A 115,343-nucleotide genomic window follows, 5' to 3' on the forward strand; every position below is an offset into this window, starting at 1 on the left:
AACAGACTGGCGGACATGATAGAGGCGATCAGATTAGATTAAGAAAACAGTCACCCTCAGGAAACACGCCCGAAGGTCATTATAGTAATATCGTCATTCTGGGGACGTCCATTGGCATGACGTCGGACATCTGCCAGCAGGGCCTGCCCTAACTCGGCCGCATTTTTTTCACGATTGTCTTTGATGAACTCCCGCATCCGGTCGAGGGTATACAGTTCCCCTTCCGGGTTCATTGCTTCGTCGACCCCATCGGTAAACAGAACCACAATTTCGCCAGGTGCCAGATCCCGCTCGACAACTTCAAACGGGAAGCCTTCCATTACACCGATCGGAACGCCAATGCTTTCTTCCGGAAATTCATCAATGGAACCGTCCGGCTTGAGGATCATCGGAGACATATGCCCGGCATTCACCAGCGAGAGGCGGTGATTTTTCGTATCCAGAATCACAAGCACATAGGTAACGAAACGCCCTTCGACGGCACTGTCACACATATGATCGTTAATGGCTTCAACAGCCGGGCCAGCTTCATGCACAAACCGCATCGTATTCTGCACACAGCTCGACATACGCGCCATGATCATCGCGCCAGGCACGCCTTTACCGGCCACATCACCAAACGAAAGACCGATCATATCATCAGGCAGCTCGAAGATATCATAGTAATCGCCACCCACGGCCTGAGCAGAGTGGTAAGACGCGAAAAATTCATACCCCTCAACCTCGGGAACCGTACTGGGGAGCAACCCCTGTTGTACGCCCCGGGCAATGTTCATTTCATTATCCTGCTTCTGCTTTTCCATGAACGATGTCATCAGCCTGGCGCTTTCATAAGTCAGCGCCGCCTGCCCGGCGACGGACATTAACAGATCCAGATCTTCTTCCTGGAACTGTTGAACCGGGTTCTGCGTATCAATATTGATCACGCCAATGGGCTCTTCTTCCAGTCCCAGCATGGGCACACACATCATCGAACGGATCGACAGATTGGAGATGGACTCACTGGCATCGAATTGCGCATCGCTGGCTGCGTCGGCGGATAAAATCCCCGTTCTCTCTTCGAGCACTTTATTCACAATCGTTCGGCTCAACTTGACAGTCGCATCTTCACCTTCACGGCGATGCTTGAACGCCCGCGGTACCATCTCGCCGGTGTTTTCATCTTTGAGTAAAATACAACCCCGGTCTGCTGCGGGAAAGATATGAAACAGTGTGGTGAGAATCTGCGGCAGCAGTTTTTCCAGATCGACGGTGCCTGCCAGACTGCGGCTGATTTCGATCATGGCTTTTAATTTGGCTTCCGGGCGAATATCCAGTCCGCCAAACCCGCCAACACCGGACACAGCCCCCATGATGGTGGCACCAGCATCTCCGTCCTCTTCATCAGTGGAAAAACCGATATCAAAGCTGCTGTCGATCGTCACGCCGGACCGCTTTGGTTCCTGCTTCTTATCTGATTCAAACCGGAAGAGAATCGGTCCGACTTTCAACCGATCATCGTGGGCTAACTGGGTTCGTCCTTCAATCTTTTTTCCATTGACGAATGTTCCGTTTCCACTTCCCAGATCTTCAACAAAAAACTCATCACCTGATCCAACGACCTGAGCATGACGCCGCGAAACCATATTCGAATCGAGTTGAATCTGGCAGTCAGGATGCCTGCCCAGAACCATCTCGGATTCGGTAAGTGAGTATGAGACCGCTTGACCAGCCTGCAGCATGACCAGAGTAGCCATATGGGAAGCCCTTAATGATGAAATTATGATGGATATGATAATTATGGGATATGTATCACATTTTAAGTCGCATCTGTCCGTGATGCAATCACTTCATGTCATTCAGGATGTGGATTCACTGCCAAATATCGTCTCCACGTTCCCCCGCAGAACCAGCTTCCCAAGGTCGATCGCCCGCGCTTCTGACCAGTTTCTCCCGATCACAAAATCACTGGCCAGAACACTTGCCAGAACACGTCGATACATGCGGAACTTAGGCAGCGCGAACTCCAGTTTGTACATATCGCTGTAATAGCCGATCTGCTTGTTTTTGGGAACGGCTTCCAGGCGACTTTTGCAGTCAAACGTAATGAAGGCCGGCGTATTTGAATACCACCAGTGTCCATTGATGACCACATTCGGGAAAATCCAGCTGTAGCTGACCAGTTCCTGGTTGCTGGTACTCGTCAATACGGAAACAGGGAATGTGACCTGGGGAAACGCGTTGAACAGCTCTTTATACAGAATCAGAGAAGTCCGCTTGTCATACAGATCCTGCCCCTGATACACGCCAGCTTCATATACGCGGCGGTTCACGCCAATCATCAGATCGAAAGGCAGACGATGTTCGGCACAATATTCTGCCAGAGTCCAGAAGACAAACTGACTTACAATTTTTGACTCACTGGCTGTAATCTCGTCTCCGGAGAACAGAGATCTGACCACAGGATCGACCTGATCAGCGGTCACAGCAACCGGATTGAAATCGGGGGGCAATGAAATGGCACAGGCACGGGCTCCCTTCGAAGTGAAATGCTCAAACAGCTTGCCAATCGCTGATTTTAACGTATTGGCACAGCCGACATCCAACTGTGTCGCTTTCGCCAGTCGCTCCCGGGTTTCGGGCTTTGCCAGATGAAACACCAGATCATCCGTCCGCAGACAGGGGATATACAGGTTTGTGTCAAAGCCTTCCAGCGGATCATCAAAATCGTTCGTCAGGAACACCTGTTCGAGGCCACTCTGTTTTAAGACCTGCTGTTCCCAGTCGGGTTGAGCCATCTTCTCAGCCGCGGTGTCGTACAGCTTCTCCCAGTTCGACTCGGTAATCGCTTCCTCTTCGAAGCCAAAAAACTCACTGCAGATATCCAGTAACCAGCTGAGTTGAATCGTGTTATCCAGATCTCCCAGCTGCTTCACCAGCCGCCCGACTTTTTCTTTGGGGCCAATACCCGGTTCTTCAATCACTTCACGAGGCAGACCGGCGGAATGGGCCAGTTCGGTGTAGTAATGATACCCCATGATATCCGCCAGTGTGGTTGAAGCTGCGGAGTGAGGATTAATATGGGTATGAGGGTCAATCAGGACCAGACTCTCTAATTCGGCAAAGATACGTTTACTCAACTGTTCGGACATAATGTGTAGTTTCCTGCTGTGTTCAAATTTTTATTGCCCGAATCCGGTCTGAGAAAACTCTTCAGGGGACAGTCCCCCGGCTTTGATTTCGGGCTGCAACGATCTGGCGGAATGATTTGTTGTGTGCCCCGAATATAATCAGTCGGACCTGACAGTGCAATCAGGTCCCCCCTTCCAGCCGCTTCCCCGAGTCTGATTCCACTTCCCGAGTGATCGAATCCCCCCAAATAGTCCACTTCCCTGCCAGAGTGCATAAAAAAACGACCCTGCGAATAAATTCGCAGAGCCGCTGGAAGCTGTACTTTTTTCTCAGGTTAGCCAGGTTTATTTACCGGCACTGGCCTGTTGATTCTGGGGAACAGGGGGAGGATTAAAGCTGTTGAGCAATTTGCCTGTCTTCGCATCCCAGACTCGCAGAATTCCGTCTTCACCACCGGCGATGACAATCGATTCATCCCGGCTGCCGGCAACACTGTAAACGTAGTCGGTGGAGCCTGCCAGATTACGATAGTTTGATCCGTTAGTCGTCAGATGCATGCGAACAGTCTTGTCGCCGCCTCCGCTGACAATGTTGTCTCCCAGTCCCAGGAAAGCGATCGATGTAACCTGCTTGGAATAACCGGCAATTGTTCGTTTCTGTTCGCCGGTTTCAATATTCCAGACTTTGATCACATTGTCGGCACCTGAGCTCACAATGGTGGACTCGTCTGCTTTCCAGGCAACATCCAGCACGTGATGCGTGTGACCTTCAAATGATTTCACAAAGTTGCCGGTCGCCACATCGAAGATTTTGACGAATTTGTCAGCAGCACCTGTCAGCAAGGATTTGCCAGAACGGGAGAAACGAATCCCCAATACCGTGTCACTGTGGGCATCGCCCAGCTTCTTCACAAGTTTTCCAGTGGTCACATCCCAGATCGTAATCTCACCGCTACGGGAAGGATCACCACCGCCAACAGCAAGCAGTTTGCCATCCGGGCTGAAATCCAGACAGAGTGCCCGGTTGGAAATGGGTGAACCGCCAACCTTGGCAGGATCTTTTTCATCAGCTCCCAGCTGGGCAACCAGAGTCCAGACGGGTTGTATATTCTGTACCAGAACGGTTTTGTCTGCACTTCCTGACGCAACCGTTGTTTTGGATGTATAACCGACAGCAGATATGGGAGCAGTGTGTCCTGCCAGCGTATCGAGTTCCTGGCCGGTAACAGCATCCCAGATGCGAACCATCTGGCTGTCATCACCCGTCACAACCTGCTTACCGTCTTCAGAAAAGGCAACCGACTTGATCGGAGTCAGAATCGCAGCCTGTTTCTTGGCTTCTGCCAGAGCAGCATCTACAGCAGTCGCCGTTTTATCAATTTCGGCTTTCTCTTTTGTCCGTTCTGCCAGTTGTCCTTTAATTTTGGTCAGAGTCCCTTCCGCAACTTTCACAGACCGTTCCGATGAAATCACTTTTTTCTCGGCAGCAGCTACCGCATCCGTCAGTTTTTTGGACTCGGCTTCTGCGTCAGCCACTTTCTTATCAGCGGCCTTGGTATCCGGTTTGGTTTCCGCCAGCTTCTTGGCAGCAGCAATCGCAGCATCCGCTTTGGGAACGGCCTGCTTGGCAGTAGCGATGGCCTGTGTTGCTGTTTTTTCATCGGCTGCCTTTTTCTGCTGTGCTGCCGTCAGTTTTTTCTGAACGGCATCAAAGGCTGCCTGTGCTTTGGTAACCGCTTCTTTTTTCTTCGCTTCACCTTCTTTGTCGGCTGCATCTGGTTTGATCGCATTCGCATCATCCAGAGCTTTTTTCGCAGCAGCGACTTCTTTTTCAACAGCGGCAATCGCGGCCTGATTGGCATCGTTGGTCTGTTTTAATTTTGCTTCCGCATCCGCAACGGCTTTCACTGCAGCTGCTTTCTGAGCATTCGCGGCAGCGACGGCATCATCACCTTTTTTCTTATGATCTGCCAGCAGCTTGGCCAGTTCCGCTTTGGCGGCTTCCAGCTTCTTGGCTGATTCGTCGGCCTTCTTCTTTTCTTCAGGCACTGCCTTTTTAGCTGCTGCTAATTCTTCATTGCGTTTCTTTAATTCTTCTTCGCGATCTTTGACGTTTTTATCGGCGGCTTTCATGGCAGCGTCTGCCAGAGCAACCTGCTGCTTTGTCACCGTTTGAGTTTCCGTCGCCAGAATCATCTGACGCTCTTTGCTCAGATCTCCTCGGAATTCTTTCAGCATTTTGCCATCGGCAACCTGCCAGATTTTTCCGGTTCCATTTACCGAAACAGAAACCAGTGATTTGCCATCAGCGGTGACATCAATATCGGTGACAGGAGCTCCATGGTTGATCGCACGAATTTCCTTTTTCCCGGCCAGATCCCAGACACGAACCGTTCCGTCTTCACTGCCTGATGCCAGCTGCGTACCGGCAGGCAAAATCAGTTCCACAGTTGTGATCGGTTTGGCGTGACCTTTCAGTTCATACAATGCAGCAGGAATCTCCGGTGCCTTTTCTCCCTCTTTAGGAGCAGGCAGAGTCAACGGCCAGGCATAAACGATCTGATTCGCCGCACCACCAATTACCTGCGTACCATCTTTGCTGACGGTTAACGCATTGATGACAGCAGGTGTCTTCATTGTCGAAATCTGTTTTCCATCAGCGGCATTCCAGACCCGCAGACTTTGATCGGCAGAGGACGTGACAACCTTAGTACGATCCGGAGTAAATGCCAGACCTTTGATTTCACCGGTATGCCCTTTCAGATCGACCAGTTTCGTCCCTTCCGGTAACTTCCAGAGTGAAGCGGTATTATCCGCAGTGGCAACAGCTAGAACGCTACGATCGGCATTCAAGGCTATGCCTGTCACAGCAGCCGGCAGGTCCATCTTTTTCACTACATTCCCGATCGACTTCTTCCAGAGTTTCACAACCCGGTAGCCACCTGATGCCAGCATGTCGCCATTGGAATTAAATGCCAGGGAATGGACAAAATCGCGATGGGCGGCTCCCAACGGGTAAAATGGTTTTCCGTCTTTCTGCAGTTTCAGCAGTGCAGGATCATTGAGCGTGGCCACTTCTGTTCCCGCTGCGAGATCATAAATGGCAATCCGGTTAGCACGACCGGCGGCTGCATAACGGGCCCAGGGGGACAGTGCGGCACTGTAAATGGAATTCAAATCGGGAGGCAGGGACTGCCAGGCAACTCCCGCATCCGCCGATTTACCGCTTGATTTCGCCCCTTCGATAATCCACTGACGTAAAATCCAGACCTGCTGAGGCGTCAGTGCTTTTGCTCCCACTTTGTTGGGCAGCGGAGGCATGAAGCTCTCTTCCGTGCGGGAGGCAACATTATACAGATAGCTCTCATCAGGCTTGCCCGGTACCACAGAAGCACCGCTGTCTCCCCCTTTGATGAGATCTTCGACATTTTCCAGAACCAGCGAACCTTCTTTTTTCGCTACGTTGTGGCAGGCGATGCAGTTGGCATCCAGAATCGGGAATACGTCTTTCTCGAAGCTGACAGGACGCCCCAGATCCACCTTCACAGGCTGGATCGGCTTTTCTTCCGCCACGGTGAATTGACTGCAGATCAAAACTGCAGTGACCATAACACTCAAACTGGCAAACCGGTTCCGCATAACATGCCCCTCTGATATCGCTGATGAAACAGTTGGATCAACAACCAACCGCCTGTATTTTCTGAATTTAAAAAACGGTTCTCTATATTACTTGGTTACTTTAAGCTTGATCGGTGCATCGACCAGAGCTTCTCCCTGGAAATCTGCTTTGGCCCTGACCACCATGTTGGCCAGATCACCTTCAGTCGCTTCCGCTGATGCCTTGATCGGAATGGTCACTTCCGTTTTATCTGCTGGAATCTGAACGGTATCCGCTGTCACTCCCGTGACTCCCGGCGGCAAAGGTAATGTCAGTTCCACAGGACCTTTAAAATCATTGATGCGTTTAATCGTGGCTTTGACGTCGATCGCGGCCCCTTTTTTCAGTGCACCACCTCCGGGGACAGCTAATGTCAGAGTCACCGGTGCTGGTTTTACGCGAATAACCAGCGGTGTCGAAGGAGCATAAACTTTCACGGTTTTGGCAGCGGCTGCCTTTTCTGCTGCGGCAACTTTCGCATCTACTGCTTTCTTCGCTGCTTCCGCCGCTTTGACTGCTGCGGTTGCTGCTTTCACTTCCTCTTCCGCTTTAGCCTGTTCTGCTTTTTTCTGATCAGCTGTTTTGTCAGAGGCCTTCGCGATCTCATCACGTTTTTTCGTTACTGCAGCCAGAGCCGCCTGTGCGTCAGTCAGTTTTTTCGCAACTTCCGCCTGCTCTTTTTTCGCTTCATCAACTTGCGCTGGATTACGACGATAAGAGACATCGACGGTGGACTGCAGATAGGTCGTATACACCCCAGGCTTGGCATTATTATTGACAAACAGCTGGAACATCTCATCCGCTTTGCCTTTGGCAATCGTTTTATTCTGAACGGTAATATTGCTGTTCTTGGGAATGCCGTTCCAGGCAAGAGCCACAGCGTTATCAAAGCCGGTTCGCTTCACCACTTTTACGGGAACCAGAATCTGACGTCCCTGATTCACATTTACTTCGGCAACATCTGCAACGACCTGGTACGGTGCAACTTCATCAATCACCGATAACGCCAGCGAACGGGCGATACGCGAATCGGCACGTACATTATTTGCCGCAGGTCGCAGCACTGTAGCCGCCCGGGCGACGCGTTCCAGTTTTGCCGCATCGGCACCAGCAGTCCCTACGATTTCAATTTCACCGGACCACTTCTGAGCGGATTCATCCGCAGTCAGAATCATTTCCGCATTGTTGTCACCACTGCCAATACTGGCTGCTTTACAGGTGACACCGGGGGGGAGACCTTTGACGGACAGCTCAATCGTTTCGTTGAACCCATCCTGCCTGAGAGCCATGACGGCAATCTTAAAGCTGTCCCCTTTTCGCAGGGTGATCGCCGCTGGTGAACCACCGGTGTTGACGGCCTGTGGATAAAGCGGTAAAGCAACCAGACGAAAATCAGGCTGGGATTGTCGAATTACGGCTCGATAAACCATTCGTGGATTACCACGGGTTTCAAACTGCAGATCACGCAGCGTAACGCGATATTCGCCGTCCGCCGGAGCCGTGAACTGATAATAAGGATCGTCTGTACGCGTATCAAACAGTTTACCACTCAGGTCGGCAAAGACGGTTGTGGCACCGACATTGGCCAGTTGCTTGAATGTCTCTTTGCCATCCTTGTCTTTGATCACCTGCTCCACCACGATAACAGGATCCATTACGATTCCGTTCCGCTGACCGAATACTTCGACCGAATATTTTTCTTTCGCTTTACCGGTAAATCGGAACGAGTCGACATCGTTCTTCACTTCAAACTGACCAACGAGTTCGCCTGGCAGGGTCAATGTCTCTTCTTTGGTCTGCTCATCACGAACCACCGTGCCTTCGGCATAGTAGATCGTTACCGGATTGGAACTTCCTGTCGGTGTTGCCCAGACATACGAGTAACCATCGGCACTGACTTCATGGGGAAAACCCTGCTCGCCCATTTTTAAAGTTGTAGGCTTTGTGGGCAGAGTGATAAACACATTGACTTCCTGCAGGGGTTCGTCACCAATACTCCAGTCCGAAACTTTTCCTCCTGGCAGATTGTAGCCGTACAGGGTATAGCTCCCGGTGGTTCCCGCAACACCCGAAGGGGGCATAATGAACTCGATATGCGGTTTTTTATGCACGCTCAGGCGATAGACATTGTCGACGCCACCCGCATAAGTCAGATCATAGACTTTGATCTTATAAACGCCATCCTGAGGGAGTGTGAGATTGATGTAAGGATCGTTGCGAAACGTATCACGTTCACTGACCAGCCGTCTCTGGTCCGGCCCATATAATTCGACGATGGCAACAACTGGTGAATCAATGCGTGCCGCCCGACAGTCGATGGAAACTTTATCCCCTTTTTTGCCGGTGAATGAATAATAGTCGACATCAGTCGCGCCGTTCAGCAGGGCATTCATGACGGAATCCAACTCCATCGGAGTTGCCTGGTCCGCTTTATTGTTCGGCTCGACTTCCGTTTTTTCTGGAAGATCTCCCACAACAAACGACCGGGGATTGCTCAAGCCATATAAGCCTTTTGCACGGACGTCATAGACACCGGGGGGAACATCGTTACCAATCGTCACCACGAATGTGTTGGCAACTGGTACCTGCTTTCCATTGCTCTGCTGCATTTTAGGTGCGGCTTTGATATCGGGGTGACTGAACCACAGGGCGTTCAGTTCATCCAGATCTTTCCCATTCGTCACGCGAACTTCGATGGTCTGACCTTTCTGTCCCCCCGAAGGATTCACAGAATAAACGATCGTCTGAGGCAGTTGCGCCTGGAGCGACTGAAGGTGGTTTGCAAAAACCATCGCCCATCCTGCAGCAAGAAAACAAACAACCTTCGTGGAGAAACGACGGCGGTCAAAAAATCGCGTATGCATCATAATACTGCTACCAATTTTCTGGATGGAATTTTCTGGGAGGACTTCAGGAGGGAACCTGCAATTAACACGCTTCACCGCAGTAAAACGAAATCAACACAGGTTATCTTAAGTTTATTGTAAAAAAGCCGACAACCATTGTCTAAACATAAAATCGTTGTCAGCTTGAAATTCAGAGACTTTTATCGGAATTCATGATCACCGGGAATCGGCGTTCGCTGTGAACAAATGCCATCAGCACACTGGTGGGCACGCTGATGGCATCGAATGTTCGCTGCCAGTCAATTTTAATGATTGAACAGGAATTCCTTGGTATTGATCAGAGCCCAGATAATATCTTCATAAGCAATCTGTGGCTTTTCTTTATGTCGTTCAATATAGGACAGGGCAAACTTCATTTCCTGTTCCTGGGGAGCACGAGAATAAACCCAGCGATAAAGTTCCTGAACTTTTTCCTCGTTGGTCCGTTTCGTATCTTTGGCCAGCAAAGCTGCCCGGCTCGAAGCACCGGTGATCTTATCCTGAACTTCTTTACTGTTCAGCAGATGCAGACTTTGTGCCAGGTTCGCACTCTGAGAGCGTTCACATTCACAAGCGGTATCCGCCTGTGGCTGACCGAACACCTTCAGGAAGTAAGGAGCCGAAGTGGCATCAGTAATCTGAATGGCTTTCGTATCAGCCGGCAAGCCAGAAAAACGCTGTGAGGAATTCGTCACCTGATGGAAGACATCGTACAGCACCTCGGCCGTCAATCGTTTGGGATAATAACGCGAGAAGTTCTGTTTATCTTTCAGGTTGTATTCATTAGGCAGTGAACTGAGCTGATAAGCATTGGAACGGCAGATCGTCCGTACCAGTTCTTTCATATCGAATCCACTTTCCACGAAATGCCTGGACAATCCATCCAGCAACTCAGGATTAGCAGGTGGATTGGTGGCACGCATGTCGTCTTCCGGTTCGACAATGCCGCGACCAAAGAAGTGTTTCCAGTAGCGGTTCACGAGTGCTTTCGCGAAGAACGGATTATCGGTTCGCGATAACCATTGCACTAACGCAACGCGTGGATCGCGTTCGGGGCTTAATTCCAGAGGCTGCATTCCCAGTGCGGTTGGCTTCAGGTTTTCACCAGAGCGGATATTTTTCGCTGTGGCCATCCCTTCTTTGTGATACACCCGCTGATCCCGGAAACCACGTTCGCCAATCGAACCGGCAGTCGGATCTTTTGTTCCCACGCGGCTGAAGAATGCGGCCAGACCGTAATAGTCATCCTGGCTCCATTTTTCGAACGGATGGTGATGGCACCGGGCACATTGAATACGAAGTCCCAGGAAGAGCTGGGCTGTATCTTCCACCTGCTCTTCAACGGTATTGACTTCACGATACCAGACCACAGCCGGGTTCTGACGAAACTCACCCGATGCAGACAGGATCTCGCCTACAAATTCGTTGTAAGGTTTATTCTCATACAGGCTGTCCCAGATCCACTGATAGAAGGCATTGGTTCCGGCAATATCAACAGGCTGCAGCTTTTTGTTACGCAGCACCATATTCCATTTGTTGGCAAAGTAATCAGCATACGCGGGGCTGTCGATGAGTTTATCAATCAGCTTGTCACGTTTGGCAGGATCTTTGTCAGCCAGGAAGGCTTTGACTTCTTCTTCGGTCGGTGTTGTTCCCGTGATGTCAATGTAAACACGTCGCATGAACGTGGCATCGCTGGAGACCGGTGAAGGAGGAATCCCCAGAACTTTCAGTTTGTTGAAGACGGCTTCATCGATCAGATTACGTGACTGGGGCAGAGATGCAATTTCGACACCCAGAGGAATCGTCGCACGGAACGTGGAGACCTGCCCCTGATAACGGGCCATGATGGCGACTTCACCAGACAAGGTCAGTGTTTTGACCAGACCTGTCTTATTCACTTCGGCCATTTCCGTATCGTTGGCTTCAAACAAAGCCATCCGAGTTACGTCTTCGGTCGATCCATCTGAATAAGTTGCGATCACAGAAATCTGTTGCTCTGCTTCCTGATCCATGGTGCGGGTCGGAGGATAACATTCGATGGAGACCACTTTACGATCATTCTCGCTTCCATAAGGCATCCCCTGCTCGATCCAGCGATACAGCAGACGATATTCATAGGAATCGGGTTTAATGAGCTTTCCGCCACCATGAGGTGTGATTCCGGTCCCTTTCATCAACAACAGGCTTTCCGCCGGTGAAGAGGGAAACAGGCGACGTCCGCGGCCTTCTTTGACCAGAAACTCGAAGTCGTCTTCCGGATAAAAGCCCAGCAATGACAGTTTGAAACCATTCTGTCCGCTGGCTTTGCCGTGACAGCCACCGCTGTTACAGGTCAGTTTGGTAAAGATCGGCACAACCTGATTTTTAAAGTTAATTGCTTCCGGAGTTGAGATTCCCTGCACAGCGACGGGAATGGAAACAGACTTACCATTCTTCGCTGTCATGGTCAATGTCGTCTGACCGTCTTTTAAAGGAGTCAGGTAACCGTCGCTGGAAATGGAAGCGATACTCTGATCGGCAATCACGTAAGCCATATCGCGGGTCACGTCCTGCTGCTTACCATTGGCAAGCACTCCAGTAACAACGACCTGTTGCCGGGAGTCAGGGCCTCTCAGTTGAAGTACTTCTTTGCCACCTGGATGTGGACCTACCTGGATCTCTTTGAAATCGACAGGGGCAACGGCAGCAGCTGGTGCCGCATCCGCAATTCCAGAGAAGAGTGACAGAGTCAACACTCCACACAACATAAGGACCTGGGGTGTCCGAGAGCCATTGATTCGGAAATCCATACGTCAACTCCTGTGCAACTGGTTTCGTTCTTTACTTCTGGTCTGATAGTGATCAGGTTTGGCGCGATATCACGCAGACCATGAAAAGTATGATGTTTGTAAGACGCTTGCTGTTGGCTGGTTTTTTCAGGAAAGTTTTTTAGGTAAGTTAACCAATCAGTGGTGACTGAGTGATTCAATTTTGCGGGTCAGGAAAAAGAGCTTTACTGCAAAGTACTTTTCCTAAGATATTCAATGTATCAAAGAATATTTAATTGTCAACGTTTTAACATACCTTCTCAATGTTTTATGTTTTTTTGTCCACTTAACATCAATACCGGCTGTGGTCCAACTCGTCAGAAAATATTCACATGTCATATACGATTTTACCATCAAAACCGGTAAGGACGGCATATTCCACAGATGGTTCCTGGCCGCAGAAAGCCTGTAATTCAGCCTGGCTGACATTTATTTCCAGGGTAATCAGACCGTTCTCTTAAAATCGGGATTTCTTTGATTGCCAGCCCAACTCACTTCTATAGAATAAAGTTAGCATAGATTTTCCGACGGGAACTGCCTGCAGGAAAAATTTTTAAGTATTTGTTTATCCCACATTCCAGGTAGCTTCAAATCGTACCCATGTCTGACCCTGCTCACGCTGACTCATCCATCTCCAATATTCAACGCGTCTTCGAACAATTACGGGCGGGCAAGCCGGTCATCGTGACTGACTCCAGCGAACGGGAAAATGAAGGCGACTTTATTGTCGCAGCCGAAGCCATTACACCGGAAATCGTGCAATTCCTGCTCCGCTATGGGAGTGGTGAACTCTGTGTTTCACTGCCGGAAGAAGTGGCAGACCGCCTGCAATTGAATCCGATTGTCGGCCCGGAAGAAAATACAGCCCCCAACCAGACGCAGTTTCTGATTCCGATTGACCACAAAGACAGCGGCAGTGGAGTCAGTGCAGAATGCCGCGCGATTACCATTCGCGCCTTGAGTGACGAACACGCACAGGCAAAAGATTTTGTCCGTCCGGGACACATCCATCCTCTCCTCGCCAAACAGGGGGGAATTCTGCGTCGCGCCGGCCACACCGAAGCGACCGGCGACCTGTTGCAGATGGCTGGCCTGAAACCGGTCGGCGTGCTGATTGAAATTCTCAGCCAGAAAGGCTTCGGCATGGCCGACGCCCAGGAGTTGCGGGAAATTTCCGAGCAATTCGACATTCCGATCATTTCGACTGCCGAAGTCATTCGACATCGCTACATCAGTGAGAAGCTGGTGCATCGTGAAGTTGAAGTCCCCATCAACACCAAAAACTATGGCACAGTCCAGGTGATCGGCTACTCGGTAGAACACGAAAGCCAGCAACCGGTTGCACTGGTATGGGGAGATCTCTCTGCTGTAGAAGCCCCACTGGTTCGCATGCACTCATCCTGCTTTACAGGCGATCTGCTGGATTCACTACGTTGTGATTGCGGCGATCAGCTGCATATGGCGATGTCTGCCATCAACGAGGCAGGTGCCGGAGCCGTCGTGTACCTGCCTCAGGAAGGTCGCGGGATTGGACTGATCCCCAAACTCAAAGCCTACGTGTTGCAGGATCAGGGTTACGACACGGTCGAGGCGAACATCCAGCTGGGATTCAAAGCAGACAGCCGGGACTTCACCGTTGGTGTCCAGATCCTGAAAGACCTGGGGCTGACGAAAGTCCGCCTGCTGACCAACAATCCTAAGAAAACGGATTCCGACGTTTACACGGGTTTCGATCTGGAAGTAGTAGAGCAGGTGCCCATAGTTGCCCCTCCCCATAAAGATCGGGAATTCTATCTGCAGACCAAACGCGACAAGATGGGGCACATCCTGCCCACGACTCCCGCAGACTGAATGTCCTTCATTCGCTGAATCTTTCAGCCGACAGGAATTCGATCGGTAATGAAGTTGCGCCCGTCGTAGCCAGATCAGCCAGAATCTCTCCCATCACAGACGCAAATTTGAATCCGTGCCCTGAGAATCCGGCTCCATAAACCACCCGCTGATTCGCAGGATGCCGATCAACAATAAAATGCCCATCGGGAGTCCGTGTATACATACAGACGGCGTGCCTCATGGGCCGTGGATCCAGTGCCGGCATTACGGCTTCCACAAAACGGGAAACGCGAGGCACATCACTCTCATGCAGCGACCGATCTACATGAGAAGGGTCATCCACCGTTTCCCCTCCGGTATGCTCCGCCAGTTTGAGAGTCGCTCCATCCAGTGAAGGAAAGCCGTAGAACTCTCCCTCTGGCATGTCAAAAAAGAAACTCCCCCGCCCTGCATCCAGATTGTAAACCGGCTCACGAACCGGATTCCACAACAACACCTTCCGTACAACTTCCAGTGGCAACTGTAATTCGCTCAGGCAGCCGCTGCTCCAGGCCCCCGTTGTCACGATTAATGAATCAGCGGTAATCGACTGCTGATCTGTCGTGACTTCGATGGACCGGTCGCTGATTTTCACTTCCAGAATCTGCTCATTCAGACAGACGGATGCCCCTTGTGCCTGCGCACTCTCCAGATAAGTCTGCACGCATTTTTCTACATACAGAAAGCCGGCCTCCGGTTCATGCGTCACTTCAAAACCGTCTGGTATATGAAATCCGGGGAATCGCTCGACGGCATCTGTGGGAGAGACGTTTTCCACTTCAACGTCATAAAGTTCCTCTGCCAGGTGCACACCTCGGATCACAGCCCCATCAGCGGGTCCTGCCACCATCAGCCCACACTGGTTGAACAGTGTTTTACCTGAGGTCTGTTCCAGGTCGTGCCACAATTCATAAGCACGCTGCAGCAGGGGAATATAATTCGGATGCTCGAAGTAGGCCTTGCGAATGATACGCGTTTCACCGTGAGAACTGCCCCGGTCATGTGCCGCGCCAAACTGTTCTATTCCCAGAACATTCAAACCGCGTTTTGAAAGATGATAGAGTGCACTGCTCCCCATCCCTCCCAGTCCCAGTACCAGATAATCAACATGATGTGTCATGATTGCGCGGCGATCTGTCTCAAGAGTCAGTTTTTCAACAGACAGTGATTATCGTTTGCCAGAACGGTAAACGTCAATCTTGTTTCTTAAGACGCTCCGTCTCAGCGCATAAAATTACCGGGTGTTCATGAAATGACAGTCAACCTACCCCACATACACACTGACTATCAAATTGGAACACCCGGTAATTAATCACTTCACAGAAAACCATCATAGTTTGATCATTTTCTGCTCTTAAAGATCTGTCACAACATCACGCGGCTTGCCACTTCACGGAACAACCCAACAAGCCGGAGCTGTTGCAGCAGAATCTGTTAACGTCGTACTCTTTCCTCACCGCACCTCACACACGTACTCAGCAACTGACGGCCAGCCCGCTTTTCAATCCGGTCGATTAAAAAATCCCCCCCTGGGCTACTCTGCCGTCAGCAGCAGTTTTTTTTCAGTTCGATTTAACAGACCAGGCGAGCTGCTTCGACAACCGATAAAGTGCCCCGGCTGCTTGCTTCAGGCAGACCCTCGCCGTCCTGATCCTTTCCCAGCCCTTTGATCACCGGTTGCTTTTCCATGCCCTCTTCTTCCTCGAACAACTCAGCCCGAACGACTCGAAGATCATCCGGTGCATCAATGCCGATTTTGATTGAACCTTTCCCCGTCCGAATGACTTTCACAAGAATGTCATCGCCAATTCGGATCCCCTCAGCTAACTTCCGTGTCAAAACCAGCATCGTTGTCACTCCTTTTATCTATAATAAATCGCTTTTCAGATTTGATCTTTTGGTTTACCTCGTTGCAATTTGACCTGTCCACAGGTGATTGCCTTGTCTGAATTCTGGTATTTGCGATTTGCGTGCCAATGAACAACCTCACAAAAAACCTGTCTCGCAAGGCATTTGACAGAAAGGATTTAAGGAGATTTATTTTTTCAGCCCCGTATTTCAGGACGGGACCTTTTTTTCAAAAACTGTCCCCAATAGTACAATTTGCAATCTTCTGAAATCAGATTGAGAACACATTTTTCAAGTTTTCCCGCTACAGCAATCGATAAGTCAGTGGCTTCGGTTGCATTCTCAGGCGGGGAAAATATACTATTGGGTTCCTCAGCTGGCCGAATCTGTTAATCTGCGGTCGCTTTACGTCAATTGAAATCAGCAAATGCTGACTTTTTCAAAACCCACTAGATAGTTAAAGAGTATACAAATGGGTCAGAAGTGTGATGCCTGTGGCAAGACTCCTGTAGTTGGTAATCGAGTTCGTCAGCGTGGTAAGTACAAATACCTCGGCGGTAACGGACGTCAGACAACCGGCGTTTCCAAGCGCGTCTTCCGCCCCAACCTGCAGAAAATCCGGGTTCAGGACGGCGGCAGTGTGGTAACCCAGCGCGTCTGCACACAGTGCATTCGCTCCGGTAAAATCACCAAAGCTGTTGCTAAAAAACCATTTACGCTACCTGCCAGCTAATTCAGACACCTGCTCTCGAGTAAATCGACCATGAGCACCCAACTCACTCAGGATGAAGTTCTGAAAGTCGCTTCACTCTCCAGGCTGAAACTTTCCGAAACGGAAATCACAGCCTTGGGAGAACAGATGGGGTCCGTACTGAAATACATCGCCATGCTGGATGAGCTGGATACGACAGACATCGAACCGATGGCACATGCGATTGAGATTTCGAATGTCTTTCGAGACGATCAGCTTCAGGAAAGTCTCCCCCGGGAACAGGCGCTGTCCAATGCACCTCAGACAGACGGGAAATACTTCCTCGTTCCAGCCATTCTGTAATTGACCGGCGTCTTTACCCTTGAGCACATAAAAGCAATAATCCAAGGCCCGGCTTGCTGACAAGTCGGGCCTTTAAAACTTATATGGAGACTCGACAGTCCATGTCTATCACTTCAGCCACCGCCAGTGAACTGCTGGCGAAAATGAATGCCGGGGAAGTCAGCAGCGAAGAAATCACTGCTGCCTGCCTGGAAGAAATTGCCCGTCGAGACAACAGTATCAATGCCTTTCTCTCCCTGCAGGAAGAAACGGCACTGGAAACCGCCCGTGAAGTCGACCGGAAACGAAAAGCGGGCGAACCGCTGGGAAAACTGGCTGGCATCCCGGTTGCTCTCAAAGATAACATCTGCGCCAAGGGTGCCACCACCACCTGCGCCAGTAAGATGCTGGAAGCGTTTACTCCTCCTTACGACGCTCACATTGTCGAACAGCTTAGAGCAGCAGATGCAGTCCTGATCGGTAAAACTAATCTCGATGAATTCGCCATGGGATCATCGACCGAAAATTCGGCCTTCAAAACGACTGCGAACCCGTGGAATACTAAGTGCGCCGCCGGGGGATCCAGTGGAGGCTCTGCAGCTGCTGTCGCTGCGGGATTTGCTCCGCTTTCACTGGGCAGCGATACCGGTGGATCGATTCGGCAACCAGCCAGCTTTTGCGGCGTCGTCGGCCTGAAACCAACCTACGGACGCGTTTCTCGGTATGGGCTCGTGGCCTTTGCCAGTTCGCTCGATCAGATTGGTCCGTTCGCCAGAGATGTCACAGACGCTGCCCTGCTGCTGGAAACCATTGCCGGCAAAGATCAGCGCGACACCACCAGCCTGGAAGCAGACGTCCCATCCTACACAAAGAACCTGGAACAGCCTCTGGAAAACCTCAAGGTCGGTTATATCGAACACCTGCACGCAGAAGGTCTGCATGAAGATGTGAAAGCGGCAACGCAACAGGCACTCGATGTTTACAAATCCCTGGGCGCAGAACTGATTCCCGTGGAACTCCCGCACGCCAAATACTGTGTCGCCACTTATTACATTATCGCTCCGTCTGAAGCATCCAGTAACCTGGCCCGCTACGATGGCGTGCATTACGGTTATCGCGCAAAACAGTTCGACAACATGATTGACATGTACGCCGCCAGTCGTGGTGAAGCGTTCGGCGATGAAGTCAAACGCCGTATCATGCTGGGGACCTATGCTCTCTCTTCCGGTTATTATGACGCGTACTATCTGAAAGCACTCAAAGTCAGACGACTGATTCGCAACGACTTCGAACAGGCATTTCAGAAGGTGGACATCATCGCCTCCCCCGTCACCCCGACGCCGGCGTTTGAGATCGGCGAACTGGTGGACGACCCACTGGCAATGTACCTGGCAGACATTTTTACGACCAGCGCAAACCTGTCTGGCATCCCCGGTGTCTCAGTCCCGGCAGGCATGAGCCAGAATAAACTCCCGATCGGCCTGCAACTGCTGGCACCACCGCTGGAAGAGGAACGGCTACTGCGAGCCGCCCGGATGTTTGAACGGGAAACAGACTGGCATCGGCAGCGTCCTGAATAGCTGAAACGAAGCCACGACTGACAACATAAGATTGAAACCAGATACTTTTAATACTGAATAAAGGGTAGCGTGACAGAATGGACTATACGGTCATCATCGGTCTTGAAGTCCACGTGCAGTTGCAGACCAGAACCAAGCTTTTCTGTGGCTGTTCGACCAGATTCAATCCGGACCATCCCAACACACAGACCTGCCCGGTCTGCCTGGGACTGCCTGGCGCACTTCCGGTTTTAAACCGGGAAGCCTTTCATCTGGGCATGAAAACCGGACTGGCAATCAACTGCGAAATCCCCTCGTTCACCAAGTGGGACCGCAAGCAGTACTACTACCCGGATCTGCCGAAAGCATATCAGATCAGCCAGTACGATCTGCCAATGAGCCAGAATGGCTGGCTGGAAATTGAAATTGATCCGGAAACCCGCGAAACCAAAAAAGTGGGAATCATCCGGGCTCACCTGGAAGAAGACGCCGGCAAAAACAGCCACGATGAATCCGGACGGGGACACGACAGTAAAGTCGATCTCAACCGCTGTGGCACTCCACTGGTTGAAATCGTTTCCGAGCCGGACCTGCGTTCGGCTCAGGAAGCCCGCAAGTATCTGGAAGAACTGAAACTGCTGCTGACCTACATTGATGTTTCCGACTGCAACATGCAGGAAGGCAGCCTGCGCTGTGACGCCAACGTCAACCTGCATATTCACCAGGAGAACGGTGAAACCATTCCGACTCCGATTGTGGAAATCAAAAACCTCAACAGCTTCCGCGGTGTTGAACAAGCGATTGAATTTGAAGTCAAACGCCAGTGGGAAGCCTGGCAGGAAACGAAACTGAGCCTGCATGATGTTCCTAAAGAAACACGCGGCTGGGATGCCGACCGGGGTATCACACTGGAACAAAGGGGCAAAGAAGAAGCGGCCGACTATCGCTATTTCCCGGACCCCGATCTGGCACCAGTGACTGTCACCGATGCAGAGCGGGAAAAAGTCAGCAGTGAACTCTGCGAACGACCGGCGCTCCGCAGAAATCGTCTGGAAAGTGAATACGAACTCTCCGCGTATGATGCAGCGGTCATCATCGACCAGGGACTGGCATTTGCAGATTACTTTGAACAAGTCGCCAAAGGTTGCCAGAACGGGAAACAGGCAGCCAACTGGGTCACCCAGGATGTCCTGCGCGAGTTGAAAGAGAGGGGGCTTGAAATCTCTGCCTTCACCATCAAGCCTGATGTACTGGCTGCTTTGCTTGAGAAAGTAGAACACAGTGAAATCACCACCAAAAGCGCCCGCACGGTTTTCCAGGAACTGATCAATTCGGAAGAATCGGAGCTCAACGCTGCTTCAGTCCAGTCCATTATTGAGGATAAAGGACTGGCCATGGTTTCCGATACGGGGGCCCTGGAAGCAGCAGTTCAAGCCGTCGTCGCGAAGAACGAAAAAGCGGTCGCGGATTTCCAGAGCGGTAAACAGGCAGCTGTGGGGGCGTTGATCGGACAGGTCATGCGAGAGGTGAAAGGGGCTGACCCCAAAGTTGTGCGGGAACTTTTAATCGAAAAGATGAGTTAAAGTAATCCCGGGAATATGAATCCAATTCACAACAAAAGACTGGCAACAGCAGGAACAGGAGGCGCTTCCTGTTTTACTTTGATCCAGTTGGTTTAAAAAATCCCGAGTTCATCACGCGCGTCATCGGTCATCAATTCAGGTGACCAGGGGGGCGACATTGTCAGCTGAATGCTGGCTTCATCGACATCATCCAGACGTTCCAATGCCATCTTCGCCTGAGTGATGATTTGCGGACCGGCCGGACAGGCTGGACTGGTTAATGTCATCGAAACATTGACCTTGGCCTGATTTTCATCTGATCGCTTTACATCGTACACAAGTCCCAGGTCTACAATGTTGATATTCAATTCGGGATCGATGACCTGCTTCAGCGCATCAACCAGAGACTCATCGCCTCCGACTCCCCGGAAGGCAGAAAACACAGGTAACTGTTCTTCAGCCCCGTCCTGATTGTCTTCAGGTTTCTTGTTGACTTCGTCTGACATTATCCTTTTCCCTTAAAAGTGAGCTGCACCTAAACATCTATTTAATTCAACAACGATACTTAGTTAATAGCCATACTGATATGCAACGGCACCAGCACTGATAAATATGATTATTAGAAAACGACCTTAAGCATCGTTTGATTCGTATTAAATCGGGCAATTTTTTTGAATTTTGCCAATTTAATGACGAACGTATATCTTCTGATCCCTGACTTCCACTTCAAAAGTTTGAATTGGCTTGGTGGCAGGCATACAGAGCGCTTTTCCGGTTTTGAGATCAAAACGCGCTCCGTGGCGGGGACAGATTATGGCTCCCCCTTCAATACATCCTTTGGTCAACGGTTGCCCATCATGGGTGCACACATCTTCAATCGCCAGAAACTGGTCTTGAACACGTATCAAGAGAGCAGGTGTATCTCCAAGGAACACCTCCAGCCGATCTGCGTCGCCAAAATCATTGATTGATGCAATTTCTTCGAAGTCAGGCATATTCTGTGTACTGTTAATTGTCTGTGATCAGCGGAATGTTACCGACCAAATCCTAATTTTTTGATAATTGCCTGATTCAGAGTTTCTCTGACGACCTCTACCGGGATCCGGTCAAACACGGTCTGGAAGAACCCTTCCACAATCATATGCATTGCTTCATATTCCGACATGCCTCGTGACATGCAATAGAAAATCTGCTCTTCGTCCACGCGACCAGCGGTTGCCCCGTGGGTACAGCGTACATCGTCAGCTTCGATTTCCAGCCCGGGAATGGCATCACCGCGACAGGTGGGAGAAAGCATCAGGGAGTCATTTCTCTGGTAGCCATTCGTCTGCTGACCTTCCGGTTCAACCCGGATCATTCCCCGCCAGATCGCCCGTGAATGATCGCGAAGGACCTGTTTATACAGCAGATCAGAACGCGTTTCCGGAGCATTATGCGCCTGTTTCGTATAGAACGAATGGATCTGCTGATCAGTTGAGAACGTCACACCATTGACTTCCGCCTCTGCACCACGTCCGTCGAGTACGACGTCCTGATGAATATGAGCCAGCTTGGCACCGATTCCGCCAACCGTCCATTGCAGGAACCCGTTATTCTCAACACGTCCCGCCTGATGAGCAATGTGCCAGACTTTGTGATTCCAGTTTTGCAGCTGGACATATCGCAGCCGGGCCTCTTTAGCCAGGATCAACTCAACGGCTCCTGAGTGCAGACCCAGATTTTCTTCCGTCGTTGAGGCGGTCTCTTCCAGCAGGGTGGCTGAAGCCCCCTCTTCCAGAATGACCAGTGTGTGACTGAAGTCGGCAGCCTTTTCTGCCTGCAGCGTAATCAGACTATGCAACGGTGCCTCTACAACAACATTACGAGGAACATATAAGAAAGTCCCTCCTGTCCAGAATGCAGCATGCCAGGCAGAGAACCGATCAGTATTACTGTCGACCGCCTTCGTCATGAAATACTTCTGAACCAGATCACTGTGTTCCCGGACAACAGTTGCCAGATCTCCGAAAACGACGCCTTTGGCAGCCAGTTCCTGAGAAAGCTCGCTGGAGATCAGCTGCCCGTCCACATGTGTGACATGCCCGGCAAACTCAGCCTGCTCTTTCAACAATGTTGACGCCTGCTGCGTTTCCGCAGACTCGGAAGCGGCGCTCAACTGAAAACGATCAGGTCTGAGTGCCCGTAAATCAACACGACGGTACTCTTCCGGATCGAGTTCCGTTTCCAGAAGTTCCGAATAACGCTTGAAGGCCTGACGACGCGATTCTGTTACCCAGGCGGGTTCATCGCGGGTTGCCAGAAATGCTTCGAAAGCGGCTTCACTAAATCCAGCCGGAATGTCAGCAGAAGTATTAACGGATGAAGTACTCATACTATTGTCTGTTATGCTTTCAGTAACGATTCAGTAGAACTTCAAACCTCTTCAGTGAGTTGAAGTCTGCTTTTTCAATTTTTGAATGAGAATGTTTTTGAATATGAACTCGCAGAATTAACCAATCGAGCCTTCCATCTGAAGTTCGATGAGACGATTCATTTCGACGGCATATTCCATCGGCAGCTCTTTGACCAGCGGTTCGATGAACCCGGTCACGATCATGGATGATGCTTCTGCTTCAGTCAGCCCGCGACTCATCAGATAGAACAGCTGCTCTTCACCGATTTTAGAAACGCTGGCTTCGTGTTCGATGGCTACATCGTTGTCTTCAATTTCGATATAGGGATACGTATCGCTGCGGCTTTCCGGATCCAGAAGCAACGCATCACAGACCACATTCGATTTACAGCCATCCGCATTGGGATCGACTTTAACCAGTCCACGATAACTGGAACGCCCGCCATCTTTGGAAATGCTCTTGGAGATAATCCGGCTGGAAGTATTCGGAGCACAGTGCACCATCTTGGCACCGGCATCCTGATGCTGTCCCTTACCCGCAAAGGCGATCGACAGGGTTTCGCCCCGCGCCCCTTCACCCATCAGAAAGATGGCAGGATACTTCATGGTCAACTTGGAACCCAGGTTACCGTCGACCCACTCCATCAGTGAATCTTCATAGGCATGTGCCCGTTTGGTGACCAGGTTATAAACATTATTCGACCAGTTCTGAATCGTCGTGTAGCGGAACCGCCCGCCTCTCTTGACGATGATTTCAACAACGGCTGAGTGCAGACTGTTTGAGCTATATGTCGGGGCGGTACAGCCTTCGACGTAATGGCAGGAAGCACCTTCGTCAACGATGACCAGGGTTCGTTCAAACTGGCCCATATTTTCCGAGTTAATACGGAAGTATGCCTGCAGCGGAAATTCAATATGAACTCCGGGGGGCACATACACAAATGAACCGCCGGACCAGACGGCCGAGTTCAAGGCAGCATACTTGTTATCGTCAGGAGGAATAATCGTGCCGAAGTATTCCCGGAACAGTTCCGGATGATCTCGCAGTGCCGAGTCGGTATCGGTAAACAGAACGCCCTGCTTGGCCAGATCTTCCTGCAGACTGCCGTAGACCACTTCAGATTCGTACTGTGCTTTCACACCAGACAGGAATTTTTTCTCTGCCTCGGGAATTCCCAGACGGTCGTATGTTTTGCGGATATCGTCGGGCACATCATCCCAGCTGCGCCCCTGCCCTTCAGAGGCACGGACAAAGTAATGAATGTCCTGGTAATTAATCTCGTTCAGATTGCCGCCCCATTGTGGAGTTGGTTTCTGTTCGAAGATCTCCAGAGACTTCAAGCGGAAATCCCGCATCCAGGCCGGCTCATTTTTCATTTCTGAAATCTGCGCGACCACGGCGGCGTTCAGGCCTTTCTGACCGGTAAACACGTACTTGTCTGTGGGATCATGAAATCCATATTGATATTCTCCAATATCAACATTTTCATTTTCCGAATCGGTATCCAACCTGGTAGACATTTCAAATTCTCCCACTCTTTATTAAAACCATTCCACAAGGAAGTGGTATTACTGCTTGATCGATCGTAACTCTTAACGAAACTGACTGCCGTACTCTCACAGAGTCCCGCAGATCAGACTGCTTCGACAACTTCTTCTGCTGCCACTTCCGGATGACGCTCACGCACACTGGAATAACCGTGCTCGTGAAGTTCGGCAGCCAGACTGGCATCACCCGTTTCGACAATACGGCCGGCCAGCATCACGTGTGTAAACTGCGGCTGATTGAATTCCAGCAACCGTTCGTGGTGAGTGATGATCAGGACACCCATCTCAGGTCCTGACAAACGACTCAGTCCTTCACTGACGACTTTAACGGCGTCACTGTCCAGACCACTGTCTGTTTCATCCAGTACCGCAAACTTAGGCTTGAGCATCGCCAGTTGCAGAATTTCCATCCGCTTCTTTTCACCGCCGGAAAAACCATCATTCAGATAACGACGGGCCATTTCCAGATCCATGCCCAGCTCACTCATCTGATCCCGCAGTTCCTTACGAAACTCACGCATCGGAATCAGCTTTTCACCTTCCTTACGATCAGGGTTGCGAACGTTGGACATCGCATGTCGCAGGAAGTCAGCAACTTTGACCCCTGGAATCACAACGGGATACTGAAATGCCAGAAATAATCCCAGGCGGGCTCGTTCATTCGGATCGAGTTCTGAAATGTCGGTGCCATCGATTTCAATTTTACCTTTGGTGATTTCATAACTCGGGTGACCGGCCATCGCATAAGCCAGCGTACTTTTTCCTGAACCATTAGGGCCCATCAGAGCATGAACTTCGCCCTGTTTAATTTCCAGATTGACTCCTTTCAAAATCGGAGTACCAGAAACAGATACATGTAAATCAGAAATTTTCAACAAACTCATTTTCGTATTTCACCCTGTCATCCGGAGTTCTGAACGCATTCAGAAACATCAAATAAATTAAAATCGGACTTAACTGATATGTGCTTCAAACTCACAGCAATGATGCCCGTCCAGACAACACTCTGAGAGTTTCATTTTTGTACCTAAGACTCGCTCGAAAACCCGTTGCTCCAACTCACAAATCGAAGCATCTTCGCTGGCGATGTCGTGATAAGGGCAATTATGTTCGCGTAAAATCGGGAGAGGTCCGGTATGATCCAGTTCGACCACAAACCCACGCTCTTCCAATGCCTGCTTTAACTGCTCCATGCGTCCCTGGAGTGAGGGGGCATCCACGTTTCTTCCATATTGTTGTACCAGAGCGGTCTGGATTCGCGCCGCCAGTCGGCAGCGTAACTCTTCGTCATCGATTCCCTTCAACTCTTCCCAGAGAATATTCGCCAGTTCGGCATAGTTATCCCCCAGCAACCGCATCCCCAGACTCGTCACTGAATAAGTATAGTGAGGACGGCCTCGCCCTTCTTTCACCTGAGTTCGCTCAATCAGTTCCAGCCCCTGCAAACGGACCAGACGCTGGCGAACTGCGGTCGCGGTTACGCCTTCCTGTTCGCAGATCTCGTGTATCGTTGCTGACTTAAGGCGATTAAGCCCCAATAGAAAACTACGATCATTTTCATCAATCGAAACACGCATAAATCGATTTCTACTTGCAATGAAAAAAGGAACCGATGGCCTGAAAAGAGAGTGATTGGAGAGAGCCAGAATCACCACATACTCAATTCTCTTTATACCAGCATCCTAGGCAGATCGGTTATTTTTGACAACCAATATTGTCAAAAATCAATAATTGAGATTGAGTTTCAAAAGTCGGGAACTTTTTGAGGCTTTTTTAAGATACGTCTTGGAACGTAAACCTTTATTTGATAGTCTCATACAACGATTAAGAGAACGGCGAGACCAGGAGCGCTCACGGGAGGTTCTACGATTATCCCCAAACCTGCCCTGAAAACCAACCCAAGCCAATTACAAAATTAAGGAAAAGCGGTAACAGACCGTGTGTTTTTTCGCTTGAGACACTGTAAACGATCTTAAATTCAGTTCGACCTGAATCTACGACAACTGTTAACTGCAAATGGGAACAGACTCTTATGAAATCCGACCGGCCCTCAAACTCGAAACTGATTCGCTCCGGCATGGCGGCACTCCTGTTTTTTTCAATGCTCCTCACAGCGGCATCTCCTCTCCAGGCGTTTCAGGACTCCCCTGCACCTGCAGCAGGCACCGAAGCTGCTACTGAAACAACACCTGAAAAAAGCGAGCCTGCCGTAAAAGAGGAAGCCAAAACAGGAATCTCCTTCATTGAAGCAAAGATCGATTCCGCTTTTGGAACGTTTAACTCCTACCTGCAAAAAGTCATCTTCTTCAAAGTTCCGCTCACCAAAGATCAACTGAATCAGCTCACCTCGGGTGTCGAGGAAAAGGATCGCAATGGAGCACCACTGGCCGTGCTCTGGCTGGTCATCGGAGCGACTTACTTCACCTTCCGGATGAACTTCATCAATCTGCGCGCCTTTAAACATTCGATCCTGCTGATTATGGGAAAATACGACGACCCTGACGATGAAGGGGAAGTCACCCACTTTCAGGCTTTGACAGCCGCCCTGTCCGCAACCGTTGGTCTGGGAAATATTGCCGGGGTCGCAATTGCGATCGCCACCGGAGGCCCGGGAGCCATGTTCTGGATGATGCTGGCCGGATTGCTGGGTATGACATCCAAGTTTGCCGAATGTACTCTCTCACAGATTTACCGCCGCATTAACCCGGACGGTCGCGTGATGGGGGGCCCCATGTGTTACCTTTCCGTCGGCTTACAGGAACAGTATCCCGATAATTCTTTTATGAAGGTGCTGGGTAAGACACTCGCCGTTTTCTTCGCGATATTATGTATCGGCGGCTCACTGGCTGGTGGCAACTCGTTTCAGGTCAAACAATCACTGGGTGCTGTCGCTGAGACGTTCCCGATACTGAAAGAATACAACTGGGCCTACGGTGTATTGATGGCATTTTTCGTGGGGATCGTCATTATCGGCGGGATTCGCAGCATCGCCCGTACGACAGAAAAGATTGTCCCCCTGATGTGCGGGATCTACATTCTGGCATGTCTGGCAATTATCGTGATGCAGATTCAGCAAATCCCCGCCTGTTTCAAGGCAATCTGGGATGGGGCATTCAGCGACCATGCGATGTATGGCGGTTTCCTGGGAGTACTGGTAGTGGGATTCAAACGGGCCGCTTTCTCGAACGAAGCGGGCGTCGGTTCAGCAGCCATCGCTCACTCCGCTGCAAAAACAAAATATCCGGTTCGAGAGGGGATTGTCGCATCACTGGGTCCGTTTGTCGACACCATCATGATCTGCACGATGACTGCCCTCGTGATGATTATCACAGGTGCTTACAATGACCCTCAATATGCGGATCTGATTAAGTCTGACAATGGAGCCGCTTTGACTTCCGAGGCTATGAATTCACAGATCCCCTACTTCAATTATGTGTTGTCAGTTTCGGTGATCCTGTTTGCCTACTCCACGATGATCTCCTGGTCCTATTACGGCGAACGCTGCTGGGCATTTCTGTTTGGCGACAGCGCTAAAATTTCACTCGCCTATCGGATTCTGTTTCTGGTGTTTGTCGTACTCGGATCGGTTGTCTCGGCGACAAATGTCCTGGACTTTGGAGACCTCATGATTCTGGGAATGGCGTTTCCCAATATTCTGGGAGTCCTGCTGTTGTCCAATCGCGTCAAACGGGAACTGGACAAATACTGGAGTCGTTATAAATCAGGAGAGTTTGACAACGCCGCCTCTTCCGCCGAAAGTAATTAACGACAGGAATTCGCGCACCGTTCAAGATTACTGCTGTTTATTACGGCACAGATAACATAAAATAAAGACAGCTGTTGTTCTTCAACATCATCCATTAAGGAAAGCACTGGGTTATGAGTTACTTCACCGGAAAAAACATCCTGGTTCCCGTCGATTTTTCTGAAAGCTCACTGGAAGCCATCAAGAAGGCCATACAGATTTCAGAAGACGCAGCAACTGTAACCGTAGTACATGTGATGGTACCTCTCGATCTCGTTTCACCGGGTGTTCTCTTTGGTGGGCTGACCGATGAAAAACGGACCGAGCATGTGAACAAGCTGGCCAAAGAAGAATTTGCCAAACACCAGATTGAAGGTGTGACCTTTGACACCCTGGTAGGCGACCCCGGTATTAAAATTGCGGATTACGCAAAAGACCATTCCACCGATCTGATCGTGATCCCTTCTCACGGATATACGGGCATCACCAGACTGGCGCTGGGCTCTGTCGCGGAACGGGTTCTCAGACATGCTCCCTGCCCGACTCTGGTACTCAGGCAACCTAAAACATAATCCACAGCTCAGGGCTGATCGGGCTTCTGTTGCGCAACCGGTTCTTTGGGCTGTGAAGCCGGTTCGGGAGCGAGTACTTCCACGACCAGTTTGCGGAAATGAATTTCAGAGCCTTCGCTCTGCAATGCAATGGTTCCTTTACTTGGATCGCAGCCGGTGACTTCACCCAGCTTGACTCCATTGATCATCACCGAAATATTTCCCGATCGGCAAGTCAGCACACATTGATGCCATTTCCCAACCGGTAAATCCAGCGGCATGGTTGGAGAAAGTTTATTGGCAGATTTGGCACCGCTTCCCGGCGTAGGAAAAACATAACCGGCTTCGGGGCGATGCAACTGAACCTGAAATGCTTTCGGCCAGACCTTATCGGGCTCCGCTGTGAACAGTAAGATCCCGCTGTTGGCATTAGGATCGTTGGGATACATCCACTCCAGACTGAACTGAAAATTTTCGTATATCTTTTGAGTACGAATATATCCATAAGGTTTTCCGGAACAGACCAGGACACTGGGTTGATCTTTTCCACCGCTGATCACCTTCCAGGTTACATTCCGATTAGCCTCTTTCTCTTCTTCGCTGACATACTTCCAGTGATCCCAGAAATTACCCCCATTCAACAGTTTTTCCGGCCCTGGTAACTGGGGTGCTGTTTTCTCAGCGGGCTTGGGTTCAGGCGTTTTCTCTGCTGCGGGAGCGGCAGGAGGTTTCTTCTCATCCGCACCAGATTTCGCTGGCGGTGCAGCCTCTTGCGCATGAGCGGACAAATTGCAGAACGACAGACCGGCAATGCTTACGATCACGAACAGCAAAGCAAATTGTTTTCTCATTATAAGTCGATTTGAGTGGACAGCGGACTGCCTCTCTTCTACCCAAAGTCGATGAAGAATGTATAACACGCTGTAATTGCCCGACTTGACTGTTAAAAGAACATGTTTCTGGAAATGTAGATAAGAGAACCAGCCATTCTAAACCCATACTCATCAACATTCAATTATGCCCATCGTTTCAGGTGCCAGATTTCACAAATGGATCTACCCGAACACTGAACGCAACACCACACCAACAGCCTAACACCGGGCTCAGCCTGTTACCAGCAAGAAATTGAGACATTTCCATACCAGAGGGTAGTTCAGCCTGGACCAATCTCACAATCGCTACCGGGAGCGTGAAATGTTAAATTTATTTGACGTCCAAGTTGCAGCGCTGATAGACTGTTTTGATTACGGAACGTTACCATCTCCCTCAAATCCAAAAAAAGACTGGTGCTCCTATGCAATTTGATCCACGCTCTTCCTCGCCTGCGTTTACACCTGACTCGCTCTCAATCACTCGTCGTCACTTTGTCAGAACCATGGGTGCGGCGATCGCGGGAACCCCCTTCCTTGGAGTCGAAGGATTGCTGGCAGGACAGACCGGAGAGGCAGCCAAAACATCAGCACCAGAACCACTCGTAAAACAGTTATTTGAGAGCCTGACACCGGCACAGAAATCAAAGGTCTGCTTTGACTGGGATCATAAAGACAAAAATGGCCTGCTGCGTCAACATGTCCGCGCTAACTGGAATATCACAGAGCCCATCGTTAACAGCGACTTCTTCACCAAAGATCAGCAGGAAAAAATTGAAGCCATTTTCTTTGGTCACTTTGACCCCAGCTGGCATAAAAAAATCCGTAAACAGTTAATGGACGACCAGGGCGGTTATGGGGAAGACCAGTCGATTGCCATCTTCGGTACTCCTGGCACCGATCAGTTTCAGTTTGTGATGACCGGACGACACACGACTGTCCGCAGTGATGGAGACAGTGCAGAACATCTGGCATTCGGGGGACCGATTTTCTACGGACATGCTGCAGAAGAATTTAATGAAACTGCAGGACACCCGGGTAATGTCTTCTGGGAACAGGCCGTGAAAGCCAATCATGTTTACAAAATTCTGGATGGCAACCAGCGCAAAGCTGCTTTGATTCCCAAGGCACCGCCGGAATCGAAAATTCAGTTCAAAAAATCTCCTGATCAGATCACTGGTTTACGGATTGCAGATATGACCAAAGATCAGAAACAGGAAATGCAGTCTGTTCTGAACCTGCTCATCGAACCGTTTCGCGCTTCTGATCAGAAAGAAGTCAAAAAATGTATCGAAGCACAAGGCGGACTCGATCAATGCCGTATCTCATTCTATCAGTCAGGCGACATCGGCAATGATGGCGTCTGGGATAACTGGAGACTGGAAGGTCCTGCCTTCGTCTGGCACTACCGCGGTGCTCCCCATGTCCACGTCTGGGTTAATATTTCAGACGATCCTCACACGCAGATCAGCGCTACCTGAACTGCGCATCGCAGAGCAAGCCGCCGCACGCTCAACTGATGGAAGAGTTGCTGTCCACTTTCGGCACCATTGCGCCTGCATCATTGATTTTCATATCGAAAAATCGCTTTGGAAATTCCGTTTCGGTCATACAGAATTGCAGGCCTCTATAAGCCTGACAGGAAATTCGTGTCCAACAGAAATGCAAGAAAAACGATGCGCTTCATTGGTCGTTTTTCTTTGACGCTTTCTCTGATGAAACGGCAAACGTTTTCAGATTTTATTGACACATCATTTAATGATTGATGCACCTGCATGAGGTTTCACTACCTGTTTATTTTTTGAAACAGCAAAACGCAGAATCAAAAAACATTGTTTTTATTGAACTCATTAAAACGTTGTTCGATGTCGGTTGACTTTCTGAGTGGATAAGCAATATTGGTTCTTAGTCAAAATCGTTTTTCCTTTTTTACTATGGAAAAATTTTTGCGATTACTTATGATACTCTGCAAGACATGACATTGGTCAAATCAAATCGTTGACCCTGCCTGTCAGACACTCCTGGATTATCATTCACTATGTAAACTTTTTGTTATTTCCAGTCAGTCACTTCAGACTGACTGTTAATATACCTGATCTTCTCTCCAGACTGCAGGTGGCCGAGTGACTAAAGAGCTTCTCTCACAGCGTAAAGTCAATTCGTTCTCAACTTCTTCATCAACCCCCGAACCTGATCAACCCACACCAGCCCTTTCATTGATGGATCGAATTTCGATTCATCAGATTACAACTTACCACTGGACTCTGGAAGAAAGTCTGCGCGGCCTCGTTTCCAGCGGCATTCCTGCCGTTGGTCTCTGGAACCGAAAAATTCTTGATCTCGAACCAACGCAGTCTGCAGAACTGGTCATCGATTCGGGGCTCAAAGTTTCAAGCGTTTCCCTGGCAGGAGGTTTTACAGGTTACAACGATTACCCTTTTGACGAAGCCATTACCGACGCCATCCAACTGATTGAATTCGGGGGACAGGTCAATGCAGCGGCAATCCAGGTCGCCAGCGGACCCCGTGCCGGGCATACCGTGAACCATGCGAGGGAACTGACAATCGATGCTCTCAAGCGGCTTGCTGATGTCGCTGCCGCCAACGGTACGCGACTGGCGCTCAAAACCATGCATAACCCGCTGGCACGAAACTGGACTTTTCTAAATACAATCGAATCGACACTGAAACTGATTGACGACTGCCAGCATTCCGCAGTGGGAATTGCAATCGACACCTCGCACATCTGTCTCGATCAGTCTGCTCGAAATCTGATCGCTGACATGATTTCGTTGATTGCCTCTGTGCAAATTTCCGAAATCGATTCTGGCGATTCCCTCCCGGAACTGTTACCAAACTTTGATGTGATAGAAGCCATCAATGAAGCCGGTTACCAGGGATTCTATGACCTGGAAGTCTGGTGTGAACAGTTCTGGCAAACTGATTATTCAGAAATGCTCACCAGCCTGCGTCTCGCCTGCCAGTCGGAAAGCCCTTCGCAGTTCAGTTAAGAACTCTGCGAGAGAGCGATACCGATTTATCGTGTGCCTGTTAAAAACCCAGGCCTGTGATTGATAAACGGATCATACTTTGGTTACGATGGTGACCACTACTGATGCGCAGCTCAAAAAACAGATCCTGTTAAAACGTCCAGCCTGTTTTTTCACACCTTCGTTTTTTATGGCTCCCTGGATACAGGTAGCAATAAAAAATCCCTCGCAGATTAGTTCTCTCCTGATTTTTCTGGAATGTGGTGACACATCATGGCTCACGAATCCTTTAGCCTGAATGATCTGGCAAAACAGTTAGGCCGCGACCGCCGAGAACTGGAAAAACTGGCCAATCGCGGCAGAATCCCGGGGCGTAAGGTTCAGGGGGAATGGCAATTCCATTCCACTGAAATCACACACTGGCTGGAACAGGAAATGCGCAGCTATACGACTTCAGAACTGGAACGGGTCGAACAGACCAATCCGCCCCCCATGCTGGATGCGGATAATCTCATCAGCAGCCTGATGCCTGAAGAACTGATTGCAGTCCCCCTTGATGCGCGCACCAAAAGATCGGTTCTGGAAAGCCTGATTGAAGTCGCAGGCAGGACCTGGCAGATCTGGGAGCCGGCCACTGTCCTGACGGCCGTTCAGGAACGGGAAGAAGCTTACCCCACCGCATTCGAAAACGGAGTCGCGATTCCCCACCCCCGAAATCCGATCCCCGACGCCGTCGGCGAACCATTAATCGCTTATGGCCGAACGCTGTCAGGGATTCCCTTTGGCGCTCAAAACGGGTCTCTGACTGATATTTTTTTTCTGGTCATCTGCTCCGACGCTTCGACTCACCTGTCAGTACTCGCCCGACTGGGCAGGTTGATGCAGCTTCCGGATTTCGTCGAACAGCTGCGTGAAGCCGCCACTCCACACGACACCAGACAGGTCATTATCGAAGCGGAAAAAAAAGTCGCTACCTCTTAATTGACCTCGTTCAGCCAGCCGGACAACTGCACCAGACTCATCCTGCGTTTTTCCCCTCAGCTGGCCTCTTCTTTTCACTCTGGCAGATTTCTACATCACGATTTCATACGAAATGGAAGTATTCAAATCAAAGGTTTGTTACGATTCTGAATATATTTGAATTTCCAACGTTGACGAATACTGCTGGAACACAAAGAATGGTTTACATCACTGGTCATTAAATCACGCAACCACACCCTCTCAAACGCGACGACCACATTCAGAACCCAGACAACCAGTAAATGTATTTTTAATCAGATACTGCATTAGCGCCTACGAAAAGAAAGCTCATGAATTCAGAACTCCCGGAACAACTTGATGTCATCGCCGTCGGTGCGCATCCGGATGATGTTGAGATCGCCTGTGGTGGAACGCTGGCAAAACTCGTCCACCAGGGATATCGCGTGGGCATTATCGATTTGACGGATGGCGAACCAACGCCACTCAGCCCGGGACCGGAATCCAGACTGCTGGAAGCAAAACAGGCGGCTGAAATTCTGGGAATTCATGTCCGGGAAACACTGGAACTGACCAACCGACGACTGTTTGACAGTTTTGAAAATCGGGTTGCTCTGGCAAACCTGTTTCGGAAATATCGCCCTAAAGTGGTACTGGGACTGGCAGGCAAAACCCCCATGGCTTCCCCCGATCACTGGCAGGCTATGCAGATTACGGATGCGGCTGTATTTTATTCCCGTTTGACCAAATGGAATGACCAGTTCGATAACACCGAACCACACACGATTCAGAAACAGGTCTGGTATCCGCTGGGATTTGGATCCCTGAACTACCCGGAAGGCAGCGGACAGTTTGTGGTTGATATTTCAGATACTTTTGAACAGAAACTCGACTCGATTCGAGCTTATCAGTCCCAGTTTCCCCCCGAGAAAAAACGGGTTTACCGGCTGGTTGAGAGTCAGAATCGTCTGCTGGGGACCAGCGCCGGCTTTGAAGCAGGTGAACTGTTTATCTGCTCCACAACTCTGGGGGTTCGTGATTTAGTCCAGACGGTATGTCCCTGAAATTCTCATAAGACAATAAAAAACCAGCAGATACAACAATATTAAAATTTCCATCCCAGACAAAAGATGTTATGATACTTCAAAGGAATTTCACATATGTCTAGCATGGAAGGCGTGAGACTTCGGCCTCATCCAGAATTATCATCGACACGCATACAGGCTTTTTAATGGTTGAAATTCGTTACGGCTCAGTCAGCATTACCGGAAATTTCCGTGAAAATAATGAGGACAATCTCTTTGTTGATGACCTCAACAAATATTTTCTTGTCGCCGATGGAATGGGTGGACAGTGCGCCGGAGAAAAAGCCAGTCAGTTAGCAATCGAACTCATTCCGCAGAAGCTGAACGAGCTGATCGACTCTAACAGTGACGAAGCTGAAAAAGTGACGCAGTCCATCGATCAGGCCGTCGCACATGCGAATCTCGAAATCATGGCGCTGGGCGAACTGGACCCCAACTGCCGCAGCATGGGAACGACGATCGTATTTGCCATCCAGGTGGGAGAGAAATTCTTCATCGGAGGCGTGGGGGACAGTCGGGTTTACCTGCTGCGAAATAATGTTCTACATCAACTCACAACAGACCACTCCCTCACTCAGGCACTGGTTGACGCTGGTACGATTACTGCCGAAGAAGCATTAACCCACCGTTACAAAAATGTGCTCTATCGCTATCTTGGAACGAAAGACGGCAGCGCCGGTACCCAGGCCCGTCATCTGGACCCGACTCCTCAGGATCGAATGATTCTCTGCTCGGATGGTGTCACCGATGGGATCTCTGATGAGAAACTGCAAGACCTGCTGGGACAATATGATGACCCGCAACAGGCAGCAGAAGAAATCGTCAAAGCGGCACAGGAAGGTGGCTCCAAAGACAACATTACCTGCATCGTAATTCATATTGATGAATAACCCGTGTCTCTGCAGAAACCACGGCGTATCCCAGTCCCCGATGCTTTGTAAACGGCCTCCTCTCAGTTTTCATTCTGGCTGAACAATGCGATTTCGAACTCTATTACCGTTCCTGCTGACCAGCCTGATCACCATTGCCATGCTCTGGTTGACTCAGATTTCACTGGGAGTGGAAGGTGAGTGGAGCTGGGATCGCATCCCGTTTGCAGCAGCTGAAATGATTCCCGGCTGGATCGTGACTGCCATTGCTTTCGCCGTCTACCTTTTACTGACTCTGATTGCTCTTTCGCGGATGCCTGATTGCCGCTGGTACGAACTGGCTGTCTGGCTGGCAGCCCTGACTACAGCCGCAGGTCTCTGGTCTCTGCAGCTGCAAGACAGCCCACCTGGAGAATACCGGCTGTCGAAAGCAGCATTTGTACTTTACTATAAAGGCTCCTCGGGATATTTCACGCAGGCACAGACAGAGATCTCCGATGTCTCACAATTCCTCAGTGAATATGAAGGAAAGATGGAACAAGGCGATGTGCTGCATGAAGGGACTCATCCTCCAGGCCTGCCTCTATTTTATCTGGCGTTGATTCGACTCTGTGAAAACAATCCCGGACTGCAATCCTTTCTATTGGACACGCAACCCGCATCATTTCAGGAAGCCGCCGATGTCATCGCCGGTATGACGTCTCGTTCGGAACATCCCCTCGTGCCGCGAGACCGTGCTGTTCTGTGGCTGGCCACCCTGATCACGTTAAGCATGTCTGCCCTGACCGTTGTTCCTCTCTTTCTTCTTGCGCGGGAATTTACTTCAAGCACGGTCAGCTGGCAGGTGGCTGCGTTCTGGCCATTAATTCCAGCAGCTCTGATCTTCCAGCCAAAATCCGATGCGCTCTACCCGGTCATCGCGATGCTGTTTCTGTATCTCTGGGTGATTGCCTGCAGACGAAATAATCTGATCTACGCTTTTCTGGCTGGCCTGCTGATCTGGGGAGGCCTGTTTCTGACTTTGGCATTTCTGCCGGTCGGAGCGTGTGCGGTCTGTTTTTCAATACTGCAACTCTGGCCTCGTCTGACTGGTTCCCGAGAACCCCATGCTGCCTGGAAAACTTTTGCCTTTACGGCACTCAGCGGTCTGGCAGGGTTCTGTTTACCGATATTAATTCTCGCCACGGTGTTCGATCTGAATATGCTGCGGGTCTGGTTTCTGAATTTTCAAAACCATGCCGGCTTTTACAGCGAGTATACCAGGACCTACTGGAAGTGGTTGCTGTTCAATCCTCTGGAGATCAGCCTGGCATTAGGACTGCCTGTTGCCTGGCTGGTTTTTCGCTCACTCTGCAGTCGAGGAGGATTCGACTCTGAGCAGTCAACAGCTCCCCCCAACAGCCTGAAACCATTGCTGCTGTCGTGTGGGCTCGTACTGATCCTGTTGTGGCTTTCGGGGAAGAACATGGGAGAGGCGGCGCGACTCTGGCTCATTTTTCTCCCCTGGTTCCTGTTGATGACGATCCCTTACTGGCAAGCGATCCTAGACAGTCAGGCTCGTGAAAAGACGCAGGCCAGTTCATTTTTAAAACTGCAGACGGTCTGGATCATCGCATTAACTGCGCAAGCTCTGGTTTGTGTCGCCACCGTCAGCCGGATCACCGGATTTCATTTCCCTCCCGGCTGAGAACTGAGCAACGCTCCCCATACAATTCCTGTAACCGGGTTATTCGGAAATCTCTGCGCAGCACTAAGCATCCGTTTTTCGCTGAGTCGATATTCTATTCAAGGTGTCCCCGACTGCTCATCACGTTTCCCGAATGCCCGGGAGCATCTGCAGCAGTCTGAACTGAGGCGGGCCCTTTTTCATTAATCGAACCGGGTGAACTGACATGGCTTTTTTGAAATCCAACACGGCCAGGCTCTGTAGAATGATCTGCTGTGTACTCGTCGTGATTTCAGTGAGCCATTCCGGTTGTTCTGACCATTCTCTGGAGTACACCGAACTAAAGCAGATCAACGAAAAAGTAACCGAAGCAGAACTGAAGCGCTACCTCAAAGTCATCAAACTGATGCCTGAAGGAAAAATGCCCACCTTTCCCACCGTGTATGCCCCAGCGCCTGTCTGGAGCCATATTCGTTCTCTTCCTATTGAAGATCTGGTTAACAGTGAGCAGATCAATATGTCACAGCTCTGGGATGTAGAACGGATCAGCGATCAGTTTGGGATACGGAATCGATTACTTAAAAAAGCACTGCTGCGGAGGGATATGTCCAAAGAACAGTTCATCAGCTTTACGCTGGCGATTGGACTGGCAGCCAGCCGCCACCAGTTACGACCAGATCAGAAACTCGACGAAATCATTAAGAAAGGGAACAAGGCCATCCATCAGCTGCAGATGGATAAACGACCGTTTTCCTCACTCTCTCTGGAAGAACGCCATCGGACTTTACACGAGGCAATGTGGATTGCCCGGGTGAATCGCGCCGAACAGCTCATTCAGGTTCCACCAGAAAATATCAATCTGGTCAATACTTACTGGGATCAACTCAAAGAAGTATTACCGCCGCAGTTCTTGAAAAACCCGCTGGATGAACTGACCGATACGCTGGAAGAACGCGGTATTCCCTTCACCGTACAGGATGATGACTCTGATCAGCTTCTGGAATGGACATCAGCAAATGCCATTATTGGTACAGATGATCCCGACCCCAAACCAGCACCGGTAAAGATTCAGTAACAGGATTACTGCGCGGAAGCGACATCAGGTCGCAGCTTTTGTGCTTCATTCAGATACACGTGCACGACTTCAGACTGTTTCTGATCTGTATTGACGTGAATCATAACCCTGATACAGCGTGGCATCGCCCCTTTGACGGCGATTTCAGAAGCGCAGATCAGTGGCACTGATTTCATTCCCAGTTCACGAGCCGCTTCTGCCGGGAATACAGAGGTCAAATCAGGAGTTGTTGTAAAAAATACAGAGACAATATCTTCGAAGTTTTCGATCCGGTTTGATTTGAGAAGCTGTTCCAGGAGCTCACGCGTTGCAGACAGGACTTCTGCAGCAGCATCCTGTGTCACCGTTGTTGCACCACGAATTCCACGTACCGACATCGTTAATACCATGTATCTTTCAATATTGATTTCTTAACTGGAGATTCTGACGTAGTTTGCGTCGTCAGACCATTTGCTCCGGAAACGATCCTGCAAAGTCAAAACCACATCCTAACTAATTCATCGGCTGTTCGCTACCAGTGACATTCCTGAATTCCTCGCTGCGAATCTGATCAGCCCTGGAATTAACTGCTTAACCTGTTGAGAGTTGGATAAAAAACTCGTCAAAATGGAAATATCCCCCATTTTAAAAAATGCTCTTGCGTTAAATTCGTGAAATCAGTTAAAAATCAGCGAGATTAGGGGGAACAGCATTACAGGACTTGCCAAGATGGCTGTCCGGATCCCTCTGTTCATCGTCTGACAATCGATCAACTATACGTGCATCTTCCGGAAAGGACTCCTTGATGTCGACGACTGTTGAGTGGATCGCTCAAGAGCTGAATTGCCTGGTAAAAGGCAATCAACGATTAGAAATACATGGTGCAGAGTCTGTTCTGAAAGCAGGTCCTCACGATATCACCTTTGTCGGCGATGAGCTGAACCTCAAGCGGCTGAAATCAAGTAACGCCGGCGCGGTCCTTCTGGAAAAACGCCTGGAAGAATCATTTGAGAAAGCGTTTGAAGAAGCCCCTTTCACTTCGATCGCCGTTGAAGATGCGCAGGCCGCGTTTATTAAAATCATTCAGAAGCTGCGTCCCCAACGTCAGCTAGCTGACATCGGAGTCTCCCCACAGGCACTCATCAGTGATGATGTTCAGCTGGGCGAGAACTGTCATATCTATCCCCAGGTCACAATCCGACCGGGAGTGCGGATCGGCAAGAACTGTCGAATCTATCCTGGTGCCTATATTGGTGACGACTGTGTCATCGGCGATGATGTGACCATTCACGCCAATGCCGTGTTTTATCCTGATGTAAAACTGGGGAATCGTGTCCTCGTTCATGCTGCGGCAGTCTTAGGCTGCGACGGGTTCGGCTATCGCTTCGAACAGGGGCGCTATGTCAAAATCCCCCATCTGGGCAGTGTGAGAATTGAAGATGACGTGGAAATCGGCGCAGGCACCACCATTGACCGGGGCATGATCGGCCCGACCGTGATTGGGGAAGGCTCTAAAATCGACAACCAGGTCATGATTGCCCACAACTGTGAAATTGGAAAGCATAACGCATTCGCCTCACAGGTAGGCTTTGCCGGTTCCATCACCACCGGAGACTATGTGCGGTGTGCCGGGCAGGTCGGAGTCGCAGACCATGTCCATATTGGAGATCAGGCCACTCTGGGTGCACGGGCTGGCGTCCATCGGGATATTCCTCCTGGTGAAGTACACATCGGAACTCCAGCAGCCCCGGAAAAAGAACAGCGTAAGATTGTCATGTCGATTCGCAAAGTTCCCGAGATGCGGAAACAGATCCGTGAACTGGAATCTCAAATCAAACAAATGAGTGAGCAACTCGAGAACCTGAATCAAATCACAGCCAACCAGTGATCAGACAGTGGGCTCTGTTCACGCTTACGATAAGTTTCAATTTGAAACTCTGAAAAATCGATGAACGAATTGCAAACGAACAACTCAGAACATTCTCAACGACAAATCGGACTTCTGGCCGGAGCGGGCCGGTTCCCCATTGTGTTTGCGGAACAGGCACGACAACAGGGATATTCCGTCTGCTGCCTGGGCATCTTTGGCATGGCCAGTGAAGAATTGACTGAAATCTGTGACACCTTCCACTGGATTCCACTGGCACGAATCGGTAAAGCAATCAAGCTGTTCCAGCGGGAAGACGTCAAGCGCATCGTGATGGCTGGCAAGATTGAAAAGACGGTCCTGTTCAGCCCGTTTCGTATTTTAAAACTATTACCAGATCTACGTACGCTGCATATGTGGTATCGCTACGCTAAGAAAGATCGCAAAGACGATACTCTGCTGCTGGCTGTGATCAAAGAATTTGAGCGTGACAATTTATTCTTCGAATCTGCATTAGACTATTGCCCGGAGTTACTCGTGAAACACGGATTTCTGACTAAACGACGCCCCACTCATTCCCAATGGGAAGATATTAAAATGGGATGGGATATTGCCAAACAGATGGGGCAACTCGACATTGGACAAAGCATCGTAATCAACGATAAAGCAGTGATCGCGGTCGAAGCCATTGAAGGCACCGACCGGGCAATTCAACGTGCAGGTCAGTTATGTAAACGGGGCGGATTCACGGTCGTCAAAGTAGCAAAACCTCAACAGGACCGACGGTTTGATGTTCCCACCGTGGGCATCAAAACACTGCAGACCATGCATGAAGCAGGCGGACGGGTACTGGCGATTGAAAGCAATCAGACCATTATGATTGATCAGAAAGAAGTTGCCGACCTGGCAGACAAACTGGGAATCGCAATCGTTTCTCTCAACGAGGAAGAACTGACTCTGCAACTGGCCAGTTAATTCGCTGCAGGTCGTCGAGAGCGTCAGTCGGAGATCAGCTTAATCTCGCTTCCATTTTCACTGTCGGAATCCAAAGCTTCCTGTTCCGGCTGCACTTCCAGGTTGAAGGCCGTCAGCATCTCGGTCCTCTGATGTACTCCGACTTCCGGATCATCCTCTTTGGGATCCCCCGAAAGTTCTACCTCAAATTTCGTTGAGGCCAGTGCCAGCTCATCCCCAGGCAACAGAGCGCCGCGGGTAATCTTCTGCCCGTTCACGCGAGTTCCATTGGTGCTGCACAGATCCCGGACAAACAGCAGACCATCCGTTTTAATAATCACACAGTGGATCTTGGAAATGCTGTTTTTATCGATCTGGATATCACACAAATCCGACTTGCGCCCCACGACGGACACATCCTTTTTGATCAGGATCGGCTGACCTCCATTAATTGGAATCAATCTGGCTATCATCTTTGTGACCCGAGAGGGAATGAAAGAGTGTGTAAGTGTTTGCTTGGAAAACGCTTATTGTGATCTTGTCAGAAATGCGTGAACAAATGAAATATTTGAGCCTTGCCTGTCATGGTATCACAGGTCGTACGATTTTCCATGCTAAATTACTCAGATCCCCAGAAACTGAAAATATCCAGAAGAATACACCGGCTGATTTCGCAGCAATCCGCTGAAATCGGAGGGCGTTTAACTCGAATGTGGCCAGTCGCTTGACGGTGGGACTGAGCAATGGTAGTGTCCCTAGTAAATGAGCTGCAAACCGATGGTTGAACGTACAGGATTCCAGTCATCTACATCACAATTGACTGACCAGAGCAAATCCCCGAGCCGTGACAGCCAAATCGGATCAACTGGATATCAACCGCCAGCGACAGGTCTTTCTCTGGAAAGACAATCAGCAGTCTGCAATTTCTTTGCTGACTGCCGCGAGTTCCGGATACATGCATGAGAGGGGTTGAAATTCAATCCCTCATCTTAACGAGAAGCATCAAGCTTCTGAACAATAGATATGTACTGGTTAGCAACCGGTTTCTTTGCGTGAAGGGACCGAAAGCCTAATCAATTAACACTAAGAGGAAATAAGTATGTCAGGTCAAAAGTATGTGTACTTCTTCGGTGATGGAAAAGCAGATGGCGATGCGACAATGCGCAACAGCCTCGGTGGTAAAGGTGCGAACCTGGCAGAAATGATTAATATCGGCCTTCCCGTCCCTGCTGGTTTCACTTTGAACACGGAAGTCTGCATTCACTACAGCAAGACCAAAGGTGAGTATCCCGAAGGCGTTGAAGCTCAGGTCGAAGAAGCACTGGCTAAAGTGGAAGAAGCCATGGGTGCCAAATTCGGCTGTGACACCAACCCACTGCTGGTTTCCTGCCGCTCCGGTGCTCGTGAATCCATGCCCGGTATGATGGACACCGTCTTAAACATCGGCCTGAACGATACCACTGTAGAAGCCTTGGCCAAGCAGTCCGGAAATGAAGCCTTCGCGTGGGACAGCTATCGCCGCTTCGTTCAGATGTACGGCGACGTCGTTCTCGGCATGAAAGGCGCTGACGAAGATCCCTTCGAACACGCCCTGGAAGCCAAACGTGAAAAAGCCGGCGTCCAGTACGATTCCGAACTGAATGCAGAACAGTTGAAAGAACTGGTTGCTGAATTCAAAGCTCTGATCAAAGAAGGAACCGGACAGGACTTCCCAACCGACCCCAAACAGCAGATCTGGGGTGCCATCGGCGCTGTATTCAGCAGCTGGGACAACGACCGTGCTGTCGTTTACCGCCGCGATTACGGCATTCCTCACAACTGGGGAACTGCCTGTAACGTGCAGGCCATGGTTTACGGAAACCTCGGTGATGACTGTGCGACAGGCGTCGGCCTGACCCGTAACTGTTCAACTGGTGAACCAGGATTCTGCGGCGACTACCTGATCAACGCTCAGGGTGAAGACGTTGTTGCCGGTATCCGGACTCCCAAGCAGATTGAATCAACACTGAGTACTGATCTGCCCGAAGGTTACAAACAGCTCGACGACATCGGACGTAAGCTGGAACAGCATTACAAAGACGTGCAGGACATCGAATTCACCATTCAACGTGGAAAAGTCTGGATGCTGCAGACTCGTAATGCAAAACGAACCGGCTTTGCTGCCGTCCGGATTGCCGTCGATATGGTCAACGAAGGTCTGGTCAGCAAAGAACAGGCCATCACCAAAAAACGTATTCCTGCCGACGACCTGAACCAGCTGCTGCAGCCGATCTTCGATCCTGCTGAAAAAGAAAAGGCAGCCAAAGCAGGTGACCTGCTCACCAAAGGGATCAACGCCGGTCCTGGTGCTGCCTGCGGTCATATCTGCTTCAGTGCAGAAGACGCAGAAGCAATCTACAACAAAGACAACTCAGCTCAACTGGTTCTGGTTCGCCGCGAAACCAGCCCGGAAGACCTGCGTGGTATGCGTGTTTCTAAAGGGATTCTGACAGCTCTGGGTGGAGCCAGCTCTCACGCTGCTCTAGTGAGCCGTCAGATGGGTAAAGCCTGTATCGTCGGTGCCTCCGAACTGAAAATCGATTCGGCTGCCGGAACCATCACCAAGGGTGACAAGGTTCTCAAGAAAGGTGACTGGATCAGCATCGATGGTTTCACCGGAGAAGTCTTCGCCGGTAAAGTCGAAACCAAGCCCAGTGAAATCGTTGAAGTTCTGATTTCCAAGACGATGAAACCGGAAGAATCCGAAACTTATCAGCGTTATGAGCAGCTGATGAGCTGGGTCGATGAAATCCGTAAACTGAAAGTTCGCACTAACGCTGACCAGCCCGATCAGGCTGCCGAAGCAATTTCCTTCGGTGCCCAGGGGATCGGCCTGTGTCGTACCGAGCATATGTTCTTCCATCACCTGGCCGAAATCCGTGAAATGATTGCCGCCGGCGATGTTGCCTCACGAACCAAAGCCGTCAACAAACTGCTGCCGTTCCAGCGTGAAGACTTTGCCGGTATCTTCCGGGCGATGAACGGTCTGCCCGTCACCATTCGTCTGTTGGATCCACCACTGCACGAGTTCCTTTCTGACCGCCATCTGGAAGAAAACCCCACACTGGCAGAAGAACTGGCCAACGAACTGGGTGTGACCGTTGATTTCATCCGTCGCCGTGTCGAAGAACTGCACGAATTGAACCCGATGCTGGGTCATCGTGGCTGTCGTCTGGGTATTGTTTATCCGGAAATCACAGCCATGCAGGCACGTGCGATTATGGAAGCTGCCTGTGACGTTCAGAACGAAGGCATTGAAGTCTTCCCGGAAATCATGGTTCCCCTGGCTGGATTCAAAACAGAATTTGATGACCAGGCTAGTATCATTCGTGCAGAAGCAGAAAAAGTACTCGAAGAGAAAGGCGTTAAGGTCAACTACCTGGTCGGTACCATGGTTGAACTTCCACGTGCTGCCATCTGTGCTGATCAGATCGCAGAGACTGCTGAGTTCTTCAGCTTCGGTACAAACGACCTGACTCAGACCACTCTGGGGATGAGCCGCGATGACTACGGAACATTCATCGGCCACTATCGTGAAAACGACATCATTCCATCCGACCCGTTCCAGACCATCGATCAGGATGGTGTCGGACGTCTCATGCAGACAGGTGTCGAACGTGGTCGTGGCTCTCGTCCTGAGCTTAAGATCGGCATTTGTGGTGAACATGGTGGTGACCCTGCCAGTGTGATCTTCTGCCACGAACTGGGCCTGGACTACGTCAGCTGTTCTCCATTCCGGGTACCAATCGCCCGTCTGGCTGCAGCACAGGCTGTACTGGAAGAAAAAGCGTAAGACTATTCTCAGTCTAAATTTAACTGCAGGGAGAGGTGCTCTGGTACCTCTCCCTGCGTTAGACTGCTTTATTTTTCAGCCAAAATTGACTATACTGATTGCGCAATTAATCGGTGAGTTTTCGGAATTTAACCAAAAATCCTCTTCCCCCGAAGACGATACAACGATAAGATTCTACGCTCACACCTTACGCTCAGATTATCTACTTGCGAAACGTTCCCGATGTTAGTGATCCCTTGTTTAACAAACCTGCCGGGTCAGCCATCACAACAGTAGAGTGATGCGATTTTGCAGGGCCTACCTCCCTGTAAAACTTGAGTGTTTCTTCTCAAAAAGTTCCGACTAGTATTGAGCGCTTTGACGAGGACGGTATGTTGCCGTCCGATTTGTATCCATAACATGTTATCCTTAGTGAACGTGCATTAAAGCCATGAAAAATCTGGACAAGTATCGAAACATTGGAATTTCGGCTCACATCGACTCTGGTAAAACCACACTTACCGAACGAGTTCTGTACTACTCAGGACGAATTCACAAAGTGCGTGAAGTTCGGGGCGGCGATGGTGGCGCTACGATGGATAGTATGGATCTGGAACGCGAGCGTGGAATCACCATCGCATCCGCTGCCACTCAGGTGCAGTGGAAAGACACCACGATCAACATCATCGATACTCCAGGCCACGTTGACTTTACCGTGGAAGTAGAACGCAGTCTTCGCGTACTCGACGGTGCTGTACTCGTACTCTGCTCAGTCGGTGGTGTTCAGAGCCAGTCACTGACCGTGGACCGCCAGATGAAACGTTATGGCGTTCCCCGTATTGCCTTCATCAACAAGATGGACCGTACCGGTGCTGATTCCGCCAGCGTGATCAAACAGATTGCAGACAAACTGCACGTTGTGCCGCTGCCACTGCAGATTCCAATGGGTGAAGGTGCTCAGTTCCAGGGAGTTGTCGATCTGGTCACCATGCAGGCAGTCACCTACGAAGGTGATCAGGGCGAAAAAGAAGTTTTCGGCGAAATCCCTGAGCAGTTCAAAGATGCCGCTGAAGAAGCTCGCTCAAACATGCTCGAAACACTTTCGATGTTCAGCGATGACCTGATGGTTGCTCTGCTCGAAGAAGCAGATGTGCCTGTCGAAGACATCTACAAAGTCATTCGTGAAGCCACACTGTCTCACGAAATCACTCCCGTGATGATGGGAACAGCTTTCAAAAACAAAGGTGTGCAGACTCTGCTGGACGCTGTCGTTCGCTTCCTGCCCAGTCCGCTGGATCGCGATATTTCTGCGATTGATCTGGATGCACAGCAGAAGGCGATCAAAGAAGGTGCAGAAGACACCAGCAGTGATACCTTCCGTACAAAGCTGTCGCACTCTTCAGACAAGCCTCTGGTTGCCATGGCATTCAAAATTGTCGACGAAACATTCGGCCAATTGACCTACATGCGTATCTACCAGGGTAAGATCGAAAAAGGCCAAAGCTACGTCAACACCCGAACCGGAAACTCAACCCGCTTCGGTCGTCTGGTGCGTATGCACGCTGACAGCCGTGAAGACGTTGACTGCGGTGAAGCTGGTGACATCATCGCTGCCGTCGGTATGGAGTGTGCCTCCGGGGATACGTTCTGTAGTGATGGCGTGAACTTCGCTCTGGAAAGTATTTTCGTTCCAGAACCTGTGATTCGTCTTTCAATCGAGCCACTGGATCGCGATGGTGCAGACCGTCTGGCCAAAGCCATTCAGCGTTTCAACCGCGAAGACCCCACTTTCCACGTGATGACCGACGAAGAAACCAATCAGACGATCATCGCCGGTATGGGTCAGTTGCACCTGGACGTTTACATTGAACGTATTAAACGTGAATACAAAGTGGAATGTATCATCGGTGAACCACGTGTGGCTTACCGCGAAACTCCCACGATTCCCGTCGAATACAATCACAAGCACAAAAAGCAGACTGGTGGTTCCGGTCAGTACGCTCATGTGGTTGGTAAGATTGAGCCGATGCCGGTCGAAAACGACAGTGAAACTTATGAATTTGTAAACAACATCAGCCAGGGTCGTATTCCCCGTGAATACATTCCTGCCGTTGATAAAGGTTTCCAGCGTGCACTGGTCAAAGGCCCGCTTTGCGAGTGTGAAGTGGTCGGCGTGAAAGCCACTCTGTCTGACGGTAGTTACCACGATGTGGACTCTTCCGAAATGGCGTTCAATGTTGCTGCATTCAACTGTATGCGGGAAACACTGAAGAAATCCAACATGGCTCTGCTGGAGCCCATCATGAAACTGGAAGTGGAAGTTCCTGAAGAATTCCAGGGAGCTGTTTCCGGTCACGTTGCTCAGAAACGTGGTGTGATCAACACTTCTGAAACCCGTATGGGAACCAGTACCTTCATCGCAGAAGTACCACTGGCCAGCATGTTCGACTATGCGAATGAACTGCGTTCGATGACACAGGGTAAAGGTGGATTCAGCATGGAATTCTCCCGTTATGCTCAGGTGCCTCGAAACATTCAGGAAGAAGTCGTCGCACGCCGCCTGAAAGAAAAAGAAGAACGTATGGCAACAGCCTAAGTTCTATGACGATAAACGAAAAGCCCCGTTTTACGAAACGGGGCTTTTTTTATTGTACCAGGATTAAATTATAGACTTCTCAATTACTTGCTCAGGCTAGTTCCGCTTCTGCTGCCAGAATTGGTTCCATCAACTGGCGAATCTCTGCTTCCTGCTCACCGGTCAGAGTCCGCTGCGGTGCCCGAGGCGGTCCGAAGTCGGCCCCCGTCAGTGTAATCGCATATTTCAGCATGCTGATATTGAAACTGTCCCCGGCACGTGCCCGGTAATCTTCAATGGGAAGAATCAGCTGCTGAATCCGCATGCCTTCCTCATAATTCCCGGCATGAAACGCAGCATGCATCGCCAGCGACAGTCGCGGGCAGACATTGCCTGCACCACTGGTGAACCCCCCCGATCCTGCCAGCATATAATAGGGTGCAAAACGTTCTGCCGATCCGCAAATCCACTCCAGTCCGTGTGAATCCGCATTCACAGTCGTACGAAACTGATGCATCTGATTTACCGAGTATTTCACCCCTACCGAACGGGAATCAGCGGCCAGTTTCAGCAGCAGTTCATCACTGGGGATTTCCGCTTTTTTATAGAACAGAGTCGGACAGTCAACCGCATCCATTACCGTCAGATAATATTCTTCCGCCCCCCGGTCACTCATGTAGGGATGTGCGAACGGCATAAACATGATTCCGGTTGCCCCCGCTTTGATACAGTCAATGGCGGTCTGACGGGCCACTTTGACCTGGTATCCGATCGGTGCAAAAATCAGTGTTTCCGGCCCAGTCACTTCGCGGGTTACTTTGACCAACTGGACAATTTCTTCAGGTGACAGGCTGTGAAATTCACTTGTGCCTGCCCCCGGTAAATAGACTCGCATTCCTGCTTCATATAATTTTTGAGTGTGCGCTGCCTGCTGATCCAGGTTGATCTGATCGTTCTGATCAAAGGCAGTCAGCGGAACAATATGCACGGTTTGCAGCTGTTGACGTTCAAGGGAGGGACTCATGAAACAATTCCTGTTACCTGGGTAGATCGGAGGACCAGAGACTTCATTTCTGCCGATGCATCCTGCAGAATGAAACCAAAACGTGGATTTCCAACAGAATACTTAAGACTCTTTACATACTGTTGTACGTAGAAATCGAGCGACCATCAATCGAGCCGGGCCCCATGAGTCAAAATAATCAACAACTCGAACATTGGTGCTATCTGGCATGTGTGATGGAGGCCACCGCCAGAAAACCGGGAAACGTCCATCCAACAGCTTCTTTCCCCGACTTGAACTATGCTGATTTTCTCAAATCGGCGGCAGTCATCGCGCCCCTGCTGGCTCAATCCACAGAACAAAGTACGGGAGAACTCGTTCTCTCCTGTATCAGAGAGACTCAAAGAGCAGTCACCAGCAATTCCAATCTGGGTATGGTTTTGCTCCTGGCTCCCCTGATGCAGATTCCCGCAAAATTAAACATCGCAGAAGGAATTCATGACGTTTTAGATCAATTGACTGTCGAAGATGCATGTGCCGTCTACGAAGCGATCCGAATTGCAAATCCCGGAGGAATGGGAACAGCAGAAGCCGAAGATATCGCGCTGGAACCAACGGAAACGCTCCGCGAAGTCATGTGCCTCGCTGCCGAACGGGACTCGATTGCCCGCGAATACGCTTCTGACTTTCAGATCATTCTGAAGACGGGGGTCCCCGCGATTACGGAATACTGGAATCAGACAGACTGCTGGGAAACCGCCATCATCAGATTACAGCTGCGACTGATGGCTGACTTTCCCGATACCTTAATCGCCAGAAAGCGGGGCCTGGCTGAAGCAGAAGCAGCCTCAAATCGCGCCCGATCAGTCCTGCAGTCAGAAGCGGGAACAGGTCAACTCGAAGAATTTGATTCCTGGCTGCGCGAACAGGGAAACAAGCGAAATCCCGGCACCACTGCCGACCTGATTGTGGCAACTCTGTTCGTCGCATTACGGGATGGTTTCATTCCTGCCCCTGCCCCCGGTACAATAATCGAAAAGATACCACCACAATTTCATCCGTACCTGAACTCAAAGTTTCACCATGAATAAATTTGCCCGTTACCAGGTGCGCGTCACCAAAGATCATCTGGTTTTCAGTGCAGCGCACTTCATCACATTCAACGGCAACATCTGCGAACGGCTGCACGGCCACAACTGGCGCGTCGCCGCCGAATTAACTGGGCCTCTGGATGAGAACGGGTATGTGTTTGATTTCATCGCCCTCCGCGATCAGTTACAGAAAACCGTTGATGCACTGGACCACCGGGTCCTGCTGCCGACTTTGCATCAGCAGATCAAGGTCAGAGAACAGGACCAGGAAGTCGAAGCGACTTTTGAAAACCGCCGCTGGGTCTTTCCCCGTGAAGACTGTATTTTGCTGCCGGTGGAAAACACGACTGCCGAATTGATCGCACACTGGATTGGCCAGCAGCTGCTGACTGTGATAGGATCCAATGAAGCCAGTCAGATCGAATCGGTACAGATCGAAGTAGAAGAAAATTTTGGACAGTGGGCCATCTGTAAGCTGCCTGTCGCATAATCATACCTCAGTTAAATCGCAGTCGCCCCCAAGCGTGAACGAGTCAAGGAACGAAATCATGTCAGCAAACTCAGCCTGGACCATTGATATCACCGAAGAAAACTTCGAAACCGCGGTGATTCAGAAGTCGGAACAGCTTCCCATTATCATTGATTTCTGGGCTCCCTGGTGTGGTCCCTGTCAGCAGCTGGCTCCCCTGCTGGATCAGCTGGTTGAAGAGTATCAGGGAAAATTCATTCTCGCCAAAATCAACATCGATGAACAGCAGAACCTGGCAGCAGCATTTCGTGTGCAGTCGATTCCCATGGTAGTCGCCTTTGTAAACGGGCAGCCTGTCGATCACTTTCAGGGAATTCTTCCGGAAGAGTCACTGCGGGAATGGATTACTAATCTGTTGCCTTCTCCCGTCGACATGCTCCTGCAGGAAGGGCAGATTCTTGAAGACTCGGACCTGGCCGCCGCCGAAGCCAAATACAAAGCAGCCTTAGATCTCGAACCAGCCAATGACTTCATCAAAGTCCGTTTAGCGTCCGTGCTGGCAAAACAGTCCCGTTTTGATGAAAGCTCCCACATCATTCAGGAACTGGAGAAACGTGGATTCCTGGAACCGGAAGCAGAACAGATCAAGTCACAGCTCGAGTTACAGGCCGCTGCAGAAGAAGCAGGAGGCGTGGAAGCTGCTCGCGCCGCACTCGAGGCAGACCCTGATAACGCAGCACTGAAGATCGGGCTCGCCGATGCGCTGGCGATTTCCAACAAGCATGAGGAAGCTCTGGAAATCTGCCTGTCGATCATTGAACAGGATAAAGCGGGAGCAGGAGTCGAAGCCAAAGCGACCATGCTGCGGATCTTTGATATCCTGGGGCCTCAATCTGCCCTGGTGAGCACCTACCGACGCAGACTGGCTACACTGCTATATTAGATAGACGCGTCGAACAGATACGAGGTCGAACTTTACTGCCCCGCGGACCGGGTGCCTGCAGGTGAACCGGCAATCGGAACTCCAAACGGCAACGGTCGCCCTGCAACCTGGTAACCCAGTGAATGAGCGTGTTTCTGCAGACTGCGATACAGCTCAAAACTGTCGGGATACACCCAGAAAGTGAGTGTCGATCCACTGCCGATTTCGGTGATTGCCTGGAAAAACTCGGAGTTGTTCTGCATCGCCTGTTCCAGACTCTCACCAGCGATATCAGGACTGCGGCTGATTTCCCACTTGGAGACGCCGACACGAAATCCGCCACTGCCACCGTTACTTAACTGATCGAGGGCAGACAACGCCTGACGTTCGACAATGTAGTCCATCGTATAGCCGCGATAAGGTCCCACTTTCCCGTGATGTTCCCGGTACTTCGCCAGCCAGCTTCCGCGTTTCATCACCTGGTCTTTCAGTTCCATCAGCAATTCATTAATCGGAACATAGGAAACACGGTTCTCTGAAAGCAGAAAGTGCCATTCTTTATCGGTGACAAGTTGACTGACGGGCGTCAATCGATGCTTTAATTCCTTGATCTGTTCCTGTGGCTCAGAAACCTTACGGGCCTGTGACACGACGCGTTCCAGTCGCTCTTTCGTTTCTTTAGTGGTATCAACCAGACTCAACAACTGCCGGTATTCCTGCTCCAGTTGATCACTCTTCTGATTGACCTGCGACACCATCGACAGGACTTTGCCACTGACTTCCTGCTTCCTGATATTGATTTCAGCAGCACCCGCTTTTCGACTCTGCATCGCCTGATCCAGCTGCACCAGTTCCTGTTCCACCTTCTGAACTTCATCCAGCAGTTCCTGTGAAGGTTGCTGATAAATGATCTTAGGTTTTTGAGGCACGAACGGTTTTGGTTCCTGTGGCTCCAAAGCGAGTACGGGAGACGGTGGCGGTTCTGGTACGATCTTAGGCAGAAACGCTTTCAGATCCTGATCGATAATTTCCGGCTGAACGGGAACCGCTTCCTGATTTTCAGCCACCGTCACTGGTGCCTGGCTCATCTTGATCCCGGCGATCACAATCAGAATAATAAGAATCCCGACGATATTCGCCACGATGTCCAGAAAGGAATCTGATCCGAACCCTGCTTCTCCCTGTGCTGTACGGCGGCTCATCTTATTGCTCCTTCACAGTCGAGAGTGAGGAAGACCCCGGCAGAGGATCCAGCGTGTATTTTGCTTCGGTCTGAAGTCCCATCTTTTGTGCCGAGGATTTCAACCGTTCATAGTACTGATTCCCCCCCGGGCTGACCGTAAACTGCAGGGTAGGAACCCAGTAAAAGCCTTTAGGAGCAGCACCCCAGGAAGTAACATATTGATCCAGCACAACCATCATCGTCTGTGACAGTTTTTCCGGTGAGATGCCCTGATCGACGCCAATCACCTTTTCGTCTCCTACGATGATCCGGTCTGCACCGATCTGAACCGTAATTTCCCGCTCAAAACCGATGCCGGAACGTGACTGCAGAGCGCCCCATGGTCGATTCTGCGAATCCATGTCCGACTGGCTTGCCGACCTGTGAGATCGTTGCAATGAAATCGAACTGGCGTTTCCGGCTCCTCGAGCTGATTGCCCCGGTGTCCGCGGAAATGGACTCGGCGGAATCGCATCCGCGCTGGCAGTCTGCTGCTGAGAAGTACTGTTTCCGGTCTGAGTTCCCTCTTTCAGGAACGGATTTTCGATCACGCGATTCTGAGCCATTGAATTTTGAGAATCGGTTTTAACTTCAGACTGTCCCTGCTTCTGTTCTCCACTGCCAGGCTTACCGGGCTGCCGGTCTTCCAGATCGATCAGATGCTGCTCTGCCATTTCTTTTAACTGATCACGGCCGATTACCTTGGCCTGTTTCACACCGGGACCAGCCCCTTCACCACCGCTATAGGGACCTTTGAGATCTTCAATGTCGTAGACTTCTGCCCCCGGACGCGTGCCAGGGAGATTTCCAGTTGCACCTGCTCCGGTCTTGCCGGCATCCGCTGTCATTCCTGAATAGAGACCGCGATGTTCCCCACCGCTGTGACCGCCTCGATTGCCCTGCGAAACAATATGCTCCTGATCGGCAACCCGAGATAAATGTTCGGCTCGCGCCATCTGCTGGCGCGGTGTTAATACATCACTGAACCGGGACGAACCATCCCCCCCTCTCCCCTGCGAGAGTTGTCCCGATCCTGATCCTGCGGATCCCCCTCTACCTCGACCTGAGACTTCCTCCGGTTCAATGACCCGGACTGTGCCGGTTCGCGCATCAAACTGCAGGCGTCTCTCGCTGGTTCCCTGTTGACTCTGGCTTAGTTGAGAAACCAGATGCTTTCGTTCACTCAAGACACGATCGACGGCTTCCTGGCAGACCTGTTCTGCCCGGGTATCTTTGGCGGGCAATGCAAATTCCCAGTCAGCGTCAATCAGTTCGTAACCGGAATCGAGTTCCAGGTTATTCAACAGTTTGCGGGCCACATAGTACCCCACGCTGCCACTGGGTCTGACCAGAATCAGGACGTAAGGTTCTTTCCCCGTCCCCTGATCTTTCGCTCTCCAATATTGAAATAACGCCTGGGTGCCTGCCAGTAACGGATTGTAACCGGGCGTAAATTCCTTCAGGTCTTCTGGCGTTAAAGTAATTCCTTCGGGGAGAAACGTCAGTCCCTGGTCAGTACATTCAATCAAAATAGGACGTTTCGCCGTCCCGGTCTGACCATCATAGGGAATAATCGAATACTTGCTACGTGCCGTTTTCTGTGACTGTTTTTTTGCTTCCAGGTTCTCTAATTCTTCCTGAAGCATTTCGGCAATTCGTGCTTTCTGCTTTTGCAGGGCATTCATTTTCTGATTCAGTTCTTTGTCCTTCTGATTCAGAGACAGAATCTGCTGCTCACTCTGTTTCAACTGATCTTCCGACTGGTCCAGTTCCTGTTTTAAGCGAACCAGACTCAGATTCTGCTCCTTCAGATCTTCCAGCTTACGCGATCTCTGCAGGAGGAGGACTTTCAGTTTCTCTTCATGCTCCCGCGCCAGATTGATCACCTGGGGCTCAGGCTCCGGAATCACTTCCGGTTCTTCCACCTGGACGACGATCGGAGCAGCAGGTTCCGGTTCTTCCACTTCTGCAGAGAAAATGACGGGCGGAAAATAATCGTCTTCAACGACTTCTTCCACAATGACTTTCTGCACTTCCATGATCGCCTGGTGGCGGATGCGGCGCGTGGTAACGACGAGCAGGAAAATCAAAGCACCCATCGCACAAATGAGGACCGCTAAGAAGGGAAATAGCGATACCGAACGTGCTTCCTTACCTTGTCTGCTCATGGAAAAAACCGCGTATTAACTTCGTTCAACATTGAATAGTAGAAAATCACAACTTCTGTTTCATGCTCAGGCAGCGTGATTTCGATTTGAGCGGGCGGTGAGTAAGTGCACAGCCGCACTCAGGCTATGCAGTGTTTCTTCGAAGGTTTCTGTGGCGCGAATCGCATCCAGGTTTTCGGCCAGTCGTTTCTGCAGGCCAACCAGATGCTCTTCCTGACCAACAATTTTCAATAGATTTTCACTTTGAGAATTCAAGGCTTCGATCTGCAGAGTCGAAACTTCTGAGGTGTCTTTCAGCTGCTGATTCCAAAGTCGGACTTCGCCGGCAATCTCTTTTGTTGCCTGCTCAATCTGCGAAGTCTGTCGTGACTGTGCTGAAATCACATCCTGATGCACTTCACTCCAGATCTGGGCCAGATGAGTCGAGAACGCACTGTTCGATTCTTTCTGCTTATCCTGCCAGCGGGTGAGCATCAGCTCAATCTGCTCGGTCGTCGCCTGGTAGGCGGTCAGAAACTCATTCCGCAAAGATTCCAGCTGAGAAGAATGACTTCCCAGTGTACTGGTCATCCCTTCCTGGAGAGTAGAATCAAAATTCGACTGCTGGCGTTCCATCATTTCAGACCAGCGGCCGCGTAATCCTTCCAGACTTTGTTGCCAGAGTTCGGTCTGTCGTAAAATCATTTCTTCGGTACGCTGGACCAGTTCCTGCGCCGCTTCAGCTTCAGCCGACTCCAGTGGGCTCAGTGTGCTTTCCGATACGCTCAAACAGGAGGCAATGTTTTCAATCCCGAACAGCTCGATCTGTTCCAGTTGTTTTTGCTCCATCCGTTCCACAATAAAAGTGGAGAAAACCAGAATCAGCGAGAGCCCCAGCGCGAGAGCCGTGGTATCAAAGGCAACCGCCAGACCACCGGTGACTTCAGAGAGCGAAGTATCTAACTGATCGGGGGTCACATTGGCAATCGCGATGGTAATCCCGATCACAGTACCCAGGAACCCGATGATCGGGACAGCCCAGGTTATGGTACGGATCAGTGAGTAACTGGCGTGCATCTGCTCGGCAGCCAGCTCGGCCAGATACTTGAGATGTTCATCCAGATCCTGAACCGAACGACGCCCCTTCACATAAGAGACGGTATCCTTCAGACGCTTACCGAGATAAGTCTCACCGATCCAGCTGGAAAGTGAATCCACCTGCTCGGAAAAGACATCAATTCGATCATTGAGGTTTTCAATTTCGCCGATGGTTTCCCAGTCAATTTTCGTTTCTGATAACGATTTCTTCTGACTGAGCATACCGATGCCTTTCACACCGATAATGGCCATGCCGATGAAAAACAGGCCAGCAGTCGCATATTCCAGCGGGTGACTGCAAAAATAACGATCAATCAAAGATTGATAGACCGGAAGATAGGGGATAAGGGCATAAAACCCGAACGTGGCGGCCGTTCCCCAGAAGAGAGGAGATTTCAAGATCGCTTTCGACCAGTTCAAGAAATGGTCTTCTGTTTCACTTTCCGGCAGGGATTCCAAGTGTTCCATCTGTCTGTCCACATCCTTATCGCCTGAATTCAGGTTTGACACTAAAGCTTCCCCAGCTCCAAGTCCGAGCGTTGCTGGGAAACTGATTCATTCAAATTGTGTACGCATTGACCGCCTGTCAGTTTCTGACACACCCTTAACCTGGATATAATAGAGTCAACACACTGTGAATCCGGGCAAACACCTGTACAAACCAGTCACAAGAGTTTGCCCTGATATCGTTTCACTCAAGTGATCCAATAATGGCAGCTTGAGCAATACGCATATTCGTTATAATCGTCATACTCTGACTTCAGAGTTGAATAAAAGTTGGCTGCCGGTATCAGAAGCGAAAAGTATTCGAGAATGCTCATGCGAACACCAAACGAAACCAGAGAATCCATGCTGATTCCGTTATGTATCAGAAATCCAATAAACTCTTTTCCTTGAACCAGTTACAAAAGGCCAAAATGCCGGGAATTGACGCTCTGACTTGAAAAAGCATAATAGATTTCGGGTTTCAGTCCTTTTAGACTGTTCATGAGCGAAATAGCCTGTTTTACTGCTGTCGAGCAGAATGAATTCCCGTTTATCCCGAATTAGATCCAACTATCCACGTTTACCAATATGACAGTATCGAGTAATCAACATTCAGGCGAGACGCCATTGCCTGCCGTCGATCAACACATCATTCGGGAAATTCTAGGCTATCTGAATTTCTCAAATGGCAAACCGGATCCCAAATTCCGTTTTAACTGGAATCAGCTTTTTTCTGATCTGGATGAACGGCCTTCGGCGGAAACCCTGGAACTCCTGCTGAGTACACAGCTCAAAGCGCTGAAAGGCACCTCAGGCGCATTTCAGGAAATAACACAAGCGGAAAATGTTATTCGGCTCGCCTTGCAGGAATGTCTGCCACGCTACAGAGCACACCATCGCGATCTGCTGTTTCACATCTGTGAGCGTGAATTTCTTCAACCCTATTTTCTGTCAGTGCTGTTTGAATCATTGCTGGAACAGGGAGGCCCCTGGTCTGAAACAGATCGCATTGTGACAGGTACAATCGACAGACTGAATGATTTTGTCGGTTTCCGTCCGGTCGCTGTATTGGAAAACGGTCGCCAGATGCAGGTTTACCCGCATGAAAAGTTTCGACCTCTGCCCGTCTACTTTCGTGACAGTGGTGTCGCTTGTGGCGTGTATCAGAAATTAATCGAACAGACCATCAAGACACTCCAGACCACCCCCGATGACCTGCTGCATCAGGCCCACTTCCGCCTGGAACGCATGGATGAAATTGCCATCGACCTGCGGGCTCATGACCACCTGCATCCGGTCAACAAACGCACGAACTATATGTTTGGCGAATGGGATCCACACATCATCGATAACCAGGGTTATTATCGTCGCTTCGTCATCCGCCGCCTGATTCTCGACTCACTGCTGGCCTGGATTGATGAACACAAGGAAATTCCTCTGCAGGAACGACTGGAAGATGCTGCCGCAGTCCTGAGCGGTACGATGCTGATGGCCTCATCGATCAGTGGCTCGGGACCGGACACACATGCCAGCGATATCAGCCTGACTTCGCTGCTTCCCAAAGTGGCCCGTCAACGGGATGACTACTACAACCGCCTGCTGGCGTCGGCCAGTGGATCGCGGGCGGAACGTCTGCGGAAAGAAGCCAAACAGTCACAGCAGCCCTTTGGACACATTCGTCACTATCTGAATCTGCATCTGGCACGCTATGGCGCCCAGCAGGTTCAGCACCGACAACTGTCCCGCATTTATGCGCGGATGGGTTTTTCGGTCGCAGCCCGCTGCGAAGCTGCCGTCATCCCCTGCACTTCCGTCCGGTTTGAATGCGAGATCCAATGGCGGATCACCCTGGTGCACCTGCATCTGGAACGCTATGAACTGGAGCAGGCCTGGAAACTGATTCCGGAAATTGAAGATCATCTGACGCGGGGTATCGAATGTGGTGCCTTGATTGACCCCTGGAACATTCTGGGGTTTCAGGGATTATTTCCCTTGTTTATCTCACGCGAAGACAGTATTCCGGATCAGCGCAGTGAAGTCCTGCTGGATCTGATGGAAGAAATGTTTTCTGCCTACTCAGCCACACTCAGTGAGGCAGCAGCACAGGGCAATGACAAACTGAAACTGGAAATTTCACATCGTTTTCAGAAACTGGCGGAAACCTGGGATCGCTATGCTACGACGACGGTTGAAGATCTGCCTCATGTCAATGGACAGGATTCTTTCGAATCGGCGGCCCATGTCTCGCAAATTTTAACGGAGTGGAAAAAAGGGGGAGAAGCCGTCGGAGATATTTCCTTCTGGCGCGAGCACGTCGATCGGTTCGAATCGGCAAAAGCATACGCATTGACGGTCGACGCATTACTGCAGAAGCAGGACCATGTCGCCGCCATCGGACTGATCATGCAATGGTTGAGCCAGGTTGACCAGACCGGTCTTGAGTCTGGCCCCTACTCGATCCATTCTGTGCTGCTGCAGTGGATGCGACAGCTGACCTCCGAGATTGAACCCGAATCCTTCAATGCGAACAGTACTTCCATCCGCAAAATGTTCGATTACCTGGAAGTGAATGCCGCCGATTACTGGTCGGTCCCTCACTTTGATGCAGTCCTGCCGGTCCCGGAAAAAGAAATCGAAGATCCTTTCGATATCGAAGCGGTTGAACCGGACGAAGAGGACTCACTGTTCAACGCCGCCTACGAAAATGTGACATTTCGTGACAGTGCCGATGATGGTGTCCAGGGAGAAATGATGGACTCTGGCTACTCCCCCAGTAATTCTGAAATTGAATCGATCAATCGGCAACTGGAACCGCGTCTCAAGTTTTTAAATACGCTGTCCCAACTCTGGCAATTATCAGCCGCATTTTACAGTGAAGCGGAAATCAGCCAGGGGGAAAATTCTGTAAGCGTATTAAATGAAGATACGCTGCATTCCATTGAAGGCTGGATTCGGCATACCGAGCATCTGCAGCAGGAACTGGTCGTGCTGCTGAACTCGATCTGGAACTACCAGATTCCCAAACCGAGTGGCGATCACGATTCGAATATCGAATACGACCTGCAGATGCAGACAAAATTCTACCTGATGCATGCCATTATCATCACTACAGTTAACTGTCGTTCGGCACGTTTGATGCTGCTTTCGACAATGCCTCCGTCCAAAGCGGAAGGAGAACTTTCTGAAAATGAAAGTCTGCTGGTTCCGATTTACCGTGGCGTACTCACGCGGGATATCGAACTGGTCAGAAGAGAATTTCCTCACTTTTTAAGCAGTATCGCGGAAACTCCGCTGCTGTATACTCCCATCGATCAGGGGGGCAAACCGAACACCGTTCTCAAAGTACGTTCATTGCAGATGATTCTTCGATTCCTGCTCTCACAACTCCCCAGTCTGGGTCTGCTGAGGGAAACCTGGCAGTTGCTGAAAACCGCTTATCGCATGGAACGCAGTTCCCGTCCCGAAGGAATTGCCGTCAGTGAATTCGATCGACTGTTCCGCACAGCGCTACGCAGTTCTCTCTCCGCCATCATTCGTTCGTCCCATGAATGGGAGTCTGAACAACTCGATGATGAACAGCTGATAGAGATTGCAGAAAAGCTGGTCGATAAATATCGCGATCAATGGTTGAAGCACAGCCGAACGATGCGTCTTTCCAGTGCAGAAGCGTTGAACCAGGATTTTGTCTGGCAGGAAGTGAGACAGTTCATCGAGCTTTATGGAGCAGACCTGTTCCATGCACAATACCTGACGCTGGGCAACCTGCGCACTATCCTGCATAACGGCATCGAACAGTATCTGAATTATCTGGCAGAGTACCAGAACCCGGCAGAGCCCATGGCGCTGCTGACGGATCTGGAAGAAGGCAATATCGAAATGGAAGAGGCGGTGACCAATCTGAAGGTCATCTTCGAATCTGTCATCGATAAATTCGATCGCTTTGTGGAATACAACAGTACCACGACTCAGTCTGACTATGGCGAAATGTTTTACTGCCTGCTCGACTTCCTGCGAATCGAAGCCGCCTATGAGCGTGACGACTGGAAAATGGTGCCACTCCTGATCGCCCATAAAGTTCTGGCCCAGCAGGATCGCAACGAGTCAGCCCTGATCTGGGAAGCCGTCTTCGAAGCCACTTCTGAAGAGATGGCAAAGAAACATCTGAAAAAACTGAAACAGACCGAATCGGAATATAAAATCAATCTGCCTCTGATTTCCGACCATCTGAATGAACGGTTTGTGAAACCGCTGGCAGTCAATCGTATGCTGGCTCTGGTCCCCCGGGCGATGAATGATGCCCGCGACGGCAATGAAGAATCGGCTGCGTTTTCAATCCTGCAGGAAGAAATCGAACGGTACCTGGCATCGACCATTGGTTCAGGAATCGACGTCCCCGACTGGATGCGGAATCTCGAAGACGAAATTGATCGACTGGACGAAAAAGTGACCAACGAACAATATGACATCGAAACGCAGATCAAACTGTCTCCCGTACCGATGTCGCTCGACGAGATCAAAAAACAGCTGAAGATGTGGAATCAGCCATTGAGCCGTCCGAAGAAGAAAAAGAAATAATCTGTGTACAGAAAAAACCTGCAGCAACCATCGTCACTGCAGGTTCGCTCTTAATTCCAGATTTGGTTCGCACGACTGTTATTCACGGGCTTTATTGAGCAGCTCAATGATTTTACTCTGCTCGTTCGGCGGGATCATTTCGTAGTGACTCAATTCAATATCGTATGTCCCACGACCTCCCGTTAAACTGGAAAGCGTCCGGGCATAAGTCATAATTTCGGCCAGCGGAACCCGGGCCTGAATGATTTCATAACCACCGGGTGATACTGCCATCCCTTCCATGCGGCCTCTGCGACTGGAGAGATCGCTGCTGATATCTCCCACATTTTCTGCCGGAATCAGAATTTCGATTTTTACAATCGGTTCCATCAATACGGGACGCGACTTCGCAAACAGTTCGGCAAAACATTTACCGCCGGCGATTTTAAAGGCCGTCTCGTTACTGTCTACGGGATGATCTTTCCCGAAGAACACTTCGCAGATCAGATTCTGAACCTGACAGCCGGCAATCACTCCCTGTTTCATTTTTTCCAGCACCCCTTTTTCCACAGCAGGGATAAACTGATTGGGAATGGAACCACCCGAGATGCGATCGACGAATGCGAAGTTCATTTCGGGATCGTAGTGATAGGAGCGAAGGTGATCGAAATTGTCTTTGGTGAAATATTCTTCCGGGTTCACATCCTGGGGCATCGCTGAGACTTTGAGATGAACTTCGGCGAACTGCCCTGCTCCCCCCGACTGTTTTTTGTGTCGGTAACTGCCTTCGGCGCTCCCCATGATCGTTTCACGATAAGGCACTTTCGGCAGATGCGTGACCACTTCCACTTTGTCCCGATGCAGCAGACGCTCCTGCACGATCTTCAGATGCAGTTCGCTCATTCCCTGCATCACCATCTCATGCGTTTCTTCATCATGGATCACATGAAACGTCTGATCTTCTTCTTCGATCTTGTGGAGTGCGCCTGATATTTTCTGTTGATCATTCTGACTTTTCGGCTCGACAGCCAGGCCAACGACAGGATGGGGAAACTTGATTTCAGGCAACGACAGTCCATCTCCATTTGCATCGGCTGCCAGCGTATCACCCAGTTTTAAATCGTCCACTTTCGCGACTGCAAAGATATCTCCGACTGAGACTTCATCGACGGTCTCCTGTTTCCCTCCCTGGACATCTAGTAGCTGCGTGATGCGGACCGGCTTCCCGGTACGTACATTGACCACTGACGAATCTTTATTCAGCTTTCCGGAAAAGACGCGCAGATAACTCATCTTCGAGATAAAGGGATCGATGCGGGTTTTGATGACCTGAGCAACAAAAGGTTGATCCGGCGAAGGATCGAGCACGACGGAACGACCATCTTTTGTCTGTTCCATGCGCTGAATGTCCTGGGGACATAACGTGTAGTTCGACATCGCATCCATAAACTCAGCCACGCCAACCCCTGTTTTGGCGCTCATGAACAACACGGGGATCAGGGTCCCTGCTGCCATCGCTTTAGGGATATTTCTGGACAACTCTGCCGGGCTGAGTTCTTCCCCTTCAAAGAACCGTTCCAGCAACGCTTCGTTGGATTCCACGATCGCTTCGATTAACATCTGGCGGGTTCCCTCGGGATCGCCAAGAACGCCAGAATCAGGGGCATCTGTTTTTTTTACCAGATCGTAGACGGCTTTGAAGTCGGCCCCCAGCCCCACAGGCAGGTTAATGGGAATGCATTGAGAGCCAAACGTATCTCGAACCGCATTTAAGAGTGCTTCGTAATCAATATTGTCTGCATCACATTTATTGAGCACGATCATCCGGGCAATCCCGGCTTCCTGCGCCATTTTGGAAACACGCAGAGCATTGATCTCGACTCCGTGCCCTGCATTCAACAGGATCAAGGCGGTCTCGACGGCACGTAAGGCGCCGGAAACCTGCCCGATGAAATCGGGATAGCCGGGCGTGTCAATCAGATTGATATGATGTCCACCGTAATCGAAGTGAACCAGAGTGGAAGCGATGGAAATGCGATGGTCAATTTCTTCTTCATCCGTATCCAGCAGACTGGTGCCATCATCGACAGACCCCAAGCGAGAAGTGGCACCAGATTGAAACAGCATGAGATCGGCTACAGTTGTTTTGCCAACAGCCCCGTGGCCGACCAATGCCACATTCCTAACGTCGTCTACCTTGTATTCGTTCATCGCTTGTCCTGCCTTTCAAGAAACTGGCCAGGCGCAATTGTCTCTGTTCCGTTAAAGGCAACACGCGAAGCCATGATATGATGCAAACGTGTGTGCCGGGAAAATAAGAACTTTTCCCTGCATATCCTTAAGCCGGACTCCGGTAAGAAATCCGGATCAATTCTGCGACGGGTAGATGATGATGAATCTCAAGTTGTCTACTCTCTATTTTATCCTGTTGTCTCTCTAACAGAATCATATAGTTGAGAATTTTAAAAGGCGAAAGGATTTTCTGAAATTTGCACTTGTGCCTGAGGAAACAGAGATTTCCTTTAGCAGAAATTGAGAGTTCCGGCAGAGGACAGAAAGCCCCAACACCGTCTGTCAGCAAGATTTAAACACCAGAGGCTGATTCGGAATCAGAAGGGAACCGGCAGCAGGAAGAGATGATGTTCCATCAGAACCCGGTTGCCATGCACGCCGATAAACTGGGTAAAAAACAGAATAAAGACGTAGACAGCCAGTAAGGGGAGAATCATGGTGCGGCTCAACCAGCGCCAGCCAAACCAGGCATTCTTTGTTTTGGAAGAGGCCCGATAGTAAACCCAGCCCAGCAGGATTTTTGTCGGGTAAATTGTCGCCACAAAAATCAGGGTAATTCCCCAGATCGCATCGCGGGGAAGCGCTGCCACCTTAAACAGGTAGAGGGGCAGAGACAGAACATACACAATGATCAGAGAGAGCATCCACAGCAGTGGAGTCCGTTTAAATTTTCGCCTGGCGGTCTTCAATTCAAACATGGCCCGAAAACGATTCTCGGCCGCAAAATGCGCCTGGAGGATCGGCAACCAGCCCAGCACAATCACCAGGCTCAAGCCCCCCAGCAGTGTGACAGCAACGGCGCCCCCCTGTCCTCCTTCGGGTGAACTGGCGGCGGCAAACATGGCCGAAGGGATAATCAGCCAGAGCAGTGCCCCCAGAAAACCGCGCAGACCCAATGAAAAATTCTTTCCCAGTTTCAGCGAGGAAAAAAACTCACCGACATGCGTCGCAGCCCGGTCCAGGTAGCCTCCTGCACGAATCTGTCTGTAAAACCAGATAGCATTTTTAAGTGGCCGCACGAAACACCAGAATGTGCCGCCGCGTGCTAACGCCAGACAGAGATGGACGGCAATCGCGATTGCGGCCACGCGATTGATCATATGCAGACTGCGATCACTGCTCCCGCCGGGATCAATCAGATGTGCATCCGCTGCTGCGCCCGCCAGCAGAAACAGGGGTATCATCCAGAGTGCCACACCAATCACAATCATTCCCAGCCGCGGGGCAATATCCAGCAGAGGAAACGCGAGACGAATCTTCCCGGTCCGCGCCACGCGCCCTTCCACGTCCAACAGATATCCCAGCGCGATAAAATTCAGAATCGGGACGGCCGCGATGAGCGCCAGAAACAAGACCAGGCAGGCAAAGCCGAAGACCATGCGAATCATCCAGAAGGCAGCCTTGAGAGGATGTCGCAGCAAATGAGGAAAAGGGGGAATGTTACCCACAACTTCATCAGGATAGAACTGTTCGATCTCGGTGGTGCTGTCGAATGGTTCGGCCGACTCATCCGGGAACTCCGTGATTTCACAGGCCGCGCCGGCACTCATATCGGCAGGATCATTCGTATCTGCCGGCTGGGTGATATACTCGTTCATAGCCCGCTCCCTCTGATGATCAGGAATTCCGGGAGTATCGGAAACATCAAGTACTTTCCCGGAATCGGCGTGTCTCTTCAAATTAACACCTGTCAATCACTGAAGCTGATCGATGTTGGATACTCTTGCCAGAACACTCACCAGACAGTCAGAAACGTCTGGACATCGAAACAAGCTAAGTCATGTTTATAGCAGATTTTCCCGACCAGATCGAGAAGCATTCCTGTAGAGAACGTCGATCCGGTAATATTGGTACTCGGAAAAAACTCGATAGTTTCAATAATTCGCTGAAACTTTCGAATACCACATCTGGTAAGATTAACTGTAAAGCTGATTCGTTCTTCCCGCTTTTCTGAGGGAACTTTTAAAATCATTTCGAGATCGACTCATGAAGCGCCATGCCCGTCACTGGAAAGTTGTCTGCCTGCCCCTCTGCGTTGTCGGGCTGGTTGTCACTCTGGTTACCTGGGCATCCAGCAGCCCGATCGAAAAGTCTCCGCCCCCTCCCACTGTCGTTGAAACAGACTCTTTTACAGAGACCGTTCAACAGGTGGATCAGTTTTTTACAAAGCAATGGACTGAGAAAAAAATCTCGCCGGCATCGACGGTCCCGGAACTGACACAGCTCAGACGGCTGTCGCTGGCTCTACATGGTACGGTCCCTTCCCTCGAAGAAATCCGAGAGTTTGAAAGCATGTCGGGCGCTGACCGAATGCAGCGCTGGACACAAAAACTGCTCGCCGACCGTCGTTTCGCCGACTACTTCTCCGAACGATTCACCCGCGCGTTTGTCGGCGTCGCCCAGGGACAGTTCATCATTTTTCGACGCGATCGGTTCAAAGCCTGGCTCAGTGAGCAGATTCAGGCCAATACTCCGTATGACGAACTGGTGCGCAAACTGATTGCCGGCGAAGGACTCTGGACCGGCGACCCTGAAACCAATTTCATCACCTCTGCCGTCGCGGATGGAAACCTGGACCGAAACAAATTGACCGGCAGCACCGTCCGTGCCTTTCTGGGACAGCGGATTGACTGTGCCCAGTGCCACGATCATCCCTTCGACCACTGGAAGCAGGCTGACTTCGAAGGGTTGACTGCTTTTTACGGTCAGGTCGAAGTGCAGGTGCTCGGCGTACGCTCGAACGAAAAACTGAAATACGAAGTGGAAGACCGGATGACGCTGGAACAGCGTGAAGTGGCCCCCCGCGTTCCCTTTCTGGAAGAATGCCTGCCTGCAGAAGGGACCTTGCGTGAACGACTCGCGGAGTGGGTCACCCATCCGGACAACCGCCGCTTTGAACGCGCCTCCGCCAATCGCGTCTGGGGACTGTTATTCGGCATTCCTTATTACGATCCCGTTGATGATCTGCCTGCGCCTGCGGATCTCTCCCAGTCTGATCCAGGCCTGCTTGATATTCTGGGAACAGACTTCCGTGAAAACGGCTATGACATCAAACGCCTGATTCAGATCATCGTCGCATCCCGACCATTTCAGCTTTCTTCCGAATCGGAACTGGAGACAGCAGAACAAATCGATGCCGCCACTTACAACTGGGCCCTGTTCCCCCTCGTGCGCTTACGTCCCGAGCAGATCATTGGCTCAATGCTGCAGGCTTCTTCACTGAAAACCATTGATCAGAATTCGAATCTGATCATGAGAACGCGCCGCTATTTTTCCGAACTCAATTTTGTGAAAGAGTATGGTGACCTGGGAAGTGACGAACTCAACGATTTCCCCGGTACAATCCCACAGGCTCTGTTGCGGATGAATGGCGAGTTCGCCAGAGAGAACGGCAGTGCCACGCCATTGAACTCGGTCGGGCGCATTGCTTCACTCGACGTCTCTGCCGACAAGCGGATTGAAACCTGTTACCTGGTCTGCCTGACCCGACTTCCCACGACAGAGGAACGCGACTATTTTCTGAAACAGTATCAGTCAGCAAAAAATCAACAGCAACGTGTCAAAGTCACCGAAGACCTCTACTGGGCTCTTTTTAATTCCCCTGAATTTTCCTGGAACCATTGAACCATGTTTGATTCCCATCTCATATCCAGCAAAATCAGCCGTCGCGACCTCTGCAAAGTCGCCGTCGGAAGCACGCTCTCATTCATGTTGCCTGGCTTCGATTTAAGGGCAGCAGAGAAACGGGGAAAAGAACGCCAGAAGTCGATCATCGTCCTCTGGATGGGAGGCGGACCCAGCCAACTGGAAACATGGGATCCCCATCCGGGAACTTCTATTGGCGGCCCCGGTAAAGCGATCAAAACGGTCGTCCCCGGTCTGCAGATTTCCGATATGTATCCTCTGCTGGCTGAACAACTGGATTCGATGTCTGTGATCCGATCCATGGTTTCCAAAGAAGGGGACCATGAACGCGGGACCAGATATCTGAAAACCGGTTATCGTCCTGAACCAACAACCGTTTACCCGGCACTGGGAGCAATCATCACCCATGAAGCGCCTGGTTCACAACTGGAAATCCCACAGCATATTTCCATGGGAAATACTCAGTTTCCAGCCCGTGGCGGTTATCTGGGCGGTCACCTGGATGCCTTCCGCGTACCCGATCCGGGACGAAATATTGGTAACATGCGCTCTGGCGTCGGTGCCCCTCGCCAGGAGAGACGCCTGGAAAACCTGGATGTCGTCTCGCAGGCATTTCGAAAAGGACGATCCATTCAGACCAAGAAAACGCTGCATCAGTCGACCATCGATCGCGCTCTGACCATGATGAGTTCAGAACAACTGAATGCTTTTGAAATTGAAAAAGAACCGGCAGCCGTTCGCAACGCTTACGGCGACTCTGCCTTTGGGCGAGGCTGCCTGGTAGCCCGTAGACTGGTTGAACAGGGCGTGCATTCGATTGAAGTGAATCTTAGTGGCTGGGACAGTCACGCGAATAACTACACCGGGCATCAGACCCAGGCCGCAATTCTGGACCCGGCGTTTTCCAGCCTGCTCAAAGATCTGAAGTCCCGAGACCTGCTGGACTCGACGATCGTGCTCTGTATCGGTGAATTTGGCAGAACCCCCAAGATCAACCCGCTCGACGGACGCGATCACTGGCCCACCGGTTTTTCCTGTCTTGTCGGCGGAGGGGGTCTCAAAGGAAACCTGATCCTCGGCGAAACAGACCCGACCGGCAAAGAAAAGACTCCCGCCGATCCTGTTCGCATCCAGGACCTGTACGCGACCATCCTGCAGAAAATGCAAATTGACTATAAGAAAGAGCTGATCTCACCCATTGGTCGACCGCTGGCTCTCAGCGACGGGACCCCCATTTCCCGGCTGATCTGAAATCGAGGCGGGACAATTTAGCGCTGCCGATGGAAAAATGCTTGCCTGCGCGCATAAAACTTTCTAATTTGATATCAGTTCGAAACCTGCCTCCGGTTTTGTTGTTTATTCATTAAAACCCTGCCTCCCTCTTTCCATTGGATGCTGATTATGATCCGAATCATTCTTTCCGTGATGTTCACGGCTGCCTGCCTGACTGCAGTACCACATCTGTCTCAGGCAGCGGACTGGTCACAATTTCGCGGTCCTTCTGGAAACGGGGTATCGGAATCCACGGGGCTCCCTACCGAGTGGAGTTCTGACAAGAACATTGTCTGGAAAGCCAAACTGCCTGGACACGGTTCCTCCAGCCCGGTGCTGTTCGGCAATCAGGTATTCGTCACCTCCTACACAGGCTATGGACTGACTGAAGACGACAATGGTAACCCTTCCGATTTGCGGCTGCATGTGATCTCGGTCAATCGCGACAATGGCGAAATCATGTGGGATGAATCGGTCTCTCCCGTCAATGAAGTTCAGAAAATCACGAAGCGGATTGTCGATCATGGTTATGCCAGCGGCACTCCTGCCTGTGATGAAACAGGCGTCTATGCTTTTTTCGGCACATCGGGTGTCGTTGCCTATGACTTGAAAGGCAAACTGAAATGGCAGGCTGATGTGGGTGACGGAACCGCCGGGTTCGGCTCCGCTTCCTCTCCCATCCTCTATAAAGACTTTGTGATTGTGAATGCCAGTATTGAAAGTTCAACCGTTTATGCGTTGAACAAGAGCAATGGTGAAGTTGCCTGGAAGGCGGAAGATATCGTACGTGCCTGGACCACGCCTTCGATCGTGGATGTTCCGGGAGGCAAACAGGAACTGGTCGTCAACCAGAAAAACCAGATCTTCGGTTTTGATCCCGACACAGGTAAAAAGCTCTGGACCTGCGAAGGAATCCAGGACTACGTAGTGCCCGTCGTGGTCCAGAATGAGGGTATCCTCTACTGCCTGGGAGGCCGCAGCAACCGCAGCATCGCCGTTCGTCCCGGGGGAAAAGGGGATGTCACGAAAACCCATAAACTCTGGGAAGTGAATGTGGGAGCCAATGTGACTTCCCCCGTCTATCACGACGGTCATCTCTACTGGGCCAGTGATCGAGGCATTGCGTTCTGTCTAAATGCAAAAGATGGCGAAGTGGTTTACAAAAACCGCCTGCCTACGGGAGCCAGACTCTACGCTTCGATTGTACTGGCCGATGGCAAACTGTACGTGACCACCCGGGATAGTGGCGTGATTGTACTGAAAGCCGGGCCCGAATATGTCGAGCTGGCCCGAAATGAGATTAAATCGGACGAAGATCTGTTCAATGCATCACCTGCCGTCAGCGAAGGGAGCATTTATCTGCGGACCAACGGTTATCTCTATCGGATTGCAGAGAAAAAATGATGTTCTACACAAAAGATTCTAATTAAATAACTTACAGGTTTGTCAGACTTTTGGAACAGGTCGTTGATAAGTGGGCCGCCCGCTGGAAATCCCGATTCGGGGCTTCTACAATACGAGGCATGACTGAATCAACGACACAAAATGGCTACCTCTTCAAGACGATCGGCGTGATTGGCGTTGGTCTGCTGGGAGGATCCATTGCCGCTGCCGCTCGACAGCGCAATCTGGCAGAAACCATTCTCGGCGCAGGTCGAAACCCATCCCGCATGCGCGCTGCACAGCAGGCGGGATTACTGGATCGGGGAACAACAAACATTGCAGAAACCGCAGCGCAGTCGGACCTTGTGATTGTTTGTACCCCCGTCAATCAAATCGTCCAGTTCATCCAGACAGTCGCTCAAAACAGCCGTCCGGGTACAATTATCACCGATGTCGGCAGTACGAAACAGAAGATCTGCAAGCAACTGAAAGGAACTTTGCCGGCAGGAGTCACTTTTGTTGCTTCGCATCCCCTGGCAGGATCAGAAAAAAGCGGGTTTGAATTCTCGGATCAGAACCTGTTTCAGAATCGCCCCTGTGTGATCACTCCTGAAGAGTCCGTTCCCGCAGAGACTGTTTCCCGCGTCAGACGATTCTGGGAAGCACTGGGCATGCATGTGCTGCAGACCACACCAGAACAACACGATCTGATTCTGGCAGAAACGAGCCATCTGCCTCATGTGGTTGCTTCCGCTCTGGCAGCGACTTTAGCGGCAGAAAATACCAGATACACCTCAACCGGATTTCGCGATACTACACGCATTGCCGGTGGTGACCCCGCTTTATGGATCGATATCCTGTTAAGCAATCGTGACGCGATTGTGACCAGTCTTGATAAATACGCTCAAACACTGCAGCAGTTCCGGGATGCAATTCAAAACAATGATGAAAAACGTCTCAGAGAACTGCTGGAAGATGGCAAAAAGAAACACGACACATTAAATTCAGCCTCATAATCAGCAGGACAGGTCAGGTTTTCGGCTGACTTACATAGCGACAACAACAAATCTTTCATTTTCCCGATGGAATCAACAGTAACAGGAATACACATGCTTTGCGAAGTCGAAATCAAACCCGCCGACAATCAGATCGACCGTGAGGGAGCCCGTATCCTGAAAGAATGCCAGGTACTCGGTGCGAATTCAATCCGGACCGTTCAGACCGCACACTCCTTCCTGCTCGAAGGTGATCTGGATCAGACGGGCATCGACAAAATCGCCCGGACCCTGCTGGCAGACCCCATCGTAGAAACATTTGAAATTCGCATTCTGTCTGGCGGCACATCAGAAACAGCCAGCTCAGAACCACTGCTGAATGTGATGTTCAAACCGGGTGTTACTGACAACACAGCTAACAGTGCCCGCGAAGCAATCATCGATCTGGGACTTCCGGTTGAGAATGTTGCCACCTGTCGCAAATACTGGGTGAACTCGGATGCCGCTTCCGACGAAATTGACCGCATGGCTGCGAAAGTGCTTTCCAATGAAGCCATCGAATATGTCGTGCGTGGTCCCCTGCAGATGGACAGTATCAAGCTCGGCAGTGAATATACTTTCGAACTGGTCACCATTCCCATTCGAGAAATGAATGACAAACAGCTGGAAACACTCAGCCGCGAAGGTCAGCTTTACTTAAACCTGACTGAGATGAAAACCATCAAAGCCTACTATGTCAGCCAGAAAAAAGACCCTACCGACGTCGAACTGGAAAGTATTGCCCAGACATGGAGTGAGCATTGCTCTCACAAAACACTAGCCGGACGCATTCACTTTAAAGATGGCGAACGCGATCTGCATTTCGAGAACATGCTGAAAGAAACCATCTTCGCTGCAACCACGGAAATCCGTAAATCGCTGGGTGATAAAGACTGGTGCGTAAGCGTATTCGCAGACAATGCCGGCGTCATCACTTTTGACGACAAGCAGGACGTCTGCTTCAAAGTGGAAACACACAACCACCCTTCTGCACTGGAACCTTATGGCGGTGCCAACACCGGACTCGGGGGCGTTATCCGCGATCCGCTGGGAACCGGACTGGGCGGCAAACCGGTCTGTAATACCGATGTATTCTGTTTTGCTCCGCCGGAAATCCCTTACTCTGAACTTCCCGCTGGTGTTCTGCACCCCAAAGCGGTTGCAACCGGCGTCGTCTCTGGTGTGCGTGATTACGGTAACCGCATGGGGATCCCGACTGTAAACGGAGCCGTCTATTTCGACGAACGTTATCTGGGTAACCCCCTGGTCTATTGCGGCAACGTGGCGATGCTTCCGGTAGGAAAGTCGAAAAAGCAGCAGGCACAACCGGGGCACTATATCGTCGCTGTCGGCGGTCGTACGGGCCGCGACGGAATTCACGGCGCGACATTTTCTTCTGCAGAACTGACGTCCGAGAGTGAAATGCTTTCCGGCGGTGCCGTACAGATTGGAAATGCGATCACAGAAAAAATGCTGCTGGATGTGATTCTGGAAGCGCGCGACAAAGAATTATTCTCGGCAATCACCGACTGTGGTGCCGGCGGATTCAGCAGTGCCGTCGGCGAAATGGGAGAAAAAACCGGCGCAGAAGTCTGGCTGGATCAATGCCCGCTCAAATACGCCGGCCTGTCCTACACTGAGATCTGGATCTCTGAAGCACAGGAACGCATGGTCCTGGCTGTCCCGCCGGAAAACTGGGAAGCCTTCGAGAAAATCTGTTCCGGCGAAGGGGTCGAAGCATCGGTGATCGGAAAATTCACCGACACAAACCACCTGGTTCTGAAATACCAGGATCAGGTCGTGGCCGATCTGGAAATGGCATTTCTGCATGACGGACGCCCTCCAGTCGTAAGAGAAGCCGTTTACAAGACTCCGGCCTTCACGCCGCTCACTCCCCCGCAACGTGACAACTACACCAAAGACCTGACTTCCATTCTGAGTTCCTTGAATGTCTGCAGCAAAGAATGGATCATTCGCCAGTACGATCAGGAAGTGCAGGCCGGCAGTGTGGTCAAACCTCTGGTGGGTGTCCAGAACGATGGTCCCTCAGACGCCGCTGTGGTTCGCCCCGATCTGACATCGACACGCGGACTTGTCATTTCGTGCGGCATGAATCCCCGCTATGGTGACCTGAATACACACTGGATGGCAGCTTCTGCCATTGATGAAGCGATCAGAAACTGCGTGGCCGTCGGTGCCGACCCTGCGAAGATTGCCATCCTTGATAACTTCTGCTGGGGCAATACCGATCGTCCGGAAACACTGGGCAGCCTGGTAGCCGCAGCCCTGGCCTGTCAGGAATTTTCCATCGCGTATGGCTCTCCCTTTATCAGCGGTAAAGACAGTCTGTACAACGAATACTCTTTTGAAAACGAACAGGGGGAAAAAGAGACCGTCGCGATTCCCTCATCACTGTTAATCAGTGCCATCGGCCAGATAGCCGATGTCAGCCACGCTGTCACGATGGACGTGAAAGCGCCCGGCAACCGTATTTTCATGGTCGGAACGACACACAATGAAATGGGAGGCAGTCACTTTGCCCTGGTGAATCAACTGGAAGGGGGACAGGTTCCTCAGGTTGATAAGGAAGAAGCACCGGAGATTTTCAAAGCCCTGCACAAAGCGATTCAAAAGCAGCTCATCAGAAGCTGCCACGACCTGAGCGAAGGCGGCCTGGCAGTCGCAGCCGCAGAAATGGCTTTTGCCGGCGGGTATGGAATGAAGCTGGATCCTACCCGCCTCCCCGAAGCGCTGGAACTGTCCACCCCCAGCCTGTTGTTTTCCGAAAGCAATACGCGATTTCTGCTGGAAGTGCAGCTGGACAAGATGGATGCCTTATACGAATGCTTCGGCGATCTGCCTTTGTTCGATATCGGCGAAGTCATTGGCACCCGTCAGTTCACAATCAAAGGAACTTCCGGTGGCACCGCGATCAGCGCCAGTCTGGATGAGCTGAAAGCCGCCTGGAAAAACCCGCTTGCCTGGGACTGATCTCTCCAAAGCTTCACGTACAGTACTTGACTGAACGTCATGCCGGCACTTCCTGCGCATCGGCTTTCTGACAAGTTCCTCAGGAAGCTTATTTTAATGCTTCCCCGGACTGACCGTTCGAGTAGAATAAGGGTGTCCTTTAAATCCGTTTCCCTGTCAGGCGAATAACGATCCTCCATGATTTGAGTATTCATCGTTAATCGGATCGATTGAGAAACGTTCCGGCTTCACAGGAATCGGACTTACAAGGACACCTGATTTCAGAGTCCATCCTGCCTTTTGCGGGCTTCTGCAGATTGGCAGGAAACCCCTGTAATTTCTCGATTTATGGTCGCAAAGTCCTGTTACAGGCATTACGATAGAGTCTACGGAACTTTCTGCGCCAAGCAGTGTTTACCTTTGTAGAAAGGTTTGAAAACGGATGTCGGAAGTGAAACAAGATACCTCTGACTCAGCTGAGTATGAAATTACTCAGGAGTCAATCGATAAACTGAGTTCTGCGTACCGTCAGATCCATGGGCAGATCTCTAAAGTCATCGTGGGTCAGGATGATGTGGTTGAGCAGCTCCTGATTGCATTATTCAGCCGCGGACACTGTCTGCTGGAAGGGGTTCCCGGCCTGGCGAAAACCCTGATGATCAGCACGCTGGCCCAGACACTTTCCATGTCGTTCAGCCGCATCCAGTTCACCCCGGACCTGATGCCCGCGGATATCACGGGAACCGATGTGCTGCAGGAAAACCGGGAAACAGGTGAGCGGGAATTTCGCTTCATCCCGGGTCCCTTATTTCATAACGTGGTTCTGGCGGATGAAATCAACCGTACGCCTCCCAAAACACAGGCCGCTCTGCTGGAAGCGATGCAGGAACATCAGGTGAGTGTCGGTCAGACCCGCCACCTGTTGAATGATCCCTTCTTCGTGCTGGCAACGCAAAACCCGATTGAACAGGAAGGTACTTACTCCCTGCCGGAAGCACAGCAGGACCGCTTCATGTTCAAGGTTTATGTCCGCTATCCTTCCTTCCAGGAAGAACGGCAGATTGCCCGGCAGACGACATCTGATTCCAAAAATACAATCGAACATGTCCTCAATGCAGTCGATGTTCTGGAGATTCAGAAGATCGTCAGACAGGTTCCCGTCTCTGATCACGTGATTGATTATGCTCTGGCTTTGGTCAGACAGACACGTGTGAACGAACCGGGCACTCCCGATTTTGTCAACGAATGGTTGAGCTGGGGCGCAGGTCCTCGTGCCGTCCAGAACCTGTTGCTCGGCGGAAAAACGCGTGCACTGCTCAATGGTCATACTCACGTCTCGACAGATGATATCAGCGCTCTGGCTGCACCGGTTTTACGACATCGTATCGTGACCAATTTCTCTGCCGAGTCTGAAGGAATCACCTCAGATCGTGTGATTGAGCGATTGATTGAAGAGACACCGTCTAAGGAAGGCGAACTGACCAGTGACCCAAGATTACAGAAAATTTTTGCTGCCTGAGGCAATCTCGCGCATTTCCCGACTGGAAATTCGAGCACGCACGATCGTTGAAGGGTTCCTGTCGGGACTTCACCGCAGTCCCTTCTTCGGGCAGTCTGTAGAATTTGCCCAGCACCGGGAATATGTCCCCGGTGATGATGTTCGGAATATCGACTGGAAGGTCTGGTCCAAAACAGACAAATACTACATCAAGCAGTTCGAGGAAGACACCAACCTGAGAACCACCCTGCTGGTGGATGTCAGTGAATCCATGCAATTTGGTACCGGGCCGCTCAATAAATATGAATATGGTTGTACGGCAGCCGCGGCACTCGCGTTTCTTCTGCTCAAACAGCAGGACGCCGTTGGCATGGTCACGTTTGACGACGGGATTCGCAGCCGGGTTCCCGCATTAAGCAAACGAAATCACCTGAATGCCCTGCTGACTGCATTGGCTTCTGAAAAACCAGCTAAAAAAACCGACATTTATGACGTACTGAAAGAAGTGGCGGAAACGCGTTCGCAGAAAGGCACAATAATCCTCATATCCGATTTATTCGTAAACAGGGAAAGTCTGTTCAAAGGATTACGCCTGCTGCAATATCGCGGACACGATCTGATGCTGCTGCACATTCTGGATGATCAGGAACTGGATTTTGATTATTCAGGCACAACCCGGTTTGAAGGCATGGAAGAAGCAGGCGAACTGGTTTGTGACCCCCGTTCCTTAAGAGACGGCTATCTTAAAGCCATGCATGAGTTTTTGAATGAAATCAGAAGACGTTGTGCCAAGAACAAATTTGACTACCAGACAATCCGAACCAGCGAATATCTCGATGCTGCCTTGTCCCATTATCTGAACCACCGCATCGGAATGCAGCAATCCATCCGACAATAAACGAAACAGAGCCCCGATCCCTCCCAGACTGTAACTGACGACTCGACTTATGGAAGCATGGTTAACTCAACATTTTGTGAATTCCGCACTGGTCTCCGCCGGCGCGCTGATGATTGCTGCGCCGATCATCATTCACCTGATTAATCGTTTCCAGTATAAACGCGTGCAATTTGCGGCAATGGAATTTCTATTGCAGAGCCAGCAGACCAACCAGCGCCGCGTGCTGATCGAACAGTTGCTGCTGCTGTTGCTGCGCATCATTCTCATTATCTGTCTCCTGCTGTTAATCGGCCGCCTGATTCTGGATCCGAATCAGCTGTCGATGTTTCACGGTGCCAAATCGCATCATGTCATTGTGCTCGACGACAGTGGTTCCATGCAGAATGCCTGGGGAGAACAGACGGGCTTTAAAGAAGGCCTGGAGGTCGTTCGCAAAATTGCTTCGGAAGGCGCCAGTCGTCCCAATACGGAAAAGTTCTCTTTAATCGTTTTATCTCGCGCTGACGCCCCCCTGTTTTTACAGCGGGATATCAACGAAGAACTGATCAACGAACTGGATGCCAAACTTTCCAACCTGACCTGCTCGCATCAGAGTCTGGACCTGAATCAGGGACTGGAAGCGGCTGCCGACCTGTTAAATGAAGATCGGGCCGTCATCAAAACACTCCACCTGATCTCCGACTTCCGCAAGTCCGACTGGCAGGAAAAGAAAGGGGTGGCTGCGACGATAGAGAAATTGAGTAACAGCGATACGGCGATCAACCTCATCAAAACCGTACCCGATTCACAATCTAACCTGGCAATCACCGAACTCTCGGGAGCAACAGAAGTCGCAGCCGTCGATGTACCACTCCGGCTGAGAATCAACCTGAAAAATTTTGGCGAACAGGTGGCTGAAGACGTGCGTGTCTCCGCGTTTGTCGATCAGAATAAACTGCCGATGAGCATCGTCTTTGATAAAATTGAAGCAGCCAGTGAAATTTCACAGGACTTCGATGTGGTCTTCAGCAAACCCGGGCTGCATCAGATCAATGTCAGTCTGACCAATGACGCACTCGCGGGTGATAATGAACGGTATATGGCCATCAATGTCAAACCCTCAAACCCGGTCCTGATTGTTGACGGCAACCCTACAGGCAACGAGTGGATGTACATCCAGACGGCGATTGCCCCCGATGCTTCGACAACCGGATTTGCTCCTTCTGTTGAGAATGTTGATTATCTCCGCAGGCACCCTCTCAGTCAGTTTAAAAATATCTATCTGCTGAATGTCGCAGAGCTGCCTCTGGATGCCATCGCTGCTTTGGAAAATTTTGTCTCTGAGGGGGGTGGGCTCATCTGGTTTGCAGGGCCTTCCATCCAGCCTGCCTTCTATAATGAGAAACTCTACAAGGATGGAAATGGTCTGTTTCCGGCTCCTCTGGAAACCTCATCGCGTGAATTGCCTGTCCGGGAATCGAATACCACAGTGGACCTGAATGTCAGTGATCACCCCCTGTTTTCGGTTTTTGCCGGTCAGGACAATCCGCTCATCGAAGCCGTTACTATTTCACGCTACTTTCCTGTCTCTGAGCAATGGTTACAAACCAAAGCAGAAAAAGCATCCGGCGTGAACGTGATCGCCACGCTCCGTAACCAGGCCCCGTTGATTCTCGAACACAGGCTGGGGAAAGGGCGCATCATTACCTGCCTGACTTCTGCCGGCCCCGTTATGACCAATGAGGGAGAACCGTGGAACACCTGGGCGTTCAACCCCAGCTACATCGTGTTCCAGCTGGAACTGCAGAAATACCTGGTACAATCCCGCTCGCATGAGCAGGCAGAACTGGTCGGCACACCGATTCCCTTTTCGCTCGATGCCTCTGTGTTTTCGGATGAAATTGAGATCCAGACTCCTGTGACAAAAGGAGGTCGGACCATTCGCCTGAAAGCGTCTCCCGAAGAGAAACCTGACACCACAGGCAGCAGTACGCTGCAACTCGTAACAGCCTACCGGGACACAGATCAGCCCGGCGTTTATACGGTTCAGCTGAAACGACAGGACCAGACGATTGAGCCTCGCATGTATGCGTTCAACTTTCCGGTTTCGGAAAGCAATCTGGAACTGGCCACCACCGATGAACTCATGAACGAACTGGGAAATTCCAAACAGATTCAGATTCAGGAACCGGGTGAATTTCAGTGGATTCAAGGCCAGGAAGCCGGGCGGGAAATCACCAACGCCATTTTGCTGATCCTGTTTGTGTTATTGATTTGTGAACAACTACTGGCCTATCGTTTGAGCTATCATCCTAAAACAGCGGGTGCCGCCGCATGAACTATTTTGCATCCCTTTCCTCATCTCTGATACTGGCTGCCGACGAAACCACCGCGTTTCGTTCGATCGAATACGATACGCCCGCATCAGGCTGGGGCTGGTTGTTACTATTGGGTGGTCTGGGACTCGTCCTGCTGCTATCGTTTCGAACAGTCTGGAAAGACTCCGTTGAACTTCCCCTGTTCTGGCGGTGCTGGCTGGCAGTATTACGACTGGGGGTCATAATCGCGCTGATTGCGATTGTATTCAACCCGCATGAACGAACACAGAAAATGTCGTTTCGCCCATCCCGGGTCGCAGTACTCGTCGACACATCGCTTTCCATGCGTCACCCGAATCAACTGGTGGCGGCAAATACCAGTTCGCCGGCCAGTCGCAATATTGCCTCCCGCATGGAAGCAGTCGAAAAACTGCTGGCAGATTCTCCCCTGATCAAAGACCTGCAGAAGAATCATCAGGTCAGTATTTACTCCTTCGATAAAACCTTAGTCGGCCCCCTGCATGTCTTCCAAAAGCAGGATTCGTCTGAAGAAACTTCGAAACCAGCATCAGAAAAACAGGCAAGCGGAGCGGAACAACCTGACTGGAATACATTGCTTCAACCACAGGGACTGGAGACGCGGCTGGGAGAACTGCTGGGACAGTTAATCCGTGAAATCAACGGCTCCACACTGTCTGGAATTATCATCGCCACCGATGGGGCATCGAATGCCGGTACGGACTTACTTTCCGCCAACGAAGCGGCAAAAGAATCGAAGGTGCGACTGATTCCTCTGGGGGTCGGCAGCCCTGTGCAACCGGCGAATATCCAGATTTCTAAAATCATCGCCCCCACTGACGTGCAGTTTGGGGATGGATTTGAGATCACCGCAATCGTGCAGGCCGTGGGTATGCCTGGGAAAAATATTACGATCGAACTGCTGAGAAAAGTTCCCGGCGAAGCAGAACCAACGGTCGTTGATACACGGGATGTACTGCTGCCGACCGAAGACAGTTTGCCTCTGGACATCAAATTTGAACGCACACCGGCTGAGGAAGGTGAGATCGGATATATCGTTCGCGCCCGAGGTAATCAACTGGCAGGCGATGCCAACGCAATGGACAATGAGCTGGCTCATTCTGTCAATGTTTTCAGTCGCCCCACACGCGTACTGGTCATCGCCGGTGGTCCCATGCGGGATTATCGATTCGCCCGCACCATGCTGTACCGGCATCCTTCGATCCAGTCTTCCGTCTGGCTGCAGTCTGCACCACCCGGAGTTTCCCAGGATGCGAACGAACTCTTATACGAATTCCCCGACCGGGCAGACCTGTTTGAATACGATGTAGTACTCGCGTTTGACGTCAACTGGGAACTTCTGTCTGCAGAACAGATGCAGAATCTGAATGAGTGGGTCTCATCAGCGGGGGGCGGCATCGTCATGGTGGCTGGGGACGTTTACACACCTCGCATGGCACAGGAAAGTGAAAAGTATCAGTCAATTCTGGACCTGTATCCTGTGTTTATCAACTCCTTCGTACGCGACTACCTGGATGAAGAGGCGACTCAGATTCGCAGGATTGAATGGACACAGGCCGGCCTGGATGCAGGGTTCCTGATGCTGACCGACGATCCGGCGACCTCAAAACAGTTATGGGAAAATTTCCCTGGGATTTATCGCTGCTATCCCTCAAACGGTGCTAAAGCGGCTGCCACGGTTTATGCACACTTCCCTGATCCCAAAACACAAACCGAATTTGGATTCTCGATTCTGATGGCGTCACAGTATTATGGCGAAGGTCGCTGCTTCTATCTGGGCAGCCCGGAAATGTGGCGACTGCGGTCTATCGAGGAAGATTATTACGACCGCTTCTGGACCAAGCTGATCCGGAATGTCGGACAGGGTCGAACAAAACGCGGGACGAAACGGGGAACTCTCATTCTGGAACGGGATGAATACGTTCTGGGACAGACCGTCTCTGTGCGCGTTCGACTGCTTGATCCTGAATTCAAACCACTGATTCAGGAATCAGTGCCGATGGAAGTCATCGATCCGCGCGGCAGACCCCTGGTTCCCAATCTGTTACTCATGCAGGATCGGAATCGTCCTGGCGAATATGTTGCCAGCTTCCGTGCCGGTCTGCCTGGGAAATATCAGTTTAAAGTCACCGTTCCGAACTCCAAAGGACAGGTGGTCGAAGGCAATCTCACGGTTCTGCTGCCCCGTCTGGAAGACGAATCGTTGAGCCAGAATGTGAAAGGGCTCAAGGAACTGGCCCGCGATACCGGTGGTCGCTATCTCGCTTTGGAAGAAGCAGAGCAGATCCCGACATTGCTGCCTGATCAAGGGGAAGAATTCCTGATTGATGAACGGTTAAAAACACTCTGGGATCAGGGTTGGGTCTTTTTCCTGCTGGCGGGTCTGCTGGCTGCTGAATGGTTGACCAGAAAATTATTTAAGTTGGCTTGATTTATTGTACAATAGCGCTGTTTTCCCCATATTAAATTCTGCTGAAACTGACGAATGAACGAACCTGCCAAATTATCGATCCCTCAGGAAATCACCGATTTGCTCAATCGGCTGCGGGGCAAAATACGCAGATACATTCTGCTGGAAGGCGCGGCAAAACTTCTTGCTGTTGTGGGACTGATTTTCTGGATCAGCTTTGTGGTTGACTGGGGATATTTCCGACTCAGCCACTTTGAGTTACCGGTCTGGTTTCGCGCCTCGTTTGTTTTAATCGCTTTGACAACGATCCTGGTTCTGGCAGCGACGTTTATCCTGCTTCGCCTCATGACGAAAATGAGAAAGAAATCGCTGGCTCTCGTACTGGAACGCCGCTTTCCTGAACTGAATGACCGGCTGGCAACGGCGATTGAACTGCACGAATCCAACGAACCTCAAAATGCATTAACCCGCGCCATGCTGGAACGGACCGTCAAAGAAGTAGCACGCGGCAGCAGTCAGCTTCCCCTGGAAGATGTCTTTGATAAACGCCCCTTACGCAGAGCATTCTTTGGCGCCCTGATCCTTACGGTTTCCATCCTGATTCTGGCCGTCGTCAACCAGCCTGCAATGGCCCGCTGGGCGAAAGGTTATCTGGAACTGAAAAGTGATTACTGGAACCGCGAAACGGGTCTGGTCGTCAAAGTGATCGCCCAGCCGGGAGACCGGATCCGGGAATTCCAGGATCAGATCTACAAACATGGTCTGGGAAATGACCTGACACTGTTAGTCGAAACTGTCGAAGGTAAAAAAGCTCCGGAGCGCGTGCAGTTAACCTATCGCATGCAGAATGGACGGGACGGGGGCCGGACCGTGATGTCGCGTCTGGGCGAAGGTCGTTTCAAACATACGATTACAGATGTCCTGGACGGAATGCAGATCTGGGTCTCAGGGAATGACTACACCAACCCGGAACCCTATCAGATTGAAATCGTAGAAACGCCCGTGCTGGATCAGATTCAACTCGAATGCCGCTATCCGGAATATACCGGTTTGAACACAACCGATCCCGAGACCGGCACACCTCAACCTGATATTCAGACCGTTCAGGGAACTCAGATCGCGCTCCCCGTCAATACAGACTTTCAGATGGTCTCCACAGCCAACAAGTCGATCACCCGGTTCACCCTGGAAACAGATCAACTCAAAATTCAGCTGGAACCAGCCTCAGCCGCCAACTCCTCTTCGCAGGATAATTTCCTGGCATGGAAAAATTCACAGGGAGAAATTATCAAGCAGACCAGTTTCTCGCCTGCTCAGTTAGAACAGATGTGTGGTCCGGATCATCAGGTTTTTCGAATTCCCTTCACGTTGGTTTCTGAAAATAAAGAGACACCTTCTTCAGGCATCCCGCTCCTCATCGATCAACCGATGCGGATTTATCTGGAAGACGAAGATGGATTGCTCGTCACCGAACCGATTCGCCTCAGTATTATCGGTATCATCGATCAGCCTCCGAAGGTAGACACCCGCCTGACGGGAATCGGTAAATCAATTACCCGTAAAGCGATGATCCCCGTCGAAGGAAAGATCACCGATGATTATGGCATTCAGTCAGCTCGCTTTGACTTTCTGGTCGATGAAGATAAAAACTTCCGGCTGCGTCCACTCCGTTCCAAACCAGCCCAGCGGCCGAAAGAATTTACATTACAACGAAATGAAAAAGAGGCCTGGGAGCGTTTTGAAGTTCTGCCGCTGGATCTGAAAGTTGGTCAGAAACTCAGCCTGACTGTACATGCGGAAGATGCAGACAACCTGAGCGGTCCCCATCAGGTGCACGGCGAAACTTATCATTTCGAAATCGTGACCGATGAGGAATTACTCTCAATCCTGTACTCCAAAGAGCTGAATTTGCGCAAGCGGTTTGAACAGATCTTCAAAGAAGTCACCCAGACACGTGATGAACTGAAAGAACGCATCGCACAGGTTCGTGAATCGCAGGCCATCAGAGAAAAACAAAAACAGGGACAGTCAGATCCTGCCTGGGAGGCCACCTTACTGGAAAACCAGAGTGCCGTCGCTGTTTCGGCCGACCGCTCGCTCTACGGAACGCGAAAGAATGCGACAGAAACCGCCTCCATTGTGGAATCGTTTTATGATATCCGCGAAGAGCTGGTGAACAACGGCGTTGCCACCGCTCAGATCATGGGACGCATCGATGATAAAATTCTCAAACCTCTGACCATGATTCATGAACAGGATTTTCCAGATGTCGATCAAAGGCTGGGACTGTTTCGGCTGGCAGTCGAACAGAACACCGACCCGCTCACCGAAATCCAGACCAGTATTGACCTTCTGAATACGATGCTGGCCAGAATGCAGAGCGTTCTCAACGAAATGCAGGACTTACTGGAGTTCCATGAAGCCATCGAAATGCTGAAGAACCTGATCGAACGAGAGAAAGAATTAACCGAAGAGACCAAAAAGTATCGCAAAAACAAGCTTCTGGACCGTCTTAAAGGACTGGGATTGGAATAATCTGAGAAAAAGCACTAGAACCAGAGAAAATCGAGCCTCACGGTTTCCTCACCCATTAATCACTGAACACAAAAACACGCTTCGATCCTCGTCCCCTACTTGATATAATATTTATCGCGTTTTCATCTTTGCGCGCCGCACTGAGAGACGTCCTGGTAATGGATGCATCCCCTTCCTCAACAGTTCTGAGATCACTATGAAAACTTTGGCAGAAGCAACACTTAAGTGGAATCGACCAGGGACTTTCGTTCTGATGTTCTCGCTGACTGTCTGCCTGTTGTGTCAGAACGTCAGCCGTGCTCAGGAACCCGCTGCTTCCCAGTCAAATCAGAGCAACCTGTCCGACAAACAGGAAGCGATCTCGCAACAGTTCAAGCGTTTTGAATCGACGCTCCACGATCTCGGCGAATACATGAAGAAAACAGATCCTGCTCGCGCGGATCTGCTGTTTCGCGCCTTTGGCCAAAGTAAACAGAACCAGATGACCGTAGAAATGCAGCAGGTTCTGCAGATGCTGGATAAAGGCCAGCTGGGTGATGCGGTAGAACGCCAGGAAAACCTGTTGAAAAACATGCAGAATCTTCTCGCATTGCTGCAAAGCGAAGACCGCATGAGCGAAGTCGAGAAAGAGAAGCAGCGCATTCAGGACCTGCTCAAAGATGTGAATCGCCTGATTGGTCAGGAACGGGATGTACGTGCGGCAACCGAACGGGGAGGAAATCCGGCCGACTTAAAAGAGAAACAACAGAAGACTGCCGACAGTGCCCAGAAGCTGGTCGACAAAATCGAACAGCAGGACGCCGAAAAGAACGACTCCCAGAAATCTGAAGCCGATTCCAAATCGTCAGACAAAGAGCAGGAAGGCCAGCAGAAAGACCAGAAGTCCCAGGAAGGCAAGTCTGATTCGGAGAAGGATGCCGACTCCAAAAAGTCTTCGGAATCAGACTCTAAAGGTAAACCTCCCGAGAACGGTAAATCAGATTCTGAGCAGAAAGGGTCTGAAGGACAAAAGTCTGATCAACAGTCACAGTCTCAACAGCAGCAACAGTCACAACAACAGCAGAAAGGTCAGCAGGGGAAACCCCAGGAGGGAGAAAGCCAGCAGTCCGAGGAACAGCAGCAGCAGCAGAAAACACCGGGACGGGAACAGATCGAACAGGCCCGCCAGGAAATGGAAAAGGCCATCGAAGAGCTGGAGAAAAAACAGAAAGAAGCTGCCTCCCGTCACCAGGATGATGCGATCCGCAAACTGGCGGAAGCCAAAGAAAAACTGGAAGAAATGCTGCGTCAGTTGCGCGAAGAAGAACGCGAGCTGATGCTGGCAGCCATGGAAGCCCGCTTGCAGAAGATCCTGGCACAACAGAAACGAGTTTATGCCGGCACCCTTTCTATTGGACAGGTCCCCGAAAAAGAACGTACAAGCCGTCATACCGCCCGCGCAGTCCAGCTTTCCCGTGAAGAATCGCAGATTGGTCTCGAAGTTGAAAAAGCAATCCTGCTGATCACCGATGAAGGATCTTCGGTCGCTTTCAGTGAAGCGCTGGCAGAAGTCCGGGACGACGTACAGAATGTCAGTTACCGTCTGAACCGGGTCCAGGTGGATGAACTCACACAGGGCATCGAACAGGATATCATCAGTTCTCTGGAAGAAATGATTGAAGCGCTGCAGAAAGAAATGGAGAAGTCAGACGAAGAGAAGAAGAAACAGCAGCAACAACAGCAACAGCAGGGCTCCCCGGAAGACCAGGCGCTGATTGATATGCTGGCAGAAATCAAAATGCTGCGATCACTGCAGTTACGTGTGAATAACCGCACTCGGAGAATTGAAAAACTCGCACTGGAAGAGGGTGCCAACCAGCAGGACATCCACGAACAGTTACAGAAATTAGCCAATCGACAGACCCGTATTCAAAACGCGACCTACATACTGGCAACCGGCAAAAACAAATAAGCGATTTCTCGGAACCGCTGGAACAAAGGTAACAGACCGCCATGATAGTCAGGCTCAAATCAACTCGCTTCACAGGATCGATGCTCCTTCAGCAGGCAGCGTTTGCCCTGATTGCTTTGACCTGCATAATACCAGAATCCGGATTTGCCCAGACACCGATTCCCGTTCCCCTTCCCTTAAAAGAACCTGTTGAGAAACAGGAAGAGAAAGAAGTAACGGTCCTGTATGCTGCTCCGACATCAGCAGAATTGAAATCGCAGTTGGAAAACTGGGTTGCCGAACAGAAGGTGAAAGATCCTGCGCAACTGAAAGCCGTTGCCAGTCAACTGGTAAAACTGGAATCCGTGTCTGCAGCGGAAGAGAAGCTGGGGATCGCCATCAATATCTTCTCAACCATTGATCGTCAGACAGCAGATCTGGTTCGATCAAACCAGTTTTCAGACGGTGTCCCTCAGTTTTCCAGCCCTCCATTTTTGACGGAAGGGAAAGCCGAGACGTTCTACCCCGCCAATCTGCGATATTTTGTCGCCCGCAATCTGACACAATTCAGACTGGTTGACCCGGCACTGGAAATCTTCAATTCAATTAACCCGGAAACTCTGATCGATCCAGCAGGCTTCCTGTTTTACAAAGCCGTCTGCGAACATCATCTGTTGCAGAAAGAAGCCTGTGAAAAAACACTGGATCAACTTTTAAATCGCACTCAGGATGTACCGGAACGCTTTACTCAGGTCGCAATTCTGATGCAGGCTGATCTGGCTTCACTGAAAGAAGAAAGTCTGGATGAAATCTCCCGCAAGATGAGCGATGTAGAACGTCGGCTGGAACTCGGAAATTCCGGCAAAAAAGTTCAGAAAGTTGAAGACGAAATCATTGCCTCGCTCGACAAACTGATCAAAAAAATGGAAGACCAGTCAAAAAACAGTCCTTCTTCCGGCTCGGGGTCAGGCAATTCGAAAACACCTGCCGCTGGTGCCGATGAAAGCCGCGTGAAAGGCGAGACGGCCCCCGGCGAAGTGGACAAGAAAAAATTATCCAACAACGGCGGCTGGGGACAGTTGCCACCCAAAAAGCAGGCTTCTGCCAAAAATATTATTAACCGTAATTTCCCTTCACATTACCGTAAAGCGATTGAAAAGTATTTTAAGAAGCTGGCCTCCGAGAAAGCCAGTTCCGATAAATAGCGTCTTTGATTTCCTTTTGTGCCCTTACTTCATTTAGCTGACGTACTGGAGTTGACTACATGCCTGTTCTGTTTTTTGTTTCAATGACCACTCTGCTTGCTGTTGCGCCTGATGTTGAAGTCACTTCACTCAGTGGCTCGACTGCCTCAGGAAGTCTGCAGACATTGAACCAGACGGTTGCGAAGGTCAAAGCAGGACAGACAGAAAAAGATTTGCCTCTCTCCAATATTTTGAATATGCGGTTCCCCAAAAACCGGTCTCAGCGCAGCCTCGAATTGCCTCTTACCGTCAGACTGACGGATGGCTCAAAGTTTCCAATCCAGGCTCTGCAAAGTAATGATCGCCAGGTCAAAGTCAGCGGGAATCAGACCGGTGAGCTGATACTGCCGGCAAAAAATGTCGCCTCAATCCGATTTGGTGCATTGAATTCGAGCATTCAAGACTCCTGGGAAAAACTGCTGAGCTCAGGAAATTCTAAAGATCTGCTCGTGGTTCAAAAAGAAAACGTACTCGATTACATTGATGGCGTGGTAGGGTCGATTACCGAAGACAAGATTCAGTTTTTCACCGGAGAGGACGAAGTCTCCGTCAATCGCAGTCGCGTTTTCGGCGTAATCTACTTCCGTCCCCCTGCACCGGAAGTCTCCCCCTTCTGTGCAATTCGACTTACTGATGAGGGAGTATTGAATGCCTCTGCCATCACGTTCAATGGAACTGCATTTGCCGCGACCCTGCAGGGAGGCACACAGGCCCGGTTTGCACCTCAGTCGATTGCCAACCTGGATTTCAGTCAGGGAAAGGTACGTTATCTCTCTGATCTGGAGCCCGGAAACATTGAATACACGCCTTTCTTCGATACCGTCTGGAAGTATCGCAAAGACAGACACCGCGATGGCGGCCCCCTGCGGGTCGGCGGAAAAGAATATGCCCGTGGGCTCTACATTCATTCGAAAACACTGCTTCAATATCGCCTGAAAGGCGATTACCGGAATTTTCGCGCGATCATGGGAATTGATGATTCTGTACCAGGTATTGGCTTTGTCTATGTTGAAATTAAAGGTGATGGCCGCACGCTTTACTCGGGAAATGTACGGAGTTCGGATTCTCCGGTAGAGTTGAATCTGGATGTTCGGGGCGTGCGTAATTTCGATGTTCTGGTCGATTTTGGAGATAATCTGGAAATCTGCGATCACCTCGACCTGTGTGAAGCACGTTTTATTAAATAATCAGTGAAGGGGCACTCGACCGAAACCGTCTGACTGGTTTGGTAGTGAGCCTTTGAAGTTTGAAGGTAATTTGATGCAGAGATTTTTCATCTGTGTTCCATTCGTCATCTGCGCTCTTATGTCTCTGCCTGCGTTCTCAGCAGAATCGTCTGTTGATCCTGCAGTGCTGGCGGCTCAGAAACAGCGTATTGATGTCATCAAGGCTGTCTCTCCCTCCGTGGTGGCTATTTTTGGTGGCGCCGGTGATGGCGGAGGTTCGGGAGTACTGGTCACGCCTGACGGATATGCATTGACCAACTTTCATGTTGTTTCGGGAGCCGGCAACTTCATGAAGTGTGGGCTGAATGACGGCAAGCTGTACGATGCCGTCATCGTCAGTATCGACCCGACTGGTGATGTGGCTCTGATCAAGCTGTTGGGCCGCACCGATTTTCCCGTTGCCCGACTGGGTGACAGTGACGCCGTTCAGGTCGGTGACTGGGCTTATGCCATGGGGAACCCGTTTCTGCTGGCGACTGATTTCCAACCGACGATCACTTATGGAATTGTCAGCGGCGTTCACCGTTATCAATATCCAGCTGGTACCTTTCTCGAATACACCGACTGTATTCAGGTCGATTCCTCAATCAATCCAGGCAACTCGGGCGGTCCCCTGTTTAATGATCGTGGCGAGCTGATCGGCATCAACGGTCGCGGGTCATTTGAAAAACGGGGCCGCGTCAATTCAGGTGCCGGGTATGCGATTTCCATTAACCAGATCAAGCATTTCTGGGATCACCTGAAGAGCGGCCGCATCGTCGACCATGCATCACTGGGAGCAATCGTGACGACAGGCTTTGACGCGAATGTCAATATTGCTGAAATCCTGGAAGACTCGGACGCCTACCGAAAAGGTTTGAGGCTGGGTGACGAAATTGTTTCATTCGCAGGCCGCCCGATCCGCAGTGTGAACCAGTTCAAAAATATCCTGGGTATCTACCCCGCAGGCTGGACGTTGCCGCTGGTTTATCGCAGGGATGAGAAAAAGAACACAATCTACGTAAGACTGCAGGCGCTGCATACCGCATCGGAACTGCAGGAACAGGCAGGACAGAAACAGCTGATTCCGGAAAAAGAACCTGAACCGGGAGATAAGAAGCCTCGCCTGCCGATGCCAAATCCACACGCAAAGGCTGCTCCTGAACCACCGGAAAAGTATAAGCATCTGTACGTTCCGAAAACCGGTTTTGCCAATTACTATTTTAATCAGCAACAGCAGGAACGTCTGCTGCAGGCTTTAAACGCGACGAGTAATTTCTCGGATCGAACCGGAACCTGGACGCTGACCGGAAAAATGGGAAACGGGGCCGATTTCACACTCACCCTGGCAGATAAAGGTGTGGGGTTTGAAGTTGGCAAGGATATTTTTCTGCAGTCGCTGGAAACAGACACCTTCGTTGATGAGCCACCGGGAACAGGCGGCCTGCTGGCGGCGTTACATCATTTCCGACTGCTGCTTTCCGGCCAGTCTGAACGATTCACCGACTTTTATTATCTCGGCAGCGAACGACTGGACGGGACCAACGAAATGGTTGATGTCCTGGTCGCAACACAGACTGGTACGATCTCACGCTGGTATTTCAATAAATCAGATCTCTCTTTACGGGGACTCGATTTTTACCTGACTGAAAACTCTGAAGTCTGTGCAATCCGTTTTGAACAGTTCCAGTCTCTCAACGGCCAGAAGTTTCCCGGTGAACTGGATGTGCGGCATGGCAGCCGACCTGTCATGAAACTGAAAATAGAACGTCTCAAACTGGAAACACCTGAGAATTCAAAGAAATAGCCACCAAAGCGGATGAAAGTAGATCATCAGTGATTCAAAATAACGTATTCAAACGAGTTCTGTTCTGTCTGTGCCTGGCAGGCCTTCTGTTGTCAGCATCGGATCGTGCCTCTGCTTCTTCGCAGTCAACAATCCAGTATGCCCTGCCGCGCCTGGTCAAAATTTTTGGTGCCGGCGGCGTGAAGAACCTGTATGGATACAGTACCGGTTTTCTCGTCTCTCCTGAAGGGCATATTGCCACAATCTGGAGCCCCGTGCTCGATACCGATCGGCTGTCGGTCGTCCTGCATGATGGTCGGAAGTTTGAAGCGGAAGTATTAGGGGCAGAACCGCATCTGGATTTAGCCGTACTCAAATTGAAATCAGAACGGGAAATCAACCTGCCCTATTTCGATTATAAAGAAAAAGTCACAGCAGGACCGGGCACACGTATCCTGGGCTTCAGTAATATGTTTAAAGTTGCCACCGGTGATGAGCCCGTGTCAGTTCTACATGGCGTTATTGAAGCGCGAACCGAATTACCGCGCCGCAGAGGTGCCTTCGAACTTTCGTATTCAGGCGATGTTTATGTCGTCGATGCGATCACGAATAACCCGGGTGCTGCCGGCGGTGCACTGGTGACCTACGATGGAAAACTGCTGGGAATGATCGGCAAACAGGTCAGGAATGCCAAAACAAATACCTGGGTCAACTATTCGCTGCCCATTGATGTGTTGAGCAAAAGTATCGAGCAGATTATCACCGGCAAATTTGATTCCAGTGAGGATCAGAAGAAACCCGAAATGGATGCCCCTCAACGTTACCGTCCGGTCGACTTCGGACTGGTGATGGTGCCGGATGTACTCTATCGAACTCCCGCTTATGTCGACAGGGTTCTGCCTGGCTCACTGGTCGCCAAAGCGGGATTGCAGCCAGACGATCTTGTCGTATTTGTGAACGATGAACTGATCAAATCCTGCAAAACTCTGAATACTGAGCTGGGACAACTTGAACCTGGCGATTTACTGCGTCTGGTCGTTCGCCGTAACAATCAACTCATCTCGATCGAACTACAGGTTCCTCCTGAGAAAAAATAACATTAGAAGAAATAACATTTTCTGTATCGAAACTAATATGAGCAACTTTTTCCGTTTACTGACATTGGGGCTGGTATTGTCTGGTCCGCTGAATTTACTCCCGGCACAGTCTCCGGCTCCCAATCTGGAAATTCTGGAAGAACGCGCTTTTAAACAGGCTGCCGCTTTCGTTAACCCCTCGATTGTCAGGATTGAAACTGTCGGGGGACAGGATCGCGTCGGTAAGCTCATCACAGGTACCGGCCCGACCTCCGGAGTCGTTGTCAGCCGTGACGGACTGATTATATCCAGCGCCTTTAATTTTATCGGCAGCCCCTCTTCCATCCTGGTGACGTTACCCGACGGTCGTCGTTTTCCAGCTCAGAATGTCGCCACGGACCATCTGAAAATGCTGACGCTGCTGAAAATTGATGCGCAGAACCTGCCGGTACCGCTCGCGATTCCGGAGAATGAAATCCAGGTCGGCATGTGGTCGATTGCTCTGGGACGCACCTTTGATCTGGATCAACCCAGCATCTCTGTGGGCATCGTGAGTGCACTCGAGCGGATCTGGGGCAAAGCGATTCAGACCGATGCGAAGATTTCTCCCGTCAATTATGGCGGCCCGCTGGTAGACATCAATGGGCGCGTGATGGGGATTCTGGTCCCGCTCTCTCCCGGTGCGTCGGCGGAAACGGCGGGCGTGGAATGGTATGACTCGGGGATCGGGTTTGCCATTCCCATGTCGGATGTTCTCAAAATCATTCCCCGTCTGAATACGGGTAAAGATCTTTATCCAGGCCTGTTGGGAATCACGTTAACCGGCCAGGGGGATCTGTCCACCGACATGAAGCTTGACCGTGTTCGCTACGGAAGCCCGGCCCAGGAAGCAGGTGTTAAAACAGGAGACACCATTACTCAACTGGATGGCAAAGCCGTCGCCATGCATTCAGAGGTAAAACAGGTACTGATGAATAAGTATGCGGGTGATACCGTCAGCCTCGTGGTGAAGCGGGAAGGCTCCGCTGATCCCCTCTCTTTTAAAGCCACCATGGTAGAAAAACTGGTCCCGTTCGAATCGGGATTCCTGGGGATTCTGCCGCAACGGGCTTCCATCGATGAGGTTGAAGCAGGCGTTGGCATCCGGTTTGTGTTTTCGAAATCAGCGGCAGCGGAAGCCGGCCTCAAACCACAGGATCGGATACTGGAATTCAACCAGCAGAAAGTTGCTGATCCCGGCGCGCTGGCTCTGCTGGTAAATCATTTACGTCCGGGGGAGACAGCAGAGCTCTTGATTTCACGGGACAAAAAAGAGCAGACCGTCAAAGTCAAATTACAGTCCACTCCCAATACGGTGGAAGCGGAACTGCCTACACAGGCACTTCCGTCCCGCACTGCTGCAGAAAACCAGAAAGAGAAGATTAAAACGGGACACCTCAAAGAAGAACTCCCCGGTTCTGAGTCGACTTTCTGGGCTTATGTTCCGGAGAATTACAATCCCGATTTTGAATACGGGTTAATGGTCTGGATTCACCCCCCGGGAAATACCATGGAATCGACCATCTTCAAAGAATGGAAGAGTATCTGTGAACAACGCGGAATTATCATCGTGGGTCCCACCGCTCAGGATATCATCCGCTGGAACCGGGATGAGACGGAATTCGTCAAAGAAGTGGTTGAATTAATGCAGAAGCGATACCAGATCGATCAGACGCGCATCTTTCTTCTCAGCCATAGCGATGGCAGTGAATTTGCGTTTGACCTGGCTTTTAAATATCGGGACCTGTTTCGTGGCGTTGCCGTTTCCGAAGCGTCGCTCAAAAATAAACCACCGGAAACAGATCCTGACTATCCATTAAGCATGCTGTTCGTCCTGAATGCTGCCAACCCGCTGAATCAGTTACTGCAGCCCAAAATTGAAGCGATTCGAGAGATGAATTATCCCACCGTCTTCGAATTAATCAAAATCGAGAATCCCGCGGAACAGTATCTGGAGAGATCGACTCTGGAGATCATCGGTCGCTGGGCAGACAGCCTGGACCGGATTTAATCATCAGCCAATGTCATCAGACAGTTGCCATGGATATCAGGCAGTCTCAGTTCCCAGAAGATATGAGCTTACTCATGACCGGTAGAACTGTTCATCACTGACTGTTGTTCTAAAGTCGACAGATCCTGTTTCTGCCTGACAGCCATGACTACGGAAACGGCGATGATAATCATCCCGATCAATTCCGGCGAGAGAAACAGAATCCACATCAGCCCCAGAGATAACAGAGCAAACGCAGGGTGTGTATTGAGCCAGTCGGCAGACCGCGATTGTATGATTTTTCCCAGGATCGGGAGCAATATCAGCAGGCCGACCAGCGCCAGCAGCAGATTCAGATAAAGGTCAGGAATTACCCAGGCAGAGAGCGTTTCTTCTTCGGGTTCGAAGGGCCCCTTCCTGGCAAAGTAATGCACCTTCTTTTGACCTACCGGCTTTAGTTTCTGTTGAAACTGAGCGAAAAAGGAAGGCGTCGGTAAAATATCATCGTCACCAGATCTGACATATTGCTTGAACACAAACACGCGATCCTTTAAGGCTGCAAAACGATTCAACGTCTCGCTGATTCCCTGCCGGTTCAGATCGGGATCGGCCACAATCGTTTCCAGCTGCTTCAGCGATTTTAGAATGGCCTGCCAGACAGGTTGCGAAACATTACTCTGGTCGGCCAGTTCGAGTTCGACCTCTGCGATTTTCAGTTCTGCTTCCAGCTGATCTGCAAAGTAGGAAAAGGCAGTAACCTCCTGGGAGAGAAATGTCCGATGGTGATTCGAGGAAATAATCTGAATTAAATTATGAGTCAGCGGAAAGTTTACAGGTTGTGGTACCTGCAACCAGGCCTTTTCCAGAAAATATTCGTGATCGATCTGATATGACTCCCAGAAGAGAGTCAGCTCATAAAATTTAGGGCCCCCGTTCAACGGAATCGATAAGGTTCCGTCTTTCTGTTCAATTGAAGTATCATTTTCACCATTGACCAGTACGGCCATTAACTTCGTCTTTGCAGGCCATTTTATTTCGAGAGAGCGACTGGTCTGGTTAAACAGTTTCATCTGAGTCAGACCATGAATCACTTCCGGATTACTTAAGATGATTTCTGATTCCATGTAAGGAATGAACTCTTCACTTGCGACATCAGTGTCGCTCAACGTCGAAATCAATTTCCAGGGTTTGTTACCGGTAAGATAAACGCGTTCCTGACTGAAATCGGGAGAGATGTCACAGCGTGCCTGAACCCAGTCCGGAACCTTATCCGGCTGAATTGTCTTTCGTTTCTTTTTATCAGCCAGCTGAAAATCCAGCTGAGAGGATAACAACAGGTACTGCTTCTGAAGTTTGGCATTTTCCAGAGTGACAGGAGCAATGGTCAGTTCATGAGCCGGTTTCAACAGTGTCGCTCTTACAGAAATAATTTTTTCTTTTGTTCTTGAGTCTGGTGGCTGTAAATGAACCAGCAGAGATCCATCTGGGGATTGACCCGACATTTCAAAAGGCATGCCGTCAATGGAATAGTTCTCAGCATACTCTTTTGGAATGAGCATCGTGATCGGCATTTCCTGATCGGGGATCGAAAACCGTAAAGTCTGTGTGACCTCAATTCTCTGGTCTTCGAGCGAATCCACCATTGTCAGCGAATCTACGGTGATCAGCATATTGTGTGGTTTGATAGAAAGATCGATCACATCACTCTTGGAATCGATCGCCTGAAAACGACCAACGGCAGTAAGATGCTCAACCGAAACCGGCTGGGCCGTATCTCCCTGCACCCGACGAAAATCGGGTGAGGTTAATTTGACTTCTATTTGAGGTTTCTGATAAAGAGTCAGCTGAGAATCTTCAATTTTCGTCTGATCGATCTGGATCCCCGGTATTTTCAGATCCCCCATACTGCGAACGGGCAACCATCCCTTCAACGTCAGATCCTGTAATCCTGATGTTTTGTTTTTCAGGAACAGAGTGATCTGATTCCCGGCACGATGCCAGTGTGCCAGGCGTTCCACATCCTCTTCTTTCACAGAAAGGGATTCGATGCGGAGCGCAGCCGGTACGGTGAGGACGTGCCGAAATGCAGGTGCCTGACTGATACGCAATTCTGCCGAAAAGGTCCAGTCGATACTCTTCTGATTAATGACCAGGGACTGGTTGATTCGGGCAGAGCGATCCGGGTTTTTCGCTTTCAGAACGAGAGAAATGGGAGCGGGCTGATTCATCTGAAACAGCAGCGTCGCTGACTTCAAAATATTATCCTCTGGCTGCCGCCCCGGCGTTTTAGCAGAGATCGAAGTCACCCCGTCCGGCAAAACTCCCGTCTGTTCCACTTCGAATTCCGGTCCGGTCCTGACACCAATCTGCTGCGAGGTAATTTTGATCGTTACATTCTGTGAATCAATATTATCCGATCCGAAATAAACCGGTGGAATCGTGACTTCTTTCAGGGAATCATCAGAAGGAAATTCGAAAACGGCATTGATGATAAATTCACCTGATTTGGACTCTGATAATTCCAGCAGCAGATCTTCATATTTACGATCGGCTGTGGGATGCAATGCTGGAATGACCGAAACACCAGGTGAGCTCACACTGCGGACAATCATGCCAGCAGGCAGCTTCCAGGAAAGATAATCTACTTTTCCATTCAGAACATTGTATTTCACCTGTGCATCCAGGCGTGTCATTGAGGAAGAAACGTCCGCGTTGATGAGGATCGCTGCTTCGAGATTGAGAGGACTGACTTCCGAACTTTGACCCGTAAACCATTTCACCTTCAGCTGCGTATTTTCTTTCAGATAGGTCGAAAAGTGCTTCTGTCCCGACAGCTGATATCGTGAGCTGCCTGTACTTTCGGAAAGCTCGACCAGTTGAACCGCATCATGGAAGTCAAACGAGAAATAATTCGTGGACAGCGCAGGAATCGAAAGTTCGAACTGACCACTGCCAGCACTGAGTTTGACCGCAGGATGCAGGATCAGTTCAATGTGATGATCCTGATACGAATACTCGAAAACAGGTTTCCGTGCCTCAACAGATTCGTTTTGATCTGCAGAGACAGGGGGAATTTCACCCAACTGATTACTGACATTCACGAGGATACTCTTACCATCTGCAGCCAGTAATACCGGCACCACTTTACCATCAACGCGACAGGAATCCGGTCCGCTGAGGTTCCCCCCATTGATGGGCAGTTGAATGGTTGAGGACGTTTTAGCAATGGGAATTTTCACCCGGAAGTCTGCCTTGACTGTCAGTAACTGATTGTCACGGATCTCCCCTGCATACTCGGCGGAAGTAAGCAGGTAATCTGGCTGCTCAGGCTCCGCAACAAATTCTTCCAGTGTCTGCAGTAAAGCTGGTGTCATATATGCGAACGATTCTGAACCAACGCGGGCACTGTCAGGTAACAGAACATATTCAGTCCGAACCGCCGCCATCTGATTTCCGCCTGTGGATAAACTGGTCACTGGTGAAGTTTGCGCATAACCTGTGGCCGTGATCCCCAGCAAACCAGCCAGCAGCATGCGTGCTGGAATGGAAAGTGAGGATACGGAATGCTGATAGGCTTTGGTACTTTCATCTTCAATCTGTCGGGGGACTTCCTGCCTGAGAAACCGGCGGGGAATCAGCAGAACAATCAAAATCCCTGCCAGACAGCTGCCGGAGATTTCAGCCCAGGCAAAAGGAAAGACCCATGAGAGGATTACGGAAATCAGAATTCCCATAATACATAGTTTATCGCGTCCCTTTACATCCCCGACTCGCAGCAGCAGACCAGCGGTTAGCGTCAGCAGCAGGACGATCCAGGAAAAAAGGCGGACATTCCCAGCGTTGGCAATTTCAAGAACACCTGACTTTACAGGAAATAAAACAATGGCATTCCACTCTGTTCGATTGAAGCCCTGATCTTGATTTGGTTTTCCCAGGACGCCTAGAAAACGGCGGGTGAGGGATTCTTCAGGTAGCGCCTGCTGCAAAACCATATTGCGTGGGCCATCCACCAGGTGCGTTCCTGCAGGCAGCACAAACTTCCATTCAGTTTCCAGGACCCGCTGGCTGATTTGAGGAAACGGAACCTGTCGTGTCGTTGTCAGAAAGTCAGAGCTGGAACTGGTCTGATACTGTATCGTTATCTGATAAGAGTCCAACTGGTCAAACAGGGGAATCAGAAACTGCTTCTCAGCTTCCACCGGAGTAATTCGTCGTCCATTGACGGTTGTCGAAATCAGCTTTACCTGTCCTGGAAAACGAAAGAGAAATTTATCATCAAATGTTTTGGAGAGATCGAGTGAGATCGCAGCTTCATGCACATCCGGCTCTCCGTTGCCGTGCCCGAACCGGGAATGAATTTTGACGGTAGCCGTTCCCTGATCCAGACTGTTTTCCGGCATTTCAGAAGAACGGGTTATGGTCAATGCCCCCAGCGGTTGTTGATATTCCCATTCATAATTGCGCTGGTTGCGGGGAAAACCGGATCTGTCCTTGATGTCTGGTGGGAGCAGGAGCCCTTCTGTCTTCATTCTTAAATTGAGTTCATTGGAATTCAGTACCCGCACGATTCCCTGAAAAGGCTGTGCCTGAGGTGCATAGACCAATGAAGCCCGGACTGTCTTTAGAAATGGTCTGGTCCGTTCGCCTCGGATCTCGAGCTCTTTAAAGACAGGAGCCGGGAAGGAAAGTTCCCACAGTTCTCCCAGATTGGGAAGGTACCACTTTTGATGTTCGGAAACAGGTAATTTCTGAATTTTGAGTTTTGCCTGCAGGTTGCTGTCAGAAGGCAAAGTCCATTCCAGCGGGTTTCCCTCTTCAGTCAGATAAACCATAACACGTTGAATTCCCCTGGCCGGTGGCACGCAATTCAGGATGTAATTTTCCTGAATCAGGTCATCATTCAGGGCCAGGTACGTGCTCGCATTCACCTGAAATGTCTGTTCTGTGCTGGATAACCTGAGGCTTCCCCAGCGGGCTCCGGAGTAGGGAGAGAGATGATAGAACCGGGAGTTTTCCTGCAGGCCTGCGGGAAACTTCCAGTTTTTAGGTAATTCGCTGGCAGTCAGATCTTCCACTTCTTTATCAGGATCAAACTGTAAAGCTAACTGCTTCGGTGCCGACAGTTCCAGAATTCGATCAACGCTGCTGCACCCCAGCGGCCTGATACCCGAAAGCTCAATCTGACGATTGGATACCGGCACCAGTCGGCGCGCCTGGATTTCCAGAGTAAAAGGAGATTCGGGAGACACGGATACGGGTAAGCGAATACTCAACTTCTGCTGTTTATCAGCTTGTTCAACATCCCATAAAATAGCAGCGGACTGTGTCTCAGCCGGACTGCTGACCTGGGTAATTTCCCAGCCTGAAGGAATCATCGATTCCAGCCGGTACGTCGAACCTGCCGCAGACGACCAGTGAATCCGAGAAGTCAGTTTCCAGGCTTTCTCTTCCACCTGGATCAGACTGTGAACGCGTGCTGAAAGATTCAAGTCCGGCAATGCCAGACGATAGACCAGTCTGGCATCGGGGGCATACTGCTTGAAGTCATAGGCTTCCCCCTGCTCTTCCTGAATCAGCACCCCCGTCTGCCTCAAGTCCGTGAAACTGAGCGCATGCGTTTCCAGAGGTGAAGTAATATCGAGATGAATCGTACCACCAAGAAAATGTGCCTGCTGCAGTTTGAGCCTGGGAATGGTGATCGCCGAATCCAGCGATGGCGACGCCAGCGCACGAACGGACAAGGGACGACCGATGCCAATCAGCGGATCGATCAAATCGACGGTCATCAGAGTTTTATCTTTGGACTTTTTGATTTCAAAAGGGAGCGCCAGATCATTCCCCAGTGTGACTGAGTAAATGTCGTATTCAGCAGGAGCCGAAAACACCAGTTTCTGGACGGGTGTGTTGAGCACCTCAATCTGGAAATCTTCCCTCAGGCGTAACCCGTCTTCACGAATACCCGCCTGGGCAAACTGGTGATAGAGAATTTGAGTTGGTCTGTTTTTGAGTTTTTCTGCCTGGTGAATGATCGCCTGAAACTGAGACTGTCCGCCCAGTTCGACCTGCCAGAGATCGTATTTCGAATCTTTGATCTGACGGGGACCTGTCACATAGCCGACCGATGTTGTTAAAAACATGCCTCGTGGCAGTTTCAGCTCGACGCGAGAGACGACGGTCTCTGGTAACTGAAATACAAATTCGGTTCTTTGAGGAAGCTGACGTCCTTTGAGACTCCATTTCCCAGTGAGTGCTTCCCCGAAATGATCAACCAGCAGAAGAGATTTCTGATCGGGAGCCAGCCCCCAGACAGCATCCTGGTTCCCCCATTTCAATTCGTGTACCGCCAGATTCAATTTGGAAAGATCGATAAAACCAGGCTCATTACGGGAACAGTGCATGACATACTTCAGTTCTCCGTCAACCAGTTGATCCCCCTGGAGCGTAGCAGCATAGGTTGCCTCCTGGATCCAGGAATTGGGTGGCGTGTTTTTCTTGAGTAGCGCCGCCTTTTTCAGGAGCTGATATTTTTTGAGTGGAACGGGAAACCAGTTTCCTTCAGGCCAGCTGGAAGTATCACTGCCGGAAACACTGGTTTCTTCGATTCGCAGCGTGGGTGACAGCTCCCAGACCGGATTGTCTGCGGCTGAGACGACTGCTGGCTGGAGCAGACTGCAGAGCCAGGAGATGCAGAATCCGTAGACCAGTACATTCCGGAAACAGCTGGTACGTCGTTTCCCCTTCATCGATTCGCCCCGGCTTCTGACGACGAAACGGGTTTTTCAACCACTTCAGAACCGGGCCGGACCGCGGTGATATCTTCAGGATCGACTTCCGAAGGTCGAATCCGCTCTGCAATTGACGGTGGCGGAATAAAATCGCTGGGTGCAGACATCGTCAACAGTTTCGATTCGCGACGCTTCCTGGAGGTTCCATTGATCATCGCTGCCACAACTGCCAGCAGTAATCCAAATACAGCAGGTTGCAGCAGGACTTCTACGGGAGCGGTGTACCAGAGCGCGACAGCCGAGACGGCAGTCACCATCAGCAGCAGAACCAGCGCACTGCGGAGTGCGGAGATGCTCATTAAAATGAAACCCAGCAGTAAAGCCGTTCCAGCCCCGATGAAAACGATCATGGAACGCGACAATGCCCGAAACTGCATCGTTGTTGCCGGTCCCAGACGATAGAACTGATAGTCGTTCACGCCCAGAAATTCGTCGGACTGCGGAGGCGAATTCTTGAGTGCCACCGGCAATTCGTCCTGGCCGTAAAACTGTCGAGACCAGAAGACTCCCTGATTTTCCCAGCGAAACTGAGGCGTGTATCCGACAGGAATCGTAAATAAATGCTGATTGTTAGGCAGGCTGATTTTCCACATCGTCTTTTCAATCCACAGATTGTCCGCGAATTCAGCGGCTGCTACCGTCATTGGTTGAAACTGTGAATCGCGCTGATGTTTTGTGGAACCGTAGTCGATGGTCAGGATATTCTGATCATTTTCTTTTTCTTTGGGAGCAGGGAGGATGAGCTGATACTCCTGAGTCTTCCCCTGCTGCAGACTGCCGGTCACACGCTGGTCATTCCACCAGATGTCATCGATCTTGATTGCAGCATCTTCCGGCATGCGGAAGGTTAACGTTCTGGGAGAAACCGGAAATTCATACTGTGCCCGCGCCTGGTAGGAACCTGTCAAATCCAGGCTGCACTGAATCCAGGCCTGACTGATCGAATAGGCAAACAGTGAGCCGGACTCATTTTTATTCAGTTTGAGGCTGATATCCGCCTTGGGATCGACGGCTCTCCAGAAAGCGTTATTATTCATCGCCAGCTGCTGCTGCCAGGCGGCATCCAGGCTTTCAATCTCCAGATACTGGGCATCTTCATCATCCATCAGAGAGAGTTCAAACTGGCTCTCGGAAAACGGAACGTCGTCTGAACGAATCAGTGGTACGTGGAGTTCATTGGGAGATTTTTGCGGCAATAAATAGACCGCCGTGATTTTCACAGGCCCCAGTTTTTTGCTGCGCAAAGAGAGCCGGGCATTTTGCACGAGATCGGTTTCATCAGAAGTCCAGGTTGGTACCAGCGGATTCTGTTCATTATCCAGATAGAAATTGACTCGATTTTTTAATGCCAGAGGCACGCGTAATCTGATCTCAGACAGTGGTTCATATTCAATCAGATACTGGATGTCCTGTTCCACCCGCATCTCCGCACTTTCGATTTCCAGCAGTGCAGAACTGGTAGCCGTAATCTCCTGATTGTGAATCGAAACGACAGCCGAGAACTCGTTGACACCCGGTTGAATCTGATATTCACTTTTACGCAGGTTCATGACTTCGACGGGCAGCGTAAACTGTCCTCCCTGCGCGACCGGAGTGGTGAGTACCTGGGTTTTAGGAGAAGGAGTCAGATCTGTCACAACGTTGGTATCATTCACGAGGACCAGTGAAGTCGGAGACAGGCTGGGTGCTTTGATTTCCGGCAGAGTAAAGTTGAACGGCTCCTGGTCCGCAATGACGGGACGACGCGCGCGGAATGTAATTTCAAACTCACCCTTGGATCGTTTCAGGAGGTTGATGTTGATGCGCCCCGGCTGCGAGGGATCTATCTCAATCGCTTCCGTTAACGATGGTTCCTGCATGAGTTCCAGTTCCCACCCCTCTTTCACTCGATCCTGCCAGTTCAGAGTCACCCGATCCAGGGCCCCCTGGAAGACATTGATCTGCACGCGTGCTTCCAGTTCGGCTCGGTTACCAAACATCTGCACCAGATAAAATGGCCGGGCGGAAAAATAGGGTTTGACGCGTTCGATATTTAAAGGCAGCTGAAATGGCTGGTTTAGAAAGCGATAGGAGCTGTCCAGATCTTTCTGGTTTGCTTTAATCTGATAGACAGATCGATTCTGACCTTCTGTACGGAAAATCCGGTAGCCGTCCAGAGTCTGGATATCAATCAATCCGGTCTGACGCTTGGCGCGACTGACTTCAAATCCGTCAATCAGAAATTCGCCCTTGTCTTCGGGAAAATCCCGCTCCAGTGTCCACTGCAATTCGATGGGTCCGACCGTCGGTTCGATCAATGAAACATCGACAACGTTATCCTTGAGCAGCTGATGACTCTTATAACCTTCGCACTTCACATCCAGCAGCCGGAATGACTGAGGCAATTTGACCTGCACGGTCTGAAAGCTGCCCGTCAACGCTTTGATCGATTGGGAAGCATTGAGCAGTACTGAGTCGGAAGTAAAATCGGTCGTCAGACGTGTCTCTGCCTGCAGAACCGTTTCGACTTTCTTCTCGTCGGGAATGGGCTGCCATGAAAGATCCAGCTGATCACCCAGCCCGAACATTTCCACCAGACTCTGATCGTTTGAGATTGCTTTTTTAGAAACCGCCACACCCGTTGGTACTTCCAGGCTGACCTGGGGCAGCGGAATGGTCAGCTTTAAATTACTGACTGCCGTCTGTGGCAGTACGAGTTGCAGACGCCGGGAAGGAAGTTGCTGCTTGAGTGAGACGCTCACGGTCAGATTCAGTTCGTGTGTGCCTTTACCCTGGAACCACCAGAGATAACCTTCGGTTCGATTAAAGCCTCCCGGGCTCGATTCCCCCTCCCCCTTGTAACTGGTTTTGAGAAAGATCGATTCATTCAGTTTGATGGGGACCCGAATCCACTGTTTTTCTTCATTGATCAACACTACGATCCGCACATCGAGAACGGCCCGGTCCTCTTTGATCGTTCCATCGAGTGAAATGGAAGAGACAGCATAAGCGGGCGAGCGTTCGACCTGGGTATCCTGCTTCTGCTTGAGATACTCCAGAATCTGATCCAGGCTGAGATTGGGCAGAGGAAAATACTGACCATCTTCGCCTTTAATATAGACATCCCGCTTTGCAGTACCATTGATGTTCTGTTTGAATTCGCCGTCGGGCGGCTGAGGAACGACGACGTTACCACTTACCGGGGGTTGCGCCGACTTGTCTGGAATCAGGGGTGCTTCGTTTTTTCGCTCGCTACCGGGCTGTTGACTGTTAGTTTCCGGTTGAGCTGACTGGGCATAAAGGGAGTCGCACGTACCTCCCGCGCAGAACAGAAACAGCAAGACCAATCCCAGTGAGACTGAGATGAAACGTGCAAGATATGACATAATTGTAAATAGAACCCAGTTTTAGGGAACAGATAACATCTGATTGAATTCGACCACCGGACTGATCCCGAGCAAGGTAATCTGAATTCTTAACTGACAGTTTCCTGACAGACTCAAAACATATCCTTATGTATACAACCCGACCCTGTCTGTGTTTTTTATCACTGCTTCTATCATACGTCGTATTTTGGGCACATTAAAGAAGGAATCTCGAAGCTGACTAAAAAAGCGGATCAGTTAATAATGACTGCAGGGCCACATGAATATTTGTGCCATTCGTGGCCAGAATACTGGGAATTTCAATGGAAAAATCGGCATTTTCGATCGAAGTGACAGCACCCCCTGCTTCCCGGCAGATGAGAACACCCGCTGCCATATCCCAGGGTTTGAGATTACTGGACCAGTAGCCTTCAATCCGGCCGGCTGCCACGTAGCATAAATTCAACGCTGCAGAGCCTGTGCGCTGCAGTGTCTGCGACTCGGGCAGCACACGCAAAAACCGGTCGATGGCGACATCCCGCCCTGTCACTCCCACCGGTAAACTGGCCACCAGCATCGCCTGATCAAGTGTAAGAATGCGTGATGGTGCAATGGGTGCTCCATTTAATGTGGCCCCGCGCCCCTGAAATGCAGAGAACATTTCATCGCGATTCGGGTCATAAACGACCCCCAGCACCAGTTCCCCCTGGTATTCGAGTCCGATCGAGACACAGTAATAGGGGAAACCGTGCACGTAATTGGAAGTCCCGTCCAGAGGATCAATGACCCAGCGATATTCGGAATCGCCGTCCTGCCGGTTCAAACCTTCTTCCCCTAACATGTTATGTTCGGGATAGCATTCGCTGATATGATTTAAAATCGCTTTTTGTGACGCGAAATCTGCATCAGTCACCAGATCGGCCCGGCCCTTTTCCGAGACCCGGAATTCGTCGATCCAGTCCAGCAGACATTTGGCCCCCTGCCGGGCAGCCGTTTCAGCAACATCAAGTAATTCTGTTGAATTCAAAACGTATCCTTCCTTGAAACACCCGTAATCTCTCTGCGTGATGCATGAGCGTCTGTGTCCGTAATCAGTCTGATGCGCGGAAACAGATAACCAGAGAAAATCCCCCGGTCTGGTCTGGCTCTGCGGATCATAGCGATTCTCCAGATAAAGCTCATTTTAGGAATCAGGAATCGATGCGTGAACCGTTAACCTCATGAAATCAGAATTCTTTCACCTCTTCACTGAAACTTCAATTCGTCAGGCAGGTCCCGCTCCTCGCTGACAAACGGGCAACACTGACAACAGGTTACACAAAGTATTGGCGCTGAATGCAGACAGTCGGTTTCAGGAAAGCTGCTCTCCCCCCGGGTGAGAATCCCTGTCCCATCGCATTTTATTGATTGTGTCGGTAACAGGAATCGCTCGTATTCTCCCGATGCTGACGGATTTAATTCCCCCTGTTGCGTTTTGAAAACAGTGAATTGGCCGAGGACGCGTTTTTTTTCAGATTGAAAGTATCTGGAGGGAATCGTGAGGTATATTTTCAACACGTGCTGTCAGGTTCAGCATAAATTCACCAGACAACGTACCTGCCCTTATCGGCAGAACTTCCATCACCAGACAGATTGATTGAAAAGAACAGCAATGGATTTTCAGCTCACACAAACTTCACTGTATGTCATGGCGATCAGCGTGGGAATCTTTACGGTTATCGCTGCCATCACAGATTACAAAGCCAGAAAAATCTACAACGTTTTGACGGTTCCCTTCTTCGTATTAGGCATCATTTACCAGCTGGTCTTTAATGGCTGGGAAGGACTGATGTACGGCGGACTGGGTTTCCTGGCAGGTTTTGGCTCCTTCTTTCTGATCTGGATTGTCGGTAGTGGTGCTGCAGGCGACGTGAAAATGATGGGTGCACTCTCGATCTGGCTGGGCTTCAAAGCAACGATTGCCGTCATGATTGTCGGCACGCTGTTTGTATTGATCGGTTCATTTCTGGTTCTCTTCTGGAGTGTGGTCACACGCGGGGCGCGTAAGACTAAAGAAACCTACCTGGCAACCGGCAAGGCGTTGAAGAATAAAAAGAAATACAAACCGGAAACGATGGAACAGAAGCAGAAGCGAGGCCTGATGCCTTTCGCGCTGCCTGTTGTGCTGGCGACCTGGAGTGTCACCACTTGGATGGTGATCAAATCGGTCGTACTTTAAGCCGACAGCCTTCGAGAAACAAAACACCAGAATAACGGTTGAAAGCAATTCTGCGATGAAAGTCAAACGAGTTCAACATAATTCGAAACAGCCAGAACGCCGGGGGTTCCTGAGTATGGAACTCGCGCTGGTGCTGCCGATTTTCGGTATCGTGCTGTTCGCGTTAATCGAATTCACACTTTTGTTTTATGCGCGGGCGGACGTTGTTGAAGCCAGTCGCATCGGTGCCCGACTGGCCACAATGCCGGGCATCACCCAGGAGAATGTCAAACAGGAAGTATTAAAAATTCTGCCTCCCCAGTTGGGGCAAGGCGCGGTCATCCAGACGGAAATGGGAGCACATCCCGGTGACGTCGTGATGGTGGCTGTCAGTATCCCGATGAATCTGGCTTCACCGAATCTGTTGTGGCCTGTGGGATACGACATTAAGGGACAAAATTTGTACTCAGAAACAAGGATGATCAAAGAGTGATTCGTTACGCGAATCTGCTCTTGCCTTGTTGAAATGGAAATATTCGTAAAGCCCTCCGACGATTTAACAGGAGGGGAAACTGGAAGCCGGGCAACCGCTCTGCTTCACCAAGTTACGGGAGATTGATCCGGTGAAAAGCCTGACCCCTGCAAAGGTAACGCTGTTGATGTTTGGCGTCTTCGGCATTCTGATTGCAGCCTATATTGGAAAACGATTACTGGCGGGCAAAGAAGAAGCGCCGCCGGTTGCCACACGAAACATTCCCATGGCGATCAGTGAACTGGAACCAGGCACCCTGGTAACCGATGAGCATCTGGGTCTGGGTCCCATCGCTATCAAAAACCTGAAACCGGAAATGATGACTTCGAATCGTGTTATCGTTGGTCGTATCGTCAAGGAACGCATTCCTGCCGCGACCCCGATTTCCACGGGTCAGTTGTATCCGGCTGGTGAGACACCACCGATCCAGGTTGAACCTGGCATGCGGGCGATTTCCGTACCTCTGGAATCTTCAGTTGATCTGGTCGATGGGCTGATTAAACCGGGTGAGTACGTCGACGTTCACATGACGCCAACTGGCATGAATAATGACAAACGCTTGAATGGCGGGATGACCCTGACCCTGTTTAACGGCGTCCGGGTGATTGCCATCAACCGCAGCTACACGCAAAACAGCAGTTCCCAACGCGGTACGAATGTCACACTGGAACTGACCCCAGAGCAGGCTAATATCATGATCCTGGCACGCGACCGCGGTGAAATCACCATGAGTTACACGCCGGAAGGTAAAGGGGATGGAGGCGTTGCCGTCAGCAGTGCTGAGAAAGCAACCTTGTATGAAATCCTTGGATTGAAGACTCCGGAAAAGCCCAAAGAAGAAGAACCTCCCAAGCCCTTTGTTGTAGAAGGTTATTATGGTTCCACCCGCAGTGTGAATAAATTTGATCGAGATGGTCTTCGAATCGGCGACTACGACAGTTACCGTCGCGGCGGGTCGGGTGGATTTAACTCGGGTGGCTACCTGAATCCTCACTGGGGAAATGGTGGTGGCTATGACAGCGACAGTGGTTCCATCAGTGCCCCTGCCCGTCCTTCAAATTCAAACACTGACTCGAATGGACCAACGGCTCAAAACAATCCAAACTCCGGCTATCCTCAGGGTGGTCCGGGGGGACAGCCTGGTCCTTACGCCCGTTCATTTTCGTTTCCTCAAAACCAGACTGCAGGACGTTAAGGAATCAGGGATTTCATTCCCTGCGTCTGATTTCTGTTATTGAAGACTTAAGTTCAGAATCATGAAACGTGTCCAGAAAATTCCGTTCACAAAATCGCAAGCAATTGCACGCCGGGGGGTGATTACCCCTCTGGCTGCGATTGTACTGCTTGCCGTTATGACGGGCATTGCGCTGATTGTGAATCGGCTCTGGCTGGACGCGGCTTCGCTGGAAGTCACGACCTGCGTGGAGACAGCAGCACTGGCAGCCGGGCATGAAATGGTTTCCGATGAACTCCTGAAAGAAAAACCGGATTATAATCTGCTGATGGAACGGGCAGAAACGTCAGCCAATCAGGCTCTGAAACTGAACACCGTTGCCGGCCAGCAAATCGGAATCAATCTCACCAAAGGCGACAATCTGCTCTTCGGGAAGTTAGTTCCTGTTGAAGAGACAGGGTTGAGGAAGTTCCTGCAGACCGATCACGAGCCGCAGAGCATTCAGATTAAAACACTCAAATCCAGTCGACTGGCGAATCCGGTGGCGGATTTCATGTCGGACCTGACCCACACCGATCTGGGCAGCACCGGCGCACAAATCGAAGCAACACTGGACAATCACGTCGTGGGTGTCCGTCCTTTTGAGAATGTTCCTGTGCCCGCTTATCCCCTGGCGATTTTGAAAAATGACCCGACAGGAAAGCAGACCGAAACCTGGGAACTTCAGATCAATCAGAAACGCGGGAAAGACGAATATCGTTTCAACCCTGAAACGAAAACCGTCAGTCGCGGTTCGGACGGCATCCCGGAAATCATTCTGACCGGAAAACCACGCCGGGGAGAAATCACAGACGCCAACATGCAGCTTCTGGATTTTGGTTCTGATTTAAAATCGAAACCAATCGTTCGGCAGATCCTTTCAGGAATCACCAGAAACGATTTAAAACACTTTCACGGGGAACTGCTGTTCAACGGAAACCCGCTGCCCGTACATTGCAGTCCCGATTTTGAAAATGCGGAACAGGATGCGTTCGAGTCGATGACCGGACAGTGTCGCATCTGTTTTTTATATGACCAGGTCACCGCTTCCAGTCAGAAATATGACGGAACGGCAGACTGCACGAACCTGGTGGCAGGGCGAATCATGTCTGTTAAGAAAATTGAGAATCAGACAATCGAAATCATCCTGCAACCCGGAGTACTCACAACACGTACTGCGATTCTGGCGAAACCGGAATCAGATTCCTCTGCCAGCCAATCCAAACCGGATCTGAAACAGGCGGCAGACACATCAAAACCAGTTACCAATAAATACATTTACAAGCTTTATCTGACCCGTTAAGGGTGGAGAGTTCCATGGTATTACAGAGCGAAACAACCGTAGCCAATCCTAATGCTGATGCGAAAAAAGCCTTCCAGAGGCTCAAGACACAACTGCATCATCAGATGGTGGACGCCATCGACTTTTCCAAGGCGGGAGAACTGCCGGAAGAAGAGTTGCGTATCAAACTGCGTGGCCTGGCAGAGCATCTGTGTATGCAGCAGGACATTGCCCTTGATCAGTCAAACCGCGATATCATGGTTCGGGAAATCCTGGATGAAATTTACGGGTTTGGTCCTCTGGAACCGTTGATGAGTGACCCGGACATCAGCGATGTACTGGTCAACGGAGCCGACCGTGTGTTCGTCGAACGCAATGGTCTGCTGGAAGAGACCGACATCAGTTTTGCTGACGATGAACACTTACTGCAGTTGATCCATCGTCTGGTCGGGCGGGCCGGTCGTCGTATCGATGAAGTTTCTCCGATGGTCGACGCCAAACTTCCCGATGGCTCCCGTCTGAACGCGGTAATTCCTCCACTGGCATTAAAGGGCCCTACTCTTTCGATTCGTCGTTTTCGTACCCAGGCTCTGTTATTTGACGACATGGTCAAAAAAGGATCATTAGCGCCGGATATGGCCCGCTTTCTTGAGATGGCCGTTCACGGGCGTCTCAATATTCTGATCAGTGGTGGTACTGGTGCCGGTAAAACAACGTTGCTGAATAATTTGAGTCGTTACATTTCCAGCAAAGAACGTATTGTGACCATCGAACAGACGGCGGAGCTGCAGCTGCAGCAACCGGACGTCGTTTCCCTGGAAGCCCGTCCTTCCAACATCGAAGGTCAGGGGGAAATCAACCAGCGTGACCTGTTGAAGAACAGTCTGCGAATGCGTCCTGACCGTGTAATCGTCGGGGAATCCCGCGGTGGTGAGGTATTGGAAATGCTGCAGGCGATGAATACGGGTCACGATGGTTCGATGAGTACCGTACACGCCAACGATACCCGCGACGCGCTGGACCGTCTGGAACTGATGATCGCGTTATCAGGTGCCGAGCTTCCGAACTCGATTGCCCGGCGGTATATCGCTTCGGCGGTTCACCTGCTGGTCCACATCAGCCGTCTCCCTAACGGCGAGCGAAAAGTGATGCGTATCTCGGAACTGATCGGTTTTCAGAACGGCGAATACATGGTGGAAGACCTGTTTGTCTTTCGAATTACCGGCGTCGAGAAAAATGGTCACGTGCATGGTGCCTTCTATGCTACCGGCCATCATCCCGTCGCGATGAACTGGTTAACACAGACGAACTTCGACGACTGCGAAGCGCTGTTCCACGCCCGTGAACTGAAACTCACCGATAACAGTCAATCAGATCAACAGGATGGACAGGAGTAATCAATATGGCTACGGACACCGCAATTAATACGAAAAAACTGGAAGACTTTTCGGAGATTCTCCGCGATCAGGACCGGTACGCCGTCAGCGATTCAAAGCAGCTGGGAAACCGTTTGAACGGCGGCTTCGATGAATTGATCGTCCACTCCGGTGTTGAAGCCAATCCAGGGGTCATCCTGTTCCTCTGCCTGATCAGCTCCATGCTGGCTGGTGGCCTGATTTTCATTTTACAGGAAAATTTCCTTTCCACTTCAATTGCCTTTATGGTAGGTGGAATGGCGCCGATCGGATATCTGATCTTCAGCAGATCACGCCGTCAGAAAAAGATCAATGACCAGCTGTCCGATATGATTGACGAACTTGCGCGTGCCGCGAAAACGGGGCGCAGCCTGACACACTGTTTCATCAGTGTGGCTGAAAAAACACCGGCTCCTCTGGGAGATGAACTGCAGGAAGCATCGCGTCGTTTGCAGATGGGTGTTTCCATGAAGGCCGCTCTGGATGGCTTGTATGAGCGAACGGGCGTCGCGAGTCTGAACATTCTTTCGATGGCATTGATCGTCCATCAGGAAACCGGGGGGGACCTGGTGAAAGTTCTGGAACGTCTGGCACGAACCATTCGCGACCGTGTCTTGTTCCTGGGACGTCTGCGAACTGCGACTGCCGGTAGCCGTGCCACCGCGGTGCTGATGATTTTGCTGCCACCACTGATTTTAGGCTTCTTCATCTTACGGGACCCGACGTACCTGACGACTTTGATGGCATCTTCCTGGGGGCGTGGTGCAACGTTTACCGCTATCGCGCTACAGGTCATCGGCTCATTGTGGGTCTTGCGAGTTTTGAAAACCAGTCAACGTAGCTGATAACAAAGATTTATTAGAAACCTGCCAGTAACTGGCGAGGGTAATCCCATGTTTACACCAACAATTACCATTTCCATCTTCTACACGATCTGTGGTCTGATCATCTTATGGATGCTGTTTCGTATCATCCGTAAGCGGAACCCGAAGACGGAAGAACCCAGACGCGAGCAGCAGGAAGTAGAGGCTCAACCGGAACGTGCTTCTCTGACTCCCTCTACGATGTCTGCCAGTACGACTGCTGCGACCTGGGAACATCGTGAGCTGTTTTCTGAGATCAATACCAAAAAGCAGGCTGCGACTACCTTACCTCCCATCGAAGCCGGTGATGTGCCGTCCATGGGTGGTGATGATTACATCTTCGGCTCGGCGACTCCCGCTCTGGCTGAGATGATGCCCGAGTCAGAAGAGCGTCGTGCGAAAACGAAAAAAGAATTACAGGCAGCAGGTTACTACCAGCCTCACGCGTTACATAATTTCTCAGCAATCCGCTTCGTTTCCATCATGGGAACGCTGCTGTTGTTTGCTGTTGTATTACTGCTTGCTCCCGAACGTTTTGAAATCCCGATTCTGGTAGCCATGCTCATCGTGCCGATCCTGGTCTGGGCGGTCCCGTTCCTGGTTGTCACCGGTAAAGCATCTGACCGTAGAAGTGAAATCGAACAGGGGATCCCCGACATGCTGGACATGCTTAACATGTGTGTGTCTCAGGGGATGACGGTACCACATGCCTTAAAGAAAATCATCCGCGAACTGGCCAAAGTTTATCCGGCACTGGCCCATGAATTGAAAATCGTGATTGAACAATCTTCGATCGGAACCTTCTCGCAGGCACTTGCCAACTTCAGCAAACGTATCGACGTACCGGAAGTGCACTCCTTCGCCGCACTGCTGATCCAGACAGATCAGATGGGTACGAACGTGACTTCAGCCCTGCAGGAATACAGTGATAACATGCGAGAAAGTCTGTCACAGCGGGCTGATGAAAAAGCCAACAAAGCGACATTTAAACTGCTGTTCCCCACGGTACTCTGTCTGATGCCGGCAATTTACATCTTTCTGCTTGGTCCCGCGATTGTGGAACTCTCCGACTTCTTCCATTCCGGAGGTCGCGACAGCTTGAACAGTACCACCGATATGTTCCAGCAAGTTGGTGGCCCTTAATTTCAGGCAGACAGTCTCTTTACTTAAAAACATCCTGACAACTTATGCTGTCAGGATGTTTTATTTTTTGCAGACTGTTTTTCCAGGAATCAGACTTGAGGCAGTTCCCATTCGGATCGATACTCACGACCGAGAAGTGCATTGGCCTGTTCGTTACCGACAATCTGATTGAGTCGGGTATCAAACTGAATTTCCTGCCCGGCACGAAACGCCACATTTCCCAGATGGCACAGAGCGCTGGAGATATGACCAATCTCAATATCTGAAGTCGGCGTTTTGCGGGTTTTGATACAATCGATGAAGTTTCGATGGTGGGTTGTCGCCTGGTCGCTGGTCCCGGAAGTAGCTGCGTCTTTCTGGTCATAGACTTTCCAGCCGCCACGATCGACGACCAGCGTGCCCTTATCCCCATAAAATGCAGCCGCGGCATTTCGTCCTTCCATACCATGCGTACTCCAGAGACGATGTTCCCAGACAATCGTTTTGTCGGCATAGTTGTATTGAACGACCTGGGTGTCCGGTGTTTCCTGATCATCGTTGAAGAAATATTTTCCCCCTGACGCAGAGATTCGCTCAGGCAGATCAACTCCCAGTCCCCAGCGGGCAATGTCCAGCATGTGAACGCCCCAGTTCCCCATTTCACCGGTCCCGTAATCCCAGAACCAGTGCCAGTTATAGTGAAAGCGATTCGGGTTAAAGGGACGACTGGCGGCGGGACCCAGCCAGAGATCATAATTCACGCCGGCAGGGACGGTGGTATTTTTCTTTTTACCGATGGGCTTGCGACGATGAATGATCCAGGCCTTCGCCAGTTTGACTTCCCCCAGTTTTCCACTCTGAACAAAATCGACGGCGGACTGAAAGTGGGAGCCACTGCGTTGATGAATGCCGGATTGAACGACGCGCTGGTGTTTCCTCGCCGCTTCAATAATTTTCAGACCTTCGTTGAGATTATGGGAAACCGGTTTTTCCACATAGACATCTTTTCCCGCCTGGCAGGCCATAATTGCCATGAGTGCATGCCAGTGATCAGGGGTCGCGATGACCACCCCGTCAATCTCCGGGTCATCCAGAATGCGGCGGAAATCGGTGATGAACTCGGGAGCGACTCCCTGCCCTTTTTCAATCGACTTGATTGCCGCGGGTGCGACCGATTCATCGACATCACAAATGGTCTTAACACGTACATCCGGGAATTCGGCCATGCTGGAAGTCAGGAATTTCCCTTGTCCGCGAACGCCGATCCCCGCCAGTACAACCCGTTCGTTAGGCGAAGATTCAGCGCGTGCAAGATTACTTGCCAGGCCCACCACTCCGGCTGCCATCCCCGCTGCATTGCGTGCACTACGATCCAGAAACTGTCTGCGATTGACGTCCCGTTTCAGAAATTCTTCTACGTCCACTTAAAACCTCTTGTGTTAACTCCCTGTGAAATGGGAACTTTTGAAATTGTTCCCAATCATGGATTTATTCTCAACAACTCAATGTCTATTATAACAGATAACAGTACTGAATATATCCTGTCATTCTACATACATTACGCATTTCTGTCACATTTTATGAGTACCAATCCCTAAAGTTGAGTACCGTTGACCGTCGTTTCCGATGGATTTCCGGTTCAGTGAATGGAATGTATCTGGAGCGCTTTCAACAGTCGTTATGTTAATCCAATAAAGAACTTGCAGCATGCCGATTAAATTTCGATGCCAACATTGCGATCAATTGATGGGGATCTCGCGTTCCAAAGCGGGAGAGGTGGTCGATTGTCCTACCTGTGGATTATCCGTCCGTGTCCCCGGACTGGACGGCGAAGTCGCACCGATTCCACAACCGCGGCTCGATCTGAAAGACGCAGAACTCGCCAACGCTCTGGATGAGCTGGCAGCGATCGGCGCCAATGTCACGCTCGACAAACAGAAGATTTCTGAGCCGAAACAGGAGTCACTGTCTCCGTCAGCCCCGGCACAAATTTCAGAGCGCAACGCGATTCCGGAGGAAGCATTCAAAGCGATTCCGGTGAGATCAATCCCCGCCTCTGAGCCTTCACGGCAGTTGGAACCGGTTCATGTATCAACGGCACCAGAGAATCAGGTGGTGCCCGTCAGCCAGTTACCAGCGGAATCTGCAGATCAGAGCGAAGTCGACCATGCAGAGGAGCTCTCGAATCTGGCAAGCCTCGCGCAGAAACGGGCAGCAGGAGTGCTGGCAGAAAAGAAGAAGAACAGGCTGAAACGCTCCGCCCGGTTTGAGTTACCAACCATCACCTGGGTGATTCTCCTGATCACGTTTGGCGCGCTGACATTCTCCATCGGCTTACTGATCGGGCGGAATGTGCTGTAATCTCGATGACCGCTGATTCTCTTCCACACAGAATCAAAGCAGTTCTTTTACATTCTCGGGAGGACGTCCGAGCACGGCTTGCCTGCCTTTCACCACAATCGGGCGTTCAATCAATTTGGGATGCGCGATCATCAGTTCAATCGCTGCCTCCCGTGAGAGTTCTTTCTCTGCCAGCTTCAGTTCCTTATAGATGTCTTCCCCCTTCCGCATTAAATCGCGGGGTTCCATCTTCAGCTTCTTTAACAGCGAATCCAGTTCCGTCGCAGTCGGCGGTGTTTTCAGATATTCGATCACCTGCGGTTCCTGTCCGGATTCCTGGATTAAAGCCAGAGTCTGTCGGCTCTTGCCACAACGGGGATTATGATAGATTGTGATCATGGTTTTTCTTTTTCAATTCCTTAAGCTGGCTGGCAAACTCTGCGACCACTTCCGGAGACTGCAGATACACATCGGCAACATCCCAGCGATCAACGGGCTTGTGATACAGCTCACTTTTCTGTGAATCATCAGACAATTCCGCTTCTTCCGTCTCCTGCTGGTCCTGAGACTCCAGATAATAATATTCGCTGGTTCGAATTGCTAACGTAGCATCGTCGGCTGCAAAGACAGGCGATTCTATTGCCTCCCGTGCCCCCTCCAGCAATGACAGCAAATCGGTTCCGCGATAAGACCCATGTTCTGGTTTGACGTTCCACCAGGAAAGCAGCGAGACAGGTAGATCGGCAGGTTGTGTCAGAAACTGGCGTCGGCTGCCGGACTGTTCGGTTTCGGATCGGAAGATCATCAACGGTATGTGGGTTGATTCTTCCAGCATCCCTGCCATTTCAGACTCTCTTACCGGGCCCAGCAGAGAATTTCCCCCGCGCGCCGCCGTCACGATCAGCAGAAAGGAATGCGATTCAGCATATTCCAGCAGTCGATCCAGGAAACGACCAAACCACTGATCCAGCAGCGTGACATAACCGGCGTAGACCACCCGCGCCATCTGGCGCTCCTGCTCATCCAGCTCCGACCATTCTTCCGGACTGGTAAACAGTTCTGCGACGGCGGAAACCAGTTCCTGCCAGTCTTCTTCCTCCAGGTCTGATTCTGATTCATCCTCCTCGGGAAGATCATCAAAGTCCTGAAGCGTCTCTTCTGAAACGTCATCAGGTACATCCTGATCGAGCACTTCATCCAGATACAGGGTCGCAAAAAATTCGGGAGCCAGCGGCATTGCGGGAACTCCTTCCGAGCGAATCCAGATCAGTTGATCGCGCGACTCTTCCATCCACCCGGGCAAACGATCGACGGCAGCCTGCATCAGTTTCGCCACAGGCGTCTGGACTTCGCTGTCCTGATAATCGTTACTTCCTGTGATCGTATCGACGTGGTCAAAACGGGAGAAGTAAGGCTCTTGCGCTCTATGTACAGCATTCCGTCCCGAACCGGAATCCATTTCCAGTAGCAGCGAAGTGTCAATCCCCTGGTGTTTCAATTCCGAAAGGAAACAGTGAGGCTTCTGGCTGTCCGATTGAAAGGCACGGGGAACTGTCTGCCCGGTCCACCAGGGAAACGAGTTCTCAGTTGTAGCAAGATCGTTCGCATAATGCTGATCAAACAGAACAGACAGAGACGCCAGTCGATCCAGGTTGGGTGTCTCGATCCATTGATGTCCGTAGCAGCCCAGCATACACGCGGGTAACTCTTCAAAACTGACAACAAACGCTTTTTTCATGTGAGCTATGGTCTTAAGTTATGATGAAAAAGATTCAACCCAGTTTCGACAGCGTGTGACATACGCAAAGGCGTCGTCAGCGGTCACGATGCCTTCTGCCTGATGAATTGTCATAAATCCCTGGTAATCGACTGCCTGCAAACCGGAGAAGACCTCAGCAAAATCAATTCCCTGGCCGGACTCATCCCAGTAGGGAAGTAATCGAAAAGGCCGGTCTCCCAGACACCAGGTTTCCAGATGATCGGGACCATCGTCGGTGATCACAAGATTCTGAACGTACGCGTTTTTGAGCCAGGGAAGAATTTCCTGAATCGCTTCTTTGCCGTATTTCTGGCCACACATTAACAGGCTCGCCGGTTCATAGATCAACCCGAAATTGGGGCGATTGATCTGCTTCAGAACTTCAATCGATTTGTCCAGCTCTTCGAACAGGCAGGCGGGATGGAACTGGTGCACGAGCTGAATACCCCGCTCCGCCGCCAGGTCACAGGCCTGTTGTGCATACGGAATATCGTCACTCGTTTTGAGACAGACTCGTACGAGTTGACTGCCCAGAACTTCCGCCACATGCAGCGAAGGTTCTATATCACGTAATGCCAGCGGTGCTTCAGAGTTGTTCTGGGGAATATTCAGATCAGCTGTCACCATCGAAACGACGAGCCCTGCCTGATCCACGATGCCGCGAA

77 protein-coding genes (2 of these 77 cut by a window edge) are annotated in these 115,343 nt (G+C 50.7%); 47 read left to right on the plus strand and 30 right to left on the minus strand.

The genetic code is table 11. The annotated features are described in order from the left end of the window. From ACN0YN_RS07710 to ACN0YN_RS07735, 6 genes are all read right to left on the minus strand, one after another. Nucleotides 1-17 carry the 5' end (the start) of a SpoIIE family protein phosphatase gene (locus tag ACN0YN_RS07710; protein ID WP_417384424.1) on the minus strand. Its footprint begins 1,675 nt before the window's first position, so only the first 17 of its 1,692 coding nucleotides appear in the window; it begins with the start codon at nt 15-17; its stop codon lies beyond the left edge, outside the window. A gap of 39 nt (nt 18-56) precedes the next feature. Next, nucleotides 57-1,736, minus strand: a complete 1,680-nt coding sequence (locus tag ACN0YN_RS07715; protein ID WP_417384425.1) for a SpoIIE family protein phosphatase — start codon at nt 1,734-1,736, stop codon at nt 57-59. Between the two features lie 102 nt (nt 1,737-1,838). Continuing rightward, on the minus strand, nt 1,839-3,131 hold the full coding sequence (locus ACN0YN_RS07720) for a glucuronate isomerase (RefSeq protein WP_417384426.1): 1,293 nt from the start codon (nt 3,129-3,131) through the stop codon (nt 1,839-1,841). A gap of 324 nt (nt 3,132-3,455) precedes the next feature. After that, a complete protein-coding gene (locus ACN0YN_RS07725; protein ID WP_417384427.1) occupies nt 3,456-6,749 on the minus strand; it encodes a c-type cytochrome domain-containing protein in 3,294 nt (1,097 codons plus the stop codon). 87 nt (nt 6,750-6,836) lie between these two features. Continuing rightward, nucleotides 6,837-9,560 carry a pre-peptidase C-terminal domain-containing protein gene (locus tag ACN0YN_RS07730; protein ID WP_417384428.1) on the minus strand — a complete coding sequence of 908 codons (2,724 nt, stop codon included), beginning with the start codon at nt 9,558-9,560 and terminating at the stop codon, nt 6,837-6,839. Nucleotides 9,561-9,919: 359 nt separating this feature from the next. After that, complete coding sequence (locus tag ACN0YN_RS07735; protein WP_417384429.1) at nt 9,920-12,445, minus strand: DUF1549 domain-containing protein; 2,526 nt, start codon at nt 12,443-12,445, stop codon at nt 9,920-9,922. A 618-nt stretch (nt 12,446-13,063) separates the two neighbouring features. On the opposite strand from ACN0YN_RS07735, the gene ribA reads away from it, so the two are divergent. Continuing rightward, nucleotides 13,064-14,314: a GTP cyclohydrolase II gene (ribA, locus tag ACN0YN_RS07740; RefSeq protein ID WP_417384430.1), complete on the plus strand. Its 1,251-nt coding sequence runs from the start codon at nt 13,064-13,066 to the stop codon at nt 14,312-14,314. 7 nt (nt 14,315-14,321) lie between these two features. On the opposite strand, the gene solA is transcribed toward ribA, so the two are convergent. Further along, complete coding sequence (solA, locus tag ACN0YN_RS07745) at nt 14,322-15,455, minus strand: N-methyl-L-tryptophan oxidase (protein WP_417384431.1); 1,134 nt, start codon at nt 15,453-15,455, stop codon at nt 14,322-14,324. Nucleotides 15,456-15,907: 452 nt separating this feature from the next. After that, a complete protein-coding gene (locus tag ACN0YN_RS07750; protein WP_417384432.1) occupies nt 15,908-16,183 on the minus strand; it encodes a carbon storage regulator in 276 nt (91 codons plus the stop codon). A gap of 472 nt (nt 16,184-16,655) precedes the next feature. Here ACN0YN_RS07750 and rpmB point away from each other — a divergent pair, with 472 nt between their 5' ends. From rpmB to gatB, 4 genes are all read left to right on the plus strand, one after another. Next, entirely contained in the window at nt 16,656-16,916 is a 261-nt protein-coding gene (gene rpmB, locus ACN0YN_RS07755; RefSeq protein WP_002645854.1) for a 50S ribosomal protein L28, read from the plus strand. Nucleotides 16,917-16,946: 30 nt separating this feature from the next. Then, entirely contained in the window at nt 16,947-17,237 is a 291-nt protein-coding gene (gatC, locus tag ACN0YN_RS07760) for an Asp-tRNA(Asn)/Glu-tRNA(Gln) amidotransferase subunit GatC (RefSeq protein WP_417384433.1), read from the plus strand. A gap of 101 nt (nt 17,238-17,338) precedes the next feature. Then, the gene (gene gatA, locus ACN0YN_RS07765; protein WP_417384434.1) at nt 17,339-18,796 is read left to right on the plus strand and encodes an Asp-tRNA(Asn)/Glu-tRNA(Gln) amidotransferase subunit GatA; all 1,458 of its coding nucleotides are present in this window, start codon (nt 17,339-17,341) and stop codon (nt 18,794-18,796) included. Nucleotides 18,797-18,873: 77 nt separating this feature from the next. Next, nucleotides 18,874-20,358, plus strand: a complete 1,485-nt coding sequence (gene gatB / locus ACN0YN_RS07770; RefSeq protein ID WP_417384435.1) for an Asp-tRNA(Asn)/Glu-tRNA(Gln) amidotransferase subunit GatB — start codon at nt 18,874-18,876, stop codon at nt 20,356-20,358. 92 nt (nt 20,359-20,450) lie between these two features. On the opposite strand, the gene ACN0YN_RS07775 is transcribed toward gatB, so the two are convergent. From ACN0YN_RS07775 to ACN0YN_RS07800, 6 genes are all read right to left on the minus strand, one after another. After that, nucleotides 20,451-20,843, minus strand: a complete 393-nt coding sequence (locus ACN0YN_RS07775) for a metal-sulfur cluster assembly factor (RefSeq protein WP_278444427.1) — start codon at nt 20,841-20,843, stop codon at nt 20,451-20,453. 180 nt (nt 20,844-21,023) lie between these two features. Continuing rightward, nucleotides 21,024-21,332 carry a Rieske (2Fe-2S) protein gene (locus tag ACN0YN_RS07780; RefSeq protein ID WP_417384436.1) on the minus strand — a complete coding sequence of 103 codons (309 nt, stop codon included), beginning with the start codon at nt 21,330-21,332 and terminating at the stop codon, nt 21,024-21,026. Between the two features lie 38 nt (nt 21,333-21,370). Next, entirely contained in the window at nt 21,371-22,708 is a 1,338-nt protein-coding gene (sufD, locus tag ACN0YN_RS07785; protein ID WP_417384437.1) for a Fe-S cluster assembly protein SufD, read from the minus strand. Between the two features lie 117 nt (nt 22,709-22,825). Further along, nucleotides 22,826-24,250, minus strand: a complete 1,425-nt coding sequence (gene sufB, locus ACN0YN_RS07790; protein WP_417384438.1) for a Fe-S cluster assembly protein SufB — start codon at nt 24,248-24,250, stop codon at nt 22,826-22,828. Nucleotides 24,251-24,363: 113 nt separating this feature from the next. Continuing rightward, on the minus strand, nt 24,364-25,161 hold the full coding sequence (gene sufC, locus ACN0YN_RS07795; RefSeq protein WP_417384439.1) for a Fe-S cluster assembly ATPase SufC: 798 nt from the start codon (nt 25,159-25,161) through the stop codon (nt 24,364-24,366). Nucleotides 25,162-25,230: 69 nt separating this feature from the next. Further along, nucleotides 25,231-25,854: a helix-turn-helix transcriptional regulator gene (locus ACN0YN_RS07800; RefSeq protein WP_417384440.1), complete on the minus strand. Its 624-nt coding sequence runs from the start codon at nt 25,852-25,854 to the stop codon at nt 25,231-25,233. A 455-nt stretch (nt 25,855-26,309) separates the two neighbouring features. On the opposite strand from ACN0YN_RS07800, the gene ACN0YN_RS07805 reads away from it, so the two are divergent. Together ACN0YN_RS07805 and ACN0YN_RS07810 are read left to right on the plus strand one after the other, a co-directional pair. Beyond that, nucleotides 26,310-28,043: an alanine/glycine:cation symporter family protein gene (locus tag ACN0YN_RS07805; protein ID WP_417384441.1), complete on the plus strand. Its 1,734-nt coding sequence runs from the start codon at nt 26,310-26,312 to the stop codon at nt 28,041-28,043. 113 nt (nt 28,044-28,156) lie between these two features. Further along, nucleotides 28,157-28,594 carry a universal stress protein gene (locus tag ACN0YN_RS07810; protein ID WP_417384442.1) on the plus strand — a complete coding sequence of 146 codons (438 nt, stop codon included), beginning with the start codon at nt 28,157-28,159 and terminating at the stop codon, nt 28,592-28,594. An 8-nt stretch (nt 28,595-28,602) separates the two neighbouring features. Here the strand turns inward: ACN0YN_RS07810 and ACN0YN_RS07815 are convergent, their stop codons facing one another. Beyond that, complete coding sequence (locus ACN0YN_RS07815; protein WP_417384443.1) at nt 28,603-29,424, minus strand: 3-keto-disaccharide hydrolase; 822 nt, start codon at nt 29,422-29,424, stop codon at nt 28,603-28,605. Between the two features lie 443 nt (nt 29,425-29,867). Between ACN0YN_RS07815 and ACN0YN_RS07820 the strand changes: the two genes are divergently transcribed. From ACN0YN_RS07820 to ACN0YN_RS07850, 7 genes are all read left to right on the plus strand, one after another. Beyond that, complete coding sequence (locus ACN0YN_RS07820; protein ID WP_417384444.1) at nt 29,868-30,923, plus strand: DUF3500 domain-containing protein; 1,056 nt, start codon at nt 29,868-29,870, stop codon at nt 30,921-30,923. A 642-nt stretch (nt 30,924-31,565) separates the two neighbouring features. Next, nucleotides 31,566-32,453: a sugar phosphate isomerase/epimerase family protein gene (locus tag ACN0YN_RS07825; RefSeq protein ID WP_417384445.1), complete on the plus strand. Its 888-nt coding sequence runs from the start codon at nt 31,566-31,568 to the stop codon at nt 32,451-32,453. 252 nt (nt 32,454-32,705) lie between these two features. Further along, a complete protein-coding gene (locus ACN0YN_RS07830) occupies nt 32,706-33,413 on the plus strand; it encodes a PTS sugar transporter subunit IIA (protein ID WP_417384446.1) in 708 nt (235 codons plus the stop codon). 329 nt (nt 33,414-33,742) lie between these two features. Further along, nucleotides 33,743-34,474 carry a PIG-L family deacetylase gene (locus ACN0YN_RS07835; RefSeq protein WP_417384447.1) on the plus strand — a complete coding sequence of 244 codons (732 nt, stop codon included), beginning with the start codon at nt 33,743-33,745 and terminating at the stop codon, nt 34,472-34,474. Between the two features lie 167 nt (nt 34,475-34,641). Continuing rightward, nucleotides 34,642-35,385, plus strand: a complete 744-nt coding sequence (locus tag ACN0YN_RS07840) for a PP2C family protein-serine/threonine phosphatase (RefSeq protein WP_417384448.1) — start codon at nt 34,642-34,644, stop codon at nt 35,383-35,385. A gap of 85 nt (nt 35,386-35,470) precedes the next feature. Further along, complete coding sequence (locus tag ACN0YN_RS07845) at nt 35,471-37,051, plus strand: hypothetical protein (RefSeq protein ID WP_417384449.1); 1,581 nt, start codon at nt 35,471-35,473, stop codon at nt 37,049-37,051. A 205-nt stretch (nt 37,052-37,256) separates the two neighbouring features. Continuing rightward, entirely contained in the window at nt 37,257-38,105 is an 849-nt protein-coding gene (locus ACN0YN_RS07850; protein ID WP_417384450.1) for a hypothetical protein, read from the plus strand. Nucleotides 38,106-38,110: 5 nt separating this feature from the next. Here the strand turns inward: ACN0YN_RS07850 and aroH are convergent, their stop codons facing one another. Beyond that, nucleotides 38,111-38,482 carry a chorismate mutase gene (gene aroH, locus ACN0YN_RS07855; RefSeq protein WP_417384451.1) on the minus strand — a complete coding sequence of 124 codons (372 nt, stop codon included), beginning with the start codon at nt 38,480-38,482 and terminating at the stop codon, nt 38,111-38,113. 407 nt (nt 38,483-38,889) lie between these two features. On the opposite strand from aroH, the gene lpxD reads away from it, so the two are divergent. Next, the gene (gene lpxD, locus ACN0YN_RS07860; protein WP_417384452.1) at nt 38,890-39,972 is read left to right on the plus strand and encodes a UDP-3-O-(3-hydroxymyristoyl)glucosamine N-acyltransferase; all 1,083 of its coding nucleotides are present in this window, start codon (nt 38,890-38,892) and stop codon (nt 39,970-39,972) included. Nucleotides 39,973-40,032: 60 nt separating this feature from the next. Further along, nucleotides 40,033-40,926: an LpxI family protein gene (locus tag ACN0YN_RS07865; protein ID WP_417384453.1), complete on the plus strand. Its 894-nt coding sequence runs from the start codon at nt 40,033-40,035 to the stop codon at nt 40,924-40,926. A gap of 23 nt (nt 40,927-40,949) precedes the next feature. On the opposite strand, the gene ACN0YN_RS07870 is transcribed toward ACN0YN_RS07865, so the two are convergent. Beyond that, on the minus strand, nt 40,950-41,378 hold the full coding sequence (locus ACN0YN_RS07870; RefSeq protein WP_417384454.1) for an FHA domain-containing protein: 429 nt from the start codon (nt 41,376-41,378) through the stop codon (nt 40,950-40,952). 35 nt (nt 41,379-41,413) lie between these two features. On the opposite strand from ACN0YN_RS07870, the gene ACN0YN_RS07875 reads away from it, so the two are divergent. From ACN0YN_RS07875 to fusA, 3 genes are all read left to right on the plus strand, one after another. Then, the gene (locus tag ACN0YN_RS07875) at nt 41,414-41,593 is read left to right on the plus strand and encodes a hypothetical protein (RefSeq protein WP_417384455.1); all 180 of its coding nucleotides are present in this window, start codon (nt 41,414-41,416) and stop codon (nt 41,591-41,593) included. 411 nt (nt 41,594-42,004) lie between these two features. Beyond that, the gene (gene ppdK / locus ACN0YN_RS07880) at nt 42,005-44,737 is read left to right on the plus strand and encodes a pyruvate, phosphate dikinase (RefSeq protein ID WP_417384456.1); all 2,733 of its coding nucleotides are present in this window, start codon (nt 42,005-42,007) and stop codon (nt 44,735-44,737) included. Nucleotides 44,738-45,167: 430 nt separating this feature from the next. Beyond that, nucleotides 45,168-47,312, plus strand: a complete 2,145-nt coding sequence (gene fusA, locus ACN0YN_RS07885) for an elongation factor G (RefSeq protein ID WP_417384457.1) — start codon at nt 45,168-45,170, stop codon at nt 47,310-47,312. A 91-nt stretch (nt 47,313-47,403) separates the two neighbouring features. Here the strand turns inward: fusA and ACN0YN_RS07890 are convergent, their stop codons facing one another. Then, nucleotides 47,404-48,315, minus strand: coding sequence for a dihydrodipicolinate synthase family protein (locus tag ACN0YN_RS07890; protein ID WP_417384458.1), 912 nt, complete (start codon nt 48,313-48,315; stop codon nt 47,404-47,406). 164 nt (nt 48,316-48,479) lie between these two features. On the opposite strand from ACN0YN_RS07890, the gene ACN0YN_RS07895 reads away from it, so the two are divergent. Genes ACN0YN_RS07895 through trxA form a run of 3 tightly spaced genes read left to right on the plus strand, consistent with a single transcriptional unit; the run spans nt 48,480 to nt 50,797 of the window. Further along, on the plus strand, nt 48,480-49,385 hold the full coding sequence (locus ACN0YN_RS07895; protein ID WP_417384459.1) for a triphosphoribosyl-dephospho-CoA synthase: 906 nt from the start codon (nt 48,480-48,482) through the stop codon (nt 49,383-49,385). After that, a complete protein-coding gene (locus ACN0YN_RS07900; protein ID WP_417384460.1) occupies nt 49,378-49,875 on the plus strand; it encodes a 6-pyruvoyl trahydropterin synthase family protein in 498 nt (165 codons plus the stop codon). The genes ACN0YN_RS07895 and ACN0YN_RS07900 overlap by 8 nt, the downstream gene beginning before the upstream one ends. 58 nt (nt 49,876-49,933) lie before the next feature. Continuing rightward, complete coding sequence (trxA, locus tag ACN0YN_RS07905) at nt 49,934-50,797, plus strand: thioredoxin (protein ID WP_417384461.1); 864 nt, start codon at nt 49,934-49,936, stop codon at nt 50,795-50,797. A gap of 32 nt (nt 50,798-50,829) precedes the next feature. On the opposite strand, the gene ACN0YN_RS07910 is transcribed toward trxA, so the two are convergent. The 3 genes from ACN0YN_RS07910 to ACN0YN_RS07920 all read right to left on the minus strand — a co-directional run bounded on the left by ACN0YN_RS07910 (nt 50,830) and on the right by ACN0YN_RS07920 (nt 55,711). Next, nucleotides 50,830-51,978 carry a hypothetical protein gene (locus ACN0YN_RS07910; RefSeq protein WP_417384462.1) on the minus strand — a complete coding sequence of 383 codons (1,149 nt, stop codon included), beginning with the start codon at nt 51,976-51,978 and terminating at the stop codon, nt 50,830-50,832. Nucleotide 51,979: 1 nt separating this feature from the next. Further along, nucleotides 51,980-54,166 carry a hypothetical protein gene (locus ACN0YN_RS07915; RefSeq protein ID WP_417384463.1) on the minus strand — a complete coding sequence of 729 codons (2,187 nt, stop codon included), beginning with the start codon at nt 54,164-54,166 and terminating at the stop codon, nt 51,980-51,982. Between the two features lie 66 nt (nt 54,167-54,232). Next, on the minus strand, nt 54,233-55,711 hold the full coding sequence (locus ACN0YN_RS07920; RefSeq protein WP_417384464.1) for a MotA/TolQ/ExbB proton channel family protein: 1,479 nt from the start codon (nt 55,709-55,711) through the stop codon (nt 54,233-54,235). A 606-nt stretch (nt 55,712-56,317) separates the two neighbouring features. Between ACN0YN_RS07920 and ACN0YN_RS07925 the strand changes: the two genes are divergently transcribed. Further along, complete coding sequence (locus ACN0YN_RS07925) at nt 56,318-60,304, plus strand: hypothetical protein (protein WP_417384465.1); 3,987 nt, start codon at nt 56,318-56,320, stop codon at nt 60,302-60,304. Nucleotides 60,305-60,382: 78 nt separating this feature from the next. On the opposite strand, the gene ACN0YN_RS07930 is transcribed toward ACN0YN_RS07925, so the two are convergent. Together ACN0YN_RS07930 and ACN0YN_RS07935 are read right to left on the minus strand one after the other, a co-directional pair. Beyond that, entirely contained in the window at nt 60,383-62,494 is a 2,112-nt protein-coding gene (locus ACN0YN_RS07930) for an elongation factor G (RefSeq protein WP_417384466.1), read from the minus strand. 398 nt (nt 62,495-62,892) lie between these two features. Then, a complete protein-coding gene (locus ACN0YN_RS07935; RefSeq protein ID WP_417384467.1) occupies nt 62,893-64,173 on the minus strand; it encodes a DUF4013 domain-containing protein in 1,281 nt (426 codons plus the stop codon). Between the two features lie 388 nt (nt 64,174-64,561). On the opposite strand from ACN0YN_RS07935, the gene ACN0YN_RS07940 reads away from it, so the two are divergent. The 16 genes from ACN0YN_RS07940 (at nt 64,562) to ACN0YN_RS08015 (ending at nt 91,847) form a co-directional block, all read left to right on the plus strand. Continuing rightward, nucleotides 64,562-66,199: a DUF1549 domain-containing protein gene (locus tag ACN0YN_RS07940; protein WP_417384468.1), complete on the plus strand. Its 1,638-nt coding sequence runs from the start codon at nt 64,562-64,564 to the stop codon at nt 66,197-66,199. A 3-nt stretch (nt 66,200-66,202) separates the two neighbouring features. After that, nucleotides 66,203-67,471 (plus strand): DUF1501 domain-containing protein, encoded by a 1,269-nt coding sequence (locus tag ACN0YN_RS07945; RefSeq protein ID WP_417384469.1) that lies wholly within the window; start codon nt 66,203-66,205, stop codon nt 67,469-67,471. Nucleotides 67,472-67,621: 150 nt separating this feature from the next. Next, on the plus strand, nt 67,622-68,896 hold the full coding sequence (locus ACN0YN_RS07950) for a PQQ-binding-like beta-propeller repeat protein (RefSeq protein ID WP_417384470.1): 1,275 nt from the start codon (nt 67,622-67,624) through the stop codon (nt 68,894-68,896). A 50-nt stretch (nt 68,897-68,946) separates the two neighbouring features. Further along, entirely contained in the window at nt 68,947-69,891 is a 945-nt protein-coding gene (locus ACN0YN_RS07955; RefSeq protein ID WP_417384471.1) for a prephenate dehydrogenase, read from the plus strand. Between the two features lie 93 nt (nt 69,892-69,984). Beyond that, entirely contained in the window at nt 69,985-72,900 is a 2,916-nt protein-coding gene (gene purL, locus ACN0YN_RS07960) for a phosphoribosylformylglycinamidine synthase subunit PurL (protein ID WP_417384472.1), read from the plus strand. 421 nt (nt 72,901-73,321) lie between these two features. Continuing rightward, complete coding sequence (locus ACN0YN_RS07965; protein ID WP_417384473.1) at nt 73,322-74,398, plus strand: AAA family ATPase; 1,077 nt, start codon at nt 73,322-73,324, stop codon at nt 74,396-74,398. Continuing rightward, nucleotides 74,388-75,275, plus strand: a complete 888-nt coding sequence (locus tag ACN0YN_RS07970; RefSeq protein WP_417384474.1) for a DUF58 domain-containing protein — start codon at nt 74,388-74,390, stop codon at nt 75,273-75,275. Before ACN0YN_RS07965 ends, ACN0YN_RS07970 begins: the two co-directional genes overlap by 11 nt. A gap of 49 nt (nt 75,276-75,324) precedes the next feature. Further along, the gene (locus tag ACN0YN_RS07975; RefSeq protein ID WP_417384475.1) at nt 75,325-77,592 is read left to right on the plus strand and encodes a BatA domain-containing protein; all 2,268 of its coding nucleotides are present in this window, start codon (nt 75,325-75,327) and stop codon (nt 77,590-77,592) included. After that, nucleotides 77,589-80,042, plus strand: a complete 2,454-nt coding sequence (locus ACN0YN_RS07980; protein ID WP_417384476.1) for a hypothetical protein — start codon at nt 77,589-77,591, stop codon at nt 80,040-80,042. Before ACN0YN_RS07975 ends, ACN0YN_RS07980 begins: the two co-directional genes overlap by 4 nt. A gap of 54 nt (nt 80,043-80,096) precedes the next feature. Continuing rightward, on the plus strand, nt 80,097-82,556 hold the full coding sequence (locus tag ACN0YN_RS07985) for a hypothetical protein (RefSeq protein ID WP_417384477.1): 2,460 nt from the start codon (nt 80,097-80,099) through the stop codon (nt 82,554-82,556). Nucleotides 82,557-82,752: 196 nt separating this feature from the next. After that, complete coding sequence (locus ACN0YN_RS07990; RefSeq protein ID WP_417384478.1) at nt 82,753-84,507, plus strand: hypothetical protein; 1,755 nt, start codon at nt 82,753-82,755, stop codon at nt 84,505-84,507. Between the two features lie 80 nt (nt 84,508-84,587). Continuing rightward, nucleotides 84,588-85,691 (plus strand): hypothetical protein, encoded by a 1,104-nt coding sequence (locus ACN0YN_RS07995; protein ID WP_417384479.1) that lies wholly within the window; start codon nt 84,588-84,590, stop codon nt 85,689-85,691. 59 nt (nt 85,692-85,750) lie between these two features. Beyond that, nucleotides 85,751-86,917, plus strand: a complete 1,167-nt coding sequence (locus tag ACN0YN_RS08000) for an NPCBM/NEW2 domain-containing protein (RefSeq protein WP_417384480.1) — start codon at nt 85,751-85,753, stop codon at nt 86,915-86,917. A 73-nt stretch (nt 86,918-86,990) separates the two neighbouring features. Next, the gene (locus ACN0YN_RS08005; protein WP_417384481.1) at nt 86,991-88,742 is read left to right on the plus strand and encodes a S1C family serine protease; all 1,752 of its coding nucleotides are present in this window, start codon (nt 86,991-86,993) and stop codon (nt 88,740-88,742) included. A gap of 29 nt (nt 88,743-88,771) precedes the next feature. Further along, nucleotides 88,772-89,818, plus strand: a complete 1,047-nt coding sequence (locus ACN0YN_RS08010) for a S1C family serine protease (RefSeq protein ID WP_417384482.1) — start codon at nt 88,772-88,774, stop codon at nt 89,816-89,818. Nucleotides 89,819-89,855: 37 nt separating this feature from the next. Then, a complete protein-coding gene (locus tag ACN0YN_RS08015; protein WP_417384483.1) occupies nt 89,856-91,847 on the plus strand; it encodes a PDZ domain-containing protein in 1,992 nt (663 codons plus the stop codon). 68 nt (nt 91,848-91,915) lie between these two features. Here the strand turns inward: ACN0YN_RS08015 and ACN0YN_RS08020 are convergent, their stop codons facing one another. The 3 genes from ACN0YN_RS08020 to ACN0YN_RS08030 form a co-directional block, all read right to left on the minus strand. Further along, nucleotides 91,916-98,569, minus strand: coding sequence for a hypothetical protein (locus ACN0YN_RS08020; RefSeq protein WP_417384484.1), 6,654 nt, complete (start codon nt 98,567-98,569; stop codon nt 91,916-91,918). Beyond that, nucleotides 98,566-101,976 carry a hypothetical protein gene (locus ACN0YN_RS08025; RefSeq protein ID WP_417384485.1) on the minus strand — a complete coding sequence of 1,137 codons (3,411 nt, stop codon included), beginning with the start codon at nt 101,974-101,976 and terminating at the stop codon, nt 98,566-98,568. Before ACN0YN_RS08025 ends, ACN0YN_RS08020 begins: the two co-directional genes overlap by 4 nt. Nucleotides 101,977-102,196: 220 nt before the next feature. Further along, complete coding sequence (locus ACN0YN_RS08030; protein ID WP_417384486.1) at nt 102,197-102,982, minus strand: inositol monophosphatase family protein; 786 nt, start codon at nt 102,980-102,982, stop codon at nt 102,197-102,199. 624 nt (nt 102,983-103,606) lie between these two features. Here ACN0YN_RS08030 and ACN0YN_RS08035 point away from each other — a divergent pair. From ACN0YN_RS08035 to ACN0YN_RS08065, 7 genes are all read left to right on the plus strand, one after another. Continuing rightward, a complete protein-coding gene (locus ACN0YN_RS08035) occupies nt 103,607-104,173 on the plus strand; it encodes an A24 family peptidase (RefSeq protein WP_417384487.1) in 567 nt (188 codons plus the stop codon). Nucleotides 104,174-104,228: 55 nt separating this feature from the next. Further along, nucleotides 104,229-104,645: a TadE/TadG family type IV pilus assembly protein gene (locus tag ACN0YN_RS08040; RefSeq protein WP_417384488.1), complete on the plus strand. Its 417-nt coding sequence runs from the start codon at nt 104,229-104,231 to the stop codon at nt 104,643-104,645. A 130-nt stretch (nt 104,646-104,775) separates the two neighbouring features. Further along, entirely contained in the window at nt 104,776-105,879 is a 1,104-nt protein-coding gene (cpaB, locus tag ACN0YN_RS08045; RefSeq protein ID WP_417384489.1) for a Flp pilus assembly protein CpaB, read from the plus strand. A gap of 61 nt (nt 105,880-105,940) precedes the next feature. Next, the gene (locus ACN0YN_RS08050) at nt 105,941-107,200 is read left to right on the plus strand and encodes a hypothetical protein (protein ID WP_417384490.1); all 1,260 of its coding nucleotides are present in this window, start codon (nt 105,941-105,943) and stop codon (nt 107,198-107,200) included. A gap of 14 nt (nt 107,201-107,214) precedes the next feature. Beyond that, the gene (locus ACN0YN_RS08055) at nt 107,215-108,576 is read left to right on the plus strand and encodes a CpaF family protein (RefSeq protein ID WP_417384491.1); all 1,362 of its coding nucleotides are present in this window, start codon (nt 107,215-107,217) and stop codon (nt 108,574-108,576) included. 5 nt (nt 108,577-108,581) lie between these two features. Then, the gene (locus ACN0YN_RS08060; RefSeq protein ID WP_417384492.1) at nt 108,582-109,439 is read left to right on the plus strand and encodes a type II secretion system F family protein; all 858 of its coding nucleotides are present in this window, start codon (nt 108,582-108,584) and stop codon (nt 109,437-109,439) included. A gap of 48 nt (nt 109,440-109,487) precedes the next feature. After that, complete coding sequence (locus ACN0YN_RS08065; protein ID WP_417384493.1) at nt 109,488-110,600, plus strand: type II secretion system F family protein; 1,113 nt, start codon at nt 109,488-109,490, stop codon at nt 110,598-110,600. A gap of 89 nt (nt 110,601-110,689) precedes the next feature. Here ACN0YN_RS08065 and ACN0YN_RS08070 read toward each other — a convergent pair whose 3' ends face one another. Then, on the minus strand, nt 110,690-112,003 hold the full coding sequence (locus ACN0YN_RS08070; RefSeq protein WP_417384494.1) for a Gfo/Idh/MocA family oxidoreductase: 1,314 nt from the start codon (nt 112,001-112,003) through the stop codon (nt 110,690-110,692). Between the two features lie 283 nt (nt 112,004-112,286). Between ACN0YN_RS08070 and ACN0YN_RS08075 the strand changes: the two genes are divergently transcribed. Further along, the gene (locus tag ACN0YN_RS08075) at nt 112,287-112,940 is read left to right on the plus strand and encodes a hypothetical protein (protein WP_417384495.1); all 654 of its coding nucleotides are present in this window, start codon (nt 112,287-112,289) and stop codon (nt 112,938-112,940) included. A gap of 33 nt (nt 112,941-112,973) precedes the next feature. Here the strand turns inward: ACN0YN_RS08075 and arsC are convergent, their stop codons facing one another. The 3 genes in view from arsC to ACN0YN_RS08090 are tightly spaced (at most 18 nt apart) and all read right to left on the minus strand, a layout consistent with a single transcriptional unit that may run on beyond the window. After that, complete coding sequence (gene arsC, locus ACN0YN_RS08080; protein ID WP_417384496.1) at nt 112,974-113,318, minus strand: arsenate reductase (glutaredoxin); 345 nt, start codon at nt 113,316-113,318, stop codon at nt 112,974-112,976. After that, complete coding sequence (locus tag ACN0YN_RS08085; protein ID WP_417384497.1) at nt 113,299-114,657, minus strand: sulfatase-like hydrolase/transferase; 1,359 nt, start codon at nt 114,655-114,657, stop codon at nt 113,299-113,301. Before ACN0YN_RS08085 ends, arsC begins: the two co-directional genes overlap by 20 nt. A gap of 18 nt (nt 114,658-114,675) precedes the next feature. After that, nucleotides 114,676-115,343, minus strand: the 3' portion of a protein-coding gene (locus ACN0YN_RS08090) for a sugar phosphate isomerase/epimerase family protein (protein ID WP_417384498.1). The gene runs 166 nt beyond the window's last position; the window shows 668 of its 834 coding nt (coding positions 167-834); its start codon lies beyond the right edge, outside the window — the gene reads right to left on this strand; its stop codon occupies nt 114,676-114,678.

Origin of the sequence: Gimesia sp., from assembly GCF_048260065.1 — a bacterium.
GTDB lineage: Bacteria > Planctomycetota > Planctomycetia > Planctomycetales > Planctomycetaceae > Gimesia.

Bases quoted from the DNA above. Each gene is read 5' to 3' on its own strand.
- ACN0YN_RS07715 (WP_417384425.1), bottom strand. From the start codon at position 1,736: ATGGCTACTCTGGTCATGCTGCAGGCTGGTCAAGCGGTCTCATACTCA.
- ACN0YN_RS07720 (WP_417384426.1), bottom strand. From the start codon at position 3,131: ATGTCCGAACAGTTGAGTAAACGTATCTTTGCCGAATTAGAGAGTCTG.
- ACN0YN_RS07725 (WP_417384427.1), bottom strand. From the start codon at position 6,749: ATGCGGAACCGGTTTGCCAGTTTGAGTGTTATGGTCACTGCAGTTTTG.
- ACN0YN_RS07730 (WP_417384428.1), bottom strand. From the start codon at position 9,560: ATGGTTTTTGCAAACCACCTTCAGTCGCTCCAGGCGCAACTGCCTCAG.
- ACN0YN_RS07735 (WP_417384429.1), bottom strand. From the start codon at position 12,445: ATGGATTTCCGAATCAATGGCTCTCGGACACCCCAGGTCCTTATGTTG.
- ribA (WP_417384430.1), top strand. From the start codon at position 13,064: ATGTCTGACCCTGCTCACGCTGACTCATCCATCTCCAATATTCAACGC.
- solA (WP_417384431.1), bottom strand. From the start codon at position 15,455: ATGACACATCATGTTGATTATCTGGTACTGGGACTGGGAGGGATGGGG.
- ACN0YN_RS07750 (WP_417384432.1), bottom strand. From the start codon at position 16,183: ATGCTGGTTTTGACACGGAAGTTAGCTGAGGGGATCCGAATTGGCGAT.
- rpmB (WP_002645854.1), top strand. From the start codon at position 16,656: ATGGGTCAGAAGTGTGATGCCTGTGGCAAGACTCCTGTAGTTGGTAAT.
- gatC (WP_417384433.1), top strand. From the start codon at position 16,947: ATGAGCACCCAACTCACTCAGGATGAAGTTCTGAAAGTCGCTTCACTC.
- gatA (WP_417384434.1), top strand. From the start codon at position 17,339: ATGTCTATCACTTCAGCCACCGCCAGTGAACTGCTGGCGAAAATGAAT.
- gatB (WP_417384435.1), top strand. From the start codon at position 18,874: ATGGACTATACGGTCATCATCGGTCTTGAAGTCCACGTGCAGTTGCAG.
- ACN0YN_RS07775 (WP_278444427.1), bottom strand. From the start codon at position 20,843: ATGTCAGACGAAGTCAACAAGAAACCTGAAGACAATCAGGACGGGGCT.
- ACN0YN_RS07780 (WP_417384436.1), bottom strand. From the start codon at position 21,332: ATGCCTGACTTCGAAGAAATTGCATCAATCAATGATTTTGGCGACGCA.
- sufD (WP_417384437.1), bottom strand. From the start codon at position 22,708: ATGAGTACTTCATCCGTTAATACTTCTGCTGACATTCCGGCTGGATTT.
- sufB (WP_417384438.1), bottom strand. From the start codon at position 24,250: ATGTCTACCAGGTTGGATACCGATTCGGAAAATGAAAATGTTGATATT.
- sufC (WP_417384439.1), bottom strand. From the start codon at position 25,161: ATGAGTTTGTTGAAAATTTCTGATTTACATGTATCTGTTTCTGGTACT.
- ACN0YN_RS07800 (WP_417384440.1), bottom strand. From the start codon at position 25,854: ATGCGTGTTTCGATTGATGAAAATGATCGTAGTTTTCTATTGGGGCTT.
- ACN0YN_RS07805 (WP_417384441.1), top strand. From the start codon at position 26,310: ATGAAATCCGACCGGCCCTCAAACTCGAAACTGATTCGCTCCGGCATG.
- ACN0YN_RS07810 (WP_417384442.1), top strand. From the start codon at position 28,157: ATGAGTTACTTCACCGGAAAAAACATCCTGGTTCCCGTCGATTTTTCT.
- ACN0YN_RS07815 (WP_417384443.1), bottom strand. From the start codon at position 29,424: ATGAGAAAACAATTTGCTTTGCTGTTCGTGATCGTAAGCATTGCCGGT.
- ACN0YN_RS07820 (WP_417384444.1), top strand. From the start codon at position 29,868: ATGCAATTTGATCCACGCTCTTCCTCGCCTGCGTTTACACCTGACTCG.
- ACN0YN_RS07830 (WP_417384446.1), top strand. From the start codon at position 32,706: ATGGCTCACGAATCCTTTAGCCTGAATGATCTGGCAAAACAGTTAGGC.
- ACN0YN_RS07835 (WP_417384447.1), top strand. From the start codon at position 33,743: ATGAATTCAGAACTCCCGGAACAACTTGATGTCATCGCCGTCGGTGCG.
- ACN0YN_RS07840 (WP_417384448.1), top strand. From the start codon at position 34,642: ATGGTTGAAATTCGTTACGGCTCAGTCAGCATTACCGGAAATTTCCGT.
- ACN0YN_RS07845 (WP_417384449.1), top strand. From the start codon at position 35,471: ATGCGATTTCGAACTCTATTACCGTTCCTGCTGACCAGCCTGATCACC.
- ACN0YN_RS07850 (WP_417384450.1), top strand. From the start codon at position 37,257: ATGGCTTTTTTGAAATCCAACACGGCCAGGCTCTGTAGAATGATCTGC.
- aroH (WP_417384451.1), bottom strand. From the start codon at position 38,482: ATGTCGGTACGTGGAATTCGTGGTGCAACAACGGTGACACAGGATGCT.
- lpxD (WP_417384452.1), top strand. From the start codon at position 38,890: ATGTCGACGACTGTTGAGTGGATCGCTCAAGAGCTGAATTGCCTGGTA.
- ACN0YN_RS07865 (WP_417384453.1), top strand. From the start codon at position 40,033: ATGAACGAATTGCAAACGAACAACTCAGAACATTCTCAACGACAAATC.
- ACN0YN_RS07870 (WP_417384454.1), bottom strand. From the start codon at position 41,378: ATGATAGCCAGATTGATTCCAATTAATGGAGGTCAGCCGATCCTGATC.
- ppdK (WP_417384456.1), top strand. From the start codon at position 42,005: ATGTCAGGTCAAAAGTATGTGTACTTCTTCGGTGATGGAAAAGCAGAT.
- fusA (WP_417384457.1), top strand. From the start codon at position 45,168: ATGAAAAATCTGGACAAGTATCGAAACATTGGAATTTCGGCTCACATC.
- ACN0YN_RS07890 (WP_417384458.1), bottom strand. From the start codon at position 48,315: ATGAGTCCCTCCCTTGAACGTCAACAGCTGCAAACCGTGCATATTGTT.
- ACN0YN_RS07895 (WP_417384459.1), top strand. From the start codon at position 48,480: ATGAGTCAAAATAATCAACAACTCGAACATTGGTGCTATCTGGCATGT.
- ACN0YN_RS07900 (WP_417384460.1), top strand. From the start codon at position 49,378: ATGAATAAATTTGCCCGTTACCAGGTGCGCGTCACCAAAGATCATCTG.
- trxA (WP_417384461.1), top strand. From the start codon at position 49,934: ATGTCAGCAAACTCAGCCTGGACCATTGATATCACCGAAGAAAACTTC.
- ACN0YN_RS07910 (WP_417384462.1), bottom strand. From the start codon at position 51,978: ATGAGCCGCCGTACAGCACAGGGAGAAGCAGGGTTCGGATCAGATTCC.
- ACN0YN_RS07915 (WP_417384463.1), bottom strand. From the start codon at position 54,166: ATGAGCAGACAAGGTAAGGAAGCACGTTCGGTATCGCTATTTCCCTTC.
- ACN0YN_RS07920 (WP_417384464.1), bottom strand. From the start codon at position 55,711: ATGGAACACTTGGAATCCCTGCCGGAAAGTGAAACAGAAGACCATTTC.
- ACN0YN_RS07925 (WP_417384465.1), top strand. From the start codon at position 56,318: ATGACAGTATCGAGTAATCAACATTCAGGCGAGACGCCATTGCCTGCC.
- ACN0YN_RS07930 (WP_417384466.1), bottom strand. From the start codon at position 62,494: ATGAACGAATACAAGGTAGACGACGTTAGGAATGTGGCATTGGTCGGC.
- ACN0YN_RS07935 (WP_417384467.1), bottom strand. From the start codon at position 64,173: ATGAACGAGTATATCACCCAGCCGGCAGATACGAATGATCCTGCCGAT.
- ACN0YN_RS07940 (WP_417384468.1), top strand. From the start codon at position 64,562: ATGAAGCGCCATGCCCGTCACTGGAAAGTTGTCTGCCTGCCCCTCTGC.
- ACN0YN_RS07945 (WP_417384469.1), top strand. From the start codon at position 66,203: ATGTTTGATTCCCATCTCATATCCAGCAAAATCAGCCGTCGCGACCTC.
- ACN0YN_RS07950 (WP_417384470.1), top strand. From the start codon at position 67,622: ATGATCCGAATCATTCTTTCCGTGATGTTCACGGCTGCCTGCCTGACT.
- purL (WP_417384472.1), top strand. From the start codon at position 69,985: ATGCTTTGCGAAGTCGAAATCAAACCCGCCGACAATCAGATCGACCGT.
- ACN0YN_RS07965 (WP_417384473.1), top strand. From the start codon at position 73,322: ATGTCGGAAGTGAAACAAGATACCTCTGACTCAGCTGAGTATGAAATT.
- ACN0YN_RS07975 (WP_417384475.1), top strand. From the start codon at position 75,325: ATGGAAGCATGGTTAACTCAACATTTTGTGAATTCCGCACTGGTCTCC.
- ACN0YN_RS07980 (WP_417384476.1), top strand. From the start codon at position 77,589: ATGAACTATTTTGCATCCCTTTCCTCATCTCTGATACTGGCTGCCGAC.
- ACN0YN_RS07985 (WP_417384477.1), top strand. From the start codon at position 80,097: ATGAACGAACCTGCCAAATTATCGATCCCTCAGGAAATCACCGATTTG.
- ACN0YN_RS07990 (WP_417384478.1), top strand. From the start codon at position 82,753: ATGAAAACTTTGGCAGAAGCAACACTTAAGTGGAATCGACCAGGGACT.
- ACN0YN_RS07995 (WP_417384479.1), top strand. From the start codon at position 84,588: ATGCTCCTTCAGCAGGCAGCGTTTGCCCTGATTGCTTTGACCTGCATA.
- ACN0YN_RS08000 (WP_417384480.1), top strand. From the start codon at position 85,751: ATGCCTGTTCTGTTTTTTGTTTCAATGACCACTCTGCTTGCTGTTGCG.
- ACN0YN_RS08005 (WP_417384481.1), top strand. From the start codon at position 86,991: ATGCAGAGATTTTTCATCTGTGTTCCATTCGTCATCTGCGCTCTTATG.
- ACN0YN_RS08015 (WP_417384483.1), top strand. From the start codon at position 89,856: ATGAGCAACTTTTTCCGTTTACTGACATTGGGGCTGGTATTGTCTGGT.
- ACN0YN_RS08020 (WP_417384484.1), bottom strand. From the start codon at position 98,569: ATGAAGGGGAAACGACGTACCAGCTGTTTCCGGAATGTACTGGTCTAC.
- ACN0YN_RS08025 (WP_417384485.1), bottom strand. From the start codon at position 101,976: ATGTCATATCTTGCACGTTTCATCTCAGTCTCACTGGGATTGGTCTTG.
- ACN0YN_RS08035 (WP_417384487.1), top strand. From the start codon at position 103,607: ATGGATTTTCAGCTCACACAAACTTCACTGTATGTCATGGCGATCAGC.
- ACN0YN_RS08040 (WP_417384488.1), top strand. From the start codon at position 104,229: ATGAAAGTCAAACGAGTTCAACATAATTCGAAACAGCCAGAACGCCGG.
- ACN0YN_RS08050 (WP_417384490.1), top strand. From the start codon at position 105,941: ATGAAACGTGTCCAGAAAATTCCGTTCACAAAATCGCAAGCAATTGCA.
- ACN0YN_RS08055 (WP_417384491.1), top strand. From the start codon at position 107,215: ATGGTATTACAGAGCGAAACAACCGTAGCCAATCCTAATGCTGATGCG.
- ACN0YN_RS08060 (WP_417384492.1), top strand. From the start codon at position 108,582: ATGGCTACGGACACCGCAATTAATACGAAAAAACTGGAAGACTTTTCG.
- ACN0YN_RS08065 (WP_417384493.1), top strand. From the start codon at position 109,488: ATGTTTACACCAACAATTACCATTTCCATCTTCTACACGATCTGTGGT.
- ACN0YN_RS08075 (WP_417384495.1), top strand. From the start codon at position 112,287: ATGCCGATTAAATTTCGATGCCAACATTGCGATCAATTGATGGGGATC.
- arsC (WP_417384496.1), bottom strand. From the start codon at position 113,318: ATGATCACAATCTATCATAATCCCCGTTGTGGCAAGAGCCGACAGACT.
- ACN0YN_RS08085 (WP_417384497.1), bottom strand. From the start codon at position 114,657: ATGAAAAAAGCGTTTGTTGTCAGTTTTGAAGAGTTACCCGCGTGTATG.